This window comes from Amycolatopsis thermalba, from assembly GCF_023376025.1.
Classification (GTDB): domain Bacteria; phylum Actinomycetota; class Actinomycetes; order Mycobacteriales; family Pseudonocardiaceae; genus Amycolatopsis_E; species Amycolatopsis_E thermalba.
The window spans coordinates 1,977,071-2,090,611 of the sequence record NZ_CP091196.1; the positions used below are offsets into that span (position 1 = coordinate 1,977,071).

The following is a 113,541-nucleotide window of genomic DNA, read 5'->3' on the forward strand; positions in this document are numbered from 1 at the left end:
GCCGTCGCGACCTGTTCGGGCGTGCTGGAGAACGGGGCGGGCGACATGCCCTCGGTCATCCGCCCGATCACGAACCCCGGGCGCACCAGCAGCAGCCGCACGCCGCTGCCGTGCAACGCGTCGGCCAGGCCGCCGGCGAACCCGTCCAGCCCGGCCTTCGCCGAGCCGTACACGTAGTTGGCCCGCCGCACCCGCACCCCGGCGACCGAGGAGAACACCACGAGCTGCCCGCTGCCCTGCGCGCGCAACAGGTTCGCCAGCTCGGTCAGGACGCTCACGTGGGCGACGTAGTCCGTGTGGATCACGGCCATCGCGTGCGCCGCGTCGCGCTCGGCCCGCTCCTGGTCGCCCAGGATCCCGAACGCGACCACGACCGTCTCCAGTGGACCGTGCTCGGCGACCACCGCGTCCAGCACCTCGCGGTGCCGCGCCACGTCGTCGGCGTCGAACTCGACCCGCGCCACCTCGGACGCGCCGGCCCGGCGCAGCGACGCCTCTTCGTCATCGAGGTCGCCGCTGCGCCGGGCCGCCAGTACGAACTTCCGCTCGCCGTCCACGAGTTTCCGTGCCACGGCGAGGCCGATCTCACTGCGCCCGCCGAGCACCAGCACCGTTCCGCTCACGCGGGGCAGTCTGCCCGACGATCAGTGGGTGGTGTGGCCCGGCCGGTGCATGCGCCACCGCGACGGGCGGTGCCGTCCGGTCTGCTGCTGGGCGGCGGCCTCCGGCGACCCGGTCTGCTGCGGCACCGGACGCGTCGGGACGTCCGCGTTGCCGGGCACGTCGCCGGTGGCCATCGGCTGCTGCATCGTCGCGGCACCGCTGTCGGTGCTCTCGACGTGCACCTTCTTGCGCGCGGGCATGACTGCCATGATCAGGCCCAGCACCGCGCTCGCCCCGTGCAGCCAGTTGTCGGCCGCGTTGAGGTTGAGCGGGTTGCCCAGCCCGGATACCGGGTTGGACGCGATCACCCCGGTGATCATCAGGCCCCAGATGGTCACCAGGCCGAAGCCGATGAACAGGATCCAGCCGAAGGTGCGGGCCGACGCCGACGACGCGGCGAACAGCAGGCCCAGCACGCCGACCACCACGTGCACCAGGTTGTGCAGCGGGTTGATCATGAAGCCCATCAGCATGTGGTCCGGGTTGCCGGTGAAGTCACCGAAGCCGGTGCGCACGAACCCGATGATGCCGATCACGAGGTAGACCAGACCGACGAGCGCGGCGAGCACCTGGACCGGCTGGAAGCCGGCCGCCCGGACGCGGGCTTGTTCCGAACGAGACATGTCGCCTGTCCCCTTTGTCCGACGGACACCACGGTTGCGTGATGTGCCCGACGGGTTACCCGGTGGTGGAATCGGGCAAACTCACCGGACCAGCCGCCCGAGCAGGGCGGACGCGACCCCGATGGCGATCGCGGCGGAAGCGGCGAGCACCCCGGAGTCCACCCAGACGTGGGAGGGGGTGCCGATCAGCAGCCCGCGCAGCGCGTCCACCTCGTAACTGAGCGGGTTGACGTGGCTGAGCACGCGCAGCCAATCGGGCATCAGATCCACCGGGTAGAGCGCGTTGGACCCGAAGAACAACGGCATCGTGATCGCCTGCCCGATGCCCATCAGCCGTTCGCGGGACAGCACGAGCCCGGCGATCACGATCGACAGGCAGCAGAAGAACGCCGAGCCGAGCACCACGGTGAGCGCGGCGCCGAGCAGCTTCAGCGGGTTCGCGGTGAGGCCGACGCCGAGGACCGCCGCGAGGATCAGCACGATCACCGCCTGCGCGAACGCCCGCACCCCGGCCGCGAACGCCTTGCCGGTGACCAGCGCGGCGCGCGGGGTCGGCGTGACGAGCAGCTTGCCGAGCACACCGGCGTCGCGTTCCCAGATGATCTGGATGCCGTAGAAGATCGCGATGAACAACGCGGACTGCGCGAGGATGCCGGGGGCGAGGAAGTCCAGGTAAGGCGTGTCCCCGGTGGGGATCGCGCGCAGCCGGGTGAAGGTCTCGCCGAAGATCAGCAGCCACAGCGCGGGCTGGATCGCGCGGGTGATGAGTTCGGAGCGGTCGCGGCGCAGCTTCTGCAGCTCCACCAGGCACATCGTGCCCACCCTGGACAGCAGGCGGCGGACCGGCCGCGGGTCAGCCCAGGCGGCGTGCGGTGCGGCGAGCGGCGCGGACATCGCGCATCCCTCCCTTGTCGGCGTCGTCGAACGCGTCACCGGTGACCGCCCGGAAGACATCGTCCAGAGTGGACTCCGGCCCCAGCCGGGCCCGGAGCTCCGCCGGGCTGCCCTGCGCGCGGATCCGGCCGCGGTGCATGAGCGCGACCTGGTCGCAGTGCTGCTCGGCCTCGTCCATGTAGTGCGTGGTCACCAGCACGGTCATGCCGGTCTCGGCGCGGACCTGTTCGATGCGCTCCCACACGCCGGTGCGGGCGACCGGGTCGAGCCCGATGGTCGGCTCGTCGAGTATCAGCAGCCGGGGCGCGCTGACCAGCGCCTGCGCCAGTTCGAGGCGGCGGATCATGCCGCCGGAGTAGGTCGCGGCCGTGCGGTCGGCGTCGTCCAGCAGGCCCACGGCGCCGAGTGCGGTCTCGACCTGCTCGGCGCGCTCGCGTCGCGGGACGTCGAAGAGGCGGGCGAACAGCGCCACGTTCTCCCGCCCGCTGAGCGAGCCGTCGGCGGAAAGTTGTTGCGGCACATAGCCGATCAGCCGCCGCACGCGCATCTTCCGGTGCGTGGCGTCGAGGCCGAACACCTCGATCGCGCCGGCCTTGACCGGCAGCAGCGTGGTGATCATGCGGATGGCGGTGGTCTTGCCCGCGCCGTTGGGGCCGAGCAGCCCGAAGACCTGGCCCGCCGGGATCTCCAGGTCGACGCCGTCGACGGCGACCGCGTCACCGAAGGCGTGCCGGAGCCCGGTGCAGCGCACCGCGGGTGTGGTCATTTCCCCTCCTGGATCGCGGCGATCAGCCGGTCGAGCGCGGGCAGCGCGGCTTCGAGCGCGTCGCGGTCCCCGGCCGGCAGGCACGCGATCGCCGAGGTCACGAACTCGGTGCGGGTGCGCCGCCAGTTCGCCAGCCGGTCCCGCGCCGGGCCGGTCAGCTCCAGCCGCGCGGCCCGGCGGTCGCCGGGATCGATCCGCCGGTCCAGCAGTCCGGCGTCGACGAGCTGGTTGACCAGCGAGCTGACCGAATTGCCGGCCAGGTGCAGGGCACGCGCGGCGGCGGCGACGCCGATGCCGGGGTGTTTCTCGACCACGCGGAGCAGTTCGATCTGCGCCGGACGCAGGGGCGCGTGCGGCAGCGTGTCCCGCACGCGCCGCCGGACGACCCGCCGCAGCGCGGCCGTGGTCGTCATCAGGTTCTCGGCCAGTTCTCGCACGTCCGCCAAGGTAGCTCTGACTCGGAGCTATTAGCAACGCTCACTAATTTCGCTTTCCGGAGGAAGCGGAGTATTCGTGAAGGGTGAATCCTGATCGCAAGAAGCGCGCGGCCGACGCGTTCCACCGGCTGGTCAACCCGCTGGCGAAGCGCCTGCCCGGCCAGGTGGTCCTCGAAACGATCGGCAGGCGCACCGGTCAGCCCCGGCACACTCCGGTCGGCGGGAAGGTCGTCGACGGCGCCTTCTGGTTCGTCTCCGGCGACGGGCGGCGGGCGTCCTACATCCGCAACATCGAGGCCAACCCGAAGGTGCGCGTGCGGCTGGGCCGCGTCTGGCGCACCGGCACCGCCCACCTCCTGCCCGGCGACGACCCGCACGAGCGGCTGAAGAAACTGCCGGCGGGCAACAGCATGATCGTGCGCCGCCTGGGGATCGCGCTGCTGACGGTGCGCGTCGACCTCGATTAGGGCAGGTGGAAGACCGCGCCGGGAGCGGCGTAGGCGACCGGGCCGTCCACCTCGCACAGCAGCGCGTCGCAGTTCTTGGCCGGCGCCGCCACCGCGGGGCAGGGCGCGGTGTCCCCGGAGTAGGCCAGCGACGCCGCGCCCGCCTCGATCCGCACGCCGAACGCCGGCATGCCGTGCTCGACGGCCGTGGCGGTGAACGTATCGGCCCGATCTCGGTTGGTCGGGAAGTCCGCCAGCCTGCCGGTGATCCCGGGTGGGCCGAACAGCGGGATCGGCGCGACCAGTTCGAGGTCGGCGAACAGGGCGCCGTAGTACGCGGTGAGCAGGTGCGAGATCCAGATGGCGGCGAGCCGGTCCAGGCCGGTGTGGCGGCGCAGCTCGGCGAGGGTGCCCGGCCGGCGTCGAGCCACACGTGCGTCCCGCCGCTGGTGACCAGAGCTCAGCCCATCGCGCATGATCGACTTGTCGACATCTCTACTGTGGACGGAAACACCCGTCCGGGTGGCGGGGCCTGCTCGCTAAAGTCCTGCGGGTGAGTACCGGAATCTCCACATTGGCGAGTCAGTGCCCCGCGCTGTCCCGGACGAGGGCCCTGGCGAGCTGGGTCGGCGACGGGAGACCCGTTACCCCCAAAGGAGTTCTGCGGCCCGCCGACGTTCCCTCGGTCGCCGGGGCGCTGGGCGTCGAGGTGGGGGAGAAGGTCCGCTCGGCCGCGGACGTCGTCACGATCCACCGGCCGTGGGTGGCCGCGGAAGGCGCGGGGCTGATCGAGGTCGGTGTCGCGGAGGCGGTCGCGCGCCCGCCGCACGACGATCCGGCGCAGCTGTGGCTCAAGGGCCTCGACGCGGTCCTGCGGGCCGAGTCGGCCGATCCACGCCGTCGTGGCGCGTTCGCGTTGTGCCGGGCGGTGCTGACCGCGCTGGCCAACGGCCCGCTGCTGGACGACCTGGTGTTCTCGGTGCACCGGCTGCTCAAGGGCAGCGAGGACGGCGACGCGGTCGCTTCGAGTTTCGGTGGCGCGGAACTGTTCCCGCTCGACGCCGCACTGGACGTGCTCACCGAGTTCGGCGCGCTGGACGGCGACCGGAAGGTCACGCCGCTGGGCCAGTGGGCGCTAGACGAGTGGGCCGCTCGTGAACCGCGGCCGGTCACGCCCGAGCTGCGCGCCGCGCAGCTGCTGGGCCGTCTCGCGCCGCTGCCCGCCGACGAGGCGTGGCACCAGGCACTGCGCTGGTTCGAGGGCAGGCGCCCGGTGGACGGCGCCGCGCAACTGCTGCACGCCGCGGAGTTCGCGTCACCGGTCGAGCGCGTGGCGGCCATCGAGGTGGTCGCCGGTTTCGGCGACGAGGTGCTGCCGGCCTGGCACGTCGCGCTGAGTTACCGCAACGTGCGCCCGCACGCCGCGGCGATGCTGGAGATGTGGGACGAGGGCCCGGGGTTGTCCGGAGCGGAGCGGCGGCGGCTGGTCACCGAGTACGCGTTGTCCGCGCGGGAGCGCAGCGGGGTCGAGGAGGCGTACCACTACGTACGCGACCGCGGCGGGCTCGACGCGCTGGAGCCCGAGGCGACGGCGTTGCGCCGTGAGCTGCGGGCGTTCGCCGAGTCGGTGCGGCTGACCGTGTACCAGCTGAAGATCACCGTGACCGGCCGGAAGCCGCCGCAGTGGTGGCGATTGGTGATCCCGGCGAGCGTGACGCTCGGCGTGCTCGCCGAGGCGCTCGACGCGGACGGCGAGGAGCACCACTTCGAGGCCGACGGTGTGCGGTACGCCGACCCGTTCTTCGGCCTGGGCGAGGACCGCGACGAGCACGACGTGCGGTTGTCGCACGTGCTGGTGCGGCCGGGGACGAGCCTGCGGTTCTTCGTGGGCGCGGTCGAGCACTCCGTCACGTGCGAGAAGATCCTCGACCCCGACCCGCAGCTGAGCTATCCGCGCTGCACGAGCGTGTCCAAGGCCGGGGAAAGCGTTTCCGCCCGGAACAAGCGCCTGGCCGCCGTGCGCATCCCGCACCCCGCGCACCCCTGGTGATCAGCCGTCCGCGGCATGGCGGGCCAGCCTTTCTGCCAGTGCCCGGACCAGGTCGCGGAGCGCGCCGGGCTGCTCGACGACGAACGGCTGGTCGAGCGCCGCGAGCAGGGGCGGTATCCAGTCGAGCCGCTGCGCCCGGATCCGGGCCCGCACCCAGGGCTCGCCGCCGGTGATCGTCTCCAGCGACGCGACGGACGGCGGGAAGACGGAGCGGATCCGTTCGGGCGCCGAGCGGATCCGCACGGACACCTCGTGCTCGTACGGCGTCTCGGCGAGGGCGCTGAGCACCCGCTCGGCAGGGTCGAATCCCGCCGGCACGTCGAATGTTCCGGCGCCGATTTCGACGGTCCTGATCCGGTCGATCCGGAACGTGCGCACCTGCCCGCCGGCGGAGTCGAAGCCGCTCAGGTACCACCGCCCGGAGTGCGCCACCACCCCGTACGGGTGGACGACGCGTTCGCTGGCGCCGCCATGGCCCGCGGTGTAAGCGATTTCGAGCGGCCGGCGATCCCGCGCCGCCTCCGCCACGGTGAGCAGCACCCCGGCCTCCGCCGTGAGCGCCGGTCGTGGGGGCGCGGTGAAGCCGGCGATCTCCAGCAGCGCGTCGAGCCGCTGCCCGACGGCGTCGGGCAGCACCCGCCGGATCTTCGCGACCGCGCTCTCGGCGGCCGCGACCGACGTGGTGATCAGGCCGGCTCGCCGCCCCGCGACCAGACCGAGCAGGACGGCGAGCGCCTCCTCGTCGGTGAGCATCAGCGGGGGCATCCGGTAGCCGGGCGACAGCCGGTATCCGCCGTGCCGTCCGCGCACCGCGCGGACCGGGACGTCGAGGTCGCGGAGGTGATCGACGTAGCGGCGGACGGTGCGCTCGTCGACGTCGAGCCGCCCGGCGAGCTCGGCGACGGTCCGGGTCCCACCGCTCTGGAGGATCTCCAGCAGGGCCAGCACTCGGGCGATCGGCCGGGTCACCCGAAGATCCTCGCAATACCGGGCGGATCCTGTCCACTATCGCCTCTAGCGTGGCCGGTGTCCCTCCGCAGAAAGGAACCCGCCGTGCAGCTTCTCTCCGTCCGCGTCATCACCGACGACGTCGCCCGCCTCGCCGAGTTCTACGAGCAGGTGACCGGCCTCCGGGCGCGGTGGCTCGCCGAGCAGTTCGCCGAGTTCGCCGGATCTTCGTGCACGCTGGCGATCGGCGGCGCCGAGACGATGGCGCTGTTCAGCCCCGGGGCGGCCGTGCCCGAGTCGAACCGGAGCGCGATCCTGGAGTTCCTCGTCGAGGACGTGGACCGGGCGTACGAACGGCTGACGGCGCTGGCGGTCGTCCCCGAGATCGTGCAGAAGCCGACGACGATGCCGTGGGGCAACCGGTCGCTGCTGTTCCGCGACCCCGACGGCAACCTGGTCAACTTCTTCGCGCCGCTCACCGAAGAGGCCAGGGCGAGGCTCGCGCACTGACCGGCTTCAGCCGCGCGCCAGCCGCTCCAGGATGAAGGCCCGCAGCCCCTCCAGCTCGGTGTCCACCGCGACCTCGATCCGGCCGGGCGCCACATCGCCTTCCGCGTCCTCGCGCAGGGCCTGCCGGCGCCGGTCGACCAGCGTGGCGCCGCGGGCCGGGCCCAGCGAGCACTCCACCTCGACCGGGTAGGTCTCGGTCCGCAGGATGCCCGGCCGGATCGCCTCCGCGACGGCGACCGCGTCGTGCAGCACCACGCCGTCCCACCCGAGGGCCTTGCGGTAGTGCGCGACGTAGTCCGGTGTCAGCGCCTCCAGTGCGGCGCCGATCGGCCCGGACGCGGCCAGCTTGCCCAGCCACGTGCGGTCCACCGCGCACCGGTAGGTCAGGTCCATCGGCACCAGCACGCACGGCACGGTCTCCTCGACCAGCACCCGCCGCGCCGCCTCCGGGTCGCTCCAGATGTTGAACTCCGCCGCACCCGTCGTGTTGCCGCCGGCCAGCCCGCCGCCCATGACGACGATGCGGCCGATCTTCTCCCGCACCTCGGGGTGCGCGGCGAGCAGCAGCGCGATGTTCGTCAGCGGCCCGATCGGCGCGATCGTCACCGGCTCGTCGGCGGCCTCCAGCAACGACACCAGCAGGCTCATCGCACCGCCCGGCTCCAGCGCCCGGCCCGGCTCGGGCAGCGCGGCCGAGCGTCCGGACAACCCGTCCGACCCGTGCACGTGGCTGGCGCGGTGCAGCTGGGCGTGCACCAGCGGCCGCGCGGCCCCGGCCGCCACCGGCACGTCCGCGCGCCCGCACAGCGCCAGCACGCGGCGCGCGTTGCGGGTGGTCGCTTCGAGCGGGACGTTGCCGAAGACCGTCGTGACCCCCAGCAGGTCGACGTCCTCGCTCAGCGCCGCCAGCGCGATCGCGAAGGCGTCGTCCACGCCCGGGTCGGTATCGATGATCAACGGTGTCGGCATACTGTCAACCTATGACATCGATGTGGGGATCGCCGGTGCTGTCCCGGGTGCAGGCGTGGCGCCGCGCCCGGCGCGACCCTCGTCAGGCGAAGTTCCTGACCGCCGATTCGCTGCGCTGGGTCCTGCGCAACCGCGCCTACACCCCCTGGTACCTGGTGCGGTACTGGCGGCTGCTGAAGTTCCGGCTGGCGAACCCGCACGTCATCCTGCGCGGCATGGTGTTCCTCGGCAAGGACGTGGAGATCCACTGCCGCCCCGGTTACGGCCGCCTGGAGATCGGGCGCTGGGTGCACATCGGCGACGGCAACGCGATCCGCTGCCACGAGGGCTCGCTGCGCATCGGGAACAAGGCCGTCTTCGGGCGCCAGAACGTCATCAACTGCTACCTCGACATCGAGCTCGGCGCGGCGACCCTGGTGGCCGACTGGGTCTACATCTGTGACTTCGACCACATCACGGCGGACATCAACCTGCCGATCAAGGACCAGGGGATCGTGAAGACCCCGGTCCGCATCGGGCCGGACACCTGGATCGGCACGAAGGTTTCGGTGCTGCGCGGCACCCGCGTCGGCCGCGGTTGCGTCCTCGGCGCACACGCCGTGGTGCGCGGCGACATCCCCGACTACGCCATCGCGGTCGGCTCCCCGGCGCGCGTGGTGCGCGACCGCCGCGCCGACTACGAAGCCGACGCCGAACGCCGCGAGGCCATCGCCGACATGGCCCGCAAGGCGAACAAGGCGCTGCAGAAGACCCTCGAGCAAAGCTAGCGCCGCGTAGCGGCTCCGTTGAGGGTGGCGGTGGGCGAGGGGCTGGCCACAAGGGTCTAGCACGGGTTGGTCCCCTGGTCGTCGACCTAGGTCGCGAGCACAAGATCGGCCCGGTCCGGCTAAGTCCTGGCCGCAGGCTACCGCGCCACCGCGACGGCGGCGGCTACACCTTCCTGCACACCCGCGCTGGCCGATCACTCCCGCCCTCTAGTGTCCTGAGTCGTTAATTCGAGTTCAGCTGTAGGGTGCGGCATGCCGAATCCGAAGCTGCCTGAGTTGGCCTTGTCCGTTGATGAGGCACAGACGTTGCGGAACTGGGTGCAGCGGCGGAAGACGGCTCAGGCGTTGGCGTTGCGGTCGCGGATCGTGCTGCGGTGCGCCGAGGGCGGCTCGAACAGCGAGATCGCCGCGGAGTTGGGCGTCGGGCGCGCGATGGTCGCGAAATGGCGTTCCCGGTTCGTGGCCCAACGACTGGACGGCCTGGTCGACGAGCCACGTCCGGGGCGCCCGCGCACGATCACCGACGAGCAGGTCGAGGCGGTGATCACCAAGACGCTGGAGTCCACGCCGGCGAATGCGACGCACTGGTCGACCCGGTCGATGGCTGCGGAGTCCGGGTTGACCCAGACCGCGGTGACCCGGATCTGGAATGCGTTCGGTCTGCAGCCGCATCGCCGTGAGGCGTGGAAGTTGTCCAAGGATCCGTTGTTCGTGGACAAGGTCAAGGACGTGGTCGGGCTTTACCTCGCGCCGCCGGAGCGGGCGGTGGTGCTGTGCGTGGACGAGAAGTCCCAGATCCAGGCGCTCAACCGCACCGCCCCGATCCTGCCGATGATGCCGGGAACGCCGCAGCGTGCCACGCACGACTACACCCGCCACGGCACCTCCAGTCTGTATGCCGCACTGGACATCGCCACCGGCAAGGTCATCGGCCGGCTGCACGCGCGGCATCGTGCGATCGAGTTCAAGAAGTTCTTGATCGCCATCGACAACGAAGTACCCGCGGACCTGGCAGTGCATCTGGTTATGGACAACGTCTCGACCCACAAGACCCCGGTGATCAAACGCTGGCTGGCAGCTCACCCGCGGTTCACCGTGCACTTCACTCCGACCTCGAGTTCCTGGCTCAACCTCGTCGAACGCTGGTTTTCCGAGCTGACGACCAAAAAACTCCAACACGGCAGCCACACCAGCGTCCACGCGCTCAATCGCGACATCCGCGCATGGATCGAGACCTGGAACAACGAACCACGGCCCTACGTCTGGACCAAGACCGCCGACCAGATCCTTGACTCCATCGCACGCTACTGCACGCGAATTAATAACTCAGGACACTAGCGGGTCGCCAGCGCGGTCAGCGCCTCCCGCACCCGCTGCCGGATGGTCTCGTCCCCGATGAGGCCGTCCGCGCCGATCGCCTCCCGCGGCACGGGAATGTGCACGCAGGCGTCCTCGACGATCCGCGTCCCCAGATACCCCAGGACGGTCCGCAGCGACTCGTGCGCCCCGGCCGCGCCGGTGACCGAGGACGACACGTTGATCCACGCCACCGGTTTGCCGCTCATCGCGTCCGAGCCCACCGCCCAGTCGAGCAGGTTCTTGAACGACCCGGGCAGCGCGCCCGCGTACTCCGGCGTGCAGAACAGCACCGAGTCCGCTTCCTTCAGCTGCCCGCGCAGGCCGGCGACGGCGTTCGGCAGCGGGTCCCGGTCGTCGTCCGGATCGAAGTGCGGCAACGACCGCAGCCCGTCGTAGATCTCCACGACCGCGCCCTCCGGCGCGACCGCCCGCGCGGTGGCGAGCATCGCGGAGTTGGTCGAGCCCGCTCGCGTGCTCCCGCTGACGGCCAGGATCCGGAAGAGCGTCGTCATGCGCCCACGCTATCCCTTGGGCACCGCCGGGTACGGGACGAAGGTGCTGGTGTTCTCGTCGACCGTGAGCTGCTTGCCGATCGTCGGGAACGCGCGCTGCGGGCAGGCCGGCCGTTCGCACACCTTGCAGCCCATGCCGATCGGCGTGGCGGCCGCCTTCGCGTCCAGGTCCAGGCCGGTGGAGTAGATGAGCCGCCCGGCGTGCCGGAGTTCGCAACCGAGACCGACGCTGAACATCTTGCCCGGGCTGCCGTAGCCGCCGATGTTGCGCGAGACCGTCCGCGCGATCCAGAAGTAGCTCTTGCCGTCCGGCAGGGTCGCGATCTGGGTGAGGATCTTGCCCGGTGAGCTGAACGCCTCGTAGACGTTCCACAGCGGGCACGACCCGCCGACGCGGGAGAAGTGGAAGCCGGCCGCCGACTGCCGCTTCGACATGTTGCCCGCGCGGTCCACCCGCACGAACGAGAACGGCACCCCGCGCCGCTTGGGCCGCTGCAGGGTCGACAGCCGGTGGCACACCGTCTCGAACCCGACGCCGAAGTGGTCGCACAGCCGCTCGATGTCGTAGCGGAAGTTCTCCGCGGCGGACAGGAACGGGCCGTAGGGCAGGATCAGCGCCCCGGCGAAGTAGTTGGCGAGGCCGACGCGGGCCAGCGACCGCGCCGCCGGGCCGGAGAACGCCCACGAGTCGGCCAGCTCGGTGATCAGGTCGTCGTACTCCAGCAGGGCGATCTGCGAAGCCATCCGGAACGCCCGCTGGCCCACGCGCAGGCTCGGCGCGAGCCGCAGGATCTTCGCATCGGGGGAGTAGCGGTGCTGCTGGCCGGCGGCCTCGTCGATGCCCTCGCTGGTCACCTGCACGCCGTAGTGGCTCGCCAGCCTCTCCAGCAAAGTGTTGTGAACGCCGCCGCGCCGCAGCCCGATGTCCTCGGCCATCCGCTCGGCGCGTTCGTCCAGCTCGGCGACGTAGTTCTCGCGCTCGTAGAAGAAGTCGCGGACCTCCTCGTGGGGCAGGGGCGCGGCGGCGCTGCCGTGCGGGCCCATGCCGTTCTCGGTGACCAGCGCGGCCGTGCTCTCCACCGCCGCCCGGTAGCTGCGGTGCAGCCGGACCAGGGCCTGCGCGATGGTCGGCAGGTTGGTGGCCAGCTCGTTGAGTTCGCTGGTCGTCGCCTCAACGCCGAGCGACTCGTCGAGCAGTGCTTCGCGCACGTCGGCGACCAGTCGGCTGGTGTCGTTGTTGGCGAAGAACTCGGTGTCGACCCCGAACGCCTCGGTGATGCGCAGCAGCACTGGAACGGTCAAGGGACGCGAGTTGTGCTCGATCTGGTTGAGGTAGCTGGGGCTGATTTCCAGCAACCTGGCCAGGTCAGCCTGGCTCATCGACCGGCTCTCGCGCAGGTGGCGCAGCTTCGCGCCGGCGAAAGTCTTCTCCACGACAGGCCCTTTCCGAAGAGCTTTTCCCGACCGCACCGATCACGTGACCGATTCAGTCCCCGGACTTTGCGGCGGCTGCGAAACCTGGTTTCACAACCTTCACAACATGCTACGCCAAAATTTGCAGAAATTGGCAAATTGGAGCGCTGGCGGTGTTTGCGCAGCACATGTCATGGTCGTTGCAAGCAAGCGAGTCATCGCAAAGTTCGCAAAGGTGGAGAACTCCCATGGCAGAGCAGCCCAACGAGTTGCAGCAGGAAGCCGCGAAGCTCGAGCAGCAGTGGGCGTCGGACCCCCGGTGGAAGGGTGTCAAGCGCTCCTACAGCGCGGCCGACGTGGTGAAGCTGCGGGGCAGCGTCGTCGAGGAGCACACGCTGGCCCGCCGCGGCGCCGAGAAGCTCTGGAACCTGCTGCACACCGAGGACTACGTCCACGCCCTCGGCGCGCTGACCGGCAACCAGGCCGTCCAGCAGGTGCGCGCCGGCCTCAAGGCCATCTACCTGTCCGGCTGGCAGGTCGCGGCCGACGCGAACCTCGCGGGCCAGACCTACCCGGACCAGAGCCTGTACCCGGCCAACTCGGTGCCGGCCGTCGTCCGCCGCATCAACAACGCGCTGGGCCGCGCCGACCAGATCAACTGGGCCGAGGGCAACACCGACATCGACTGGTTCGCGCCGATCGTCGCCGACGCCGAGGCCGGCTTCGGCGGCCCGCTGAACGCGTTCGAGCTGATGAAGGGCATGATCGCGGCCGGCGCCGCCGGTGTGCACTGGGAGGACCAGCTCGCGTCCGAGAAGAAGTGCGGCCACCTCGGCGGCAAGGTGCTGATCCCGACCAAGCAGCACGAGCGCACCCTGAACGCGGCCCGCCTGGCCGCCGACGTGCTCAACGTGCCGACGCTGGTCGTCGCCCGCACCGACGCGCAGGCCGCCACGCTGATCACCAGCGACGTCGACGAGCGCGACCAGAAGTACATCACCGGCGAGCGCACCTCCGAGGGCTTCTACAAGGTCCGCAACGGCATCGAGCCGTGCATCGACCGCGGCCTGGCCTACGCCGAGTACGCCGACCTGCTGTGGATGGAGACCTCCACGCCGGACCTCGAGGTCGCCCGCCAGTACGCCGAGGCGATCAAGGCGAAGTACCCGGACCAGATGCTGGCCTACAACTGCTCGCCGTCGTTCAACTGGCGCAAGCACCTGGACGACGCGACCATCGCGAAGTTCCAGCGCGAGCTGGGCCACATGGGCTACAAGTTCCAGTTCATCACGCTGGCCGGCTTCCACGCCCTGAACTACTCGATGTTCGACCTTGCGCACGGCTACGCCCGCGAAGGCATGACCGCCTACGTCGACCTGCAGGAGCGCGAGTTCGCTTCGGAGGAGCGGGGCTACACCGCCACCAAGCACCAGCGCGAGGTGGGCACCGGCTGGTTCGACCTGGTCAGCACCGCGCTGAACCCGGAGAGCTCGACCACCGCGCTCACCGGTTCCACCGAAGAAGCCCAGTTCTAGAAGAAGTCGCGAGCGGCCAGGGCGCGCTCGCCCTGGCCGCCTCGCGGCCCCTCCAGGAAGGCTTGCCATGTCTCACAGGTTCACCTCGCAGATCGAGGTCGCCGGCCCGGCCGGCGAGCGGTACGACGAGATCCTCACCCCGGCGGCGCTGGCCTTCATCGCGCGGCTGGACAACGAGTTCGCCGGACGGCGGCGCGAGCTGCTGGACGAGCGGCGGCTGCGGCGGGAGAAGCTCGCCAGCGGCGAGGACGTGCTCGACTTCCGCCCGGAGACCCGCTGGATCCGCAACGACGACTCGTGGCAGGTGGCGCCCGCGGCGCCCGGCCTCGAGGACCGGCGCGTGGAGATCACCGGCCCGACCGACCGCAAGATGACCGTGAACGCGCTGAACTCCGGCGCGAAGGTGTGGCTGGCCGACTTCGAGGACGCGACCTCGCCGACCTGGTCGAACATCGTCGGCGGGCAGCTGAACCTGTTCGACGCCATCCGGCGCGACATCGACTTCACCACCGGGTCGGGCAAGCGGTACGCGATCTGCGACAACCCGGCGACGATCGTCGTCCGGCCGCGCGGCTGGCACCTGGTCGAGAAGCACCTGCGCATCGACGGGCGCCCGGTCTCGGCGAGCCTGGTGGACTTCGGGCTGTACCTGTTCCACAACGCGCGCCAGCTGCTGGCGAGGGGCAGCGGGCCGTACTTCTACCTGCCCAAGCTGGAGAACCACCACGAGGCGCGGCTGTGGAACGACGTGTTCCGCCTCGCGCAGCAGGAGCTGGGCATCCCGCAGGGCACCATCCGGGCGACGGTGCTGATCGAGACGATCACCGCGGCGTTCGAGATGGACGAGATCCTGTACGAGCTGCGTGAGCACGCGGCCGGGCTGAACGCCGGGCGGTGGGACTACATCTTCTCGATCATCAAGAACTTCGGCGACGCCGGTGCGGACTTCGTCCTGCCCGACCGCGCCGAGGTGACGATGACCGCGCCGTTCATGCGGGCCTACACCGAGCTGCTGGTCCAGACCTGCCACAAGCGCGGCGCGCACGCGATCGGCGGGATGGCGGCGTTCATCCCGAGCAAGGACCCGTCGGCGAACGCGCTGGCCTTCGAGAAGGTCCGGCAGGACAAGGAGCGCGAGGCGCGCGACGGCTTCGACGGTTCGTGGGTCGCGCACCCCGGCCTGGTCCCGGTCTGCCGCGAGGTGTTCGACGAGGTGCTCGGCGGGTGGCCGAACCAGCTCGGCCGGACGCGCGACGACGTCTCGGTGACCGCCGAGGATCTGCTGAACGTGGCCAGCGCCGGCGGTGAAGTCACCGAAAAGGGTTTGCGGGCCAACATCAACGTCACTCTGCGCTATGTGGACTCGTGGTTGCGGGGCACCGGCGCCGCGGCGATCTTCGGCCTGATGGAGGACGCGGCGACCGCGGAGATCGCGCGGGCGCAGGTGTGGCAGTGGATCCGCAACGGCACGAAGCTCGACGACGGCACGGCGGTGACCGACTCGCTGGTCCGGTCCATGCTGGACGAGGAGCTCGCCGCGGTCCGGGCGGATCTGGGTCCGGAGGCCAAACTGGACGATGCGCGGGAGATCTTCGTCGAGACCGCGCTGGGTGAGAAGCTGCCGAGCTTCCTGACCACGGGCGCGTACGCGCGCTACCTGACGGATCTGGCCTGAATCTCCTGAAAAGACCCCGGTTTTCCCTCTCCTGACGGGGAGAACCGGCTCGCGCTGGCTGTGGCCGGACAGCGCGGACACTCGGGCCCGGTAGGTATGCTCCACCTACCGGGCCCGACCCGTCCCCGAAAATTTCTGCCTTTAGGTAGATGTGTAGAACCCTCCGAAAGCGCAATCCTGAACTGCGACACCGTTCACCAGGGCGCCGAAGGAGCTGGTAATGATCCCTGTAGTCCGCCGCTTCACCCGTTCGATCGTGGTTTTCGTGAGTGTGGTCGCCGCGTGTGTCTGCGTGCCGGCCGCGCAGGCGGAGCCGGGGATCGTCGGGGGCACGCCCGCGAACATCGCGGAGTACCCCTTCACCGTGGCGCTGACCGATGCCACCGGCCTCCAGTTCTGCGGTGGCACGCTGGTCGCGGCGGCCAAGGTGCTGACAGCGGCGCACTGCGCGCAGGGGGAGAGCCCGACGGCGCTCCGGGTCGTGAGTGGACGGACGCAGCTGAGCGGCCGTGACGGGACGGTGTCCACTGTGTCCCACGTGTGGGTGCATCCGCAGTTCCGGGACGCCACGCAGGGCTACGACGTCGCGGTGCTGACCCTGACGCAGCCGTTGTCCGCGCAGCCGCTGCCCCTGGCGAGGAAGGACGACCCCGGCTACCAGGCCGGCACCGAGGCGACGATCCTGGGCTGGGGCAACACGAAGCCGATGGGCGATTCGTCGGACGTCCTGCTGAAGGCGACGGTCCCCATCACGAGCGACGACTACTGTGCGAAGGCGTACCCCCAGCAGTACACCCCCGAGGCGATGATCTGCGCCGGCTACCCGCAGGGCGGAGTGGACACCTGCCAGGGCGACTCCGGAGGCCCGCTGGTAGCCGCCGGACGAGTCGTAGGAGTGGTCTCCTGGGGCGAAGGCTGTGCCGAACCAGGAAAGCCCGGAGTCTACGCCCGAGTCGGCTCCTACCACGACGAGCTGCAAGCTCAGCTGACACCCCCGCCACCGGCGGTGCTCCCGTAACGCCCCCACGGCAACCCCCGGCGCACGCCCACCCCACCCCGGCGCACGCCCAATCCCGCTCTGGCGCGCGCCCACTCCGCCCTGGCGCATGCCCAGCCCGCCCTGGCGCGCGCACCCCGCCCTGGCGCACGCCCAGCCCGCCCTGGCGCACGCCCACCCCGCCCCGGCGCACGCCCACCCCGCCCCGGCGCACGCCCAATCCGCCCCGGCGCACGCCCAATCCACCCTGGGGCGCGCCCACTCCGCCCTGGGGCGCGCCCACTCCGCCCTGGCGCGCGCCCAATCCACCCTGGGGCGCGCCCACTCCGCCTTGGCGCGCGCACCCCGCCCCGGCGCACGCCCACCCCGCCCTGGCGCGCGCACCCCGCCCCGGCGCACGCCCAATCCACCCTGGGGCGCGCCCACTCCGCCCCGGCGCACGCCCACTCCGCCCTGGCGCACGCCCAATCCACCCTGGGGCGCGCCGACCCCGCCCAGGCGCGCGCCCGCCCCAGCACAACTCACCCCAGCACACTCACCTCCGCACGGCTCGCCCTTGCACAACTCACCCCCCGCACGGCTCGCCTTCGCACGGCTCGCCTTCCACGGTTCCGTTTCGCACGGCTCGGCTTCGCGCGGCGGGCTCGGCCTCGCGCGGCTCGGCCTCGCACGGCTCGCCTTCGCACAGGTCGCCTTCCACGGTTCCGCTTCGCATGGCTCGGCTTCGCATGGCTCGGCTTCGCATGGCTCGGCTTCGCATGGCTCGGCTTCGCACGGCTCGCCTCCGCGCGGCTTGCCTTTGCGCCGCTCACCTCGCACAACTCACCTCCGGACGGCTCGGCCCGCGCGGGCTCGTACAGCTCGGCCCGCGCCGGCTCGCCCTCGCACGGCTCGCCCTCGCACGGCTCGGCTTCGCATGGCTCGGCCTCGCGCGGCTCGCCCTCGCACGCCTCGCCTGCGCACGGCTCGGCCTGCGCGGCTCGCCCTAGCACGGCTCAGCCTGCTCGGCTCCCTCCGCACAACTCGCCTCCGTACGCCTCGCCTTCACACGGCTCGGCCTGCGCGGCTCGCCCTAGCACGGCTCGGCTTCATACGGCTGGCCTTCGGACGGCTCGCCCTCGTACGGCTGGCCTTCCGATGGCTCACCTTCGTGCGGCTCGCCTTCGCATGGCTCAACTTCGCGCGGCTCGGCGTCGCGCGGCTGGTCTTCGCACAGCTCGGCCTTGCGCCGCTCTCCCCGCAGGGCTCAGCTGGCCTTCGCACGGTTGGCCTTCGCGCTGCTCGCCCTCACACCGCTCGCCTTCGGATGCCTCGCATTCGGACGGCTCGTCCTCGTACGGCTCGGCCCGCACGCGGCCTTGCACGGCGCGGCCTCGTACGGCCGGCCTTCGCGCGGCTCGGGCTTCGGCGACTGACCTTCGCGAGGCTTGGCCTGTAGAGCTTGGCCTGTACGGCTCGGACGGCACCACGCACCCTGTACGGATCGCCCTCGCCCCGCACAGCCTGCACGGCTGGCTTTCGTACGGCTCGGCTAAGCATGGCTTGCCCTTGCACGCCTCGGCCTGCGTGGGCTCGGGCAGCACGGTTCAGCCTGCATCGCTTGGCGTGCACGGGTTCGGCCGGGACCTCTCCTAGGCACGGTTCGGCCGACGCCGCGGGGCTTGGACCGCTCAGCATGCATGACTCGGGTGGTTCCTCATGAGGCCGCGCAGGCGGCGCCCCGGAGGCAGCACTCGGGCGGACTCGTCGCCCTGCACGGCTCTGCCTGTACCTCTCGGGGTGGGCCTTCACCGGCCCCGCTTAGGTGGCACCCCTCGGAGGCGCCCGTGCGGCCGACGCCCCTCGGCCGGTTCCACTCTGGCCGCACTGGCACCGCTCAGGCAGTGCCGTTGCGGCAGCGCCCTTCGGGCGGTGCCGGTCGGGCGGCACGGGTGCGGCCGGTGCCCCCGGCAGTGCCGGTGCGGCCAGCGCACTTCGGGCAGGACCCCACGGGCGGTGCCGGTACGGCCGGTGCCACTCGGGCGGCGCCACTCGGGCGGCGCCGATACGGTCGGCACCCCTCCGGTAGTGCAGGTGTGGTCGGCGCCCTTCGGGCGGCCCCTTCGCCCGGCCCGGTCGGCCGGTACCACTCGGCCGGTGCAGCTTGGGGCACCGCGCGGGGCGTATCGAGGCGTAGCCCCTCAGGCGTAGCCTCCTGAGTGGTGCTTGTCGTGGTCGCTCCCGAAGTGTCCCTCCGATGATGTCCGCCGAGTTGCCCCACGGCGCGACGCAACTGGTAGTCCCCGCGCGGTGTCTTCGGGCAGTGTCCACCGAAGATGCTCCCGGTGGCGCCCCGGGAAAGAACGCCCACGTGAACCCCCAGGCCCCTCGCCAGGTGGCCATCGGCGCTTGTCGTCAGTGCTGCTCGTCTAGGCAGGTTGCCGTCACCTCTGCCTCGGGCTGCCCCGAGACGCCTTCTCACCTCGTGGAAGCGGCTCGCACCAAGGTCTCCGCCGCGGCCTTCGCTCTGTCGGCCGCACCGGGGTCGCCGGTGATGCCCGCGATCACCGTCGCGCCTTCGAGTAGCGCGAAGATCTGGTCGCCGAGCTCGTCGGAACCGGCCACGGTCCGCAGGTAATCCCGCACCAGGTCCTTGTGCTCCCGCACCACCCGCGCGACCCCCGGCGCCCCCTCCCCGAGCTCGCCGAAGGAGTTGATGAACGCACACCCCCGGAAATCGTCCTCGCTGAACCACTGCCGCAGCCAGTCGAACACCGCCGGCACCGCCTCGGCCGGTGGCTGGGCCCCGACGTACTCCGCGAGCGACCTGCGCCACCGCTCATCCCGGCGGCGCAGGTAGGCCTCGACGAGGTCGCTCTTCGCCGGGAAGCACTGGTACAACCGCTTCAGCGACACGCCCGACCCCGACCGGATCGCGTCCATGCCCACCGCCTGGATACCCCGCGCGTAGAACAGCTCCTCAGCCGTGTCGAGCAGCTTCGCCCGTGCTTCGTCGTGGTCCATCACACCCGGTCCTTGCGTGGAGAACGTTCGTTCTCTAGGGTAGCGCACCAGTGGAGAACGCTCGTTCTCCGAACGTGGAGGAGCCCCCGTGTCCGACCGCCCGCCGTTCCCGCCCTTCGACGAGACCACTGCCGCCCAGAAGGTCCAGGCCGCCGAGGACGCCTGGAACACCAGGGACCCGGAAAAGGTCGCGCCGGCCTACACCCCGGACTCGGTCTGGCGAAACCGCGACCAGCACGTCATCGGCCGCGACGCGATCGTCGAGTTCCTGCGCCGGAAGTGGGATCGCGAACTGGACTACGCGCTGCGCAAGGAACTGTGGGGCTTTCGCGGCAACCGGATCGCCGTGCGCTTCCAGTACGAATGCCGCGACGCCGGTGGCCAGTGGTGGCGCAGCTACGGCAACGAACTCTGGGAATTCACGGAGAACGGCCTGATGCGCCGCCGCGAGGCGAGCATCAACGACACCCCGATCACCGAATCCGAGCGCCGCAACTTCGGCCCCCGCTCAGAAGCCGAGCGCGGCCAGCCGCTCCCGGTGTTCTGACCGCCCGGACTCGATCGGCGCGGCCGTGTGCGAACCGGCCGTCCACTTCGTACGTGCGGTGGCCTGCCCGCGCAACGCCGCCTCTCGGCGAGTGGTTCACCGACCCAGTTGCCGAACGGCCGCGGGCGGCCTTGCGCCCACGAACCGCTCAGCGGGCGGACTTCCTTGTGCCGGCGGCAGTTCCGCGTGCGGCGCGCTGGCGAGTGGCGGGCTTCGCGGCCACGGTCGGCGGCTCGGGGTTCAGCACGTTACCCGTCGGGATCTTCGGGCGTCCCAGCTCGCCGTGGTCGCGGATGCGCGCCTTGCGGTAGACCTCCGCGGTCGTCGCCGCGATGCGGGCCCAGTCGAAGTCGTCGGCGAGGCGGGCCTGCGCCGTCCGCGCGCGGCTCTCCGCGGCCTCGCGGTCCCGCAGCACCGAGTTCACCGCCGCCGTCAGTGCGGCCACGTCCCCGGGCGCGAACGACAGTCCGGTGACCCCGTCGACGACGACCTCGCCCAGCCCACCGGCCGTCGAAGCCACCAGTGGCGCGCGCGCGGCCGCCGCTTCCAGGGCGACGATCCCGAACGGCTCGTACCGGCTCGGCAGCACGACCGCGTCCGCCGCCGCCAGCACCGCCCGCAACTCGCGGTCCCGCAGGTGCCCGGCGAACTCGACCGCGTGCTGCATCCGCATCCGCCGCACCTGCTTGACCAGCTCGTCCAGGTGCCGCCCCCGCCCGGCGACCACCAGCCGCGTCCCGCGATGCGCGCGCCGGATCTTCGGCAGCGCCGACACCAGGTCCTGGACGCCCTTCTCCCACTCCAGACGCCCGAAGAACAACAGCAGCGGCTCACCACCCGGCGCGTACTTCTCCCGCGCCCGTGCGACCTCGTCCGCCGCGACCTGCCAGCCGCGTTCCTCGATGCCGTTGTGGATGACCGTGATGTCCTCCGCCGACACCTCGAACAGCTTCGCGACCTCGGCGCGCATCGCCTGCGAGCACGTGATCAGCGCGTCCGACCGGTTCGCCAGCCACCACTCCACGGAGTGCACCTGCTGGTTCAACGGCTGCGACAGCCACCCCGAGTGCCGGCCGGCCTCGGTCGCGTGGATCGTCCCGACCAGGGGCCGCCGGAGCGCGCCCGCCAGGCTGATCGCCGGGTGCGCCACGAGCCAGTCGTGGGCGTGCACGACGTCCGGCTGCCACGACCGCGCCAGCTCGAGCCCCGCGCGCACCATGCCGTGGCCCATCGCCAGGGTCCACGCCACGAGGTCCCGCTCGAACGTCACGTGCATCGGATCCTCGGCGACGCGGATGATGCGCACGCCTTCGACCACCAGATCCGTCGTGGGGTGCGTGTGCGCGTCGGTGCCGGCCGGATGCCGCGAGAGGACCACGACCTCGTGCCCGTCCCGGACGAGATGCCGGGCCAGCGCGTGCACGTGACGGGCCAGCCCGCCGACCACGACGGGCGGGTACTCCCAGGACAGCATCAGCACGCGCATGACAGGAGGTTACTCACTGGTCAACTAAGAACTGAACCGCCCGAAGACCCCGTATGTTCGGGAGTGATCTCGATCACAAGGTGCGGGGCTGGGGGGATGGGGTGAGGTGGGCGCGCACTGCGCCGGCTTGGAGCACGGGGGGCCGAAGGTGGGTTGGTCGGGGGTAACGCCGCTGGTGACCTGCGGTGCCCGTGGTGCGCGAGCGCCCGGACGGGCGGCGGAGCTGGGTGGTGGGAATGGGCGCGGGGTGCTGGGTGCGGCTGCGGGGAGTGCCGCCCGGGCGGAGTTGCCGTGGGGCCGGCTGGTGTTCGGAGTGTGCGGCCGAGTCGGGTCGGTGGGGGGCTGACCGCGGGGCGTCAGCGCGAGCTGCTGCCCCGCGTCAGAGCTGCCGCGCGTCCAGCTGGCCGAATGGGTTGTCCTGGCGGGCTCGGCGCTCCAGGTCCGCCGGGAGGGGGCCCCGGCCGATCCAGCTCGCCAGCTCGTCGAAGCGCGCGGTGTGCACGGCGGCCCGCCGGCGGGCGTAGTCCGCCGCCGAATCCTTCGTCACCATGAACGCCCAGTCGCTCGACAGGGCCATCATCGCCTCGCCGACCGCCCAGTCCGCCACTCGGTCGCGAGCGCCGGAACGCGGCACGGCCAGCAGCCGCTCCTGCAACGCCGCGTTGTCCGCCACCATGTCCGCCACCTGCTCGCCGTCCCAGACGCGCCAGTCCTTGCCCGAACCCCACGACGACGCGGGCAACTCCACCGGCGAACCGACCAGGCCGGCCGAAACCGCGCCCCGCAGCGTCGTCACCCGCACGCCCGCCTCCGGCAGCGCCCGCAACACGCCTTCCAGCCACGCCGGGCCCTCGTGCCACCAGTGGCCGAACAACTCCGTGTCGTAAGCCGCCACCACCAGCGCCTCGCGGCCGTGCTGCGCCCGCAACGCACGCAGCCGCGAGACCACCGTCTCCACGAAATCCTTCACGTGCGTCCGCAGCGTGTCCGCCGCCAGCGCCGGGTCGTACGGCGCCTTGTCCGCCGGCTCCACCTGCTTGCCCGTCACCCGCGACGGCTTCAGCCCCACCTCGTGCGCCCACGTGTGGAAATCCCGGTAGTTCGCGTGACCCGGATAGCCCGCCCGCGGCGACCACACCCGGTAGGTGACCTCCAGATCCCGCCCGAAGCACAGCACGTCCGACGAACCCACCGGCCGCGCGAACGCCGTGTCCCCGTGCAGCGACGGACCGTCGACCAGGAACCGCCGCACGCCGGCCGCCGCGTAATCCTCCTCCATGCCCGGCGCGTAACCGCACTCCGGCGCCCAGATCCCCGCCGGACGGTGCCCGATCCGCACCGCCGTGTCCGCCAGGCCACCGCGCAACATGAACGACCGCACCCGCGGCTGGAGCAACGGCTGGAAGGGATGCGCGTACGGGCCACCGAGCAGCTCGATCACCTCGGAGTCCACAAGGGACCGCAGCACCGGGGAAAACCCGTGCCGCCACCGGGTTTCGAAGTCCTCCAGCGACCGCGTCGCCGTGCGGTACTCCACCGCGGCCAGCTCCCGCAGCAACGGGTCGTCCCGCCACAGCGTCCCGGCCTGCACGGTCCGCAACTGCCAGTGCCCGAGCCACTCGTGGAACGCCCGCAGCGCGTACGGATCGTCCAGCTGGGCCGCGAGCACCGGCGTCACGCCGAGCGTCAGCACGTCCCGCCTGCCCTCGGCCGCGAACCGCCGCAGCAGGTCCACCACCGGCAGGTACGAGTGCGCCCACGCCTGGTACAGCCACTCCTCGCCGACCGGCCACGACCCGTGGTGCGGCAGCCACGGCAGATGGCTGTGCAGCACCAGGCAGAACGTCCCCTCGCCGGTCACGGCCGCACCGCCACCGCGACCAGGTCCAGGCTCGCGTCCACCCGTTCGCCGTGGATCTCGAAGTCCGCGGCGCGGATCGCCGCGATGTCGGCCAGCAGCTCCGGCGGCCACGGCGCCTGCCCGGGCAGGTGTCCCATCACGACCTCCAGCTGCGCGTCGATGATCGACCCGCCGTAGCGGGCGTCCAGCGCGCGCACCCCCGGCCCGTGGTGCAGGCCGTGCAGCAGCTCCACGTGGAAACCCGCCTCCCGCAACAGCGAATCCAGCTCGTCCGCCGCGAGTTCCCTGGTGTGGAACGGGTTCAGCGGCGTGTCGCTGTCCGGGGTGAACGTGAGCCGGTTCGGCGTGGTCACCAGCAGCCGCCCGCCCGGCCGCAGCACGCGACGGCATTCCGCCAGGAACGCGTCCTGGTCCCACAGGTGCTCGATGACCTGGAAGTTCGCGACCACGTCGATCGCGCCGTCCCGCAGCGGCAGGTGGACCAGGTTTCCCCGGGCCGTCCACACCTGGGGATAACTCCGCGCGACGTGCTCGGTCGTCGGCTGGTCGTAGTCGAGCGCGAGCACCGACTTCGCAGCCGAGGCGATCAGCCCGGCGCCGTAACCCTCACCGCAGCCGGCCTCCAGCACCACGGCGTCCGCGCACCACGGCAGCAGCGCGTGATAAGCCGCTTCGTGCCGCCGGAACCAGTAGTTCTCCTCGGCGATGCCCGGGACCGTGCGTTCCCCGGTCAGGTGCAGTGCTTCGGCGCGCGACGTACTCACCCCGGCGACACTACTGGGTGGTTCAGGGCCACTTCCGCAGCACGACCGACCACGACGAGGAGTCGACGCGGAACTCGGGCACCGGATTGCCCGCCTTCGCCATGGCCGAGCGGATCCGGAAGATCCCGCGGCCGAACCGGTTGACGTAGCCCAGCGCCTTCATCGCGCGGGCCAGGTTCGGGTTGCGGTAGTCGTGCACGCGGTCGAAGTTGTCCGGCCGGACCTGGCCGTACGGGCCGCCCGGGTTGGTCACCTCGATGCGGTCGTCGAACCAGGTGATCCGCACCGGCGCGTGGGAGGTCTCGTAGTCGCGGTGCATGACCGCGTTCATGCACGTCTCCCGCAGCGCCTCCAGCGGGTAGTCGGGCAGCTGCTCCTCGCGGAAGCCGTCGCCGTCGGTGAGCCGCGTCCGCAGGTGGCCGCTGAGCAGCGCGCTCAGCCGCACCGCCGTCTCCACCAGGTTGCCGCGCAGTTCCTGCTGGTCCGCGACCGGAGCGTCGGGGTCGAGGCCCTGGTAGCGGACGAACTGGACGTAGGCGCCGGGCACGTGCGCGCTCGGGTCGCGCCCGATCGTCAGCACGCCGAGCGCGGTCGGGACGCCGCCGGGCGTGGTCAGCCGCAGCCAGGCGAGGTCCTTGGCGACCGGTCGGGAATTTTCCTCCAGGGCCTCGCTCGCCACGAACGACGGGAGGTACGTGGTGCGGAACAGGCGCACGTCGAGGTCGCCCTCGGCGGCGGTGGCCAGGGGTCTGCTGTCGAAGGGGCCCGAGGCGAAGCGGCGGAGGTCCGGCTGGACGTGCTGGTCATCCCGGATGCTCGTAGCCGTGTGCACGGTGACGGCTCCCCTCAGTAGCAACAGTGCGAGCTGAGGCGTAACCCTATCGGGTGAGTGAAGTACTCCGTTGCGGTTCCGGGGGAAACGATCCAACAACTCGGGGGCTGTCACGTTCCGGTCGGCCGTGTAGTCCGCATGGCATGCGACTCGCGATACTGACGCTGCTCGCCCTCACCGGCCTCGTGGTGGGCTTCTGGGCGGCGGTCCTGCCGGAGAGCTTCTACGGCGACTTCCCGGGAATCCGGCCCAGCTGGGTCTCGCTGGACGGCCCCTACAACGAGCACCTGGTCCGCGACGTGGGCTCGATGTTCCTGGCGCTGGGCGCGCTCGCCGTCGGGGCGATCGTCGTCCGGACCACGACCGCCGCGCGCCTGGCCGGCGTCGCGTGGCTGGTGTTCTCGGTGCCGCACGCGATCTACCACCTGATGCACCTGCACGTGTTCCCGCCGCTGGACCAGGTGCTCAACGCGGTCTCGTTGCCCGGCCTGGCCCTGCTGGCGCTGGCGGTCGTGCTGCTGCCGGAACGGGTCAGTACGGACGGCGACCGTGCCCGCTCACGCGTGCCTTGAGCCGGGCGATGGCCGACCTGGCCTGAGCGCGGCGGCGGGGGTCGTTGGCGAACTGCTGGGCCTGCCGGATGGCGCGCTTGCCCTGCGGGGATTTCGCGAATCGGGCGATCTTGTTGAACAGCGAAGCCATTCCGTCCTCCAGGGCGGTATGCCGGTTTCGTCACCCGGTCAACGGACGGAGTACCCCGGTGGTTCCTGCGCTAAGCCGGGGAGACCGTGATGCTCAGCGCACCCGGCCCGACGTGTGCGCCGATCACCGTGCTGGCCTCGACGATGCTCAGCTCCGTGACGTGGGGGATCCGGTCGCGCAGCTGCTGCACCAGCATCAGCTCGCGTTCGGTGGGGCGGAAGCAGGAGATCGCCAGGTCGGTGGGCAGGCTGCCGGCCCGCTCGGCAGCCAGGTCGACGAGCTTGGCCAGCGCGCGCCTGCTGCCGGCGGCTCGCGCGAGCGGGGCCACTTCGCCGTCACGGACCGTGAGCAACGGCTTGATCGACAGCGCGGTGCCCAGCAGCGCGGCCGCGCCGCCGATCCGCCCGCCCCGGCGCAGGTACTCCAGCGTGTCCACGTAGAGCAGTTCGCTGCTGGTGGAGAACCTGCGCTGCGCCGCCTCGATCACCCGCTCGACCCGTCCGCCCGCCGCGGCCGCCCGTGCCGCGGACAGCACCGCGAAGCCGAGGCTCATGCCGGTCGTGCCGCTGTCCACCGGGTACACCGGGATCTGGACCTGCTGCGCGGCCTCGCGCGCGGCCAGCAGCGTGGCCGACATGCGCTGGGAGATGTGCAGGCTGACGATCGCGCTCGCGCCGGAGGCGGCGGCGTCCTGGTAGGCCCAGAAGAAGGCGCCCGGATCGGGCGGGTTGGTGCTGACCCGCTGCCCGGACCTCAGCGCCTGGGTCAGCTCGCCCCGGTCGAACCGGTTCTCCTCGTCGACCTGGTCCCCGACCCGCAGCTGGAGCTGGATGACGGTGATGTCCCACTGTTTCCGGAGCTGCTCGGGCAACGAAGCGGTCGAGTCGGTGACTACGGCGACGTGGTTGGGCACGGGAAGTGAGGTTAGACCGAAAGCTCGATCGGGGTAACCCGTCCGCGCAAGCCGCCACTTGGAGTAGCCTGGGCGTATCGGAGATAAAGCTGAACGATCGTCCCGATAAATCGGGATTCCGGGTGAATGCCGTCACCTCGGGGCGCGTCGGCGGCCGAATCTCCCTACGCTACCGACCAGTAAAGGCTGGTTCAGGGAGGTCGAAGGGGACCAATGACGAACATTGTTGTCCTGGTCAAGCAGGTGCCGGACACCTACTCGGAGCGCAAGCTCTCCGACGGTGACCACACGCTCGACCGCGAGTCCGCCGACGCCGTTCTCGACGAGATCAACGAGAAGGCGGTCGAAGAAGCGCTGAAGATCAAGGAAGCCGGCGAGGGCGAGGTCACCGTGATCTCGGTGGGCCCGGACCGCGCGACCGACGCCATCCGCAAGGCCCTGTCGATGGGCGCGGACAAGGCCATCCACGTCTCGGACGAGGCCCTGCACGGCTCCGACGCCGTGGCCACCGCCAAGGTGCTCGCCGCCGCCGTCGGCAAGGTCGAGGGCTACGACCTGGTCATCGCCGGCAACGAGGCCTCCGACGGCCGCGCCGGCGCCGTGCCCGCGATGCTCGCCGAGCTGCTCGGCCTGCCGCAGCTGACCCAGGTGCGGTCGCTGACCGTCGAGGGCGGCACCGTCAAGGCCGACCGGGAGACCGACGACGGCCTGACCCACCTCGAGGCGAACCTGCCCGCGCTGGTGAGCGTCACCGAGAAGATCAACGAGCCGCGGTACCCGTCCTTCAAGGGCATCATGGCCGCGAAGAAGAAGCCGGTGGAGACCCTGACGATCGCCGACCTCGGCGTCGACGCGGGTGCGGTCGGCCTCGGCAGCGCGCTGTCCACTGTGGTCGAAGCGGCCCCGAAGCCCCCGCGCACCGCGGGTGAGCGCGTCGAGGACGAGGGTGACGGCGGCAGCAAGATCGCCGAGTACCTGGTCGGCCAGAAGATCATCTGAGGCAGGAGCAACGGAGCAATGGCTGAAGTTCTGGTTCTCGTCGACCACCTGAACGGCGAGCTCAAGAAGACCACGTTCGAAGCGCTGACCGCCGCCCGCGAGCTGGGCGAGCCGTCGGCCGTCGTCGTCGGTGCCCCGGGCACCGCCGGCAAGTTCAAGGAGCAGCTGGGCGCCTACGGTGCCCAGAAGGTGTACGTGGCCGAGTCCGAGGACGCCGCGAACTACCTGGTGACCCCGAAGGTCGACGCGCTGGCCAAGCTGGTCGAGCAGACCTCCCCGGCGGCGGTGATCGTCACCGCGTCCGCCGAGGGCAAGGAGGTCTCCGGCCGCCTGGCGATCCGCGTCGGCGGCGGCCTGATCTACGACGCCGTGGGCGTGAACTCCGACGGCACCGTGGAGCAGTCCATCTTCGGTGGCGCGTACTCGGTGAAGTCCAAGGCGCAGGGCCTGCCGATCATCTCGGTGCGCCCGGGTGCGGTCGAGGCGTCGCAGGCCGAGGGCGCGGCGGCCGAGGAGGCCGTCGAGCTGCCCGCGGTGGACGCCGCCAAGTCCGCGAAGATCACCGGCGTGGAGCCGGTCGTCGGTGGTGACCGCCCCGAGCTGACCGAGGCCACGATCGTGGTGTCCGGTGGGCGCGGTGTCGGGTCGGCCGAGAAGTTCGAGGTCGTGGAGAAGCTGGCCGACTCGCTCGGCGCGGCTGTCGGCGCTTCGCGTGCCGCGGTCGACTCCGGCTACTACCCGGCGCAGTTCCAGGTGGGGCAGACCGGTAAGACGGTCTCGCCGCAGCTGTACGTCGCGCTGGGCATCTCCGGGGCCATCCAGCACCGGGCCGGCATGCAGACCTCGAAGACGATCGTCGCGGTCAACAAGGACCCCGAGGCGCCGATCTTCGAGATCGCGGACTTCGGTGTGGTGGGCGACCTGTTCAACGTCGCGCCGCAGCTGACCGAAGAGGTCACCAAGCGCAAGAGCTGACGCTCGCCCGAGGCAGGGGCCACCGCCGGGTTTCCGGCGGTGGCCCTTCGTCGTGTCAGGTCTTTCGCGGGCCGTTGAACGCGTGCTCGCGCACCAGGCCGTCCACGCTGTCGCCGAAGACGCGGGCGTCGTGGTCCGGCGTGGGTTCCTCGACGGGGCGCGCGGGCGTGCTCGGCACCTGCTCGGCGCGCAGCCGCGGCACCGCGTAGGGGTGCTTGCCGCGCACCCAGTGCACCAGCCGTTCCCGCACCAGGCAGCGCAGGTCCCACAGCGTCGGCGCGTCCACCGCGCTCACCAGTGCCCGCACCCGCACCAGGGTGTGCGTCGCGTCGGTCACCTGCAGCACGCTCACCCGGCCGTCCCACAGGTCGGTCGACTCCAGGATCCGCCGCAGCTCGTCACGCATCTCGTCGACCGGCATCGTCCAGTCCACGTCCAGCTCGACCGTCCCGAGCAGCGCGGCGTCGCGGCGGGTCCAGTTCTCGAACGGCTGCGACATGAACTGCGCGGTCGGGATGACCAGCCGCCGGTCGTCCCACAGGTGCACCACCAGGTAGGTCAGCGTGATGTCCTCCACCCGGCCCCACTCGTTCTCCACGATCACCACGTCGTCCAGCCGGATGGCGTCGCTGAACGCGATCTGCAGGCCGGCGAACACGTTGCCCAGCAACGACTGCGCGGCCAGAGCGGCGATCGCGCCGATGACCCCGGCCGAGGCGAGCAGGCTGGTGCCCGCCGTGCGCAGCCCGGGGAACGTCATCAGCATCGCGCCCAGCGCGAGCACCGCGACCGCCGCCACGATCACCCGCCGCACCAGCCGGATCTGCGTCTGCATGCGCCGCGCGTGCCGGTTGTCGGCCACGTCGACGCGCCAGCGGGTGAGCATCGTCTGCTCGATCGCGGTCAGCACGCCCGCGAGCAGCCACGCCCCGGTCCCGATCAGCGCCAGCGTCAGCAGGTGCGACGTGACGGCGCGCCACGATCCGGTGGGCAACGCGACGAGCACGGTGATGCGCAGGACGACCATCGCGCCGAACCAGCGCAGCGGCCGGTGGATGTACTCGGCCAGCTCACCCAGCAGGGTCGCGCGCTGCCCGAGCCGTCGCAGAACCCGCCGCAGCACGTACTCGACCGCCAGGAACAGGCCGAACACCAACGCCGCCACACCGAGCGCCACCACGATCCGCATCCAGCTGCCGGACATCCCTCTCACTTCCGTTCGGCACCACGTTCCGTGGGGCCATACCCCGATCGAGTGGATCTCAAGACTTGAGCCTCGTCACGCCCGGCTTCCTGAGAGAACCCTGAGAACCCGTGGTTCATCCAACGTGCACGAGGTGGTCACGCGATGAACCTCCTGGCGGTTTCCTTCCCGCCGGTACACCTACACACATGACGCGGTCCCAGTTGCTCGTCAGCACCGACAGCCAGGACGGCCAGCTGCCCGAGGGCGCTGCCCGGTACTCCCTCCTCGTCGCCTACGACAACGAGGAAGTCGTTGCCGCCCAACGACTCCGCTACCAGGTCTTCGCCGAGGAGATGGGTGCCCGGCTGCACTCCGCGCCCGGCCTGGACGCCGACGAGTTCGACGAGTTCTGCGACCACCTCGTGGTGCGCGACGACAACACCGGCGAGATCGTCGGCACCTACCGGATGCTCCCGCCGGGACGCGCCGAACGGGCCGGCGGCCTGTACGCCGAGACCGAGTTCGACCTGTCCAACCTCGCCGGGCTGCGGGGTTCGCTGGTCGAGACCGGCCGCTCGTGCGTGCACCCCGACCACCGCTCCGGCGCCGTGGTGAGCCTGGTGTGGGCCGGCATCGGGCGGTACATGCTGCTGTCCGGCCACCGCTACCTCGGCGGCTGCGCCTCGGTGCCGCTCACCGACGGCGGTTCCTACGCCGCGGGCGTGTGGGACGTGCTGCGCGCCAAGCACTACGCGCCCGAGTCGCAGCGCGTCTGGCCGCTCAACCCCTGGCCGGACGCCGGTATCGCGCGGCCGACGCGGTCGGTGCTGCCGCCGCTGATCAAGGGCTACACGCGGCTCGGCGCCAAGGTCTGCGGCCCGCCTGCGCACGACCCGGACTTCGGCGTCGCCGACTTCTTCACCCTGCTCGACCTGCAGCGGATGGACGAGCGCTACCTGAAGTTCTTCCTCGGGCACCAGGCATGAGCCACCCCTGGATGCCGGCTTCGCCGTGCGGGAACGGGTGCCTGACGCCGGGCGCCCCGACGGTCGGCGCAGCGCGGCGCGCGCTGCGGTTCACCGCTGCTGCCGCCGTGGTGCTGCTGGCCTTCGCCGCCCTGCCGGCGCTGTTCGTGCCGCGGTTGCGGGAACCGTTGGCGCGCCGGGTGTTCCGCGGTGTGCTGCGGGCGTTCGGGGTGCGGCTGGTGGTCCGGGGTGAGCCGCTGGACGGCGGTGGCCGCGGTGCGCTGGTGGTGAACAACCACATCTCGTGGCTGGACATCGTGGCGGTCAACGCGGTCCGGCCGATGCGCGCGCTGGCGAAGAAGGAGATCGCGGGCTGGCCGGTGCTGGGCACGCTCGTCGCGCGTGGCGGCAGCATCTTCCTGGACCGGGAACGGCTGTCCACCCTGCCGGGCACGATCGACGGCCTGGCCGCGGCGCTGCGCGGGGGTTCGCTGGTCAACGTCACACCCGAGGGCACCACGTGGTGCGGGCTGGCGTCCGGCCGGTTCCGACCGGCGACCTTCCAGGCCGCGATCGACGCCGGGGTCCCGGTGCGGCCGCTCGCGCTGCGCTACCGGATGGCCGACGGCCGCGAGACGACCCAGCCGGCGTTCATCGGACCGGAATCGCTGATCGACTCGCTGAAGCGGGTCGCGGCGCTGCGCGGCCTGGTGCTGGAAGTGACGGTGTGCGGGGAGATCGCGCCCGGGCGGGCCGCGGATCGGCGGGAGCTGGCCGGGCTGGCGGAGGCTTCGGTGCAGGCGGCTCTGGGGAATGTTGTGCAGCGGCGGGTTGTGGTCGCGAGGCGCTACGCGCGTATCTGAACTGCGCCGGCTTCGCTTCGCTACGCCCGGATTGGTGCCCTCCCGAACCCGATCTTTCAGTGTTCGGTTGCCGAGAAGTCGCGTCAAGGCGGGAAAGCGTGCCTTGACCCGACTGCTCGGCAACCGATGTGGGCTGGGGATCGGGTGCGGGAAGGGGAGTGGTTCGGGGGGTAGGGGCTTGCGTTGCCGGGTGGCGGTTTTGTGGCTTGTCTTGACCTCCACCGTGCTGGGCTTGTCTTGACCTCCACCGTGCTGGAGGTGTCAGGCTGGCGCCATGATCGTCGAAGCCCGGTCGCGTGGTGTGTTGTGGACGGCCGAGCACCGGACGACCACCGTGGCCAGCCTGCTGGTCGTCACCCTGATCGCGTTCGAGAACATGGGTGTCGCCACCGCGATGCCCACCATGGTCGGCGACCTGGACGGGCAGCGGCTCTACTCGTGGCCGTTCACCGCATTCCTGATCGCCAGCGTCGTCGCGACCGTGCTGTCCGGGCGGTTCTGCGACCGCCGCGGCCCGGCGCTGCCGATGCTCGCCGGGCCCGCCCTCTTCCTCGCCGGCCTGATCGTCGCCGGGACCGCCACCGACATGGCGCTCCTGCTCGCCGGCCGGGTCCTCCAGGGGCTGGGCTCGGGCACCGTCCTGGTCGCCGTCTCACTGCTGATCGCGCTCGTCTACACCGACCGCGAACGGCCGATGATGTACGCGGCCAACGCCGCCGCCTGGGTGCTGCCCGCCGTGATCGGGCCGACCGTCGCCGGCCTGGTCACCGAGCACCTCGGCTGGCGCTGGGTGTTCCTCGGCCTCGCGCCGCTGGCCGTGGTCGGTCTCCTCATGCTGATCCCGGTCGCCCGCCGGCTCACCCACGTCGCCGGCGAACGGCAGCGCCGGGCCGGGATCGTCGTCGCCCTCGCCGCCGCCGTCGGGGTCGCCGCGCTGACCTGGGCCGCCCAGCATCCCAGCCCGGCCGCGCTCGGCTACGGCGCCGCCGGGCTCCTCGCGCTCGCCCTGGCGGTCCGCCGCCTCGTCCCGCCCGGCACGGTCACCGCGCGGCCCGGCCTGCCCACCGTGGTCGCCTCCCGCGCCCTGCTCGGCGGCGCCTTCGCCGGGATGGAGGCCTACCTGCCGCTGGCCATGGCCACCGTCCACGGCTACAGCCCGGCGCTGGCCGGGCTCCCGCTGACCGCCACCGCGCTCACCTGGTCGGCCGCCTCGGCCGTGCAGGGCCGCCACCCGGACTGGTCCCGCGAGAAGCTGCTGCGCGCCGGGTTCGCCATGGTCGCCGTCAGCGTGCTGCTGTTCGGGTTCGTCGCGCAGCCGTGGTTCCCCGGCTGGCTCGCGTTCGTCGCGTGCCTGATCGGCGGGGCCGGCATGGGCGTCGCCTACCCGTCGATCTCGCTGCTGTTGCTGCGCTTCTCGCCCGAGCACGAGCGCGGGTTCAACACCTCCGCGATGCAGCTCGGCGACTGGGTCACCTCGGCGCTGACCGTCGGCTTCGGCGGGGTCCTGCTCGGCCTGCTCGCCTCGGCCCACGAGCCCGCTCCGGCCCTGGGTGTGCTCGCGCTCACCCTCGCCGCGCTCGCCGTGGTGGGCGTCGTCATCACCCGCCGGTGGCCCACGCGCGGGTGATACCGCACGGTCTACCCTGGTAGTGCGATGACCTATCTCGACCACGCGGCGACCACCCCGATGTCGCCGTCCGCCATTGCGGCGATGAGCGAGGCGCTGTCCACGGTGGGCAACGCCAGCTCGCTGCATTCCTCCGGCCGCCGCGCGCGGCGGGCCGTCGAGGAGGCGCGGGAGGTCATCGGCGAGGCGCTGGGCGCTCGTCCGTCCGAGGTCATCTTCACCGCGGGCGGCACGGAGAGTGACAACCTCGCGGTGAAGGGCATCTTCTGGGCCCGCCACGGCGCCGACCCGGCCCGCCGCCGCGTCCTGGCGAGCGCGGTCGAGCACCACGCCGTGCTCGACGCGGTGCAGTGGCTGGCCGACCACGCGCAGGCCGAGGTGACCTGGCTGGACGTGGACGAGCACGGCCGCGTGCTGCCGGAGACGCTGCGCAAGGCCATCGAGGCCGACCCGGACGACGTGGCGCTGGTCACCGTCATGTGGGCGAACAACGAGGTCGGCACGGTCAACCCGATGCCGGAGCTGGCCGAGATCTGCGCCGAGCACGACATCCCGCTGCACACCGACGCCGTGCAGGCCGTCGGCGCGGTCCCGGTCCACTTCGCCGACAGCGGCGTGGCCGCGCTGACCCTCACCGGGCACAAGCTCGGCGGCCCGTACGGCGTCGGCGCGCTCCTGCTCTCGCGCGACACCGAATGCGTGCCGCTGCTGCACGGCGGTGGCCAGGAACGCGACGTCCGCTCCGGCACGCTCGACGTGCCGGCCATCCGCGCGTTCGCCACGGCCGTCGAGGAGGCGGTGCGCGAGCAGCCGCGCTACGCCGAGCGGGTCGGCGGCCTGCGGGACGCGCTGATCGAGGCGGTCCGGCGCGAGGTGCCCGACGTGATCCTCAACGGCATGCCCGGCGGCGAGGGCAGGCTGCCGGGCATCGCGCACTTCACGTTCCCCGGCTGCGCGGGCGACAGCCTGCTGATGCTGCTGGACGCCAAGGGCATCGAGTGCTCGACCGGCTCGGCGTGCACCGCGGGTGTCGCGCAGCCCAGCCACGTGCTGCTGGCGATGGGCGCCGACGCCGCGTCGGCCCGCGGTTCGCTGCGGTTCTCGCTCGGGCACACGTCCACACCGGACGATGTCGAGGCGGTGGCGCGGGAGATCGGCGCCGTGGTCGCGCGGGCGCGGCAGGCCGGGCTGTCCGGGCTGCGCAAGAACAAGCAGGAGGTGTGATGCGGGTACTGGCCGCGATGAGCGGGGGAGTGGACTCGGCCGTGGCGGCGGCCCGCGCGGTGGAGGCCGGGCACGACGTGGTCGGCGTGCACCTGGCGCTGTCGGCCAAGCCCGGCACGCTGCGCACCGGGTCGCGCGGGTGCTGCACGATCGAGGACTCGCACGACGCGCGCCGCGCCGCGGACATCCTCGGCATCCCGTTCTACGTCTGGGACTTCGCCGAGCGGTTCACCGAGGAGGTCATCGAGACCTTCGTCGGCGAGTACGCCGCCGGCCGCACGCCCAACCCGTGCGTCACGTGCAACGAGAAGATCAAGTTCGAGGCCCTGCTGGAGAAGGCGATCGCGCTCGGGTTCGACGCCGTCGCCACCGGCCACTACGCCCGGCTGTCCGTTGTGGACGGTGTGCCGGAGCTGCGCCGCGCGGTGGACCCGGACAAGGACCAGTCCTACGTGCTGGCCTCGCTGACGCCCGAGCAGCTGCGCCACTCGATGTTCCCGGTCGGCGACACCCGCAAGCCGGACATCCGCGCGGAGGCCGAACGGCGCGGGCTCGCCGTGGCGCGCAAGCCGGACAGCCACGACATCTGCTTCATCCCCGACGGCGACACCAAGAAGTTCCTGGAGAAGCGCCTCGGCCAGCGGCCGGGTGACCTGGTGGACGCCGAGACCGGGGCGGTCCTCGGCCGCCACACCGGCGTGCACGGCTTCACCATCGGCCAGCGCAAGGGCCTGGGCATCGACCGCTCGGTGCTGGACGGCAAGCCGCGCTACGTGCTGGCGCTGGAGCCGGTGTCCGGCACGGTCAAGGTCGGCTCGGCGGACGCGCTGACCGTCCGCGAGATCCGCGCCGACCGCCCGGTCTGGCCGGGGCGGCCGCTGGACGGCCCGACGGAGTGCGTGGTCCAGGTCCGCGCGCACGGCGGTCTCGGCGAGGCCGTCGCCGAGGTCGACGGCGACCAGGTGCGGATCCAGCTGCGCGAACCTCTCACCGGCGTCGCCCCCGGGCAGGTCGTCGTGCTCTACCGGCCGGACGCCGCGGGCGACGTCGTGCTGGGCAGCGCGAAGATCGCGGCAACCGACGGGTAACGCCCGATCCGGTGAACTCGGTGGCTGTGCGGTTTAGCCGCGCGGCGCTAGCATCGTGGTCCGGTTCCGGCCGGAGACACGACCACGTTGCCGAGGGGGCGAACCTGGTGTCCGACGTGCCGCGCACCCCGCTCACCGAGCGGCTGCTGGACCTCGCCGTCGAGTACCGCTCCGGGGCGTGCGTGGTGCGTGCGAGCGGCGAGATCGACCTCTGCACCGCGCCCCGGCTCGCCGAGGCGCTCGCCGGGCGACCCGGCCCGGTCGTGCTCGACCTGACCCGGGTCGCGTTCCTCAGCGCCGCCGGGGTGCAGGCGATGCTCGACGTGCGGGACCGGGAGCTGCGGGTGGTCGCTCCGCGGAGCAGTCAGCCCGCCCGCGTCCTCGGCCTCACCGGCGTGACCGCGGTCCTGCCCCGCTACGAAACGGTGTGCGAGGCGCTGGGTTCGTGATCCGCTGACCGGCCGGAACAGGGCGTGGCCGCCTGCTCACTCCCCGCGTCGGTTGCGTGCTGCCGGAAGTCAGGTCGGGAACGGGGCGAGGCGCCGGGGGCCGACACTGAGCACCGCCCAGACGATCTTGCCGCCGTCCCGCGCCGGGGAGCAGCCCCAGGTCCGGGACAGCGCCGAGATGACCTGCAGGCCGTAGCCCTGGAGCCGGCCGCTGGGCCGCTGCCGCAGGACGGCCGGGCGCGGGTCCTCGTCGCGGACGGCGATGGTCAGGTAGCCGCTGCGCAGCTCCAGCCGCACCTCCAGCGCGGTGCCCGCGTGCGTGATCGCGTTCTCGACCAGTTCGGTGGCCACCCCGAGCGCGTCCTCCAGCCGGTGCCGGACGTTCCACTTGCGACAGGTCTCCTGGACGAACAGCCGGGCGCCGTGCGAACTGCTCGGGAGCGGGAGGAACACGGCCGCCCGCCGTCGCCGCAGCGGCGGTTCGGCCACCGCCTCGATCGCCGCCTCGAGGCGTGGGTAGACGGGGACGAAGCGGCGGATGGCGCTGCCGGAGAGCAACCGGTGCCGGTGCGGATCGTTCGCGACGAGCAGCACCGGCACGGCGGGCCACTGGTCGGTGCGCATCCGGACCGCCGAAAACACGGTCAGCGCGGGCTCGGTGGTCACGTCCAGGTCGTCGACCTGCGCGATCAGCGCCCGCGGCTGGTCCAGCGTCAGCTTGATCAGGCTGTCCCGGAGTTCCCCGTAGCTGTGGGTGTTCAGCCGCCCGGTGAGGTCGACGACCGTGCACCCGGCGACGTCCCGTTGCCGGATGAGGACCCGTCCAGCGGTGCTCATACTTCCGACACCGCCTCCACACTTCTCGTCGATCGTGTCAGCGGATTGATACCCCGCCGGAGGGCCGGTCATTCCTCCCCGGGCGATTCCGTGTGCGCCAATCCCCGCAACAGGGGCAGAAGAACGTCGTCGACGATCTCGGTAATCGTTTTCTCGTCGATTTCCCGGTGGTGGAAGATGGCCTCGGCGCGGATGAGGTCGAGGGGGACGCGCGCGACGCGCGGCGTGATCTGCACGGGCGGGATCTCCCCGCGCTCCACGGCTTTCCGCACGACGGTCTCGACGGCGGGCCACTGCCTGGTGGCGGCGATCTGCTTGAGCAGCAAGGCGAACACTTCGGGGTCGCGGAACGTTTCGCTCATCAGTCCGGCGAGAACGTCGCGCGGGGTGTCCTGGAATCGATGCACGAACCGATGCAACAGTGCCAGCAGGTCCGACCGGAGCGCGCCGGTGTCGGGCAGGTCGCCGCCGTCCGGCACGCGACGGCGCCAGGCCGCGAGGACCAGCTCGGGACGCCCGGGCCAGCGCCGGTAGACGACCGGCTTGCTGGTGCCCGCGCGGGCCGCGACGCCCTCCATGGTGAGTTTGGCGTAGCCGACCTCGACGAGTTCGGCCCAGGCCGCGTCCAGGATCGCGGACTCCAGTTCCGCGCCGTGACGCCTCGACTTCGGCTCCGGCACCCGGCTCTCCAAAATACGTTGCGTTTCTTACGGCGGTAGCCTACTCAGTGGTTATCGACCGTTCCTAGGGGGAATCGTGCTTAACCGGATATTGCGGACATTCCTGCGTCCGTACTGGCGAGCGCTCGCCGCGGTGGTGGTGCTGCAGCTCGTGGGCACCATCGCTTCGCTCTACCTGCCGAGCCTCAACGCCGACATCATCGATCGCGGCGTGGCCACGGGGGACACCGGCTACATCTTCTCCACCGGCGGCTGGATGCTGGCCGTGACGCTGCTGCAGATCGCCTGCGCCATCGGCGCGGTGTACTTCGGGGCGCGCAGCGCGGCCGGGTTCGGGCGCGACGTGCGGGCCGCCGTCTTCCACCGCGTGGGCGGCTTCTCCGCGCGCGAAGTGGCGCAGTTCGGGGCACCCTCGCTGATCACCCGCACCACCAACGACGTGCAGCAGGTGCAGATGATCGTGGTGATGGGCTGCACGATCCTGATCATGGCGCCGATCATGTGCGTCGGCGGCATCGTGCTCGCGCTCGAACAGGACGTGGGGTTGTCCTGGCTGCTGCTGGTCGCGATCCCGGTGCTGCTCGCCGCGATCGGGCTCATCGTGTCGCGCATGGTGCCGCAGTTCCGGCTCATGCAGACCCGCATCGACCAGGTCAACCGCGTGCTGCGGGAACAGCTGTCCGGCATCCGCGTGGTGCGGGCGTTCGTCCGCGAGCGCGACGAGGTGCGGCGCTTCGCCGTCGCCAACGACGAGCTGACCGTCACCGCGCTGCGCGTCGGCCGCCTGCAGGCGCTGATCTTCCCCACGGTCATGCTGGTGATGAACGCCTCCAGCGTCGCCGTGCTGTGGTTCGGCGCGCACCGCGTGGCGAGCGGCGAGATGCAGATCGGTGCCCTGACGGCGTTCCTGAACTACCTGATCCAGATCCTGATGTCGGTCACCATGGCGACCTTCATCGCGACGATGATCCCGCGCGCGTCCGTGTGCGCCGAGCGCATCGCGGAGGTGCTGGACACCGACTCGTCGGTGCGGCCGCCGCTGCGGCCGGTGCGGGAGGTGACCGAGCACGGCGCCGTCGAGTTCCAGGGGGTGGAGTTCCGGTACCCGGGCGCGGACGCCCCGGTGCTGCGGAACATCGCGTTCCGCGCGGAGGCCGGGAAGACCACCGCGATCATCGGCAGCACCGGCGCCGGCAAGACCACGCTGCTGTCGCTGGTGCCGCGGCTCTTCGACGCCACGGCGGGGCGGGTGCTGGTCGACGGCGTCGACGTCCGGGAACTCGACCCGGACGTGCTGTGGGGCCGCATCGGGCTGGTGCCGCAGCGGCCGTACCTGTTCACCGGCACCGTGGCGAGCAACCTGCGCTACGGCAAACCGGACGCCACCGACGAAGAACTGTGGCAGGCGCTGGAGATCGCGCAGGCGCGGGAGTTCGTGTCGGAGATGCCCGGCGGCCTGGACGCGCCGATCGCGCAGGGCGGCACGAACGTCTCCGGCGGCCAGCGGCAGCGGCTCGCGATCGCGCGGGCACTGGTGCGCAAGCCGGAGGTCTACCTGTTCGACGACTCGTTCTCGGCGCTGGACCTGGCGACCGACGCCCGGCTGCGCGCGGCGCTGGCCCCGCACACCGCCGACGCCGCGGTTCTCGTGGTGGCGCAACGGGTTTCCACGATCGCCGACGCCGACCAGATCGTCGTGCTGGAGAACGGGGAGATCGCCGGTCTCGGCACGCACGCCGAGCTGGTGCGCGACTGCCCCACCTACCTCGAAATCGTGCAGTCCCAGCTCACCGCGGAGGAAGCGGCGTGACCAGACCAGGTTTCCCCGGCGCGCCAGCCGGGCCCGTGCAGAAGCCGAAGAGCTTCGGCGACGCCGCCCGGCGGCTGATGGGCCGGTTGCGCCCGGAACGGCTCACGCTCGCGTTCGTGGTCGTCCTCGGGGTCGCGAGCGTCGCGTTCACCGTGGTGGGGCCGAAGATCCTGGGCCACGCCACGGACATCATCTTCGGCGGGTTCATCTCCAGCCGCCTGCCCGAGGGCACCACCACCGAGCAGGCCGTCGCGGCGGCGCGGGCGGAGGGCAACACCAACCTCGCCGACATGCTCGCCCGGATGGACGTGGTGCCGGGCGCCGGCATCGACTTCATCGCGCTCGGCCGGGTGCTGGCGTGGGTGCTGGTGCTGTATGTGGCCGCGTCGGTCTTCGGGTGGCTGCAGGGGTACCTGCTCAACGGGGCCGTGCAGCGCGTGGTGTACCGGCTGCGTGAGGACGTCGAGGCGAAGCTGCACCGGCTGCCGTTGCGGTACTTCGACGGGCAGCCGCGCGGTGAGCTGCTGTCCCGCGTCACCAACGACATCGACAACATCGCCCTGACGCTGCAACAGACCCTGAGCCAGCTGCTCACGTCGCTGCTGTCGCTGATCGGCGTGCTGGTGATGATGTTCGTGGTGTCGCCGCTGCTGGCGGTGATCGCGTTGCTGGTGGTCCCGGCCTCGATCGTGCTGACCAGGGCGATCGGGAAGCGCTCGCAGAAGCTGTTCGTGGCGCAGTGGAAGCACACCGGCGCGCTCAACGCGCACATCGAGGAGGCGTTCAGCGGGCACGAGCTGGTGACGGTGTTCGGCCGCCGCCGCGAGGTCGAGCGGGAGTTCGGGCGCCGCAACGACGACCTCTACCGCGCCGGGATGGGCGCGCAGTTCATCTCCGGGATCATCATGCCGGCGATGATGTTCCTGTCGAACCTCAGCTACGTGGTGCTGGCCGTCGTCGGTGGTCTGCGCGTCGCGACGGGCACGATGACGCTCGGCGACGTGCAGGCGTTCCTGCAGTACTCGCGCCAGTTCACGCAGCCGTTGACGCAGGCCGCGTCGATGGCGAACCTGCTGCAGTCCGGGGTCGCCTCGGCCGAGCGGGTCTTCGAGCTGCTGGACGCGGCGGAGCAGGAGCCGGACACCGCGTCGCCGAAGCTGCCGGAGCAGCGCCGGGGCCGGGTGGAGTTCGAGCACGTCGGCTTCTCCTACGACCCGGAGCGGCGGCTGATCGAGGACCTGTCGCTGGTGGCCGAGCCGGGGCAGACGGTGGCGATCGTCGGGCCGACCGGGGCGGGCAAGACCACGCTGGTGAACCTGATCATGCGGTTCTACGAGCTGGACGCCGGGCGGATCACCCTCGACGGCGTGGACATCACCGAGATGACCCGCGACGAGCTGCGCGGCCAGACCGGGATGGTGCTGCAGGACACCTGGCTGTTCAACGGCACCATCCGGGACAACATCGCCTACGGCAGGCCGTCGGCGACCGCCGAGGAGGTCGAGGCCGCCGCGCGGGCCACGTTCGTCGACCGGTTCGTGCGCAGCCTGCCCGACGGCTACGACACGGTGATCGACGACGAGGGCACCAACCTCAGCGCGGGGGAGAAGCAGCTGGTGACGATCGCGCGGGCGTTCCTCGCCGATCCGTCGCTGCTGATCCTCGACGAGGCCACCAGCTCGGTCGACACCCGCACCGAGGCGTTGCTGCAGCAGGCGATGGCGGCGCTGCGGACCGACCGCACCTCGTTCGTGATCGCGCACCGCCTGTCCACGATCCGCGACGCCGACCTCATCCTGGTGATGGAGTCGGGGCGGATCGTGGAGCAGGGCACGCACGAGGCGCTGCTCGCCGCGGGCGGGGCCTACTACCGGCTGTACTCGGCGCAGTTCCGCAGCCCGGTGGAAGCCGCTTCCTGACGGGTGGGGCGGCCTCGCCCGGCGACGAGGCCGCCCGCCACCGCGGCGGCGATCACGACGGCACCGAACGCGGTGGCGCCGGTGGCCAGGCCGGTGGCGTCGCTGAGGAACCCCGCGGCGAGCGGGAGGACCGCGGCGGGCACGTAGCCGCCGACGTTCTGCGCGGCGGTGGCCTCGGCGAGCCGGTTGGCCGGGACGCTGGCGTTGACCAGCGTGAGGCCGCCGAACTGGCCCATGCCCTGACCGGTTCCGGCGAGCACCGCGGCGGCCGCCAGCAGCGCGAGCGACGAGGTCGGCAGCGCGGCGATCAGGGCGGCCATGCTCGCCGTGGTCGAGGCGGCGCCGGCGATCAGGATGGTCCGGGCGGGCAGCCCGCGCACGGCGAACTGGATGCCCGTCGCGCCGAGGAACATGACGAACGCGAGCGCTCCGGCGACGATCCGGTCGGTGCTGCCCAGCAGTTCGCTCAGCACGGACGGGCCGAGGGACAGCACGAACGAGGTCGCCGTGATGCCGGGTGCGAACACGGCGATGCCGCGCAGGACGGCGCCGCGGCCGTCCGGGTGGACGTCCGGGATCCGGATCCAGGCGCGGGTGGCGCTGCGCGGGCGGGGCAGCGGCAGCCGCGCGACGACGACCGCGGCCGAGGCGAGCAGGACGATCTCGGCGAGGAAGATCGTGACCGTCGGCCCGGGCAGGGTTTCCGACGCGACGCCGGCCAGCAGCGGCCCGAGGCCCGCGCCGAGGACCATCGCGGTCGAGGACGCCAGCGCCGCGGTCTTGCCGCGGCCCGGGGCGACGTCGTTGACCGCGGCCATGCCGGCGGAGACCGCGGCGCCGACGGCGAGCCCGGCGAGGAACCGCGCGATCGCCAGGGCGAGCACCGAGGTGGCGGTGGCGAAGAGGACGCAGGCGACGATGCCCAGCGCGAGCGCCGGGAGGAGAACGGGTTTGCGCCCGATCCGGTCCGAGACCACGCCCGCGACCAGGAGCGCGCCGAGCAGGCCCGCGATGTAGCAGGCGAAGACGACGGTCAGGACGCCGGCGGAGAAGCCGAGTTCGCGTTGCCAGAGCACGTAGAGCGGGGTCGGGGCGTTGGACAGGACGAACACGGCGAGGACCGGCCAGGCGGCGAGCCAGACGGCGCGTTGCGGGATCACGTGCTGCTCCTAGTTCGACTTTTCTCGTACTTGTTCGAAGATAGCCGAACTAAGAGCTATGATCGGGATTGTGACCGAGGAGACGCTGCCGCAGCCGGCCCGCGAGGAGATCCGCCTGGAAACGGTGCTCTCCGCGCTGAGCGACCCGCTGCGGCTGGGGATGGTGCGGAAGCTGTTGCTGGAGTCCCCGGGCGTGCCGCGTTCCTGCGGGTGGTTCGGGATCGACCGCCCGAAGTCGACGCTGAGCCACCACTTCAAGCTGCTGCGCGAGGCCGGCGTGACGACGCAGCGGCAGTTCGGACTGGAGCGGCGCAGCGAGGTGCGGGTGACCGACCTGGAGGCGCGGTTCCCGGGACTGCTGGACCTGGTGCGGAACTGGGAGCCACCGGCCGCCGCGTGACTGCGCCCGGCTGGAGGGCTGTGGCGGAGGTGGCCGACGAGCGCGCGCCGTTCTGGTGCTGGAGGTGGGAGCCACCGGCCGCCGTGTGACCCCGCCCGGCTGGAGAGCTGTGGAGGCGGTCGGTGGCGTGTGCCGAAGCGGCTGGAGCCGCCCGGCCGCCGCGTGACCACGCACGGTGGACTGCCGCGACGGAGGCGATTGGTAGGCGCGCCCGCGTTGTTGCCGCGGTCGTGGGCAACCGCGCCTGGCTAAACCACCGGGGCGAGGGCGGCCGGTGAGGCGCGTGCCGCAGCGCTGGAGCCACCCGGGCCCGCGTGACCTCGCCTGGTGGGCTGCCGCCGCGGAGGCAGCCGGTGTGTGCGCCACTCTGCCGCGCGGGGCGACCGTGCCCGGTTGGGCTGCCGCGGCGGAAGCCGCCAGTGGGCGCGTGCCGCAATGACTGGAGCCACCTGCCGCCGCGTGACGCCGCCTGGCGGAGCCCGCCGGTGGGCGCGCGCTCCGCTGCCGCGGCCGGGGGCAACCGCGCCTGGCTAAACCACCGCCGCGAAGGCGGCCGGGGGCATGCGGCAGCGGCTGGAACCACCGGCCGCCGCGTGACCCACCGGGCCCCGTGTCAGAGCATCAGCTTGAACCCCACGTGGCTGGCCTCGAACCCGAGCCGCTCGTAGAAGCGGTGCGCGTTCACCCGCGAGGCGTCCGAGGTGAGCTGCACCATCGCGCACCCGCGCCGCCGGGCCTCCTCGACCGCGAACTCCATCAGCGTCGCCCCGAGACCGTTGCCCCGCTGGTCGCCCCGCACCCGCACCGCCTCCACCAGCGCCCGCGTCGCGCCGCGGCGGGACAGGCCCGGGATGAACGTGAGCTGCAAGGTCCCGACCAGGGCGCCGTCCCGCTCCGCCACCGCCAGCAGCTGGTTCGGGTCCGCCGCGATGGCCTCGAACGCCCGCAGGTACCCCGGATCGCCGGGCTGCTCGCGCCGCGCGCCGAGGTGGTCGTCGGCCAGCATCGCCACGATCTCCTCGACATCCGCGCGCCGAGCACGTCTAATGTGGATCTCACTCACGACCGTCGAGTATGGCACCGGCGCCGAAGGAGGAGTCCCCTTGACCACGCTCCGCTCCAGCACCGTCGCGGACATCCTCCGCCGCAGCGCGGCCCGCTGGCCAGCCCGCGTCGCGCTGAAGTTCGCCGGCAGGCAGTGGACCTACGCCGACCTGGACGCCGCCGTCACCCGCGCCGCCGCGCACCTGCTCGGCCTCGGGCTCGTCAAGGGCGACCGGGTCGCCGCCTACGGCAAGAACTCCGACGCCTACCTCATCGGCTTCCTCGCGTGCGCCCGCGCCGGGCTCGTGCACGTGCCGATCAACTACAACCTCACCGGCGACGAGCTGGCCTACCTGGTCGAACAGTCCGGCAGCCGGGTCGCGCTCGCCGACCCCGCCCTCGCCGGCAACCTGCCCGCGCTCGACCGGGTCGTGCCCCTGCGCGACGCGGACGGCTCGCTCGTCGCGCTCTCCGGCGAGGTGCCCGAGCTGGACGCCGAGGTCGGCGACGGCGACCTCGCCCAGCTGCTCTACACCTCCGGCACGACCTCCCGCCCCAAGGGCGCGATGATGACCCACCGCGCGCTGGTCCACGAGTACCTGTCGTGCATCACCGGCCTCGACCTCACCGCGGACGACGACCCGCTGCACGTCATGCCGCTCTACCACTCCGCGCAGATGCACGTGTTCCTCGTGCCGTGGCTGGCCGTCGGCGCGACGAACACGCTGCTGGAGACCCCGGACCCGACCGACATCCTGCGCCGCCTGGCCGAGGACCGGCACGGCGCGTTCTTCGCCGCGCCCACGCTGTGGGTCGCGCTGGCCAACCACCCGGACTTCGGTTCGCGGGACCTCAGCGCGCTGCGCAAGGCGTACTACGGCGCGTCAATCATGCCCGGCCCGGTGCTCGACCGGCTCCGCCAGGCCATGCCGGAACTGGGTTTCTACAACTGCTTCGGGCAGTCGGAGATCGGCCCGCTGGCGACCATCCTGCGCCCCGAGGACCACGCCGGGCGCCCCGATTCGGCCGGGCGCCCGGTGCTGTTCGTCGAGCTGCGCGTGGTCGACGCCGAGGGCAACGACGTGGCACCCGGCGAGTCCGGCGAATGCGTCTACCGCAGCCCCCAGCTGTGCGAGGGGTACTGGGACAAGCCCGAGGAAACGGAGGACGCCTTCCGGGACGGCTGGTTCCACTCCGGTGATCTGGTGCGGATCGACGAACAGGGCTACATCTACGTCGTCGACCGCATCAAGGACGTCATCAACACCGGTGGCGTGCTGGTGGCCTCCCGCGAGGTGGAGGACGCGCTCTACACCCACCCCGCGGTCGCCGAAGCCGCGGTGATCGGCGTCCCGGACGAGAAGTGGATCGAGGCGATCACCGCCGTGGTGGTGTCCAAGGAGGACGTCTCACCGGAGGCGCTGATCGCCCACGTCCGCGAGCGGTTGTCCGCGTTCAAGGTCCCGAAGGCGGTCCGCTTCGTGCCGGACCTGCCGCGCAACGCCTCGGGCAAGATCCTCAAGCGCGAGCTGCGGGACCGCTTCTCCTGACCGTCACGCCGTGCGGGCCCGCAGCGGTGCGCCCATTTCGTGCAGGTGCCGCAGCACCTCGCGGTAGGACTGCACCAGGCCGGTCTGGCTGTAGGAGATCCCGTGCGCGGCGCAGAACCGCTGCACGATGGGCTGTGCGTGGCGCAGGTGCGGACGCGGCATGCTGGGGAACAGGTGGTGCTCGATCTGGTAGTTCAGCCCGCCGAGGAGGAAGTCGGTGAACCAGCCGCCGCGGACGTTGCGCGAGGTCAGCACCTGCTTGCGGAGGAAGTCGGCCGACTCGCCGGTCATCGTCGGCATCCCCTTGTGGTTGGGGGCGAACGAGCATCCCATGTAGACACCCCAGAGCGCCTGGTGCACCACGACGAACAGCACGGCGAGGCCGGGTGACAGGACGAGGAACACGGCGGCGAGGTAGCCCACGGTGTGGGCCACCAGCAGCGCGCCTTCGAGGCGCCGGGCCTTGGTCTCGCCCCGCCAGACCGCGCGGATGCCGGAGGCGTGCAGGTTCAGCCCCTCCAGCATGAGCAGCGGGAAGAACAGCACCGCCTGGTGCTTGGCCATCCAGCGGAGGAAGCCGGTCTTCAGGCTCGCCTGGCCGCGGGTGAACGCCAGCGCCGGGATGTCCAGGTCCGGGTCGTGGTCCTCGTGGTTGGGGTTGGCGTGGTGCCGGTTGTGCCCGGAGATCCACGACTGGTAGCTCATGCCGATCAGGCCGCCGTGCAGGGTTCCGAGCGTGTCGTTGGGACGGCGCGTCCGGAAGATCTGCTTGTGCCCGGCGTCGTGCCCGAGGAACGCCAGCTGCGCCGACACCACGGCGAGCAGCGCGGCGATCAGCAACTGCCACCAGCTGTCGCCGAGGAAGGCGAACGCCGTCCAGGCACCGGCGAAGACGACGAGCGTGGCCGTGATCCGGCGGGCGTAGTAGGCGTAGCGGCGCCGCAGCAGGCCGGCGGCACGGATCTCCCGCGACAGGGCGGCGTAGTCGCTGCCGGTCGTGGGAGCTGTGGCCGCGGTCACCGGCGCCTGGCCGGCGTCGACGACGGCGCGGTGAACCGGACCTGCCGCGCGGCTGCCGCGTCCAGTTCGCCCGCCACGTGGCTGGTCTCCTCGACCAGGGGGTGGCTGAACAGGACGGGCTCGACCGTGACGGAGGTACGGGTGTGACGAGAGGTGTGGATCATGGAAGCTCCTTGGCGGGTGGCCGGCGCCGTTCGGCGCGGCAGCCACGGGTGGAAGAACGACCGGCCGGCGGTTCGTCGGAACGGCGCGGCTGGTGGGGTAGGTCTCAGCGGGGGGCGAGCATGAGCATCGCATCAGGTTCGCCGTTCCGGTGCTCCTCCGCACCCGGTGTCGACGGCGACCGAACCCGCCCGCTGTCACCCAGCCTACGCGAAGTCGCGCTCCAGCGCCGCGCCACCCGGCCGGGACCCGCTCGCAGGATGTGTCTGATCGGGAGGAGTGCACCACATCCCTGCTCGACGAATGGGCCTACGCCCGGCCCAGGACCGACAATGGCCAACGACGACCACCGCGATCCGGCACAACCTCGGCACCGGCCAATCCGCCACCTTTGGTCCAGGTGATGAGGGTGTGGAGGACGACCGCGCTGCGAGAGACGATGGCGAGCTCGTCGTAGCGAGTGGCCAGGCCGCGCCATTGTTTGAGCAGGTTGAAGCGGCGTTCGACGACGTTGCGCCCGCGGTAGGCCGTCGAGTCGAAAGCCGGTGGGCGGCCGCCGCGGGATCCGCGGCGTGTGCGGTGCCCGACCTGATCGGCAGGTCCGGGGATCACCGCGACGATGCCGCGGGCACGCAGATGTCCGCGGACCGCCCTGGAGGAGGAGGCCTGATCGCCGCGACCGGGCCGAGCGACCCGCAAGTGCCGCATCAGGTGTGGAAACAGGCGGCTCGGTCGGCAAATCCGTGTAATTCGACCCAGCTCCCTGCGAAGCGGGTGATGGCACCTGGGACGCTGTGGTGCGGCGCCTGCTCGCCGCTGCCGATGCCGCGGGGCAGATCGACTGGGCGGTCTCGGTGGATTCCACGATCACCCGGGCACATCAGCACGCCACCACCATCATGAGGATCCGAGAGCAACTGAAACCGCGAAACGCCCAGCAGCATCCCAGCCACCAGCCCCAACTTTTCTCAGACACGCCCTAGGTGTACTTGGCCGTTAGGTTGGTGGCAGTCGGCTGGTGGGTGGGTGGCCGCCGAGTGCGTTGTGGCGGCGTTGAGTGTTGTAGTGCTCGAGCCAGGGCGCAAGCGCGGCGGCTCGTTCGGTGTTGCTGGTGAACACCTGCCGGTAGGCCCACTCGGTTTGCAGGGTGCGGTTGTAGCGCTCGACCTTGCCGTTTTGCCAGGGGCAGTGGGGCTTGATGAACTTCTGCCGGATGCTGTGCTCGGCACAGACGTGCCGGAGTGACCAGCGATAGGCCCAGGCGTTGTCGGTCATCAACCGCTCGATTCTGGTGATGCCATGCTTGGCGAAGTAGGCGATGGCCCGGGCGAGGAAAGCGGCGCAGGTGCCGCCCTTCTCGTCGGGCAGGATCTCGGAGTAGGCCAGCCGGGAGTGATCGTCGACCAACGAGTGGACGAAGTCGAAACCGATTCTGGCGTTGCGGTCGCGCGTGGCGTCCCGGTGAGCGCGGCCATGCGCTCGCCAGCCGCCGCCCTCGGGGATCCGACCGATTTTCTTCACGTCCATGTGCACTAGCTCGCCCGGGGTATTGCGCTCATACCGCACCGCGGTGGTCTTGCTGGCCCGGATGACCTGCCCGGTGAGTGGGTCCAGCGCCGACAGCCGAGGCGCGTTGTGGCGGGCCAGCACGCGCGACACCGTCCGCGCCGGCACTCCCAGCTGCGCCCCCAGCCAGTCCGGACCGCGACGCTCCCGCTGCCGCAGCTCGAGGATCTGCCGCTCGGTCTCGGCACTGGTCCGCCGCGGTGAGGAATGGGGACGTGAGGACCGGTCGTGCAGGCCGGCTTCGCCCTCGGCGGCGTGCCGGTCCAACCAGGTCTTCACGCACTTGCGTGACATGCCCATTGCCTTCGCGATATGTGCCTGTGGCCACCCCTGACGATGCCGCTGGACGATCAGCAACCTGCCCAAGAACGTCGTACGGGCATTACGGTGTGACACGAGAGCCTCCGGCCTGGCGTGGGTCCTAGACAAGCCACACCCCAACCGGAGGCTCTCCCCATGTCAACACCAGCCAGCCGCTACCAACGTCCTGGCCAAGTACACCTAGGTCCTGTCCTGTAATTGATCTAGCTGCGGTTCTGGTTTGATCTTGGGTTGTGGTGGGTCGGGGTGAGGTGACGGATCGGGCGTGGGCGTGGATCGAGCCGCTGCTGCCGCCGGTGTCGGGTCGGGGTCGGCGGTGGCGGGATCACCGTCAGGTGCTCAACGCGATTCTGTGGAAGCTACGCACCGGCGCTCCGTGGCGTGACCTGCCCGAACGGTATGGGCCGTGGAAGACCGCGCACGAGCGGTTGCGGTTGTGGACCGCGGATGGCACCTGGCAGAAGATTCTGGACGAGGTGATCGTCAAAGACGACTCGGTCGGCGAGGTCGAGTGGGTCATTTCGGTTGATTCGAGCGTGGTCCGGGCGCACCAGCACGCTGCTGGCGCCCGGAAAAAGGGGGCTGCGCACCCGGCGTCGAGGCGCTCGCGGTCGACGGGGAAGGACTCGGACGCTCCCGCGGAGGACTGAGCACCAAAATCCACCTCGCCGTCGATGGCCGCGGGCTGCCGATGCGGGTGCTGCTCACCGGCGGCCACGCCGGCGACAACCCACAACTGCTGCCGCTGCTCGACGGCATCGCGGTCGCCCGGATCGGGCCAGGCAGGCCGCGATGCCGACCCGATCGTGTGGTCGCGGATAAGGCCTACTCGCACCCCTCAACTCGGCAAGCGATGCGGGATCGGCGGATCCGGTTCGTCAGTCCCGAGCGGGAGGATCAGATCGCCCGCCGCGTCGCCAGAGGTTCACGCGGCGGACGACCACCCGCCTTCGATGCCGAGACCTACAAGCGGCGCAACATGGTCGAACGCTGCTTCAACCGGCTCAAACAGTTTCGCGACCTAGCCACCCGCTACGCCAAACGCGCCGCCTACTACCAAGCCGAACTCACCATCGCCGCCATCATCCTCTGGCTCCGATGACTTACAGGACACTTCCTAGGCCACCGAGTAGCGGCGCACCCCGTCCTCGACCAGGAGCATCAGCTTGCCCTGGTGCACGAGCAGGTCGAGGTGCGCGGCGGTCTCCAGGACGGCGAGCATCTGGTTGAACACGTCCAGCTCGCCGAGCTTGCGCTGCCGCCGCGTCCAGCCCAGCCGCAGCGCCGACTCGTACGCCGTCCGCGCACCGTCCACAATGGTCGTCGCGATGACGTCCAGCCGCTGGGCGTGGTGGTCCAGCAGCTCGTCGACGCGGGCGTGCACGCTGTCGGTCACCGGGCCGTGTGCCGGCAGCATCCGCCGGTCCGGCATGCCGCGCACCAGGCGCAGCGAGTCCAGGAAGTCGCGCAGCGGCATCTCCGCCACCGCGGGCTGGAACCCGATCGACGGCGTGATGTGCGGCAGCACGTGGTCGCCGGTGAACATCAGCCCGGCCGCGCCGTCGTCGAACACCACGTGCCCGGCGGTGTGCCCCGGCGTGTGCACGACGTCCAGCGAGCGGCTCGGCAGCACGGTCCGCCGGCCCGGCGTCAGCCACTCGTCGGGCAGCTCCCAGATCGAGGCCTCCGTGTTGCGGCCGTGGATTTCGAAAACCCGCACCAGCTCGTCGGCCACCGCGTCGGCGCCGCACGCCCGCAGCGCGGAGATCTGGCCGATGAGCGGCACCACGTCCGGATCGGCCGTCATGCGCAACGACGACTCCTCCAGTGAGCCCAGCGCGATCCGCCCGCCGAACTCGCGCCGCAGCGCGACCGCCTGCGTGTAGTGGTCCCGGTGCACGTGGGTGACCAGGAACTGGCTCACGTCACCGAGTTCGGCGCCCAGCCCCTTGAGCGCCGCGGCCAGCTGCTCGCGCGCCTCCGCCAGCGCCCAGCCGGAGTCGATGAGCACCAGGTCGTCGGCCTCGGTGAGGGCGTAGACGTTGACGGCCCGCAGCCCGTCGTTCGGCAGCGGCAACGGGATCCGGTGCACGCCCGGCGCCACGGTGTACAGGCCGGGCTCGCTCCACTCGGCGCTGCCTTCGGGAATTGGTTCCACGAGACCTCATCGTCCTTTCCGACCCGGGATATTTCACTTTGGAACTTCCCGGGTGGAATGTCCACCTGCCGCGGTTGAGACCCACGTCACCTTGGCCGCAGCGCGGTCTCCACGGTCAGCGCGGCGGCGATCACCAGGCTCGCCAGCGGGTCCGTGAGCTGCGCGAACACCTCGACGACGTAGCCGCGGCCGGGCTCCTCGGCCGCCCGCGCCACCTCGCTGCCCGCGGAGCCGGTGATGCGGAAGTCGCGCGGGGGCCGGTTCTCCAGCGCGCCGACCGGCCGTCCGTGGGCCGACAGGGCGAACCGGTGCGGCCCGTCGGGGGCGATCTCGCCGATCGGCGTCCCGTCGGCGCGGGTCACCAGAAAGCGTGAGTCGTGCACCCGCACTTTCAGCACGACACTTCCGCCGGAGTCGCGCACCGCGAAACAGTTCGGGCGGAACCGGGCCGATCCGGTGATCATCCGCAGCGCTTTCCGGAACGTGCCGTTCTCGGCTTCCGCGACGGTTCCCAGCGGCTGTCCGTACTGGTCCCGCACGCCGGATTCGGCCGCGCCGGCACGGTGGCTGACCACCAGGAAGGGCTCGGTGAACAGGGTGCCGCCGCCCACCTGCCGCGAACCGCTCGTCATGCCGGTCAAGGTTAGCCAGCGAAAATCAAGAACGGGAGACGACCGGTGAATTACGCGGATATGTCCGGTTGACCGGATTTCCGATTGCGGCCCCTTTTCGCCAATCGCCGCCGGTGCCATTTCCCGGCCGTCGGGGCCGGGGCGCGGGTGGCCGGGCGGCCGTGGAGGAGAATCGGGGTGTGAGCGAACACGTCTGGCCACCCGGTGCGGCCACCGCGGTGGGATCGATGCCCGGTACCGACCCGGCGGAGGCGGCCTCGGTCGTCTTCGGCGAGCTGCCCGACTTCCCGCATCTGCCGGAGCTGCCGGCCCGCGGCGTCGGCGCGGACCTGATCGGGCGGACCGCCGCGATGCTGGTCGACCTCGCGATCGAGGTCGTGCCCAGCGGCTACCGGGTCGCCGCCCGGCCGGGGCGCGACCACCGGCGGGCGGTCGACCTGCTGCGCTGGGACCTCGACGCGGTCACCGAAACGGGTGGCGCCCCGCTCATCAAGACGCAGCTGGCCGGGCCGTGGACGCTGGCCGCCGGGATCGAGCTGCCGCGCGGCCACCGCGTGCTCACCGACCGGGGCGCGGTGCGGGAGTTCACCGAATCGGTGCTGGAGGGGCTGGCCGCGCACGTCGGGGAACTGAAGGCTCGCACCGGCGCCGAGGTCGTGGTCCAGTTCGACGAGCCGACGCTGCCGGACGTGCTGGCGGGCGCCCTGCCCACGCCGTCGGGCTACGGCAACGTCCCGGCCGTGCCCGAGCCGGAGGCGCGGGACTTGCTCGGCCGCGTGATCGAACGGGCCGGTGAGCTGACCGGGCAGCCGGTCGTCGTGCACTGCTGCGCCGCGCGGCCGCCGGTCGGCCTGCTGCACGCGGCCGGTGCGGGCGCGCTGGCGATCGACGCGACGTTGCTGGCCGGGGCGCCCGCGACCCTGCTCGACGAACTCGGCGAGGCCTGGGACAGCGGGACCGTGTTGTTCCTGGGCCTGGTGCCCGCGCTGGAGCCCGCGCGGCGGCCGTCGCTGCGGGAGCTGGCGCAGCCCGCGCTGGCGCTGGCCGACCGGCTCGGGTTCGCCCGCTCGACCCTGGCCGACCGCGCGGTCCCGACGCCGACCTGCGGCTTCGCCGGGGCGAGCGCCGACTGGACGCGCCGCGCGCTGAAGCTGACCACGGATCTGGGCAAAGCGTTCGTGGAGCCACCGGAGGGCTGGTAGGACTTCGGCGATGCGATGGTTTCGACGACGCCGCGAGGACGACCTGCCCGACCCGCGCACGGCGTGGCCCGAGCAGGCGGTGCCGGACGACCCGGTGGCGGCCGCGGAGCGGTTCTGGCGCCGCTGGGCGGAGATGCTGCCGGAGATCAGCGCGGCGCTGGGCGACCGCCAGCCGCAGCGCGTCGAGGGCGAGCTGGCCGCCGCCGTCGCCGAGCTGCACCCGAACCTGCACGTGTCACTCGAACGAGGCCAGCGGGCCATCTACGCCCTCGTGGTGAGCGGCCAGGAGGACCCCGCGCTGCGGCCGTTCACCGACGCGTGGAAGGCCGCGGCGCCGCCCGAGGACGCCATCTGGGAGTACCACGACTCGGTGCCGCCGGTGCCCGATCCGACCGGCGTGACGGTGAACCTCGGGACGCGGTCGGTCGCGCTGGCCGACGTCCGGGTCGCCGCGCAGGTCGACGAGGCCGACGGGGTCGTCGACGTCGCGGTCCACCACCCGCTGCTGGGTGAACTCGACGCGGCCACCCGGGCGGCGATGACCTTCCTGCCGCTGGACGCGACGCTCGGGGAACGCCTCGCGGCGAAACGGTTACGCAGGGTGGAGGCGGCCGAGACCGAGCCCGCCGGCGCCATCACGCTCCTGGAACTGCGTGACCTGGTCCGCGGTCTGGACGAGGAACGCCCGGAAACTGTCGGGGGTGCTGACTAAGCTGACCGACTGTGAGTGAGACTCCCGCCGCACAGGACGTCACCGAGGTTCCCGCCGAGGTCCGCGAGCGCCACGGCGCGCTCGCGGAAGAGGTGCGCGGGCACCAGTTCCGGTACTACGTGCTGGACTCGCCGGTCATCACCGACGGCGAGTTCGACGAGCTGCTCAAGGAACTGGAGCGGCTGGAGTCGGAGTACCCGGGCCTGGCCACGCCCGACTCGCCGACCCAGAACGTGGGCGGCACGTTCTCCACCGACTTCGTCGCGGTCGACCACCTCGAACGCATGATGAGCCTGGACAACGTCTTCGACGAGGAGGAGTTGCAGGCGTGGGTGGACCGGGTGGAACGCGAGGTCGGCGGGGCCACGCAGTACCTGTGCGAGCTGAAGATCGACGGGCTGGCCATCAACCTGCTGTACGAGAAGGGGCGGCTGGTCCGGGGGCTCACCCGCGGCGACGGCCGCACGGGTGAGGACGTCACGCTCAACGTCCGCACGCTGGAGCAGGTGCCGGAGACGCTGACCGGCACCGACGAGTACCCGGTGCCCGACCTCGTCGAGGTGCGCGGCGAGGTGTTCTTCCGCGTCGAGGACTTCGCCGAGCTGAACGCCCGGCTGGTCGAGGCGGGCAAGCCGCCGTTCGCGAACCCGCGCAACACCGCGGCCGGGTCGTTGCGGCAGAAGGACCCGAAGGTCACGCGCAGCCGCAAGCTGCGGCTGATCTGCCACGGGCTGGGCAAGCGCGAGGGTTTCGAGCCGGCGCGGCAGTCGGAGGCCTACGAGGCGCTGGCGGCGTGGGGGCTGCCGGTGTCCGGCCACACCAAGGTGGTCGACAAGGCGTCCGAGCTGCTGGACCACATCCGGTACTGGGGCGAGCACCGGCACGACGCCGAGCACGAGATCGACGGCATCGTGGTGAAGGTCGACCAGGTGTCGCTGCAGCGGCGGCTGGGCAGCACCTCCCGCGCGCCGCGGTGGGCCATCGCCTACAAGTACCCGCCGGAGGAGGCCACCACCCGGCTGCTCGACATCCAGGTCAACGTCGGCCGCACCGGCCGGGTCACGCCGTTCGCGGTGATGGAGCCGGTGAAGGTGGCCGGGTCGACGGTGGCGATGGCGACGCTGCACAACGCGCAGGAGGTCAAGCGCAAGGGCGTGCTGATCGGCGACCGCGTGGTGATCCGCAAGGCGGGCGACGTGATCCCCGAGGTGCTCGGTCCCGTGGTCGACGTGCGCACCGGGGACGAGCGCGAGTTCGTCATGCCCACGTTCTGCCCGGAGTGCGGCACGAAGCTGGCGCACCAGAAGGAGGGCGACGTCGACATCCGCTGCCCGAACGCGCGGTCGTGTCCCGCGCAGTTGCGGGAGCGGCTGTTCCACCTGGCCGGGCGGGGCGCGTTCGACATCGAGGTGCTCGGTTACGAGGCGGCGACGGCGCTGCTGGAGTCCGGTGTGGTCGTCGACGAGGGCGACATCTTCGATCTGGACGAGGAGAAGCTGGGGCGGGTCGAGCTGTTCCGCACGAAGGCGGGGGAGCTGTCGGCCAACGGGCGCAAGCTGCTGGCCAACCTGGACAGCGCGAAGGACCGTCCACTGTGGCGGGTGCTGGTGGCGTTGTCGATCCGGCACGTCGGCCCGACGGCGGCGCAGGCGCTGGCGCGCGAGTTCGGCTCGCTGGAGGCGATCGAGAACGCCGACGAGGCCGCGATGGCCGATGTGGACGGTGTGGGCCCGACGATCGCGAACGCGCTGCGCGAGTGGTTCGCCGTCGACTGGCACCGCGAGGTGGTGGAGAAGTGGCGCCGCGCCGGGGTCCGGATGGTGGAGGAGCGCGACGAGTCGGTGCCGCGCACGCTGGAGGGCCTGTCGATCGTGGTGACCGGTTCGCTGAACACGTTCTCCCGCGACGAGGCCAAGGAGGCGATCATGTCGCGCGGCGGCAAGGCCGCGGGATCGGTGTCGAAGAAGACGGCGTTCGTCGTGGTCGGCGACGCGCCGGGCTCCAAGTACGACAAGGCGGTCCAGCTGAAGGTCCCCATCCTCGACGAGGCCGGTTTCCAGGTGCTGCTGGACCGGGGCCCGGAAGCCGCCGCCGAGGTGGCGCTACCGACGGAGGAGCCGGGCGGTGAGTGAGGTGTCGGTGCGGCCGGCGCGGCCTGAGGAGTTCGCGGCGGTGGGGGCGCTGACCGTGTCCGCCTACGTGGCCGACGGCCTGATCGCCGCGGACGACGACTACGTGCGCGAACTGAGCGACGCCGCTCACCGCGCCGCGCACGCCGAACTGCTGGTCGCCACGGACGACGATGGCCTGCTCGGCTCGGTGACGATCGTCCGCCCGGGCACGCACTACTCGGAAATCGCCCGCGACGGCGAGCTGGAGTTCCGCATGCTGGCCACCGCACCGGCCGCCCGGGGCCGCGGCGTCGGCGAACTCCTGACCCGCACGGTCGTCGAGAAGGCCCGCGAGATCGGCGCATCGGCGGTGGTGATGTCCAGCCTGGACGCCATGAAGACGGCCCACCGGCTGTACGAACGCCTGGGTTTCAGCCGCCTCCCCGAGCGGGATTGGGAGCCGCTGCCGGGCCGGTGGCTGCGTGCTTTCCGGCTGGCCCTGTGAGGAAACCCGCAGGAGTGTGCGCCCGTCAGATCGCAGTTGGACGACGCGCCAGGGTGGATCACGGTCTCATGTACGGCGGCGCATCACAATCACGCCGATGCCGAGGGTGAGGAAAGCTCCTGCGAAGCAGAAGTACATGCCGATTCCGTTTTGTCGTTCGTTGGGTACAGCGCACGCGAGGGGCAAGCTGATCAGGCCGATGCTGACGAAGATCACAGTCCTGTGCCGTAGCTGAGGCAGCAGTCGTCGTCTTGTTGCGAACGTGACGGTCAAAGCGCCGGCGGCGCCCATCAACGCCAGTCCCGGAACGGCGCCTGGCCAGTTGCTGCCCTGTGCCCAGGCTTCGCCTGTCAGGACACAGACGAGTCCGGCGACAGTCATCCCCCATATCCGCCGGCCGCCATGACCAGGAGGCCAAGAAGGGAGAAACGCCTCCGGATTGTGTGCGGGTGATCGACATACACGATGTGCTGGACGGTGTGGGATTGATCGAATCGCACGTCGCCATTGATCGTGTGAGCCTGGACGACCGATCCTCGAACCGTTCCTTCGACCAGGTTCCGGCATTCTGGGCGCGGTCCCTCGTCCGGCGCAAAAAACCCGCGTAGCGACTACAAACCCGAACCCCGCGCCTGAATAGCGCGGACCACCGCGGCCATGTCTTCCCTGCCGTACCCCAGCGCCACAGCCTCGCCGTAGAGGGCGTGGCACACGTCCAGCAGCGGTGACGCCAGCCCCGCCGCGCGGGCGGCCTCCGCGACCAGCCGGTTGTTCTTCAGCACGTCCGCGATGGCCGCCTGCACCTCGAAGTCCCGCGCCACCAGCTTCGCCACCTTCACCCGGGACACGTCGCTCGCCATCGGGCCCGCGTTCAGCACCTCCACGAACCGCCCCAGGTCCAGGCCCTGCCGCTCGGCGAAGTGCGTCGCCTCGGCCAGGCCCGTCACCATCGTGATCAGGTACAGGTTCACCGCGAGCTTCATCAGCAACCCGCCCGGCACCGGCCCGCACTCGACCACCTGACGGCACATCGGCGCCAGCAACGGCCCCACCTCGGCCACCGCGCCCGGCTCGCCCGCCAGCATCGCCACCAGCTGACCCGCCTCGGCCGGCTTGCGCGACCCCGACACCGGCGCCTCGACGTACCGGCCACCCGCCGCCGCGACCTCGGTCGCCAGCCCGCGTGAATACTCCGGCGACGTCGTCCCCATGTGCACGACGATCCGCCCGCCGACGTTCGCCGCGAACTCGCTCCCGCCACGGCCCAGCGCGGCATCCACCGCGGCGCCGTCGGCCAGCATCAGGAACACGACGTCCACCCGGCGGCACACCTCGGCCGCGCTCCCGGCCACCTCCGCGCCCGCCGCCCGCAGCACCTCGGCCTTCGCCGCGGTCCGGTTCCACACGACGAGCGGCGTCCCCGCGCGGACGAGGTTGAGCGCCATCGGCGTGCCCATCACGCCCAGCCCCAGGAAACCCAGCTTCATGCGAGCACCCTAGCGCGCGATTATGACACTTGTCATGACCCGCTGAGGTGGGCGATCAGCTCGATCAGCTGCCGCCGGAAGGCCGCGTCGCCGCCGAGCGCGCCGATGACGGACGAGTCGTCCCGTGCGATCTGCTCCGAGGTCGCCAGGACGTCCTCGCCCGCCGGGGTGAGCCGCGCCAGGGAGCGGCGGCCGTCCAGCGGATCGGGCACGCGAGTGACGTACCCCGACCTGGACAGCCGGTCGAGCGTGCGGCTCATCGTCTGGTCGGTCACCTGGCACCGGCGGGCCAGCGCCCGCTGCGACAGCGGCCCACCGCGCAACGTGTGCAGGGCGATCAGCCCGGCGTGCGACAGCCCGAGCGTCTCGAGCCGCGCCGTCCACCGCTGCTCGACAAGCCTCGCCGCGGCCGACAGCAAGCGCCCGGTGGGCCAGGACGCCATCCCTTCCTCACCCGGCGCCGGCGCTCCGCCGCCCGGAGGCTGCCCCGGAATCGGGGATCCCGCTGGGGATCCCGCTGGGGATCGCGGTGCCGCGCCCTGTCCCATGCGGCCCGCCACCGCGTCGCCGCGCCGTGCCCGTTTTGCCCGGCCTTCCTCTGCGGCCAACCGCACCTCCCGGTAATGTTCAGCCTGCTGAACAATTCTCCGATCCCTAGGACTGTATTAGCCCATGAGGACCGCACGCTGGCTCGTCCCCGCCCTGCTCGTCGTCGCCTGGCTGGTGCTCGGGGGACTCGGCGGCCCCTACGCCGGCAAGCTCAGCGACGTCTCCACCAACGACAACTCGGCCTTCCTCCCGGCCTCCGCCGAATCCACCCGCGCCCTTGCCGAACAGCGCACCTTCTCCACCGACGAGACCCTGCCGGCGATCGTCGTCGCCGAGCGGGCCACCGGCGTCACGCCCCAGGACAGCGCCTTCCTCACCGAGGCCGCGGGCCGCATCCAAGCCATCCCCGGCGTCACGAACGCCGCGAGCCCGCAACCCTCCCGGGACGGCCAGGCCCTCGAACTCACCGTCTCCGTCCGGGTCGGCGGCGAACCCGGCGAGGTCGTCGAGCAGATCCGCGCCCAGCTCGAAGCCGCACCCGAGGGGCTCACCGTCCTCGTCACCGGTCCGGCTGCCCAGATCGCCGACCTGGTCACCGCGTTCGGCGGCATCGACGGCCTCCTCCTGCTGGTCGCCGGCATCGTCGTGGCGTTGATCCTCGTCGTGGTCTACCGCAGCCCGCTGCTACCGCTCGTCGTCCTGCTCTCCGCCGTCTTCGCGCTCGGCCTGGCCAGCCTGGTCGTCTACGTCCTCGCCGACCACGGCGTGCTCACCCTCAACGGCCAGAGCCAGGGCATCCTGTTCATCCTCGTCTTCGGCGCGGCCACCGACTACGCGCTGCTGCTGGTCTCCCGGTTCCGCGAGCAACTCCGCGACACGGAGAACCGCTACGAAGCCGTCAAACTGGCCTGGCGCGCCACGCTCCCGCCGATCGCCGCCTCCGCCGGGACCGTCGTGCTCGGTGTGCTCTGCCTGCTGTTCTCCGACCTGCAGTCCAACCGCGGCCTCGGCCCGGTCGCCGCGATCGGCATCGCCGCCGCGTTCGGAGCCTCGGTCACCTTCCTGCCCGCCGCGCTCGCCCTGCTCGGCCGCGCCGCCTTCTGGCCGATCCGGCCCGAGCTCGGCTCACCGCACCCGGAGTCGAGCGGCATCTGGGGCCGCATCGCCGAGGCTGTCGCGCGCAAGCCCCGCGCGGTCTGGATCGGCACCACCGTCCTGCTGCTGGCCGGTGCGGCGTTCGTGCCACAGCTCAAGGCCGGCGGGGTCGCCCAGTCCGACCTCTTCCTCACCCCGGTCGACTCGGTCGCCGGTCAGGAGGTCCTGGTCGAGCACTTCCCGGGCGGCTCCGGCTCACCGACCACCATCATCACCAACGCCGGCCAGGCCGAGGCGGTCGCGCGGGCCGCGCGGGTGGACGGCGTCGCCCAGGTCGCCGCGGCGCCCAACGTGGTCAACGGCCGCGTTCAGGTCGTCGCGATCCTCACCGACGCCGCCGACTCCGAGGCCGCGCTCGGCACGGTCGGCCGCATCCGCCAGGCCGTGCACGCCGTGCCCGGCGCGGATGCGCTGGTCGGCGGCACCACCGCGACCCAGCTGGACACGCAGGAGACCTCCGAACGGGACCGCGCGGTGATCATCCCGATCGTCCTCGTGGTGATCTTCGGGGTGCTCGCGCTCCTGCTGCGGGCCCTGCTCGCGCCGTTGCTGCTGATCGCGACCGTCGTGCTGTCCTTCGCCGCCACCATGGGCGTGTCCGCGCTGGTGTTCAACCACCTGCTGGGCTTCCCGGGCGCGGACCCGGCGGTGCCGCTGTTCGGGTTCGTCTTCCTGGTGGCGCTCGGGATCGACTACAACATCTTCCTGATGACCCGGGTCCGCGAAGAAGCACTCCACACGAACACCCACGACGGCACGCTGCGCGGGCTCACGCTCACCGGCGGCGTGATCACCTCGGCGGGGGTCGTGCTCGCGGCGACGTTCGCGGCGCTGGCGGTGATCCCGATCCTGTTCCTGGCCCAGATCGCGTTCATCGTCGCGTTCGGCGTGCTGCTCGACACCCTGATCGTGCGGTCGCTGCTGGTGCCGGCCCTGACGCTGGACGTCGGGCGGCGGATCTGGTGGCCCTCGACGGTGCCGTGATCAGCCGTCGAGCACGACGGCGACGATCCCGGCCAGGTGGGCCAGGCGCGCGACCTCGGCCGCCCGGAACATCGGCCCGCCGGGGCGGCCGACGAGCAGCGCCTTGTCCGGCTTCCCGAGCGGCGTCGCGGCCAGCTCGGTGCCCAGCTCCTGCCAGGTCTCCGGCACCCACGAGTCCTCGGAGTCCAGGATCGTGGCGCGCTCCAGCGGCAGCCACGGCAGGTCGGTGATCGGCGCCTCGGGCGACGCGCTCGAGGACGCCAGCCGGTCCACACCCGCGTCGCTGACCGACACCACGATCGCCCAGCCCGCGCGGATGATCCGCGGCACGCCCTCGACCAGCACCGACAGCCCGGAGGCCGGCTGCGCGGCGATCTCCTCGACCAGTTCCAGCTCGCGGTGGGTGTCCAGCACACCGGCGTACGGCCGCACCGCGTCGACCTCGACGCCCTCCACGCTCTCCGCCGCGGTGATCACCGCGTCCGGCAGCCGCCCGGAGGGGAGTTCGACGACCATGTCGTCGATCGCGACGCCGCCGCCGCGCTCGACCACGTCCACCGAGAGGATGTCCGCCCCGATCATGCCGAGAGCCGTCGCGACCGCTCCGAGGGTTCCTGGCGTGTCCGGGAGCTGCACCCGGATCAGGAAGGACAACGTGAACCCCTCTCGGGTCCGGCGCTCCCGCCTCGCCGGGGAGCGCAACCGGCCGCTGATTGTGACAGACGAAAGCCGTCACGGGGAGCCATCGTCTGCCTACCGAGACCGGATCGCGCGCCCGCCGTGAACAACCCGGTCGAGGTCGCAAGGCCCGCCGCCATAGACTTGGAACTCACCGAAACACCGATCCGCACACCCCGGGAGTCACCCGCGTGCCCAACATTTCCCGCGACGAGGTCGCGCACCTGGCCAAGCTCGCCAGGCTCGCGGTCACCGACGACGAGCTGAACGTTTTCGCAGGTCAGCTCGACCAGATCCTGGACGCGGTGGCCAAGGTCAGCGAGGTCGCCGCCGACGACGTGCCGCCGACCTCGCACGCCGTGCCGCTCACGAACGTCTTCCGCGAGGACGTGGTCCGGCCCGGGCTCACCCAGCAGCAGGCCCTGGCCGGTGCGCCGGCCGCCGAGGAGGGCCGCTTCCGGGTGCCGCGGATCCTGGGGGAGGAACAGTGACCGACCTAACACGTCTGCCGGCCGCCGAGCTGGCCGAGAAGATCCACGCGCGCGAGGTGTCCTCGGCGGAGGTCACGCAGGCGCACCTGGACCGCATCGGCGAGGTCGACGACCACGTCCACGCGTTCCTCACGGTCGACGCCGAGGGCGCCCTCGCGGCCGCCCGCGCGGTCGACTCCGCCCTGGCCGGCGGCCAGGCCCCGGCCTCGCCGATCGCCGGTGTCCCGCTCGCCCTCAAGGACGTGCTGACCACCCGGGGCCTGCCCACGACCTGCGGGTCGAAGACCCTGGAGAACTGGATCCCGCCGTACGACGCGACGGTCACGCGCAAGCTGCGCGAAGCCGGCGTGCCGATCCTGGGCAAGACCAACATGGACGAGTTCGCGATGGGCTCCTCCACCGAGAACTCGGCGTTCGGTCCCACGCACAACCCGTGGGACCACGCCCGCATCCCGGGCGGCTCCGGCGGTGGCTCGGCCGCGTCGCTGGCCGCGTTCGAGGCGCCGCTGGCGATCGGCACCGACACCGGCGGCTCGATCCGCCAGCCGGGCGCGGTCACCGGCACGGTCGGCGTGAAGCCGACCTACGGCGGCGTGTCCCGGTACGGGCTGGTGGCGTTCTCGTCCTCGCTCGACCAGGCCGGGCCGTGCGCCCGCACCGTGCTGGACGCGGCGCTGCTGCACGAGGTCATCGCCGGGCACGACCCGCTCGACTCGACCTCGATCGACGCGCCGGTGCCGCCGGTCGTCGCCGCCGCGCGCGAGGGCATGCGCGGCGACCTCAAGGGCGTCAAGGTCGGTGTGGTCAAGGAGTTCAGCGGCGAGGGCTACCAGGCCGGGGTGCAGCGTTCGTTCGAGAACGCCGTGGACCAGCTGCGCGCGCTGGGCGCCGAGGTCGTCGAGGTGTCCTGCCCGAACTTCGTCTACGCGCTGCCGGCGTACTACCTGATCGCGCCGAGCGAGGCCTCGTCCAACCTGGCCCGCTTCGACGCGATGCGCTACGGCCTCCGCGTCGCCGACGACGGTTCGCACAGCGCCGAAGAGGTCATGTCGCTCACCCGCGAGGCCGGTTTCGGCCCCGAGGTCAAGCGCCGCATCATGCTCGGCACGTACGCGCTGTCCTCCGGCTACTACGACGCCTACTACGGCTCGGCGCAGAAGGTGCGCACGCTCGTCAAGCGCGACTTCGACGCGGCCTTCGAGAAGGTGGACGTGCTGGTCTCGCCGACCACCCCGACCACCGCGTTCAAGATCGGCGAGCGCGTCGACGACCCGATGGCCATGTACCTCGCCGACCTGTGCACCATCCCGGCGAACCTGGCCGGCAACGCCGCCATGAGCGTGCCCAGTGGACTGTCCGATGAGGACGGTCTGCCGGTCGGCCTGCAGATCATGGCCCCGGCGCTGGCCGACGACCGGCTCTACCGGGTCGGCGCCGCCTACGAGGTCGCGCGCGGCTCGATCATCGACCGGGTTCCGGAGCTGAAGGGAGTCTCGGCGTGACCGCCGTTGCCGAAGTGATGGACTACGCCGAGGTCGTCGAGCGGTTCGACCCGGTGCTCGGGCTCGAGGTCCACGTCGAGCTGAACACCAAGACGAAGATGTTCTGCGGCTGCGCCAACGAGTTCGGCGGCGAGCCCAACACCCACGTGTGCCCGACCTGCCTCGGCCTGCCCGGTGCGCTGCCGGTGCTCAACGGCAAGGGCGTCGAGGGCGCGATCCGCATCGGGCTGGCGCTCAACTGCGAGATCGCCGAGTGGTGCCGGTTCGCCCGGAAGAACTACTTCTACCCGGACATGCCGAAGAACTTCCAGACCTCGCAGTACGACGAGCCGATCGCGGTCAACGGCTACCTGGACGTGACGCTGGACGACGGCGAGGTCGTGCGCGTGGAGATCGAGCGCGCGCACATGGAGGAGGACACCGGCAAGTCGCTGCACGTCGGTGGCGCCACCGGGCGCATTCACGGCGCGGAGCACTCGCTGCTCGACTACAACCGCGCCGGCGTGCCGCTGATCGAGATCGTCACCAAGCCGATCGTCGGCATGGGTTCGCGGGCGCCCGAGGTGGCGCGCGCGTACGTGACCGCGCTGCGCGACCTGCTGCGTGCGCTGGACGTGTCCGACGTGCGGATGGACCAGGGCTCGCTGCGCTGCGACGCCAACGTGTCGCTGATGCCCAAGGGCACGACCGAGTTCGGCACCCGCACCGAGACCAAGAACGTCAACTCCTTCCGCAGCGTCGAGCGCGCCGTGCGGTACGAGATGACGCGGCAGGCCGCGGTGCTGGTCGCCGGTGGCAAGGTCACCCAGGAGACCCGGCACTTCCAGGAGTCCGACGGCACGACCTCGCCGGGCCGCACCAAGGAGACCGCCGAGGACTACCGGTACTTCCCGGAGCCCGACCTGGTCCCGATCGCGCCGTCGCGCGAGTGGGTGGAAGAGCTGCGTGGGACGCTGCCGGAGATGCCGGCCGCGCGCCGCAAGCGCATCCAGACCGAGTGGAACCTGTCCGCCGAGGAGCTGCGCGACCTGTTCAACTCGGGCGCGGTCGAGCTGGTCGAGGCGACGGTGGCCGAGGGCGCGAAACCGAACGAGGCCCGCAGCTGGTGGGTCAACTTCCTGGCGCAGGAGGCCAACGCCCGCGAGACCGAGATCACCGCGCTGCCGATCACCCCGGCGCAGGTCGCCCGGGTGGCCGCGCTGGTCGACTCCGGCGAGCTGACCAACAAACTCGCGCGCGAGGTCGTCAAGGGCGTGCTGGCCGGTGAGGGCGAGCCGGACGAGGTCGTGGAGAAGCGGGGCCTGAAGGTCGTGTCCGACGACTCGGCGCTGCTCGCCGCGGTCGACGAGGCGCTGGCCGCGCAGCCGGACATCGCGGACAAGATCCGCGGCGGCAAGGTGCAGGCCGCGGGCGCGATCGTCGGCGCGGTCATGAAGGCGACCAAGGGCCAGGCCGACGCCAAGCGCGTGCGGGAACTCATCATCGAGCGGGTGGGCGCCTGAGGATGCCGTCGAAGGTGTCCGCGGAGCCCGAGCGGTTCTCGCTCGCGCGCGTCAGCTGGCGCGAGTGGACGGGGCTGGGGGCGGGCGTGGTGGCCACGCTCGCCCTGTTCCTGCCCTGGACGAACCTGGCGGCGACGAACCAGGTCGTCGACGAAGCCCTGCGTGAGCTGCCGTCGTCGGACGTCGCGCGGGACGCCTGGACCACCGGTTTCCTGGCGTGGTGCGGGCCGTTGCTGCTGCTGGCGGCCGGGCTGGCCGTGGCGGCGTTCGGCCAGTTCCGGAAGGTGCGGGTCGCCGGGCTGCCGCACCTGTGGCTGATCTTCGCCGTGGTGGCGCTGCTGCTGATGGTCCTCGGCTGGTTCGCGATGGGCTGGCAGTTCGACGAGGACACCCGCGGCCTGCTCGACGAAGGTGGGATCGGGCTGTACGCCGGCATCGGCCGGTACCTGGGGATGCTCGGCGCGCTGGCCTCCGTGGTGGCGGCCGTGCTGGACGTGCGCGCGTTGCGGCGCCGCTGAATCGGAGACGGTCACGGCGTTCGACGCCGACGTGGCGGTGGCCGGGCTCGGCACGATGGGCGCGATGGGCGCGTGGCAGCTCGCCCGCGCCGGGGGACGTCCTCGGTTCTCGCAGTTCGGCATCGGGCACGACCGGTCGGCCGCCGGTGGCGAGTCGCGGGGCTTCCGCACCGCCTACCTGGAGGGCCCCGAGTGTGCGTCCGCGAGTCCCACGTTCCTGCGCGCGAGTTCTGCGTTCCCGTGCGCGAGTTCTGCGTTCCTAGTCCTTGCCGCTGCCGCCGCTCGGGCTGGCTTGCAGTGAGATCAGCACGACCCGGTCGTCGCTGGAGATGGGGTTTCCGCCGTCCTTGTTGACGGTTCCCACGAGTGCGAACTGGCTGTCGATCTGGTCCAGGCCGCCGTACCGGCCGTAGGCCGTGCCGTTCTTGCCGTCCATCAGCGCCTTCGGCTTGCCGCCCACCGAGCCGTCCAGCGTGATGGGCAGTTCCTGCAGGTTGGCGCCCACCGAGGTGGCGACGACGACCGCCGTGCCGCTGTCCGCGCAGCCCGCCAGCGCCGGCTTCTCCGGCCACGTCCACGTCGGCACCGCGAGGGACGCGCCCGGCACGATCGGGTACAGCGCGTCCACGGAGGTGCCCCGATCGGTGATCCACATCCGGGAACCGTCCGTCGCCTTGCACAGGCCGCCGGGGGAGTGCACGCCGCTCGCGTACACCCGTGAACCCGGCGTCGGGTTGCCCTGGGCCGCATTGCCCGCCGTGTCGATGCGCAGCACCTTGCCGGCCAGCGAGTTCGGGTCGGCCGCCGCCGACGGGTTGCCCGCGTCGCCCGTCGCGACCAGCAGGGCGCCCTTGCCGTCGGTCATGATCGCGCCCCGGTTGCCGGTCGCGCCCTTCGGGATGCCCGTCAGCACCGCCTTCGGCTGCTGGCCGCGCGTGAAGCGGACGACGCGGTTGTCGGTGGCGGTGGTGAGGTAGGCGAACACCAGCTGGTCCTCGGCGAACGTCGGGGACAGCGCGAGCCCGGTCAGGCCGCCGTCGCCGGTCGCCTGCACGTCCAGCCGGATGACCTCGGCCGGTGCGTTGCCGCTGGAAACCTGCAGCACGCGGCCCGTCCGGCGCTCGGCGGCCAGCGCGCCCGGCGCGGCGCCGGTGTTCGGCAGCGCCGCGAGCGCGGACACCGTGTCCAGGCAGGTCGCGATCACCGACTGGTCGTAGTCCGTGCAGCCCTGCGGTGGCGGGATCGATGTCTGCGGCGAGCTGGGCCGCGCCTCGTCGTCACCGCCGTCGGCCTCGGGCAGCTCGGGCTGCGGACCGGCCGGGGCGGTCAGCTCCGGGGCCGGTTCGAACGTCTGGTTCGCGGCCCGGTCGTCGAACTGGGCGCAGCCGCTCAGCAGCAGCCCGCAGGCCGCCACCAGCCACCACCGCGCCTTCCCGGTCCCGACACGCACGCCTGCCAGCCTAGGTGCCGGTGGGTGAACGACGGGTAAGTACCGTGGTGATCATGCCCGTCACCGTTCTGGTCCCCGACGAAGACGGCCTGCGTGCGCTGGGTGAGGTGGCCGGGGTGCGGCCCGTCCGCTACAGCTGGCGCGAGCCGCTGCCGCCCGAGGCCGCTGACGCGGAGGTCCTCGTCCCCGGCGCCCACCGGCCCGAGGAACGCGACGCCGTGCTCGGCGCGCTGCCGAACCTGAGGCTGATCCAGCTGCTGTCGGCGGGCGCGGAGAACTGGATCGGCACCGTGCCGGACGGGGTGCTGCTGTCCACATGCCGCGGCGCGCACGGCGGCAGCACGGCCGAATGGGTGGTCGCGGTGCTGCTGTCGATCTACCGCGAGCTGCCCGGGTTCGCCGCCGACCAGGCCGCGCACCGCTGGAACCTGCACGCCACCGACACCCTGCAGGACAAGCGGGTGCTCGTCGTCGGCGCCGGTGACCTGGGGAAACAACTCCAGCGCCGCCTCACGGCGTTCGACGCGCGGGTCACCCTGGTCGGCGTGAGCGGGCGGGCGGGCGTGCACCCGGTGGACGAGCTGCCCGGGCTGCTGGGCGGGCACGACGTCGTCGCGCTGATGGTGCCGCTCACCTCGCGCACCCGCGGGATGGTGGACGCGAAGTTCCTCGCCGCGATGCCCGACGGCGCGATCCTCGTCAACGCCGCCCGCGGCCCGGTGGTCGACACGGACGCGCTGCTCGCCGAGCTCACCGCGGGACGGCTGCGCGCCGCACTGGACGTCACCGATCCCGAGCCGCTGCCCCCGGACCATCCACTGTGGACGGCGCCGAACGTGGTGCTGACCCCGCACGTCGCGGGCTCGGTGAGGGGCAGCAAGCGGCGCTCGTACGCGGTGGTCGCCGCGGAGATAGCCCGCTATGCCGGCGGGGAGCTGCCGCAGAACCTCGTGCACGGGGAGTACTAGACGATGATCCTCCGCCACGTGACGATCGACTGCGCCGAGCCGTACGGGCTGGCCCGGAAGAACCGCGTCCACTTCGACTGGATGCCGGACGAACGGTCCCGTGACGCGGAGGTCGCGCGCCTCCTCGGGCTCGGCGCGCGCGTGCACGAGGACCACCGGACACCCGACGGGCTCGGCTGGGTCACGCTGCTCGATCCCGAAGGAAACGAGTTCTGCATCGAGCGCAGCGCGGGCGAGCGCCAACCCGCCTGACAAACCCCGGGGCGTGTCAGCGCGGAGGCGGTCCGGTGTCAGGCCGGCGGGCGAACGTAGTCGCATCAAGCCGGACCGAACACAGGAGCGCACGATGCAGCACACCGCCACCACCACCCACCGCCCCGAGTTGCAGCAGGCCGTCCAGGCCCTCGTCGACGCCGGGTTCACCGCCGCCGAGCTGTGCGTGCACGACGAGCAGGGCGACTGGACGGGCCGCGCCGGGGTGCGCGAGCTGGGCTCGGCCGACGAGGCGCCGGTCAACGGGAGGGCCTGGGCGGGCAGCGTCATGAAGACCTTCACCGCGACCTTGGTGCTCCAGCTGGTCGCCGAGGGCCGGATCGAGCTGGACGGCCCGGTGGCCGGTCACCTGCCCGGGTTCGGGCTCGACGAGCGGATCACCGTGCGGATGCTGTTGCGGCACACCAGCGGCCTCTACAACTACACCGGTGAGCTCGACGCCGACGGCACGTTCGTGATGGGGCTCCCGTCGCAGGGCAAGGCGTGGGTGGACAACCGCTTCCACGCCTACCAGCCCGAGGAGCTGGTGCGGTTCGCGCTGTCGCGGCCGCCGCGGTTCGAGCCGGGCGAGGGCCAGAGCTACTCCAACACCAACTACACCGTCGCCCTGCTGCTGATCGAGGCGGTCACCGGCAACACCTACGCCGAGGAGGCCCAGCGGCGCATCCTCGGGCCGCTCGGGCTGGCGGACACCGTGGTGTCCGCGACCTCCCCGGACCTCCCCGGCCCGCACGCCCACGGCTACTACCGCTACGAGGACGGCGGCGAGTGGCACCTCGTCGACGTCAGCCGCCAGAACCCCACCATGCTGGCCGGCGCCGGTGACCTGATCTCGACCGCCGAGGACCTGAACACCTTCATCTCCGCGTTGCTCGGCGGCCGGCTCCTGCCCACCCCGCTGCTGACCGAGATGATCACGCCGCACGGCGAGCTCAACCTCGGCCTCGGCCTGTGGGTGCAGGACCTCGGCCCGGCGGGCACGATCGTGCACCACAACGGCGGCGCCCCGGGCGGCTACGGCGCCCTGATGATCAGCACGCCGGACGGCAGCCGGACCCTGACGGCGACGCTGACCACCGGCGAGGCCGACCCGGCAGAGGTGTTCCCCGCGGCGCTGGGCGCGCTCATCATGTCGGTGTTCGGCAGCTGAACACCGGAACCTGTCGCGCTTCCGACACGGATGGCCTACCCTGCGCGGGTGACCAGCCCTCAGGACGAGCCGAAGACCCAGAACCTGTTCACGGAGTCCGGGTACTACGAGGCCACGGACACCGGCGCCACCAGCTTGCTCTCCGACGTCGAGGACCGGCCGTCGCCGCCGGTCAACCGGTACCACGGCGGGATCGACTTCGGCCTGCTCGTGCTGCGGCTCGTGCTCGGGGCGATCGTGGGCGCGCACGGGCTGCAGAAGGTGTTCGGGCTGTTCAACGGCCCCGGCATCGACGGCACGGCGCGGATGCTGGAGTCGATGGGTTACACGGCCCAGCCGACGCTGCTCGCGTGGGTCACCGGGCTGAGCGAGCTGATCGGCGCCGTGCTGATCGTGCTGGGCCTGTTCACGCAGATCGGGGCGGCCGCGCTGCTCGGCGTCACCGCGAACATCGTGTACGTCCAGTGGAGCGGCGGGTTCTTCGAGCCGCGTGGCTTCGAGTTCGAGCTGCTGCTGGCGGCCGTGGCGTTCACCCTGCTGTTCACCGGATCCGGCCGGATCGCCCTGGACGTCAACACCCCGTGGCGCCGCCGCCCGGCGCCGTTCGGGGTGTTCTTCTTCCTGATCGCCGCGGCGGCGACGGTGGTGGTGATCGCGCTGGCCCGCTAGGAAGTGGGCGCTTCGCCGTGTCGGGCGCCGGTTCAAAGATCAAGAGATGTCCTCGCCGGACGGGCAGGCTCCGGGATGACCAAGGGGTGCCTCGTCTCGCCTTGGCGAGGTGGTCGCTGGGTGGTCATCCCGTCGCCTTCCGGTTTGGGTGTATCACCTTGAGCCAGGGCCGCAAGGTGGCGTAGCTCGGCCGCCGGCGGGCGGCCTGGGTTGCGGCCCTGGCTCAAGGTGATCGTTCCGGTGTCAGGCGACGGGATGACCACCCAGCTTCCTGGGTTCAACGAGGAAGGGCCCCGGCCTGGCGGCCGGGGCCCTTCCTCTGTCGGGCTTACTTGTCCGGGTTGCGGACCGCGCCCGTGTCGGCCGAGGTGGCCATCCGGGCGTAGGCGCGCAGTGCCGCGGTCACCGGGCGCTGGCGTTCCACCGGCTGCCACGGGCGCTCCGACGCCTCCATCTTCGCGCGGCGTTCGGCCAGCACCTCGGCGTCCACCAGCAGCTCCAGCTTGCGCTCGTGCACGTCGATCAGGATCTGGTCGCCGTTTTCCACCAGGCCGATCGTCCCGCCGGACGCGGCCTCCGGCGAGATGTGCCCCACCGAGATGCCCGACGAGCCACCGGAGAACCGGCCGTCGGTGATCAGGGCGCACTTCTTGCCCAGCCCGGCGCCCTTCAGGAACGCCGTCGGGTGCAGCATCTCCTGCATGCCCGGCCCGCCGGCCGGGCCCTCGTAGCGCACCACCAGCACCTCACCCGGCTGGATCTGCTTGCCCAGGATGACCGAAACGGCCTCCTCCTGGCTCTCGACCACCCGCGCCGGGCCCTGGAACCGCCACAGCTCCTCGTCGATACCGGCGGACTTGATCACCGCGCCGTTCTCGGCCAGGTTGCCGCGCAGCACCGCGAGCCCGCCGTCCTTGGTGTAGGCGTGCTCGATGTCGCGGATGCAGCCGTTCGCCGCGTCCGTGTCCAGCTCGGTCCACCGGTTGGACGTGGAGAACGCCTCCGTGGTGCGGACCCCGCCGGGCGCGGCGTGGAACAGCTCGATCGCTTCCTCCGACGGCGACCCGCCGCGGATGTCCCACGTGGACAGCCACTGCTCCAGGGAAGGGGAGTGCACAGCAGTGACATCCCGGTTGAGCAGCCCGGCCCGGTTCAGCTCGCCCAGGATCGCCGGGATGCCACCGGCCCGGTGCACGTCCTCCATGTGGTAGTCGGAGTTCGGCGCGACCTTCGACAGGCACGGCACGCGGCGGCCGATCTCGTCGATGTCGGAGATCGTGAAGTCGACCTCGCCCTCCTGCGCCGCGGCCAGGATGTGCAGCACCGTGTTGGTCGAGCCGCCCATCGCCATGTCCAGCGCCATCGCGTTCTCGAACGCCTTGCGGTTGGCGATCGAGCGCGGCAGCACGCTGTCGTCGTCCTCGCCGTACCAGCGCTTGCACAGCTCCATCACGGTGCGGCCGGCGTCCTCGAACAGCTTGCGGCGCGCGGCGTGCGTGGCCAGCGTCGAGCCGTTGCCCGGCAGCGACAGGCCCAGCGCCTCGGTCAGGCAGTTCATCGAGTTCGCGGTGAACATGCCCGAGCACGACCCGCACGTCGGGCACGCGGACCGCTCCACAATGGACAGGCCCTCCTCGTCGACAGCGGGGTTGGCCGAGGCGGAGATGCTGGTGATCAGGTCGGTCGGCGCGTGCGCGACACCGTCGACCACGACCGCCTTGCCGGCCTCCATCGGCCCGCCGGAGACGAACACCACCGGGATGTTCAGCCGCATCGCGGCGTTGAGCATGCCCGGCGTGATCTTGTCGCAGTTGGAGATGCAGACCAGCGCGTCGGCCTGGTGCGCGTTGACCATGTACTCGACGGAGTCGGCGATGATCTCGCGCGAGGGCAGCGAGTAGAGCATGCCGCTGTGCCCCATCGCGATGCCGTCGTCCACCGCGATCGTGTGGAACTCGCGCGCCACGCCACCGGCCTCGCGGATCGCCCCGGCCACGATGTCACCGAGGTCCTTGAGGTGTACGTGCCCGGGCACGAACTGGGTGTAGGAGTTGGCGATCGCGACGATCGGCTTGCCGAAGTCGCCGTCGGTCAGCCCGGTGGCCCGCCAGAGGGACCGGGCGCCCGCGGCGTTGCGGCCATGGGTGGTTGTTCGGGAACGCAGAGCAGGCATGTCCGCCAGATTACGCCCGGCCGCGCAGGTTTCGATCAACCGGCGGCGCATCCCACACCGAATTCGGCGCATCCCGCACCGGCCGGGGTGAAACCGCAGTTCAGCGCGGGTGTCCACGGAGTGAGAAGCGGCGTAACCGGGCGCAACGGCATCGGATACCCGGCCGAAATACGCGATTCCTAGCTTTCCGGCACCCGAGCGAAAGGATCGGATATGGGCCTCGCCGAAGTTCGCCCCCGCCACGGAACCGGCGGTAACACGCCGGTGATGCCGTGGAGACCGCCCGGCAAAGCGCGCTGCCTAGCGTCGCCGGGAATGAGCACCCAGTACCGGCGCGGCGAAGCGCGGGCCCACGACGTGCGCCGCCTGCGGGACATGATCCGCGCGGCCGTCCAGGGCGGCCGCTACCCCGGCGGGCAGCTGCCCGCCGAGGCCGCGCTGATGGCCGCCCACGGCGCCTCCCGCGCCACCGTCCGCGAGGCGCTGTCCCTGCTTCGCGCCGAGGGGCTCATCGAACGCACCCAGGGCATCGGCACGCACGCGGTCGTCCGGCCGGCCGACGAGAAGCTGGTCGAGGTCCACGGCGTCATCCGGCCGGACCAGCACAGCCTGCTCAACCGCCGGACCCGGCCCCGGCTGCTCGACCGCTCCGAGATCGCCGCGCCCGCGCTGGTCGCCGACCGGCTCGGCGTGCCGGCCGGAACCCCGTGCCTGCGCCTGGAGTACGTCGCGCTGCACCAGGAGGAGCCGATCTGGCTCGCCACCAACTACGCGCTCTTCCCCGAGGCCGCGCGGCTGCGGGACACCCCGTTCGTCACCGACTGGTACGCCCTCCTGGCCGACGCCGGAGTCGAGTTCGGACAGTCGGAGTTCACAATCGGCGCCGAGCCCGCCGACCCGTTCGTCGCCGCGGCGCTGGGCATCGCGCCCGGCGCGCCCGTCCTGGTCACCGAGCAGACCATCGCCGACCCCGCCGGGCGCCCGTTCGACCTGGCCTTCATCCACATCCGCGCCGACCGGTTCCGGTTCGTCTCGCGCGGCACCCGGCTCCACGGGAGGGAAGCATGATCCAGACCGTCACCGACGCGGCCGCCGCGCTGCGCGCGGGCACCACCACCTCCGTCGCGCTCACCGAAGCCGCGATCGCCGCCGCCGACCGGCACGACGCCGAGATCGGCACCTACCTGCACCGCCTCGACGACTACGCGCTGGAGCGGGCCGCGGCGGCCGACGCCGAGCTGGCGCGCGGCGTGGACCGCGGCCCGCTGCACGGGATCCCGTTCGGCGTCAAGGACATCATCGCGATGGCCGAGGGCCCGACCACCGCGCAGAGCCTGGTCCTCGACCCGGCGTGGGGCGCGGGCCGGGACGCGCCCGTCGTCGCGCGCCTCAAGGCCGCCGGCGCGGTGATCACGGGCAAGACCTCGACGATGGAGTTCGCCTGCGGCATGCCGGACGACACCAAGCCGTTCCCGGTGCCGCGCAACCCGTGGAACCCGGACACCTGGCCGGGCGGGTCCAGCTCCGGCACCGGCAGCGGGATCGCGGCCGGGATGTTCCTGGCCGGGCTGGGCACCGACACCGCGGGCAGCATCCGCATCCCGGCGGCCTTCTGCGGGGTCACCGGCCTGATGCCGACGTTCGGCCGGGTGCCCAAGTCCGGGTGCGTGCCGCTGGGCTACAGCCTCGACCACATCGGACCGCTCGCCCGCTCGGCCCGGGACTGCGCGGCCGTGCTGGAGGTGCTCGCCGGGCTCGACACCAGCGACCCGGACTGCGTCGACGCGCCGTTCACCGCGCCCGACTTCGACGGCGACCTGACCGGGCTGCGGATCGGCGTGGTGCGCGAAGGGCATTTCCCGGACCACGCCGACCCGGCGCTGGCGCCGGCGTTCGACGCGGCGGTCGCGGTGCTCGCCGAGCAGGGCGCGACGGTCGTCGAGGTCACGCTGCCGTACTGGAGCGAGATGATCACCGCCGACCTGGTGACGATGGGCTGCGAAGCACTGGCCTACCACCGCAACGACCTGGGCGGCCGCTGGGACGACTACTACCCGGCCACCCGCGCGATGCTGGTGACCGGCGCGATGGCCTCCGGCGCGGACTACGTGCAGGCCCAGCGGGTGCGCCGGGTCGCGCAGGACGCACTGGCCCGGCTGTTCGAGACGGTCGACGTGATCGCCGCACCCACCGCCGCGGTCGGCGCGCCGGCCTTCGCGAGCCTCACCACGCCGGGCGGGGGAGTGGACGTCGGCGAGCTGTTCTCGCTGATCTTCACGCCCTACTGGGACAGCGTCGGCAACCCGGCGCTGGCCGTGCCGATGGGGTTCACCGCCGACGGGATGCCGTTGTCGCTGCAACTGGCCGGCCCCGCGTTCGGCGAGGCGGCGATCCTGCGTGCCGGCGACGCGTTCCAGCAGAGCACCGACTGGCACCTGCGCGTGCCGCGGCCGGCCGGCGTGGCCGCGGCCTGAGAGGGGAGACCATGGACGACCTGACGATGGTGCGCGGCCTGCTCGCCGCCGCCGGCCTCACCGCGACCGAGGCGGAACTCGCCGCCTACGTCCCGGCCTACACCGGGCAGCGCGCGTCGCTCGACGCCCTCTACGACGTGCCCGAAGCCCGCTACGCCGATCCCGCGTTGCGCTTCCGCGCCGGCGCCCGGACCGAGGACTGGGCCCGCTAGTCCGCCGCCTCGTCCGGAGTTTCCTCGCGGTCGTCGGTCAGGCCGCTCGGGTCCTTCATGCGGCCCTCGCTGACCAGGGAGATCACCGGCAGGTGCCGGGTGCGCACCGACGGCAGCGCGACCTCGCTGCCGTCGGTCAGCACGGCCCGCACCTTCGCCTTGTCATTGATCGCCAGGCCCTTGAGCGCCGACCACGGCATCTCTCGGTGGCCGAACACCGTCCGCACGCTCAGGCCGCGGGCCGAGGCGACGGTGCGGGTGCGCAGCACGTACACGAACAACGCGATCGGGATGACGTACATCAGCCACAGCCCCGGCACGTCGGCGAAGGCGGCGGGGATCATGCAGACCGCCAGGAACACGACGGCGAGCAGGGTGATCAGCGGGACCCGGAAGATCGCCTTCCGGCCCTCGTGCTCGGTTTCGGCCACGACACCATGGTGCCTTCCGCGGACTGGGACGCCTCCGCCGGGTGTTGCCCAGTATCCGGGATCACGATCCCGCAGAGTTGACACCATCTGTAGCGAACCGTTAACGTCAGCGCCGTGACACCGCAGATTGGCCTCGTACTTTTCCCGCGCGTCGACGCGTAGGGACCGATCGAGCCCGCCTGCGTCGACGCGCGACCCTCGTGCGACCTACCAAGGTCGGCGGGGGTTTTTTGTTGCCCACGCCGTGCCAGATTGCCAAACCCGACCACCTGACGAGAAGCCCGACGAGACCCACGAGGCAGAACTGATGACAAGCGCCACGTCGCGATCGGAAACGAAACCCGGAGCAACTCCGGCCGCCGCGTCGCCCGCCCAGCTCGGCAACCGCCCCAAGCCAGCCCCGCCCGCCGGCACGCCGGTCCGGGTGACCGGCGCGCAGTCGCTGGTGCGGTCGCTCGAGGCGATGGGCGTGGAGGTGGTCTTCGGCATTCCGGGTGGCACGATCCTGCCGGCGTACGACCCGCTTCTGGACTCGACGAAGGTGCGGCACGTCCTCGTCCGCCACGAGCAGGGCGCGGGGCACGCGGCCACCGGGTACGCGCAGGCGACCGGCAAGGTCGGGGTCTGCATGGCGACCTCCGGCCCCGGCGCCACCAACCTGGTCACCCCGCTGGCCGACGCGAACATGGACTCCGTCCCGGTCGTCGCGATCACCGGCCAGCAGACCCGGGCGCTGATCGGCACCGACGCCTTCCAGGAAGCCGACATCTGCGGCATCACGATGCCGGTCACCAAGCACAACTTCCTGGTCACCGACCCGATCGACATCCCGAGGGTGATCGCGGAGGCGTTCCACCTGGCCTCCACCGGCCGTCCCGGCCCGGTCCTGGTCGACATCCCCAAGGACGTCCTGCAGGAGACCACATCGTTCTCCTGGCCGCCGGAGATGCACCTGCCCGGCTACCGGCCGACGCTGCGCCCGCACGGCAAGCAGGTCCGCGAGGCCGCGCGGCTCATCGCGCAGGCCCGCCGCCCGGTCCTCTACGTCGGCGGTGGCGTGATCAAGGCGCAGGCCCACGAGCAGCTCAGGCAGCTGGCCGAGCTGACCGGCATCCCCGTGGTGACCACGCTGATGGCGCGCGGCGCGTTCCCCGACTCGCACCAGCAGCACCTGGGCATGCCCGGCATGCACGGCTCGGTCGCCGCGGTCGCCGCGATGCAGCGCGCCGACCTGCTGGTGGCGCTGGGCGCCCGCTTCGACGACCGGGTGACCGGTCAGCTGTCGTCGTTTGCGCCGGAGGCCAAGGTCGTCCACGCCGACATCGACCCGGCCGAGATCTCCAAGAACCGCAAGGCCGACGTGCCGATCGTGGGGGACTGCGCGGAGATCATCACCGAGCTGATCGAGGCGGTGAAGGCCGAGACCGACCGCATCGGCGAGCCGGACCTGGCCCCGTGGTGGACCCAGATCGACGCGTGGCGCCAGACCTTCCCGGCCGGTTACGAGTGGCCCTCCGACGGCACCCTGTCGCCGCAGTACGTCATCGAGCGCATCGGTCAGATCGTCGGCCCGGACGCCGTCTACGCCGCGGGCGTGGGCCAGCACCAGATGTGGGCCGCGCAGTTCATCAAGTACGAGCACCCGCGCACCTGGCTCAACTCCGGCGGCCTCGGCACCATGGGCTACGCGGTGCCCGCCGCGATGGGCGCCAAGTTCGGGGTGCCGGACAAGCAGGTGTGGGCCATCGACGGCGACGGCTGCTTCCAGATGACCAACCAGGAGCTGGCCACCTGCGCCATCGAGGGCGCGCCGATCAAGGTCGCCGTCATCAACAACGGCAACCTGGGCATGGTCCGCCAGTGGCAGAACCTCTTCTACGCCGAGCGGTACTCCAACACCGACCTCGGCACGCACAAGCACCGCATCCCGGACTTCACGCTGCTGGCCGAGGCGCTGGGCTGCGCCGGCCTGCGGTGCGAGACCAAGGACGAGGTCGACGACGTCATCCGCCGCGCGATGGAGATCAACGACCGGCCCGTGGTGATCGACTTCGTGGTCGGCAAGGACGCCCAGGTGTGGCCCATGGTGGCGGCTGGCACCGGCAACGACGAGATCATGGCCGCGCGCGGCATCCGCCCGCTGTTCGAAGACGACGAGGTTTCGCAGTGACCACGCATACGCTGTCCGTGTTGGTGGAGAATGTCCCCGGGGTGCTCGCCAGAGTCGCCGGGTTGTTCTCCCGCCGCGGTTTCAACATCGAGTCCCTCGCCGTCGGGCCCACGGAAAACCCCGAGGTGTCCCGGATGACGATCGTGGTCGCCGTTGAGGAGCTACCGCTCGAACAGGTGACCAAGCAGCTCAACAAGCTGGTCAACGTCATCAAGATCGTGGAGCTCGAGCCCGCCGTCTCCGTGCAGCGTGAACTGCTGCTCGTCAAGGTGCGGGCCGACGCCACCGTGCGCAGCCAGGTCCTCGAGACCGTCCAGCTGTTCCGTGCGAAGGTGGTCGACGTGTCGCCCGAGGCGCTCACCATCGAGGCCACCGGCACCGGTGACAAGCTCAGTGCCCTCCTGCGCATGCTGGAGCCGTATGGCGTGCGTGAGATCGTGCAGTCCGGCATGGTCGCGGTCGGCCGGGGTCCCCGGTCGATCACCGCCTCCGCGCCTCGCTAAATTTTAGAACCGAAAGGAATTCATCCCCCTCATGTCTGTCGAAATCTTCTACGACGACGACGCCGATCTCAGCATCATCCAGGGTCGCAAGGTCGCGGTGATCGGCTACGGCAGCCAGGGCCACGCGCACGCGCTGAGCCTGCGCGACTCCGGGGTCGATGTGCGCATCGGTCTTCCGGAGGGGTCGAAGTCGCGCGCGAAGGCCGAGGAGGAGGGCCTGCGGGTGCTCACCCCGGCGGAGGCGTCCGCCGAGGCCGACCTGATCATGATCCTCGCGCCGGACACCAAGCAGCGCTTCATCTACAGCGAGGACATCGAGCCGAACCTCAAGGACGGCGACGCCCTCTTCTTCGGCCACGGCTTCAACATCCGCTACGAGCTGATCAAGCCGCCGGCCAATGTGGACGTGGCGATGGTCGCGCCGAAGGGCCCGGGCCACCTGGTCCGCCGCCAGTTCGTCGACGGCAAGGGCGTGCCCGCCCTGATCGCGGTCGAGCAGGACGCCTCCGGCAACGCGCAGGCGCTGGCGCTGTCCTACGCCGCCGCCATCGGTGGCGCCCGCGCCGGCGTCATCAAGACCACCTTCAAGGAGGAGACCGAGACCGACCTGTTCGGTGAGCAGGCCGTCCTCTGCGGTGGTGCCTCCGCGCTGGTGCAGACCGGGTTCGAGGTGCTGACCGAGGCCGGTTACGCGCCCGAGATCGCCTACTTCGAGGTGCTGCACGAGCTCAAGCTCATCGTCGACCTCATGTACGAGGGTGGCATCGCCCGGATGCGTTACTCGATCTCCGACACCGCCGAGTACGGCGACCTCACCCGCGGCCCGCGTGTCATCACGCCCGCGGTGAAGGAGGAGATGAAGAAGATCCTGGGCGAGATCCAGGACGGCACCTTCGCCCGCGAGTGGGTCGGCGAGGACGAGACCGGCCGCGCCACCTTCCGCAAGCTGCAGGAGGCCGGCGAGCAGCACCCGATCGAGGAGACCGGGAAGAAGCTGCGCGGCCTCATGTCGTGGGTGGACCGGCCGATCACCGAGACCGCCTGAGTTCTCCGCGGGAGGGACCGCTCCGGGGTGCGCCCCCGGAGCGGTCCCTTTTTCCATCCGGAGTTACCGTGATCGCGTGGACGACAAGGTGCGGGTTCGCGAGGAACTGGATCTCACCGGCGCCCGGTGGCAGGCGACCGGCGGTGAGCTGGAGTTCGCGCACGTCGAGCACACCGACGGCCTCGTCTACACGGCGCTGCGCAAGGCGACGGACCCGGACGGCACGGTGCTGGTCTTCACACCGTCCGAATGGGACGCTTTCGTGGCCGGCGCCCGCGACGGCGAGTTCCACGACCTGGCGGGCCTGACCGCCGACTGACCGGCCGCCGTCAGAGCACGAGTTCGGCCAGTCGCCGCCAGCCGTCCAGGGGCAGGCCGGGTTCGCCGGTGATCACCTGCACGCACACGTGGTCCGCGCCCGCGTCGAGATGGGCCTTGACCCGGCCGGCGATCGCCTCCTCGCCGACGGCGATGACCGACTCGACCAGCCGGTCGCTGCCCGCGAGGTCGTCGTCGGTGAAGCCGAGGCGCTTGAGGTTGACCCGGTGGTGCTCGGTCCGTTCGAGGTAAAAGCCCACTTCCGCGCGGGCGATGTCCAGGCCGCGCGCCCGGTCCAGCACCACGCCCTGCTCCACCGCGAGGTAGGCGTCCGGCCCCATGATCTCCCGTGCCAGCGCGGTGTGCTCGGGTGGCACGAAGTACGGGTGGGCGCCGTCGGTGCGTTCGGCGGCCAGCCGTAGCATGCGCGGTCCCAGGGCGGCGAGCAGCTTGCGCGGCGGTGGCACGGGCTCGGGGCTGGTGAACTCCGCGGCGTCCATTTCGTCCAGGTACGCCCGGATGCTCTCGACGGGACGCGCGCCGCGCGCGTGCCCGCCCAGGCCCAGGGTGAACCGGCCGGGATGGGCCTCGGCCAGGGTGCGCGCCCCGCCCGCGACACCGGCCGGGCTGCGCCGGTCGAAGCGGGCGACGCCGGTGGCGACCGTGATGCGGGACGTCGCACCCAGCAGCAGTGCCGCCTGGGTGAGCGCCTCGCGGCCCGGGTACTCGCCGAACCACAGGCTGTCGAACCCGAGTTCCTCGATCTCGGCGGCGGCCTCGCGCACCTGGCCGATCGGCGCGGCGTCGAAGGAGAAGGTCCAGATGCCGACGCTCACGCGGCCACCCCCAGCAGCGCCGGCGCGAGCCGCCTCAGCTGGTCCACCTCGCCGGGCAGGTCCGTCCCGGTGGGGCGATCAGCACCTGATCGGCGCCCGCGTCCAGCTGTTCCCGCACCCGCCGCGCGATCGCCTCCTCGTCGCCCCAGGCGACGGCCGCGTCCAGCAGCCGGTCGGACACCTCGTCGTAGCCGGAGTCCCGCCACCCACGGGCATAGGCCTCGACCTGCAGGATCTGGCTCACCGTCGCCCGCGCCTTCGCGCGCGCCACCGCGGGATCGGTCTCCAGCAGCACCGACTGGTGCGGGATCAGCAGCTTGCCCGGCCCGAGGATCTCCCGCGCGAACGCCGTGTGCTGGACGGGCATCGCGAACGGGTGCGCGCCGTCGGCGGCGTCCCGGGCCAGCTCCAGCATCCGCGGCCCGATCGCCGCCAGTACCCGGGGGAACGGTTCGGCCGGCGGGTTCGCCGCCGCCTCTTCGTCCATCCGCGACAGGTAGTCCCGCATCCCGCGCAGCGGTTTCGCGAACGACTGCCCGAGGTTCGCGGCCTGGAAGGGGTGCCCGATCCCCAGGCCGAGCACGAACCGCCCGGGATGGGCCTCGGCCACGGTGCGCGCCGCGGCCTGCGCGGTCACCGCGGGCCGCGACCACACGTTCGCGATCCCCGTACCCACGGTGATCCGCCCGGTCGCGCCGAGGAAGACCGCGGACCGCGCGAACGCGTCCCGCCCGCCGACGGTCTCGCCCATCCACACCGAGGCGTAGCCGAGCGCGTCGAGCCGCGCCAGCTGCTCCCGTTCCACCTCGGCGGTCGCCGGGCGACCGCCGTAGAGCCAAACACCGACTGAAGTCATCGGAATTCTTTCGGAGGGGCCCTCCGGTTCACTCTACGGAGGCAGCCGCCGGTTTGTCACGCCTAAAGTGGATCGTGATGAACAGCACCCGTCCCCTCCGCGCCGACGCCCGCCGCAACTACGAGCGGCTGCTGGCGGAGGCGCACACGGCGTTCGCCGAGTCCGGCGTGGACGCCTCGCTGGAGGAGATCGCGCGCCGGGCCGGGGTCGGGATCGGCACGCTCTACCGGCACTTCCCGACCCGGGAGGCGCTGCTGGTCGCCCTGCTCGGCGAGCGGTTCGACGCGCAGGCCCGCACCGCCGAAGAACTCCTCGAAGACCGGGACCCGCTCGCCGCCCTGCGCACCTTCGCGCGGAGCCTGCTCGACGCCGCCACCACGTTCCGCGGCCTCGCCGACGCGACCGCCGACGCGCTCGACGACGAGACCTCCGACCTGCACGCCGCCTGTGCCGGGATGCGCGCGGCCGTCGCCCGGCTGGTCGCCCGCGCGCAGGAATCCGGTCAGCTGCGCGCGGACCTGAAGCCCGACGAGGTGTTGCTGATGGTGCACGCGGCGGGCTGGGCCGGTGAGCACGCCGGTGACCCGGACCGGCTTCTCGATCTCGTCTTCACCGGCTTGCGCTCCCGTTGAGAACCCCGGTGAGCAGCGCGACTAGACTCGCGGGCGTCGTTTGAGCCCAGCCGCGTCCACGGGAGCCCCATCGTGACCAACCCCAGCAAGCCGGTCGTCCTCATCGCCGAAAAGCTCGCTCCGTCCACGCTGGCCGTGTTCGGCGACGAGGTGGAGGTCCGGCACGTGGACGGCACCGACCGCCCCGCGCTGCTGGAGGCCGTGAAGGCCGCCGACGCGCTGCTGGTCCGCTCCGCGACCAAGGTGGACGCCGAGGTGCTGGCCGCGAGCACGCGCCTGAAGGCCGTCGCCCGGGCCGGGGTCGGCCTGGACAACGTCGAGGTCCCGGCCGCCACCGAGCGCGGTGTGCTCGTGGTCAACGCGCCGACCTCGAACATCGTCTCGGCCGCCGAGCACGCCGTGGCGCTGCTGCTCGCCGTGGCCCGCCGCATCCCGGCCGCCGACCAGAGCCTGCAGGGCGGCGCGTGGAAGCGCAGCTCGTTCAGCGGGGTCGAGCTGAACGGCAAGACCGTCGGCGTGGTCGGCTTCGGCAAGATCGGCCAGCTGTTCGCCGCGCGCCTGGCCGCGTTCGACACCAAGATCGTCGCCTACGACCCCTACGTCTCGGCCGCCCGCGCCGCCCAGCTCGGCGTCGAGCTGGTGAGCCTGGACGAGCTGCTCCAGCGCGCCGACGCGATCTCGATCCACCTCCCCAAGACCCCGGAGACCAAGGGCCTCATCGACGCCGAGGCGCTGAAGAAGACCAAGCCCGGCGTGATCATCGTCAACGCCGCGCGCGGTGGCCTGGTCGACGAGGAGGCGCTGGCCGAGGCCATCCGCAACGGCCACGTGGGCGGCGCCGGCATCGACGTGTTCGTCACCGAGCCGACCACCGAGAGCCCGCTGTTCGGCCTGCCCAACGTCGTGGTCACCCCGCACCTGGGCGCCTCGACCGCCGAGGCGCAGGACCGCGCGGGCACCGACGTCGCCCGGTCGGTGCTGCTCGCGCTGCGTGGCGACTTCGTGCCGGACGCGGTCAACGTCGCCAGCGGCGGTGTGGTGGGCGAGGAGGTCCGCCCGTACCTGCCGCTGACCCAGAAGCTGGGCACCGTGCTGGCCGCGCTGAGCCAGAAGGCGCCGTCGGCGGTGACCGTCGAGGTGCGCGGCGAGCTGTCGTCGGAGGACGTCAGCGTGCTGTCGCTGGCCGCGCTGCGGGGCGTGTTCTCCGGCGTGGTCGAGGACCAGGTCACGTTCGTCAACGCGCCGCGCCTGGCCGAGGAGTTCGGCGTGCGCACCGAGATCGTCACCGAGCCGGAGAGCCCGAACTGGCGCAGCCTGGTCACCGTGCGCGCGGTGCACGACGACGGCAGCGTGCTGTCGGTGTCGGGTTCGGTCACCGGCAACAACCAGGTGGAGAAGCTGGTCGAGGTCAACGGCCGCCACTTCGACCTGCGCGCCGAGGGCCACATGCTGCTCCTGGAGTACCCGGACCGCCCGGGCATCATGGGCCGCGTCGGCACCCTGCTGGGTGAGGCTTCGGTCAACATCGAGGCGGCGCAGATCAGCCAGACCACCGACGGGTCGGACGCGGTGATGATCCTGCGCGTCGACCGCGAGGTCGACTCCCACCTGTTGGAGCCGATCGCGGCGACCGTCGGCGCCCGCACGATCCGCGCCATCACGTTCGCGTAACGCGGAGTACCTCCCAAAGTCGGATTACTCCGATCCGCTCTAGGCGTTCCGCCGGGGCACGGGCTAAGTTCGCACCCTCGCCTTGATCCGGAGTGAGGGTGCGAACAAGCATGAGAAACAGGACCCGGCGGTCGCTCGCCGCCGTCTTCGCCGCCGCGCTCGCCGCGACCGGTTTCGCGTCGGGCAGCGCGGCGGCCCAGGACGAACCGCTCGCCGCGGGCAAGCCCGCGGCCAAGGTCGCCGACGACGGCCTGCGCGGCAAGCTGTCCCCGCGCCTGGCGTCGGCCTCGGGCCGGACGACCGCGTTCATCGAGCTGACCCACCAGCCCGCGGTGGACGCCTTCAACGCCGAGCTCGGCGCCGGCAAGGACCGCGCCAAGCAGGCGGCGAACAACGCCAAGGCCGGGGTCGCCGGGGTGGTGAACTCCGTGCTCGGCCAGCTGCGTTCGCTGGACGCCGGCACCGAGGTCCTGTACTCGACCGCGAACGCGGTGCCCGGTGTGGTGGTGACCGCCGACGCCGCGAAGATCCGCGAACTGGCCGCCCGGCCCGACGTCGCGTCGATCCGCACGGTCGTGCCGAAGACGCGCAGCAACAACAGCGCCGCCCAGCTGACCAACACGCTCACCGCGTGGCAGCAGACCGGCCGCCTCGGCGACGGCATCAAGGTCGGTGTCATCGACGACGGCATCGACTACACCCACGCCGACTTCGGCGGCCCCGGCACGAAGGCGGCCTACGACTCGGTCGACCGGGCCGCGCCGACGCCGCTGTTCCCCAACGCCAAGGTGGTCGGCGGCACCGACCTCGTCGGCGACGACTACGACGCCGGCACCGAGGGCGCGGACACCCCCAAGCCGGACCCGAACCCGATCGCGTGCGGTGAGCACGGCACGCACGTCGCCGGCACCGTCGCCGGGTACGGCGTCAACGCCGACGGCAGCACCTTCACCGGCGACTACTCGAAGCTGACCGCCGACTCGCTGAACGCGATGAAGATCGGCCCGGGCATGGCGCCCAAGGCCTCGCTGTACGCGATCAAGGTGTTCGGCTGCGAAGGCTCCACCGACGTCACTTCGCAGGCTCTGGACTGGGCGCTGGACCCGAACGGCGACGGTGACTTCGACGACCGCCTCGACATCGTCAACCTGTCGCTGGGCAGCGACTTCGGCGCGCCGGACGACCCGGACTCGCTGTTCGTGCGCAAGCTCGCCGCGAACGACGTCCTGTCGGTCATCGCCCAGGGCAACGGCGGTGACCTCTACGACGTCGGCGGTTCGCCGGGCAACACGCCGGAGGCGCTGACCGTGGCGTCCAGCCGGGACGTCTCGGTCCTGCGGGACGCGGCGGACGTGACCGCCCCGGCCGGGATCGCCGGCCCGAAGGGCGGCCAGTACAGCCAGAACTACACCGGCTACGACACCCTCGACCGGACCGCCGCGGTGGCGAAGCTGTCGTCGGCCAACGCCGACGGCTGCGCGCCCTACTCCGACGCCGACAAGGCCGCCGTCGCGGGCAGGTTCGCGTGGCTGGAGTGGGACGACAACGACGCCACCCGCGCCTGCGGTTCGGCCGTGCGCGCCAACAACGCGCAGGCCGCCGGCGCCGCCGGGGTCCTGCTGTCCTCGGGCCTGGAGCACTTCGCCGCCGGCATCGCGGGCAACTCGGCCATCCCGATGTTCCAGTTCACCGCCTCGGCGACCAGCCAGATCCGCCCGGCGCTGGACGCGGGCACGCTGACCGTCCGCCTCTACGGCGCCGGCCGCGCGAGCCTGCAGACCTACGACCCGGCGATCGTGGACACCCCGAGCTCGTTCACCTCGCGCGGCGTGCGCGGCCCGGCCGTCAAGCCGGACGTGTCCGCGCCCGGTGACACGATCTCGTCGGCCCTGCGCGGCAGCGGCAACAACCGCACGGTCCTGTCCGGCACGTCGATGGCCACGCCGCTGACCGCGGGCGTCACCGCGCTGCTGCGGCAGGCGCACCCCGACTGGTCCGTCGAGGAGATCAAGGCCCTGGTGATGAACACCGCCGGGCACGACATCGTCGCCGACGGCAAGACCTACGCGCCGCAGCGCGTCGGCGCCGGCCGGGTGGACACCCAGGCCGCGCTGAACGACCAGGTGCTGGCCTACTCGCGGGACGACCGGGGCGCGGTCAGCGTCACCTTCGGCACCGTCGAGGTGGACCGGCCGACCACGCTCACCAAGACCATCCAGGTGGTCAACAAGGGCACCAGCTGGGCCCGCTACAACGTGGCCTACGAGGGCATCACCAACCTGCCCGGCGTGCAGTACCAGCTGTCGGACCGCTCGGTGACGGTGCCGCCGCGGGGCACCGCCTCGGTGCGCGTCACCCTGCGGATCACCGATCCCACGGCGCTGCGCAAGGTCATCGACCCGACGGTCGCGACCGAGCAGGCCGGGATGGCCCGTCAGTTCGTCGCCGACGCCTCCGGCCGGGTCGTGCTCAGCCCGCCGCCCGGCGGCAACACCCCGTCGCTGCGCGTGCCGGTCTACGCGGCGCCGAAGCCGGTGTCGTCGATCGACACCCCGCGGTCGCTGAACTTCACCGGCGACACCGCGCGGTTCACGCTCACCGGCCGCGGCGTCGACCAGGGCACCGGCAGCCAGCGCTACGAGTCGCTGATCAGCGTCCTGGAGCTGCAGGGTTCCTCGCCGCGGCTGCCCGAATGCCGGGGCAGGCTGACCGACGGCTGCACCATCAACGAGACCGCCAAGGGCGGTGACCTGCAGTACGTCGGCGCCGCGTCGACCATCGCCCAGTCGCGGCGGGAGGGCCACGCCGACCAGGCGCTGCTCGCCTTCGGGATCTCGACCTGGGGCAACTGGGCGAACCTGGGCAGCAACACGATCCCGTTCGTCGACATCGACACCACCGGCGACGGGGTGCCGGACTTCGAGTCCTACGTCACCAAGGCGAGCGGCACCGACGTCTGGCTGGTCAACACCGTCGACCTGAACGCCGCGGGCTTCCCGAGCGTGGACATCCAGGCGGTCAACGGACAGCTCGGGGACGTGGACACCAACGTGTTCGACACCAACGTCGTGCTGCTGCCGGTCAGCATCGCGGCGCTGGGCATCGATCCGGACGCGGCCTCGCACAAGATCAGCTACACCGTCGGCACCACCGGGTACTACGTGGCGCCCAGCAGTGCGAACGGGCTCATCGACGCCATCAGCACGCCGATGACGTTCGACGCGCTCGCGCCGGGCTACTCGGTCTCCGGCGCCGTCGGCGCCGCGCTGAGCTACTCGGCGAAGCCGGGCACCGTGCTGGAGGTCACCCGCAACCCGGCGTCGACCGACACGGTGCTCGGGCTGCTCGCGCTCAAGCACCACAACGGCAACGGCAACCGGGTGAGCGTGATCCGGGTGAACGGGGGGTCGTTGGGCTGACGACCGGGGCGAATCCACCGTCCGGGTGTCTCACTTGTCGGGAGATTCCGTCATAAGGGTGGTGCCGCTTCGGCTCGTTGGCGACAGCCGGTAACCTGCCGTCGCTGGAGTATGTGGGCAAACGGGTGCGAACGAGCCCCGTGGCCCTGATCGACGGAGGTGTCTGATGCGGCTGGCGGTGATCCCAGGTGATGGGATCGGACCCGAAGTGATCACCGAGGCCCTGAAGGTACTCGGCGAGGTCGCTCCGACAGTGGAGTACACGAACTACGACCTCGGCGCGGCCCGCTGGCACGCCACCGGCGAACTGCTCCCCGAGTCGGTTCTGGGCGAGCTCCGGCAGCACGACGCGATCCTGCTGGGCGCGGTCGGCGACCCGACCGTGCCCAGCGGGATCCTGGAGCGCGGCCTGCTGCTGCGCCTGCGGTTCGAGCTGGACCACCACGTGAACCTGCGCCCGGCCAAGCTGTACCCGGGTGTGCGCGGCCCGCTGGGCGACCCGAACGCCGAGATCGACATGGTGGTCGTGCGGGAGGGCACCGAGGGCCCGTACGCGGGCAACGGCGGCCTGCTGCGCAAGGACACCGAGCACGAGATCGCCACCGAGGTGAGCGTCAACACCGCGTTCGGCATCCGCCGCGTGGTGGCCGACGCGTTCAAGCGGGCCGAGGAGCGGCCGCGCAAGCACCTCACGCTGGTGCACAAGACCAACGTGCTGCTGCACGCCGGGTCGTTGTGGTCGCGGATCGTCGAGGAGGTGTCGCTGGAGCACCCGGAGGTCACGGTCTCCTACTCGCACGTCGACGCCGCCACGATCCACATGGTCACCGACCCGGGCCGCTTCGACGTGATCGTCACCGACAACCTGTTCGGCGACATCATCACCGACCTGGCGGCCGCGGTCACCGGCGGCATCGGCCTCGCGGCCAGCGGCAACCTCGACATCACGCGCCGGAACCCGAGCATGTTCGAGCCGGTGCACGGCAGCGCGCCGGACATCGCCGGGCAGGGCATCGCCGACCCGACCGCCGCCGTGCTGTCGGTGTCGCTGCTGCTGGACCACCTGGGGCAGCGCGAGGCGGCCCGCCGCATCGAGGCGTCCGTCGCCTTCGACCTGGCCACGCGCGACCAGGCCAACCCGGGCACCACACAGGCGATCGGCGACCGCCTGGCCGCCCTGGTCTCGTCGAACGCGCGACCGGTCGCCTGACCGGTTTTTCCGCCGTGGCGGCCATTCCCGATCCGGGGGTGGCCGCCACGGCGTTTTTTGCCCTTTCGCGCGCCGGTGTGGCATGATGCGGGTATGGCTTCATCTTTCGCCGTGATCATTATCGGCAGGCGCGCCGGGTAGTGTCCGCATCGGACACCTGGCGCGCAGACCTCTCGCATCCGCGGGAGGTTTTTTTGTTGCCCGTGAAGCCTCCCACCACGCATAGGAGATGACCGTGACCCGCACGGAGCCAGCCGGACTGCCGCTCGGTGACGACTTCCACCTGTACGACACGACGTTGCGGGACGGTGCCCAGCGTGAAGGCATCTCCTACTCGGTGGCGGACAAGCTCGCGGTCGCGCGTCTGCTGGACGAGCTGGGTGTGGGCTTCATCGAGGGCGGCTGGCCGGGCGCGCTGCCGAAGGACACCGAGTTCTTCGCCCGCGCCGCCGAGGGCGAGCTGATCCTCAAGCACGCCGCGCTCGTCGCGTTCGGATCGACCCGCAAGGCCGGCGCGAAGGCGTCCGAGGACGCCCAGGTGCGCGCGCTGCTCGACTCGCGGGCGCCGGTGGTGACGCTGGTCGCGAAGTCCGACCGGCGGCACATCGAGCGCGCGCTGCGCGTCGACGTCGACGAGGCGTGCGCGATGGTGGCCGACACGGTGTCGTTCCTGGTCGGCGAAGGCCGTCGCGTCTTCCTCGACGCCGAGCACTTCTTCGACGGTTACGCGTTCGACCCGGACACCTCCCTGCGGGTGCTGGAGGCCGGGTACACCGCGGGCGCGGACGTCGTCGTGCTGTGCGACACCAACGGCGGTCAGCTGCCGCTCGGGATCGCCGACACCGTGCGGGAAGTCGCCGCGCGCACCGGCTTCCGGCTCGGCATCCACTGCCAGGACGACACGTCCTGCGCCGTGGCCAACAGCATCGCGGCGGTCCAGGCCGGCGCGACGCACGTGCAGTGCACCGCGAACGGGTACGGGGAGCGGGCCGGCAACGCCGACCTGTTCGCCGTGACGGGGAACCTCGTGACCAAGCTCGGCATGGACGTGCTCCCGACCGGGGCCGAGGCCGAGCTGACCCGCGTCTCCCATGCCCTTGCCGAAATCGCGAACATCGCCCCCGACACCCACCAGGCCTACGTCGGGTCGTCGGCCTTCGCCCACAAGGCGGGGCTGCACGCGAGCGCGATCAAGGTGGATCCGTTGTTGTACAACCACATCGATCCGTCTTCCGTCGGCAACGACATGCGGGTCCTGGTCACCGAGATGGCCGGCAGGGCCAGCCTCGAGCTCAAGGGACGTGAGCTCGGGGTGGACCTTGCCGGCCGGCCGGACGCGGTCACGAGCGTGGTGGCGAAGGTGAAGGAGCTGGAGGCCGAGGGCTGGTCGTTCGAGGCCGCCGACGCCTCGCTGGAACTGCTGCTGCGCAAGGAGGTCGACGGCCCGGCCGAGCCGCCGTTCACGCTGGAGTCGTACCGGGTCGTGCTGGACCACCGCGGTGACGGCGAAGTGATCTCCGAGGCGACGGTGAAGGTGCACGTGGCGGGGGAGCGGGTGATCGCCACCGCCGAGGGCAACGGCCCGGTGCACGCGCTGGACGCGGCGCTGCGGAAAGCGCTGTCCCCGTCGCTGTCCTGGTTGGACAGCGTCGAGCTGGCCGATTACAAGGTCCGGATCCTGCCCAGCCACCCGGGCTCCGACGCGGTCACCCGGGTGCTGCTGAAGTCCAGCGACGGCGACCAGGAGTGGACGACGGTCGGCGTGCACGGCAGCATCGTGGAAGCCAGCTGGCTCGCGTTGTGCGACGCGCTGGCGCACAAGAGCTCCCGCTGCTGAGGCGGGACTCGCCTCCCTGCGCTCGTCGTGCGTGAGCCGCCAGGGTGGTGCCGCGGAGCCGTGGCGGGCAATCCTCGACGACCTCCCGCGCGCCGGATGCGCGGCTACCGGGGTGGTCCAGCGAGTTCGCCGCGCGCTGGCGCTGACCGCGGCGCGTTCCCCGTCATGGCAAGCGGTTCCCGGCACGCGCACCGCCGCGCTCGACACCCTCGTGGGGCCTGGCCGGCGGTCGCCGAGGGCACGAGCCCGACGACGTCCGAGGGCATCCCGTGGGCGCTCGACGTGCTCTTCGCCGCCGCCGACGGCTGGTGGGACCGCGGCGGCTTGCGCAGCCGGTGGGAGTGGCTGGACCTGTTGCGCGCTGCCGGCTTCCGCGAGCCGGGTTTCGCCGCCCTGCACGCGGGCCACCACGACCCGGGTGGCGTGGTGTGGGCGTCCAAGTGAGGTGTCAGTCGAACCGGACGAACGAGCGGAGGGTGCCCGGGCCGTAGTCGCGGATCTCGGTGTAGCCGAGGGCTTTGTAGAACGCGCGCTGGGCCGGTTCGTCGTCGGTGAGCAGCACCTTCTGCCGGACCGCCGCGTAACGGTCGAGCACGGCCCGCACCAGGAGCCGTCCGATGCCGCGGCGGTGTTCTCCCGGGTGCACCAGCACGTCCTGCAGGTAGCAGATCGTCGCGTCGTCGGACAGGGCGCGGGCCAGGCCGACCAGGCGCCCGGCGCGGCGCGCGGTGACCACATAGGACGAGCCGGCGATCGCGGCGCGCAGCAGCTCGGGATCCCGGGTGTAGGCCGACCAGCCCACGGAGTCGTACAACGCGAGCAGTTCGGCGGCGGCCGGGCCCGGTTCTTCCGCGACGAGGAGGTCTGCCACACCTCGATCATGGCGGTTCCCAGGCCGCCGTGCCCGGGTGGGGGCGGCTGACTAGGCTGGGTGCGTGCGTCTAGCTCGAGTTGCTCATGCCGGTGGGGTCGCCTTCGCTTCCGTCGACGGCGACGAGCTCCTGGAAATCGCCGACCACCCCTTCGGACAGCCGAACTACACGGGCAAGCGGTTCTCGCTCGCCGACGTGCGGCTGCTCGCGCCGATCCTCCCGTCGAAGGTGATCGCGATCGGCCGGAACTACGCCGAGCACGCGGCCGAGTTCGGCAACGAGGTGCCGGAGTCGCCGATGATGTTCCTCAAGCCGTCGACCAGCGTCATCGGGCCGAACGCCGCCATCAAGCTGCCCGCCGCGTCGCAGCGGGTGGACTTCGAGGGCGAGCTCGCCGTGGTCATCGGACAGCCGATCCGCAACGTGAAGGCCGCCCAGGCCCCGGCGGCGATCCTCGGCTACACGATCGCCGACGACGTCAGCGCGAGGGACCTGCAGAAGTCGGACGGCCAGTGGGGCCGTGCCAAGGGCTTCGACACGTTCTGCCCGCTCGGCCCGTGGATCGAGACCGCCGTGGACGCGTCCGACCTGGCCATCCGCACCGAGGTCGACGGTGAGCTCAAGCAGGACTCGCGGACTTCGCTGCTGATCCACAAGATCCCGGAGCTGGTGGAGTTCGTGTCGGGCGTGATGACCCTCCTGCCCGGGGACGTCATCCTCACCGGCACGCCGGCCGGGGTCGGGCAGATCACGGACGGACAGACGGTGTCGATCACGATCGAGGGCATCGGAACGCTGACCAACCCGGTGCAGAACGCCTGAGCAAGGCCCAAAAGTGGAGCCGGGTGGTCGTCCCAGAGATCTTTTCCCTGCGCTTCGCGCGGGGGCGCCTACGGCGCCGGAAGGTCACCTTGGGTGGACCTCCCCCGCCCCCGATGCCTGATTGTGTTTCGGTCGCCGAGCAGGCGTGTCAAGGCGGGAAAGAGTACCTTGACACGCCTGGTCGGCGACCAAAGATCGGCTGTGGATCGGGGGCGGGGGAGGTCTGGGGCGTGGTCGGTCTTCTTGCGTTGCCGGCCGGCGGTTTGTTGGGCTGCCGCGCGGTCAGCCGGGTGCCGGGCCGCTTGCGTTGCCGGCTTGAGGTTCGCAGGGCTGCCGCGCGGTCAGCCGGGTGCCGGGCCGCTTGCGTTGCCGGCTTGAGGTTCGCAGGGCTGCCGCGCGGTCAGCCGGGTGCCGGGCCGCTTGCGTCGCCGGCCGCCGGGTTCGCGCTCCTGCCTCAATCCCGCCGGGCCCACTTCGGTGCGTGTTCCGGCAGCAAGCCCACCCCGATGACGTAAGCGGGAATCCGCCGCGCGACCGGGATCGCGTTCATCACCGCCACCAGGGCGCGCGGCGGCCCGTTTCGCCGTCCCTCGATCACCGGGCGGATCACCATCCGGTGCATCGTCCGCTGGATCGCCTGCACCACCAGCGTCGGCAGCAGGCGGCGTCGCCGGATGCGTTCCAAGTCACCTCCGCTGACCCGGCCCCGCCGCAACGGTCCCGCCAGCAACCGGGCCGTCGCGACCGCGTCCTGCACCGCCAGGTTGATCCCCACGCCCCCGATCGGCGACATCGCGTGCGCCGCGTCCCCGATGCACAGCACCCCCTCGCGGTGCCAGCGCGGTAGCAGGTTGAGCCGCACGTCCAAGTGCTTCACGTCGTCCATCGACGTGATCGCGTCCACCCGGTCCGCCTGCTGCGGCAGCACCTTGCGGATCCGGTCGCGGAACGCCTCCACCCCCTCCGCGCGCAACCGGCCGTCGAGGCCCTTCGCCGCGAGGTACGCGATCTGGAAGTAGCCCTCCCGCGGGATGACCACCGCGAAGTGCCCGTCACGCATCCCGGGCGTCAGCTCCGCCTTCTCGTCCCCGTCCCGCGGCAGCCGGAACCACCACGTGTCGATCGGCACCGGGAACTCCCGCGGCCGCAGCCCCGCCTCCCGCCGCACCACCGACCAGCGCCCGTCGCACCCCACCGTCAGGTCCGCCCGGATCTCACCCGTCGTCCCCTCCGCCGTCCGGTACCGCACCCCGGCGACCCGGCCCGCCTCCGAGATCAGCGACGTCACCTCGGTGTTCATCCGCAGGTGGAACGTGGGCTCGGCCCGGCCCGCCTCGGCCAGGAGGTCCAGCAGGTCCCACTGCGGAACCATCGCGACATACGGGTGCGCGACCTTCAGCTTGCGGAAATCCGCGATCGTCAGCGCGGGCGGCCCCGGCACCGACACCGTGTCCAGCCTGCTCTGCGGCAGCTTGCCGAACCGCTCGCCGAGCCCCAGCTCGTCCAGCAGCGTCAGCGTCGACGGGTGCACCGTGTCGCCCCGGAAGTCCCGCAGGAAGTCGGCGTGCTTCTCCAGCACCGTCACCTCGACCCCGGCCCGCGCGAGCAGCAGCCCGAGCACCATTCCAGCCGGTCCGCCCCCGGCGACGAGGCAGGTCGTGCGCTCGCTCATGGCCACCATCCCCTTAATTCATCTCCTGTTGAATAAGACCAGCATGGCGCTCTCCGAACGCCTGGTCAAGCGGGATAGGCTGAACGGGTTATGACTGAGACAGTCCGCGCCCGCTTCTGCCCGTCGCCCACCGGAACCCCGCACGTGGGGCTCATCCGCACGGCGCTGTTCAACTGGGCCTTCGCCCGGCACCACGGTGGCAGCCTGGTGTTCCGCATCGAGGACACCGACGCCGCCCGGGACAGCGAGGAGTCCTACCAGCAACTGCTGGAGGCGCTGCGCTGGCTCGGTCTGGACTGGGACGAGGGTCCCGACGCCGGTGGCGAGTACGGCCCGTACCGGCAGAGTGAGCGCCGCGACATCTACGCCGACATCGCGCGCCGCCTGCTCGAAGCCGGCGAGCTGTACGAGGCGTTCTCCACCAACGAGGAGGTCGCCGAGCGCCGCCGGGCCAAGGGGCAGGACCCGCAGCTCGGCTACGACAACTTCGACCGCGACCTCACCCCGGAGCAGCGCGCGGCCTACCGCGCCGAGGGCCGGGTCCCGGTGCTGCGCCTGCGCATGCCGGACGAGGACCTGGCCTGGGGCGACCTGGTGCGCGGCGAGATCAGCTTCCCGGCCGGCTCCATCCCGGACCCGGTCCTGGTGCGCGCCAACGGCGACCCGCTCTACACGCTGACCAACCCGGTCGACGACGCGCTGATGCGGATCACGCACGTCCTGCGCGGCGAGGACCTGCTCCCGTCCACGCCTCGCCAGATCGCGCTGTACCGCGCGCTGGAGCGGATCGGCGTGGCGGAGTTCACGCCCGAGTTCGGCCACCTGCCGTACGTGATGGGCGAGGGCAACCGCAAACTGTCCAAACGCGACCCGCAGTCCAACCTGTTCAACTACCGCGACCGCGGCTTCATCCGCGAGGGCCTGCTGAACTACCTGGCCCTGCTCGGCTGGTCGATCGCCGACGACCGGGACACCTTCACCGTCGACGAGCTGGTGCGGGCGTTCGAGATCTCCAAGGTGAGCGCCAACCCGGCCCGCTTCGACGTCAAGAAGGCCGAGGCGATCAACGGCGTGCACGTCCGCGCGCTGGACGCCGAGGACTTCGCGCAGCGCGTGGTGCCCTACCTCCAGGCGGCCGGGGTCCTGCCCGCCGAACCGTCCGAAGAGCAGCTCACCACGTGGCGCACCATCGCGCCGCTGGTGCAGGAGCGGGTGACCGTCCTGGGCGACGCGGCGCCGCTGGTGCGGTTCCTGTTCGTGCCGGAGGCGGAGTTCGCGCCCGAGGAGGACGCGGCCGCCAAGAACCTCAAGCCGGACGCCGAACCCGTGCTGCGCGCGTCGATCGAGGCGCTGGAGGCGCTGCCGTCGTGGGAGACCGCGGCCATCGAGCAGGCGCTCAAGGACGCCTTGGTCGAGGGCCTGGGCCTCAAGCCGCGCAAGGCTTTCGCCCCGGTTCGCGTCGCCATCACCGGTCGCACCGTGTCGCCGCCGCTGTACGAGTCGATGGAGCTGCTCGGGCGGGAAGTTTCACTCGGACGTCTGCGTAACGCTCTGCCCGGCAACGCAGAGTAGAACCGATCGCGGTCGAATCGACGCGTTGAATCACCTTGTCGGCCGAACCGCTCAGCGTAGTTCTCGCCTAGCCTCGCTGGGTGGATTTTGCGCGTCCCGGCACACCTACCCGCGTCCGTGTCCCCGAGCCCGGTCTGGGGGATCCGGCGGATCCGTGGAGACCGTCCAGCCTGCGGCTGGTGTGCCTGGACATCGACGACACGTTGATCGACTTCACCTCCGCGGGCAAGCGCGCGCTGTCGCTGCTCATCGGCCGCGGCGACCTGTGGCCGCTGTGGGAGCGCATCACCGACTGGCACGTCGCCCGCGTGGTCGCGGGTGAGATCGACTACGCGTCCATGCACCAACGGCGCACCCAGTGCTTCCTCGCCGAGATCGGCATCGTGCTGGAAGCGGAGGACGTGGCCCGGTTCGAGTGCCGCCGCAAGGAGGTGCTGCGCACCTCGTGGCGCCTGTTCGACGACGTCCTGCCGTGCCTGGAGTGGCTGCGCGCGGCGGACGTCCTCATCGCCGCTGTGACCAACGCCTCCGGCGCCCACCAGCGGGCCAAGCTCGCCGACCTGGGGCTCACCCGCTTCTTCGACCACGTCGCCATCGCCGGGGAGGTCGGCGCCGCCAAGCCCGATCCGGTGATGTTCCACTCCGTGTGCGCGGTGCTCGACTGCGACCCGAGTGAGGCCGCCCACGTGGGGGACAAGCTGCACACCGACGCCGTGGGCGCCCGCGACGCCGGCCTGGAGGGCGTCTGGCTCGATCGCACCGGGGGTGACACGGCGGTGCCGGAGGGTGTGCACGTCATCGGCGGCCTGGACGAGCTCCCGCAGCTGCTGGTCAGCGAGTTCGCGCGGATCGGCGTGCCGGCCCAGCGCTGAACCCCACCCCCCGGTTACGCACCGCTGACGGGGCTAGGCTATATTTCTTCCCAGCGGAGCTGCTCCGAGTCGCGAATCGGAGTGGCAAACCGTTGGGGTATGGTGTAATTGGCAGCACGACAGATTCTGGCTCTGTTAGTCTAGGTTCGAGTCCTGGTACCCCAGCTGCAAGAGGAAAAACCCGCTCTGGTAAGGTTCCTCTCGCAACACGGAAGACCAACTTCCTAGCCCCCGTCGTCTAGCGGCCTAGGACGCCGGCCTCTCACGCCGGTAGCGTGGGTTCGAATCCCATCGGGGGTACACCGAAGGACCGCCAGCCACCAGGCTGGCGGTTTTTTCTTGTCCTGGCACGAAAAGCGCTCGTCCACCTTGGACAACTCACGTGACAGGCCGCCGGGGCGGCGCTTAACCTCCGGGCATGGCCGAGATCACGAACCTCCGGATCGCCCACACCGCCGATCTCGGCGCACCGGTCCTCCGCGCGGCCCACGACCTCTTGTCCGAGGTGTTCGACGGCGACCTGACCGAACACGACTGGGAGCACGCCCTGGGCGGCGTGCACGCGCTGCTGTGGGAGGGGCCGGAACTGGTCGCCCACGCGTCCGTGGTGCAGCGCCGGATGATCCACCAGGGGCGTGCCTGGCGCACCGGCTACGTGGAGGCCGTCGGAGTGCGTGCCGACCGCCGCAGGCGCGGCTACGGCGGCCTGGTGATGGCGCCACTGGAGCGTGTGATTCGCGAGGCGTACGAGGTGGGTGTGCTCAGCGCGTCGGATGAGGCGATCCCGTTCTACCGCGCACGCGGCTGGATGTGCTGGCGCGGGCCGCTGTCGGCGCTGACGCCGTCCGGGATCACGCCCACGCCCGAAGAAGCGGGCGGGGTCTTCGTGTTCGGGGGGTCGCTCGACCTCGACGGGGAGCTGACCTGCGACTGGCGCGACGGGGACGTCTGGTGAGCCGGTGGCACCGCGGCGGGCCGCGGTGCCACCGGAGTCACGCCAGGTTCGCGTAGACGACGATGTTGTCGGTGTAGCTGTGCTCGGCGTGGTCGAACACGCCACCGCACGTGATGAGCCGCAGCTGCGGCTTGTCGGTGTTGCCGTAGACCGCGTCCTGCGGGAACTGGTCCTTGGGCACCTGCGTGGTGTGGTCGACCACGAACCTCAGCTGCTGGCCGTCGCTGCGGTCGACGAAGATCTCGTCACCCGGCCGGACGTCCTTGAGCTTGTAGAAGATGCCCGGCTGGCGGTTGCCGTCGACGTGACCCAGGATGATCGCCGGGCCGACGTCGCCGGGCACGGGGGACAGGCGGTACCAGGCGGCCTGCATCGGCTTGTCGACCGAGGGCACCGCGATCTCGCCGTCCTTGTTCACCGCGACCGAGATGAGCGAGGACTCGGCGCCGATCTTCGGGATCCGCACCTGGGTCGGCCGCAGCTTGTCGTACGGCTTGGTCACCGGGACCGACGTGGTGGGCGCCGCCGTCTGCGTGGGCTGGGGATCGGAGCCGCAGCCGGTCAGGACGAGGGCGAGCAGAACCGCCGGGGCGGCCGCGAGAACGCGACCGCCCCGGCCGGCGAACGGGTTGCGCATGGCGTCAGAACCGGGCGGTGCCGCCGGCGCCGGTCTCCACGCCCTGCTTGGGCGCGAACGAGACCTGGGCGTCGCCACCGTTGCTCTGCTGCCACTCGTCGGCCTCGCCCGAGCCGGGGACCGGAGCCACGCCGCCACCGGAGGACCCGCCGCCCTGCGGGGCGCCCGCGCAGGTCCAGTCGGCGGTGACGTTGCCGGCGTCGAAGGACTTGCCCTCGTGCAGCTGCACCAGGTAGTCCCAGTACCGGCCGTCCTGCTCCTCCTGGTACGGGCCGTCGAGGATGTCGAAGTCCGGCGACCACACGTCGGTCGGCTGGCCGGCGGCGCACGCGATGATCAGCACGCCGGTGCCGTCGCCGAGGTCGATGCCGTAGGCGACGTCGTCCTGGTACGGCGGCTCCTCCGGGGTGCTGCTCTCGGAGGTCGACGTCGGCTGGCTCGACTCCGTCGTGCCGGGCGATGTCGTGGTGGACGTCGTGGCCGGGCTGCTGGTGAGGCTCGGCTGGCTGGTCGCCGTGGCGGCCGAGGACGTCTCGCTCGTCGTCTCGGCGGCCGAGCTGGGCGCGGAGGTTTCGGTGCTCTCCGGCGCCGCGGAGGTCGTGGTGGTGACCTCCGGGGTCGTGCTCTCCTCGGCGAGCGCGGCCGGAGCCATGGTGAGGCTGATCAGCGCACCGCTGATCACGGCCGCCGCGAGGCGGCCCAAGGGCTTACGCAAAGTGACTCCACTGGTGTTTTCGAGACGCGCGGTGACCCCGACCGCCCCCGGCGCGCGCGTCATCACTCTTCTGGCTGAGGCGCACGCGTGATCCTGCCCGATTTCGATCACGGGGAGAAACGAAAACGGGTGTGATGAAAATTGTCGCGGAAATGTGTAACGCGAACGCCCTAATCGACGATCGCGAATCAGCGCGTTACATCAACGGACGATAACAGTCCGTCGCCGCCGCGACCAGGCTCGCTCCGCTGGAAAATATCCCACGAGATCGGCCGGGATCGTGGATCGCCAGGTCCAGGCGATCACTGAGCGTGTCCTCCCGTGCTGGGGGAAAGCCCTTTCGGTCGATGTCGTGAACCGTTCACCGGTGCCAGCATGGAGACATCCCGATCTTGTTCCGCTGTGAGGGGTGGCTCACAGCGGTCTTGGTCTCGTTTCAGTGCCAATTCGGGTACGGGCGCGGCACAGTGGGTATCGCGATTGTGCCTGCCGAGGTAGCAGAGGAAGGGGGATTCGACCGTGACCGGACCAATCGGGCGTTTCTGGCGGCGCCTGCACATCGGTCGCAACCCGTTGGCCAGAACGTCCGACCGGGTCGAGGCTGCGCTGCTGTTCGTGGTGATGCTGGGGCTGCTGGTCGCGATTCCGCTGGCGTTGTTCGCCGGGTCCCAGACGTACGGGGGTCAGCTGGCGGTGTCCGAGGAGCAGCGCGCGTCGCGCCACCTCGTGACCGCGACGCTGATCGAGGACGCGCCGACGCCGGTGCCGGCGACGGAGGGCGCGTTCTCGACGAGCGGCTCGGCCGGGGTCCACGCGACGTGGACGTACAACGGCGGGGAGCCGAAGACGGGCATCGTGGCGGCCGACCCGGGCGCGACCGCCGGGACGACGGTCCCGGTGTGGATCAACGAGGCCGGGGACCCGGTGCCCGCGCCGATCAGCTCCACGGACGCGGCCACGACCGGCGCGCTGGCGGGAATCTTCGCCTGGCTCGTGGCGGCTCTCGTGCTGACCGCGACGTACTGGATCACGCGCTTCGTGCTGGACCGCAGGCGTGCCGCGAGGTGGGAAGCCGAATGGGCCGCGCTCGGCGACCGCTGGGCGCGTTCCTGACTGTTCACTGGGGTTTCCTGAGGTGGCGTGTGTTCTCCGTCTCGCCCCGTTGATCTCCAGCGCGGTCGAGGTTCCAGAATTCAATCATGGTTGAAAACGGGGTCACGTTCATCAACGTCATCGAACTGCCCGCCGGCGAGGTGGACGCGTTCGTCGAGCAGTGGCGGGAACGCGCGAAGCTGATGCGGGACGCGCCGGGGTTCCGGGACTCCCGGTTGCACCGGGCCAAGCTGCCGGACGCGCGCTTCCAACTGGTCAACGTGGCGCACTGGGACAGCGCCGAGGCGTGGCGAGCGGCGACTACGAACCCAGCCTTCCAGGCGGCGATGGGGGACGTGCCGGGAAGCGTTGCGCCGAACCCGGCCCTCTACGACGTGGTAGTGGAGTACGGACAACCCTGACCGCGCAGACGGAATCCTTCGTGGCGGAGGGCGCGGGCGGCATGATTTCTGGCGGGCCTGTGCGGTCCCTCCGCGGCGTGGTGGGTGGTGTTCGCCGCTGTCTGTTGCCGAGTGGTGAGCGCACACCGTGCGGTCGGTGTCGTCCTCGTGGGGTGGGTCGCGGTGTCTGCCGCTGCGCCTGGGAGTTCAGCGCACCCTGCGCGGTCGGCGTGATTGCCTGGCGAGTCCGCGCCGTCCCTCCGCGGCGTGGGGCGCGGTGTCCGCTGCTGGTCGTTGCCGAGCGGTGAGCGTTCCGCCGTGGCGGGCGGCCTTCGCCGCTGCCCGCCGCCGGTCTCGAAGAGTTCAGCGCACCCCGCGCGGCCGGAACTGGATGCTGATCCTCGGCCCGGCCGGGCGGCTCGTCTTCGGGATCGCGTGCTCCCACGTCCGCTGGCACGAACCGCCCATCACGATGAGGTCGCCGGGGCCCAGCAGCTGCCGCACGGTCGCTCCGCCGCCGCGGGGGCGCAGCAGCATGCTTCGCTGCGCGCCGACCGACACGATGGCCACCATGGTGTCCTCGCTCGAACCCCGGCCGATCGTGTCCCCGTGCCACGCCACGCTGTCCCGGCCGTCGCGGTAGAAACACAGCCCCGCCGTGCGGAACGGCTCACCCAGCTCGTCGCCGTAGTGCCGGCTCAGCGCCTCCCGCGCCTCCTCCAGCACCGGGTCCGGCAGGCGCTCGCCCTCGCCGTAGAAGCACAACAGCCGCGGCACGTCGACCACCCGGTCGTACATCCGGCGCCGCTCCGCGTGCCACGGCACGTCCGCCGCCAAGCGCTCGAACAACAGGTCCGCGCCCGTCAGCCAGCCCGGCCGCAGATCGATCCACGCGCCGTCGCCCAGTTCCGTCCGCCGCGTCGCGGTCAGGGACCCGAGCGAGCATTCCTCGGCCTGACCGAACAGCGACCCCTGCAGCCCTGCGGTCATCCCGCAAGGCTACCCCAAATCGAACGTCTGTTCTAGTCGCTACAGCCGTTCCTGCAACGCCTCCGCCGCCGCCAGCAGATCCGCCGCCCACCGCGCGCCCGGCTTGCGCCCGATCCGTTCCACCGGACCGGAAACCGACACCGCCGCGATCACGTTGCCCGCGGAATCCCGCACCGGCGCGGAAACGCTCGCCACGCCCGGCTCGCGCTCGGCCACGCTCTGCGCCCACCCGCGGCGCCGCACCTCGAGCAGGGTCCGTTCCCCGAACACCGCGTCCGCCAGGATCGTGCGCTGCGTGTGCGGATCCGACCACGCCGCGAGAACCTTCGCGCCCGAGCCGGCCGTCATGGACAGTCGTGTGCCGATCGGCACGGTGTCGCGCAGGCCACTCATCGGCTCGGCGGTCGCCACGCACACGCGCTGGACCCCGTCGCGCCGGTACAACTGCACGCTCTCCCCGGTGATGTCGCGCAGCTTCGGCAGCACCGAACTGGCCGCGTCCAGCAACGGATCCGCTGTCCCGCCCGCGAGTTCGGCGAGCGCGGAACCCGGGCGCCAGCGGCCGTCCGGCCCGCGCCGGAGGAGGCGGTGCACCTCGAGCCCGACGGCGAGGCGGTGCGCGGTCGCGCGCGGCAGCCCGGTCCGGGTGCACAGTTCCGCGAGCCCGCACGGATCCTCGGCCACGGCCTGCAGCACGGCCACGGCCTTGTCCAGAACGCCGATACCGCTCTGCTGGTCAGAAGAGCTATGCTGTCCCACGACGCGATACTAGCTTCCCGGGATTTGGGAAGTCCAGAATCTGGGAAAATCGAACCCGAGGTCGCTGACGTTCCCGCGACGGTCCCCGGGTTCCTTTGCTCCCAATCAACCTCGTGGGAGGAGCACACATGACCACCACGCGGCCGCGGACACTGGCCGAGAAGGTGTGGGAGGCGCACACGGTGCGCCGCGGTGAAGGAGCGGAACCCGACCTGCTCTACATCGACCTGCACCTGGTGCACGAAGTCACCAGCCCGCAGGCGTTCGACGGTCTCCGCCTGGCGGGGCGCAAGGTGCGCCGCCCGGATCTGACCATCGCGACCGAGGACCACAACGTCCCGACCGTCGACATCGAACTCCCGATCGCCGACCCGGTGTCCCGCACCCAGGTCGAGACGCTTCGGAAGAACTGCGCGGAGTTCGGCGTCCGGCTGCACCCGATGGGCGACGCCGAGCAGGGCATCGTGCACGTCATCGGCCCGCAGCTGGGCCTGACCCAGCCCGGTATGACGGTCGTGTGCGGTGACAGCCACACCTCCACCCACGGCGCCTTCGGCGCGATGGCGTTCGGCATCGGCACCTCCGAGGTCGAGCACGTGCTGGCCACCCAGACCCTGCCGCTGCGGCCGTTCAAGACGATGGCGATCAACGTGGACGGACAGCTCCGCCCGGGCGTCACCGCGAAGGACGTCATCCTCGCTGTCATCGCCAAGATCGGCACCGGCGGCGGCCAGGGCTACGTCCTGGAGTACCGGGGCAGCGCGATCGAGGCGCTGTCGATGGAAGCCCGGATGACCATCTGCAACATGTCGATCGAGGCGGGCGCCCGCGCCGGCATGATCGCCCCGGACGAGACCACCTTCGCCTACCTGAAGGGCCGCCCGCACGCCCCGAAGGGCGCCGACTGGGACGCCGCGGTCGAGAACTGGAAGTCGCTGCGCACCGACGAGGGCGCCGAGTTCGACGCCGAGGTCCACCTCGACGCCGACACCCTGACCCCGTTCGTGACCTGGGGCACCAACCCCGGCCAGGGCCTGCCGCTGAGCGAGTCGGTGCCGGACCCGGAGCAGATCGCCGACGAGAACGAGCGGTACGCCGCCGAGAAGGCCCTGTCCTATATGGACCTGAAGCCGGGCACGCCGCTGCGGGAGATCAAGGTCGACACCGTCTTCCTCGGCTCGTGCACCAACGGCCGGATCGAGGACCTGCGGGCCGCCGCGGACGTGCTCCAGGGCCGCAAGGTGGCGCAGGGCGTCCGGATGCTCGTCGTGCCCGGCTCGATGCGGGTGCGCCAGGCCGCCGAGGCCGAGGGGCTGGACAAGGTCTTCCTCGACGCCGGCGCCGAGTGGCGGCAGGCGGGCTGCTCGATGTGCCTGGGCATGAACCCGGACCAGCTGGCCCCCGGCGAGCGCAGCGCCTCCACCTCCAACCGCAACTTCGAGGGCAGGCAGGGCAAGGGTGGCCGCACCCACCTCGTCTCGCCGCTCGTCGCGGCCGCCACGGCCGTCCGCGGCACGCTGTCCAGCCCCGAAGACCTGAACTGAAGGAGCCCACACCACCATGGAGCCGTTCCAGAAGCACACCGGCATCGGAGTGCCCCTGCGCAGGTCCAACGTGGACACTGACCAGATCATCCCGGCCGTCTACCTGAAGCGGGTCAGCCGCACCGGTTTCGAGGACGGCCTGTTCGCCGCCTGGCGGAGCGACGAGTCGTTCATCCTGAACCAGGAGCCGTTCAAGGCCGGCAGCGTGCTGGTCGCCGGTCCTGACTTCGGCACCGGGTCCTCGCGCGAACACGCTGTCTGGGCATTGATGAACTACGGCTTCCGCGTCGTCATCTCCTCCCGCTTCGCCGACATCTTCCGCGGCAACTCCGGCAAGCAGGGTCTGGTGGCCGCCCAGTGCGAGCAGTCGGACGTCGAGCAGCTGTGGAAGATCCTCGAGAACGACCCCGGCACGGAGGTCACGGTCGACCTGGAGGCGAAGACCGTGCGGGCCAAGGACTTCCAGACGACCTTCTCGATCGACGACTACACCCGCTGGCGGCTGCTGGAGGGGCTCGATGACATCGCTCTCACCCTGCGACACGCCGAGGACATCGACCGGTTCGAGGCCGGCCGTCCCAGCTGGAAGCCGGTGACCACCCCGGTGGCCGCCGGCTAGCACGAATTCCCTGCTCAGCAAGGGATTCGCACCCGGCCATCGGCCGGGCACACCACGCCGAACGGCGCGCGGAAGGGCCCGCGAGGGTCGCTCAGGAGGCGGAAACCACGCCCCGCCTGCAGAAAAATTCCGCGCGCCGTTTGGAATTTTGGGCGAGTTGGTAATACCGTGTGCGTGAAGTCGGCCGATGTGGCCGTGTGACACGTAGTTCTTCATGGAGGACTGGAATGGCCAACAAGGCCCAGCTGATCGAGGCGCTCTCCGAGCGTCTGGGCGACAAGAAGGTTGCTTCCCAGGCGGTCGACAACCTGGTGGACATCATCATTCGCACCGTGCAGAAGGGCGAGAAGGTCAACATCACCGGTTTCGGGGTGTTCGAGAAGCGCGCCCGCGCGGCCCGCACCGCTCGCAACCCGCGCACCGGTGAGACGGTCAAGGTGAAGAAGACCAACGTCCCGGCCTTCCGCGCCGGTACGACCTTCAAGGACGTCATCAGCGGTGCCAAGAAGCTGCCGAAGGCCACGGCGGCGAAGCGCACGACGACGACTTCGACCCGCAGCGCTGCCGCTTCGACCCGCAGCACCGGCACCACGACCCGTGCCGCGTCGTCGCGGTCCACCACCGCGAAGGCGACGACCACGCGTCCCACCGCGACCCGCAGCACCAGCACGCGCACCCGCGCCGCGGCCGCCACCAAGACCGCCGCGCCGAAGGCCACGGCTTCGAAGACCACGGCGGCGAAGTCCACCGCGGCGAAGAAGACGACCGCCACGAAGGCGGCCCCGAAGGCCACCGCCGCGAAGACCACCGCGGCGAAGAAGAGCACCACGACCCGGAAGAAGAAGTAAGAGCTATCGCGATTGCTTCTCGGCAGGGCCCCCGCGGATCCGCGGGGGCCCTGCCGCGTTCCGGGAGCGGCGCGCCAGCGCCGTGCAGTGAACCCAAGGTAGCTGGGTGGTCATCCCGTCGTCTGACACTGGACGATCACCTTGAGCCAGGGCCGCAACCCGGGCCGCCAACCGGCGGCCGACCATGCCAACCTTGCGGCCCTGGCTCAAGGTGATATGCACAAACCGGAAGGCGACGGGATGACCACCCAGCGACCACCTGCATGAGGTGAGAGAACCGCATTCCCCGTCATCCCGGAGCCTGCCCGTCCGGCGAGGACATCTCTTGATCTTTAGTCTTGCGCCTTGGGCAGACGAAGAGTCCGCCCTGCGGGCGGACACGCCCTTCGGGCGGAAGCGCCTCACGGCGCCGAACGGTCACCTCGGGTGCCACCTCCCCCGCCCCCTCTCCTTGAGTGTGTATTGGTCGCCGAGCAGGCGTGTCAAGGCGGGAAAGAGTACCTTGACACGCCTGATCGGCGACCAAAAGCGGGCTGGGGATCGGGGGCGGGGGAGGTGTGCGGCGTGGTCGGTCCGCTTGCCTTGCCGGCCGCCGGTTCGTTGGTTGGAGCGGGCTGGCTTGCGTTGCCGGCCGACGGTTGCTGACCGGAGAAAGGAGCACCACCGTCGCGGCCGGACGGGACTACACCCGGCTCGTCACCGGCTTCGGGAGTGCGGTCGGCAGGTAGTCAGCCGCCACCAGCTGGGGGCCTCCGTTGCCGGGCGGCGCCCGGAACGACAGCACCCACACCGAGCCCTTCTTGCTCGGCACCTTCTCGCCCCCGTCGACCGGCAGGCGCACGCCGTCCCGGACAGCCAGCCGCTCCACGAGGTCCGGGATCACCCCGCCCTGGCTGCACACCACGGGCGACCCACCCGCCGACACCAGCGCCAGCAGCCGGGCCAGTCCCGCCGCCCGGTCGTTCCAGTAGTGCTCCTCGGCCATCAGGTCCTCGTGCTCCACCGGGACCCCGAGGTCGTCCGCCAGGCCGCGCACCGTCTGCTCGCACCGCAACCGCGGCGCGGCCACCACCCGGTCCGGTCCGAACAGTGGCAGCAGCACCCGCAGCGCCGCCGCCTGGCGAAGGCCGCTCGGGGACAGCGGGCGCAGGTCGTCGTCGCCGCGCCACTCGTCCCGTTTCCCGGCCTTCGCGTGCCGCACGAGCAGCAGTGTCGTCAACCCCGCGGGCAGCGCCTCGAATTCGTCCAGCACCGACCGGTCGCCGTCGTACGTCAGCAGCCCCGCCGCCTCCGCGGGCGGGAGCCACCGCAGCTCGTCGACCTCCTCGTTGGGCTCGAAGGCGCCCGAGACGACCGCCGCGCTGTAGTAGTCGACGGTCTTCGGCCCGGCCTCCACCGTGTACCGCACCGTCTTCAGGTGCCGCCCCAGACGCGCCCGGAACCCGGTCTCCTCCGCGATCTCCCGCACCGCCGCGGCCGGGAGGGTCTCCCCGTCGTCGAGCTTCCCCTTCGGCAGCGACCAGTCGTCGTACCGCGGCCGGTGGGCCACCGCCACCTCGACCCCGCCCGGACCGGTCCGCCACAGCACCGCACCCGCGGCGCGGACACGAACAGAACTCACCCGTTGGCCCCGTGCTTCTTCAACAACTCGTTCTGGTGGTCGCGGACCTGCGAGGTGTCCGCGGGCGAGGGCTGCCACTCGCCGTTGTCGGTCAGCACCCAGCAGCGCGTCGCCGGGTCCAGCGCCGAATCCAGGATGTCGTCCAGTTGCCTGGTCAGTCGCACGTCCTTGACCTGCACCATCGCCTCGATCCGGCGGTCGAGGTTGCGGTGCATCATGTCCGCGCTGCCGATCCAGTAGGTGCGCCCGCCGAGGAAATGGAAGATGCGGGAATGCTCCAGGAACCGCCCGAGAATGGACCGGACGGAAATGTTCTCGGACAGTCCGGGCACGCCGGGTTTCAGGGCGCAAATACCCCGCACCACGATCTCCACCGGAACCCCTTCGGCGGAGGCCCGGTAGAGCGCGTCGATGATTTGCTCGTCGACCAGCGAGTTGCACTTGATGCGGATACCGGCTTCCGCGCCGGCGTGCTTGTGCTCGATCTCCTCGTCGACGAGCCGCAGGATGCCGCGCCGGATCCCGGCCGGCGAGGTGAGGATGTTGCGGTAGGTGTCCTGCCGCGAATACCCGGTCAGCACGTTGAACAGGTCGGTGATGTCCGCGCCGATGTCCGGGTCCGCGGTCAGCAGGCCGACGTCCTCGTACAACCGCGCCGTCTTCGGGTTGTAGTTGCCGGTGCCGATGTGGCAGTAGCGGCGGATGGTCGAGCCCTCCTGGCGCACCACCATCGCGACCTTGCAGTGCGTCTTGAGCCCGACGAGCCCGTAGACCACGTGCACCCCGGCCCGCTCCAGCGCGCGGGCCCAGGTGATGTTGGCCTCCTCGTCGAAGCGGGCCTTGATCTCCACCAGCGCCACGACCTGCTTGCCCGCCTCGGCGGCGTCGATCAGCGCGTTCACGACGGGGGAGTCACCGGAGGTGCGGTACAGCGTCTGCTTGATGGCCAGCACCTTGTCGTCCCTGGCGGCCTGCTCGATGAACCGCTGCACGCTCGTGGAGAACGAGTCGTAGGGGTGGTGCACGAGCACGTCGCCCTCGCGCAGGGTGGCGAAGACGCTCTTGGGCGTCTCGTGCTCACCGAACGCCGGGTGCGTGGCCGGGACGAAAGGGCGGTCCTTCAGTTCCTTGCGGTCCAAACTGGAAAGCTGCATCAGGCACGTCAGGTCCAGCAGGCCCGGCACCTCGACCACGTCGTGCGGGTCGACCTCCAGCTCCCGCAGCAGCAGGTCGAGCACGTGCTCGCTCATGTCGTTGGCGACCTCGAGCCGCACCGGCGGGCCGAACCGGCGCTGCGCCAGCTCCCGCTCCAGCGCCTGCAGCAGGTCCTCGTCGCGGTCCTCGTCCACGTCCACGTCGGCGTTGCGGGTCACCCGGAAAACGTGGTGCTCGGTGACCTCCATGCCGGTGAACAGCTCACCGAGGTGCGCGGCGATCAGTTCCTCCAGCGGCAGGAACGTCGCGACGCGGCTCTCCCGCTGCTGCTCGACGCGGATCAGGCGCGGCACGTTGTTCGGCACCTTGACCCGGGCGAACCGCTCGGTGCCCAGGTCCGGGTCCCGCACGGTGACGGCCAGGTTCAGCGACAGCCCGGAGATGTAGGGGAACGGGTGCGCCGGGTCGACCGCCAGCGGCGTGAGCACCGGGAAGATCTGCTCGGAGAAGTAGTCCGACAGGCGTGCCTGGTCGTCCGGCTCCAGATCGGCCCAGCACACGATCTGGATGTCGTGCTTGGCCAGCTCCGGGCGGACGTGCTCCTCGAACGCGGCGGTGTGCCGCTCGACCAGGTCCTGGTTGCGCTTGGCGATGTAGGCCAGCTGCTCGCGCGGGGTGAGCCCGTCGGCGCTGCGCACCGGCAGCCCGGTCTCGTCGCGGCGCTTCAGCCCGGCCACCCGGACCATGTAGAACTCGTCCAGATTGGACGCGAAGATGGCGAGGAACTTGGCCCGCTCCAGCAGCGGCTGGGAGGCGTCCTCGGCCAGCGCCAGCACCCGGGCGTTGAAGTCCTGCCACGACAGCTCGCGGTTGAAGTACCGGTCGTCGGGCAGGGACGCCGGCGGCAGGTCCGACGACGGGGTCACCGCCGGGGGCGCGGACGGGATGGCGCGGAATCTCGTGGGCGCGGCGGTCTCGCCGGACGCCGGTGGGGTCGTTGCCGGGGGAAGGGTCTCGTCGCTGCTCACACTGGCATTGTTCCTTACTTCGGGCCTGCCTGCCGATACGCCGAGTGAGAGATTGAGCAGTTCACCTGTGCTCTTGAGGACCACCCGGAGCAGTTCGCCCAGCGGCCGGGTGATGTTCACGCCACCTCCTGTGCGCAGAGCAACGCCCGGGTGCGGGCGCCCACGCCCAGCTCGCACGCCTCGTCCAGATCCGCCGGGGTGTCCACGTCCCGGCGCAGCGACGGCACGTCCAGCTCCAGCGGCACCGCGCCGGACCCGGCGTGCGCCGCGGCCGAACCCGGGCCGAACCGCGGATCCAGCGGCGCGCCGGGTGCCGACAGCAGCAGTGTCGTGCCGGTGCCCTCGGCGTCCGCGGTGAACGCCCGCCGCCCGCCCGCCGCGTCGAGCGCGGCGGCCAGGTCCGCGGGACGCAAAGCGGGCAGATCGGCTTGAATCGCTCCGACGACGCCGTCCGGGTCCCGCTCGCGCAGCAGCGCCTCGCCCTGCCGCAGCGCCGCGTTGAGGTCGGCCGGACCGTGCTCGCGGACGATCTCCACACCGGGGCGGCGCAGGCCGGACACCGCGGCCGGATCGGCGGCGACCACCAGCACGCGGCGCACCCCCGCCGCGGTGGCCGCGGCCAGGGTGTCCCAGGCCAGGGCCAGCACGAGCGCCGGGTGGTCGCGCTCGCCGACGGCTCCGCGCAGGCGGGACTTGCCCGCGCGGGGCGGCTTCAGCGGGACGATCAGGCCGGAGATTTCGGCGGGTACGGGCACGCCCCCATCTTTCCGCAATCGTGCACCTAGGATCAGCTACCGGCAGCACACACCACAGCAGGAGGAGTCTTGGCCGGTCGTGAGAAGGGCGGGTTCTGGGTCGGAGCCGCCGCGGTGCTGTTCTACCCGGTGAGCTGGATCGGCAGGCGGGTCTACACCGGCGCCGAGCGCATCCCGCGGGAGGGCCCGGCGCTGGTGGTCATGAACCACGTCTCGCACATGGACCCCGCCGTCGACGCGGTGTTCATCCACCGCCAGAAGCGCGTCCCGCGGTTCCTGGCCAAGGACAGCCTCGCCCGGACGCCGATCTTCGGCAAGATCCTGGTGGGCGCGGGCAGCATCCCGGTCTACCGCGGATCGGCGCAGGCCGGGGACAGCCTCCGCGCCGCGCACCAGGCGCTGCGGGAGGGCAAGGTCGTCGTCATCTACCCCGAGGGCACCATCACCAAGGACCCGAACGGCTGGCCGAAGCGGTCCCACACCGGGGTCGCGCGGCTGGCGCTGGACAACGACGTCCCGGTGATCCCGGTCGCGCGCTGGGGCACCCAGCAGATCCTGGACTTCTACCACAAGAAGGTGCGGCTCATCCCGCGCACGACCGTGACGCACAAGGTCGGCGACCCGGTCGACCTGTCCGCCTACCGCGGCAAGCCGCAGACCGGGCCGCTGCTGCGGGAGGTGACGGAACTGCTCATGGAGCGGGTCACCGAGCTGCTGGCCGAGGTCCGCGGCGAACAGCCGCCGGCGCGCAAGCCCGAGGTGGCGGACTGACGATGGTGCAGCGCATCACCGTGCTCGGCGCGGGTTCGTGGGGCACCGCGTTCGCCAAGGTGCTCGCCGACGCGGGCCGGGACGTGACGATGTGGGCCCGGCGAGCCGAGATGGCCGGGGAGATCCGCGACAAGCACAGCAACAGCGGATACCTCCCGGACATCGAGCTGCCCGCGAACCTGACGGCCACGCACGATCCGGCCGAGGCGCTGGCCGGTGCGGAGGCGGTCGTGCTGGCCGTGCCGAGCCAGAGCCTGCGCGCGAACCTCACCGGCTGGCGGGAGCTCCTGCCCTCCGGCGCGATCCTGGTCAGCCTCGCCAAGGGTGTCGAACTCGGCACGCTCAAGAGGATGAGCGAGGTGATCGCCGAGATCAGCGGGGTGTCCGGGAACGAGATCGTGGTGGTGTCCGGCCCGAACCTGGCGCGCGAGATCGCGCAGGGGCAGCCGGCCGCCGCGGTGCTCGCGTGCACCGACCACGACCGGGCGGTCGCGATCCAGCAGGCCAGCTTCAACTCCTACTTCCGGCCCTACACCAACACCGACGTGGTGGGCTGCGAGGTCGGTGGCGCGGCGAAGAACGTCATCGCGCTGAGCTGCGGCATGGCGGTCGGCATGGGCCTGGGCGCCAACACCACGGCCACGCTCATCACGCGCGGGCTGGCGGAGATGGCGCGGCTGGGCACGAAGCTGGGCGCCGACCCGCTGACCTTCGCCGGGCTCGCCGGGGTCGGCGACCTCGTGGCGACGTGTTCGTCCCCGCTGTCGCGCAACCGCACGTTCGGCGAGCGGCTGGGGCGGGGCGAGACGCTGGAGCAGGCGCAGGCCGCGGCCGGCGGCCAGGTCGCCGAGGGTGTGATGTCGTGCACGTCCATCCGGGAGCTGGCGCGCAAACACGGCGTCGACATGCCGATCACGGACGCGATGCACCGCGTGTGCCACGAGGGCGCCGACCCGCGGCAGGTGGGCGCCGAGCTGCTCGGGCGCAGGCAGAAACACGAGTGGTCCTAGTAGGTGGAACGGAGTTGACGCCCGCCCGGCCCGCTGGTTGGGTGGGCGCCATGACGACGCGTGGCCAGATGACCCGGCGGGATCTCCGCCGTGCGGCCGCGCTGTGTCCTTGTTGTTGTCGCTGACCCAGCCCAGCCTGCCGACAACCCCTTTTACTTCCGAGGACACCTGTTTTCATGTTCGCCGTTCCGGACAACACCATTGCCCTGACCGAAAAGCCCGTCCTGCGCCACCCGGTGCGCGTCGCGCTCGAGTTCGCCGCCGACCGCGACCGCTGGCGGCACCTGCTGCGCTACGACCCGGACACGCGGTTCTCCGCGCTCGTCGAAGCGCGTGCGGACGAGGAGATCTGGCTGATGGGCTGGCTGCCCGGCCAGCACACCGACCTGCACGACCACGGGCATTCGACGGGCGCGTTCACCGTCGTCAGCGGTCGGCTCACCGAAACCGTCGCGCGGCGCGGCGTGACCGAGGTGCACCCGTTGTCGGCGGGGCAGTCGCGGGTCTTCGGGCCCGGGTACGTGCACCAGGTGCGCAACGACGGCCCCGACCCGGCGATCAGCGTGCACGTCTACCGCAGCGGCGGCCGGGTCATGCGGCCGTACCACCTGGATCCGGTCGCCGGACCGGTGCGCGACTGACGTTTCGCCCCTTCGGGAAAGCTCGGCGAAGTGTCGCCGACGGTGCGGTCCCCGGACGGGTCGGTGACCGTCACGATCGCGCCGAACGGTGCGCTGCAACGCCTCGAACCCGGGCACCGCGCGTGCGACCTCGGCCCGGCTCACCGCGGCGATCATGCAGGCCGTGCGGGAGGGGCAGCGGCGGGCCGCGCGGACGGTCGCCGATTCGTTCGTGGTGATCGCCGGTGAGGGCGAATCCGCCGACGTGATCCGGAGTTTCCTGCCGCCGGTCGAGGACGAGCCGGAGGACTTCGCCCAGCCCGAGGCGGAAGCGACACCGCCGGTTCCGCGACGGCCGCGCCCGGGGACGGCCGGGGACGGCCGGGGTGGTCGGCGGGTGCGTCGGCGACATCGGCATCTTCGGGATGGCGGGGCAGATCTTCGGCGCCGGTGTGACGTTGTGGTGCGGCAAGGCCGAGGATCAGCTGAACACGTACTCGGGCACGATCACCGAGTTCGCGGACAACGTGCGCGAAGCCGCGAAGGCCCACGACGCGCACGACTCCGGGACCGCCGCCGGGTTGCTGGGATTCACGGCGTGAGCGAGTACCAGCCCGGGGACGTCGGCCTGCACACGGCCGGGATGGCGCTGGAGACGCTGGGGCTCGTGCTCGACCCGATCGGCGGTTACCTGGAGAACGCCGGGAAGTCGATGAAGGTCGCCGGTGGCCTGGTGGGCGCCTTCCGCGGCATCGTGCGCGACCTGATCGCCATGCTGCTGGCGACGATCATCAAGGGCGCGCTGATCGCGGCGGCGCTGGCGCCGGTGTCGTTCGGGGCGTCGATCGTGGTCTTCATCGGCACCACGATCGGCATGGTGGCGACCGCGCTGGGCAAGATCGGCGCGAAGATCGCCGAGCTGACCCGGAAGCTGGTGGACCTCGCCGGAGCCAAGCCCCCGTCGGCGAAGCCCGGTTCGAACGGCCCGGCGCCGGACCCCAAGACGCACCACTGCTTGTCCGAGCAGATGTCCCAGACGATCAAGGACGAGCTGTCCGAAATCGAGGGTGTCACGCCCGCGATGCTGGAGAGGTTCGACAAGATCAGCAACTTCTCGGTGGCGCAGCTGGGCACGCTGTTCGGCCCGGCGGGCGCCGAGAAGTTCGAGCAGGCGATCAAGTACCTGACGGACCCGTGGTTCGGCTACCGGGGCCTCGCCGGCAAGACGATCATCGACATGATCAAGGGCATCCCGACGAGCGTAGGCGACATCACCGGCGGCGACGAGTGATCCGCGCTCCCCCGCGGAGCACGGCGTCGGCGAGCCCCCGCGCTACCGGCCACGAGCACGCACGTGCGGCGGAATCGGCGCGCCCTCGGGCGTGTACGCGGCCGGCACCGGCTCGCCGAAGGTGGTCTGGACCGGCACCACCCCGGCCCAGATCTCGTGGCTGTCCATGTCCTCCGGATCGTCGATCGGCTCGCCCGCGCGGATCTTCACCGACGCCTCCGCCAGGTCCAGCGCCAGCACCGAAACCGACGCCAGCTCCTTCGCGTTCACCGCCCGCGCGTGGTCCCACGAGCCCGGCGTCAGGTGCTCGGTCACCACGTGCAGCCCGTGCATCTTCTCCTCGCCCGTCACCAGCCGCGCGGTTCCGTGCACCACCGCGCTGCGGTAGTTCATCGAGTGGTTGTTGAGCGAGCGCGCGTACACCAGACCGTCGACCAGCGTGACCGTCACACACACGTCGATGCCCCGCGCCGCCGCGCGCAGGTTCCCCGAACCGGTCGAGCCGTGGAAGTACAGCGTGTCGCCGTCGCGGCCGTACCCGGTGGGCACCACGACGGGCGAGCCGTTCAGCACCAGCCCGAGGTGGCAGATCAGGCCCTCGTCGAGCACCTCGTACAGGCGCTCGCGATCGGTGGCCGCGCGGTCCTTCTTGCGGGTCAGGGTACTGCGCGGGGTCGGCGAGAGTGTGGTCATGCCGTCAGCATGCGGCGTATAGTGGACTTCCAGTAGATCCACTTTCGGAGCAAAACGAAAGGCCACTTCGCGTGTCCCAGCCCGCCACCGCGCTGCCCGTCGCCCTCGACCGCGAGTCCGGGACCCCGCTGGCCGTGCAGCTCGCCGACGCCCTGCGCGACGCGGCCGCGACCGGGCACCTGCGCGGCGGCGACCGGCTGCCGTCCACCCGCGCCCTGGCCGCGCGGCTGGGCGTGAGCCGCACGGTCACCTCGGCCGCCTACGACCAGCTGCACGCCGAAGGCTGGATCACCGGGCGGCACGGCTCGGGCACCTACGTCACCACTTCACCACCGAGCGACCGGCCGGTCCACCGGGCGGTCCCGGGCGAGGTCGCCGAACCGGACGAGCTGCTCGACCTCACCCCGGGCACGCCGTGGGCGGCGGGCATCGACCGTGCCGCCTGGCGCCGGGCCTGGCGCGCCGCCGCCGACACCCCGCCGCTGACCCGCGCGCACCGCGCCGGCCTGCCGGAGTACCGGGCGGCGATCGCCGAGCACCTGCTGCGCCACCGCGGGCTGGCGGTCGGCACCGACTCCGTGCTGGCCACCGGCGGCACCACCGCCGCGGTGTTCGAGCTGGCCGGGGCCGTGTTCCGGGCCGGGGACACGGTCGCCGTCGAGGAGCCCGGCTACCAGCGCGCGGTGGAGGCGTTCCTGAGCGCCGGGCTGAAGGTCGTCGGGGTGCCGGTGGACGGCGAGGGCCTGCGCACCGACGCGATCCCGCCCGGCGTGCGCGGCGTCTACTGCTCGCCGGCGCACCAGTACCCGATGGGGTCGCGGCTCAACGCGGCCCGCCGGGTGGAGCTCGTCGAGCGGGCCCGCGCCGAGAACATGCTCGTCATCGAGGACGACTACGACGGTGAGCTGCGGTTCGACGTCGCCCCGCTGCCGCTGCTGGCCGCGCTCGCGCCGGACGTCGTGGTGCACCTGGGCACGACCAGCAAGATCCTCACGCCCACCCTCGGCGCCGGCTGGATGGTCGCGCCGGGCGCGGTGACGTCGTCGGTGCTGGGGCACCGCGACCGCACCGGAACCCGTCCGTCGCCGGCCGGGCAGCGCGTGCTGATCGAGCTCGCGCGGCACGGTGACCTGGGCCGTCACCTGCGGAAACTGCGCCGTGAGTTGTCCGAGCGGCGGGTGGTGCTGGTGTCGGCCTTGCGGGCGGCCGGGATTCCGGTGCTGGGCG

Annotated in this window: 112 protein-coding genes and 2 tRNA genes (2 of these 114 only partly in view); 67 read left to right on the plus strand and 47 right to left on the minus strand. The window is 71.4% G+C overall.

The features are described from left to right. From dprE2 to L1857_RS09775, 5 genes are all read right to left on the minus strand, one after another. Positions 1-623 carry the 5' portion of a decaprenylphospho-beta-D-erythro-pentofuranosid-2-ulose 2-reductase gene (gene dprE2 / locus L1857_RS09755; protein ID WP_094009000.1) on the minus strand. Its footprint begins 118 nt before the window's first position, so only the first 623 of its 741 coding nucleotides appear in the window; it begins with the start codon at positions 621-623; its stop codon lies beyond the left edge, outside the window. 21 nt (positions 624-644) lie between these two features. Further along, a complete protein-coding gene (locus tag L1857_RS09760) occupies positions 645-1,286 on the minus strand; it encodes a DUF4383 domain-containing protein (RefSeq protein WP_094009001.1) in 642 nt (213 codons plus the stop codon). Positions 1,287-1,367: 81 nt separating this feature from the next. Further along, entirely contained in the window at positions 1,368-2,180 is an 813-nt protein-coding gene (locus L1857_RS09765) for an ABC transporter permease (protein ID WP_094009002.1), read from the minus strand. Continuing rightward, positions 2,140-2,946, minus strand: a complete 807-nt coding sequence (locus L1857_RS09770) for an ABC transporter ATP-binding protein (protein ID WP_116113484.1) — start codon at positions 2,944-2,946, stop codon at positions 2,140-2,142. The genes L1857_RS09765 and L1857_RS09770 overlap by 41 nt, the downstream gene beginning before the upstream one ends. After that, positions 2,943-3,383 carry a MarR family winged helix-turn-helix transcriptional regulator gene (locus tag L1857_RS09775; RefSeq protein WP_429727749.1) on the minus strand — a complete coding sequence of 147 codons (441 nt, stop codon included), beginning with the start codon at positions 3,381-3,383 and terminating at the stop codon, positions 2,943-2,945. Before L1857_RS09775 ends, L1857_RS09770 begins: the two co-directional genes overlap by 4 nt. A gap of 83 nt (positions 3,384-3,466) precedes the next feature. Here L1857_RS09775 and L1857_RS09780 point away from each other — a divergent pair, with 83 nt between their 5' ends. Continuing rightward, on the plus strand, positions 3,467-3,850 hold the full coding sequence (locus tag L1857_RS09780; RefSeq protein WP_116113478.1) for a nitroreductase/quinone reductase family protein: 384 nt from the start codon (positions 3,467-3,469) through the stop codon (positions 3,848-3,850). On the opposite strand, the gene L1857_RS09785 is transcribed toward L1857_RS09780, so the two are convergent. Beyond that, positions 3,847-4,260: an MBL fold metallo-hydrolase gene (locus tag L1857_RS09785; RefSeq protein ID WP_249464887.1), complete on the minus strand. Its 414-nt coding sequence runs from the start codon at positions 4,258-4,260 to the stop codon at positions 3,847-3,849. The genes L1857_RS09780 and L1857_RS09785 overlap by 4 nt on opposite strands. 122 nt (positions 4,261-4,382) lie before the next feature. Between L1857_RS09785 and L1857_RS09790 the strand changes: the two genes are divergently transcribed. Then, positions 4,383-5,879: a plasmid pRiA4b ORF-3 family protein gene (locus L1857_RS09790; RefSeq protein ID WP_249464889.1), complete on the plus strand. Its 1,497-nt coding sequence runs from the start codon at positions 4,383-4,385 to the stop codon at positions 5,877-5,879. Here L1857_RS09790 and L1857_RS09795 read toward each other — a convergent pair whose 3' ends face one another. Then, positions 5,880-6,848: a helix-turn-helix transcriptional regulator gene (locus L1857_RS09795; RefSeq protein ID WP_198958401.1), complete on the minus strand. Its 969-nt coding sequence runs from the start codon at positions 6,846-6,848 to the stop codon at positions 5,880-5,882. It abuts the gene before it with no gap. Between the two features lie 84 nt (positions 6,849-6,932). Here L1857_RS09795 and L1857_RS09800 point away from each other — a divergent pair, with 84 nt between their 5' ends. Continuing rightward, complete coding sequence (locus L1857_RS09800; RefSeq protein ID WP_116113475.1) at positions 6,933-7,337, plus strand: VOC family protein; 405 nt, start codon at positions 6,933-6,935, stop codon at positions 7,335-7,337. A 6-nt stretch (positions 7,338-7,343) separates the two neighbouring features. Here L1857_RS09800 and L1857_RS09805 read toward each other — a convergent pair whose 3' ends face one another. Beyond that, entirely contained in the window at positions 7,344-8,306 is a 963-nt protein-coding gene (locus tag L1857_RS09805) for a nucleoside hydrolase (protein WP_094009007.1), read from the minus strand. 11 nt (positions 8,307-8,317) lie between these two features. Here L1857_RS09805 and L1857_RS09810 point away from each other — a divergent pair, with 11 nt between their 5' ends. Both L1857_RS09810 and L1857_RS09815 read left to right on the plus strand, forming a co-directional pair. After that, on the plus strand, positions 8,318-9,073 hold the full coding sequence (locus L1857_RS09810) for an acyltransferase (RefSeq protein ID WP_116113472.1): 756 nt from the start codon (positions 8,318-8,320) through the stop codon (positions 9,071-9,073). A gap of 252 nt (positions 9,074-9,325) precedes the next feature. Further along, positions 9,326-10,411: an IS630 family transposase gene (locus L1857_RS09815; RefSeq protein WP_094009240.1), complete on the plus strand. Its 1,086-nt coding sequence runs from the start codon at positions 9,326-9,328 to the stop codon at positions 10,409-10,411. Here the strand turns inward: L1857_RS09815 and L1857_RS09820 are convergent. Both L1857_RS09820 and L1857_RS09825 read right to left on the minus strand, forming a co-directional pair. Continuing rightward, positions 10,408-10,944: an NADPH-dependent FMN reductase gene (locus tag L1857_RS09820; protein WP_116115449.1), complete on the minus strand. Its 537-nt coding sequence runs from the start codon at positions 10,942-10,944 to the stop codon at positions 10,408-10,410. The genes L1857_RS09815 and L1857_RS09820 overlap by 4 nt on opposite strands. A gap of 9 nt (positions 10,945-10,953) precedes the next feature. Continuing rightward, entirely contained in the window at positions 10,954-12,378 is a 1,425-nt protein-coding gene (locus L1857_RS09825; protein ID WP_116115451.1) for a short-chain fatty acyl-CoA regulator family protein, read from the minus strand. Between the two features lie 227 nt (positions 12,379-12,605). On the opposite strand from L1857_RS09825, the gene aceA reads away from it, so the two are divergent. The 3 genes from aceA (at position 12,606) to L1857_RS09840 (ending at position 16,585) form a co-directional block, all read left to right on the plus strand. Further along, positions 12,606-13,892 (plus strand): isocitrate lyase, encoded by a 1,287-nt coding sequence (aceA, locus tag L1857_RS09830; protein ID WP_094009011.1) that lies wholly within the window; start codon positions 12,606-12,608, stop codon positions 13,890-13,892. A 67-nt stretch (positions 13,893-13,959) separates the two neighbouring features. Continuing rightward, positions 13,960-15,567 (plus strand): malate synthase A, encoded by a 1,608-nt coding sequence (gene aceB / locus L1857_RS09835; RefSeq protein ID WP_116115453.1) that lies wholly within the window; start codon positions 13,960-13,962, stop codon positions 15,565-15,567. A gap of 220 nt (positions 15,568-15,787) precedes the next feature. Beyond that, entirely contained in the window at positions 15,788-16,585 is a 798-nt protein-coding gene (locus tag L1857_RS09840; protein ID WP_094009013.1) for a S1 family peptidase, read from the plus strand. 2,436 nt (positions 16,586-19,021) lie between these two features. Here L1857_RS09840 and L1857_RS09845 read toward each other — a convergent pair. Beyond that, on the minus strand, positions 19,022-19,567 hold the full coding sequence (locus L1857_RS09845) for a TetR/AcrR family transcriptional regulator (protein ID WP_094007448.1): 546 nt from the start codon (positions 19,565-19,567) through the stop codon (positions 19,022-19,024). 88 nt (positions 19,568-19,655) lie between these two features. On the opposite strand from L1857_RS09845, the gene L1857_RS09850 reads away from it, so the two are divergent. Beyond that, on the plus strand, positions 19,656-20,114 hold the full coding sequence (locus L1857_RS09850) for a nuclear transport factor 2 family protein (protein WP_116115221.1): 459 nt from the start codon (positions 19,656-19,658) through the stop codon (positions 20,112-20,114). 148 nt (positions 20,115-20,262) lie between these two features. Here L1857_RS09850 and L1857_RS09855 read toward each other — a convergent pair whose 3' ends face one another. The 4 genes from L1857_RS09855 to L1857_RS09870 all read right to left on the minus strand — a co-directional run bounded on the left by L1857_RS09855 (position 20,263) and on the right by L1857_RS09870 (position 25,057). After that, a complete protein-coding gene (locus L1857_RS09855) occupies positions 20,263-21,600 on the minus strand; it encodes a glycosyltransferase family 4 protein (RefSeq protein WP_240323457.1) in 1,338 nt (445 codons plus the stop codon). A 379-nt stretch (positions 21,601-21,979) separates the two neighbouring features. After that, on the minus strand, positions 21,980-23,461 hold the full coding sequence (locus L1857_RS09860) for a 1,4-alpha-glucan branching protein domain-containing protein (RefSeq protein ID WP_116115223.1): 1,482 nt from the start codon (positions 23,459-23,461) through the stop codon (positions 21,980-21,982). Continuing rightward, positions 23,458-24,225 carry a class I SAM-dependent methyltransferase gene (locus L1857_RS09865; RefSeq protein WP_094007445.1) on the minus strand — a complete coding sequence of 256 codons (768 nt, stop codon included), beginning with the start codon at positions 24,223-24,225 and terminating at the stop codon, positions 23,458-23,460. The genes L1857_RS09860 and L1857_RS09865 overlap by 4 nt, the downstream gene beginning before the upstream one ends. Before the next feature lie 22 nt (positions 24,226-24,247). Then, entirely contained in the window at positions 24,248-25,057 is an 810-nt protein-coding gene (locus L1857_RS09870) for an ATP-binding protein (RefSeq protein WP_116115225.1), read from the minus strand. Positions 25,058-25,200: 143 nt separating this feature from the next. On the opposite strand from L1857_RS09870, the gene L1857_RS09875 reads away from it, so the two are divergent. Beyond that, positions 25,201-25,629 carry a hypothetical protein gene (locus tag L1857_RS09875; protein WP_094007443.1) on the plus strand — a complete coding sequence of 143 codons (429 nt, stop codon included), beginning with the start codon at positions 25,201-25,203 and terminating at the stop codon, positions 25,627-25,629. Here L1857_RS09875 and L1857_RS09880 read toward each other — a convergent pair. Both L1857_RS09880 and L1857_RS09885 read right to left on the minus strand, forming a co-directional pair. Next, positions 25,589-25,759: a hypothetical protein gene (locus L1857_RS09880; protein WP_167481608.1), complete on the minus strand. Its 171-nt coding sequence runs from the start codon at positions 25,757-25,759 to the stop codon at positions 25,589-25,591. The genes L1857_RS09875 and L1857_RS09880 overlap by 41 nt on opposite strands. Positions 25,760-25,829: 70 nt before the next feature. Then, positions 25,830-26,672, minus strand: coding sequence for a DegV family protein (locus L1857_RS09885; protein ID WP_116115227.1), 843 nt, complete (start codon positions 26,670-26,672; stop codon positions 25,830-25,832). A 213-nt stretch (positions 26,673-26,885) separates the two neighbouring features. On the opposite strand from L1857_RS09885, the gene L1857_RS09890 reads away from it, so the two are divergent. Both L1857_RS09890 and L1857_RS09895 read left to right on the plus strand, forming a co-directional pair. Continuing rightward, the gene (locus L1857_RS09890; RefSeq protein ID WP_094007441.1) at positions 26,886-27,671 is read left to right on the plus strand and encodes an electron transfer flavoprotein subunit beta/FixA family protein; all 786 of its coding nucleotides are present in this window, start codon (positions 26,886-26,888) and stop codon (positions 27,669-27,671) included. Between the two features lie 18 nt (positions 27,672-27,689). Beyond that, positions 27,690-28,646, plus strand: a complete 957-nt coding sequence (locus L1857_RS09895) for an electron transfer flavoprotein subunit alpha/FixB family protein (protein WP_094007440.1) — start codon at positions 27,690-27,692, stop codon at positions 28,644-28,646. Between the two features lie 55 nt (positions 28,647-28,701). Here L1857_RS09895 and L1857_RS09900 read toward each other — a convergent pair whose 3' ends face one another. Continuing rightward, positions 28,702-29,850 carry a mechanosensitive ion channel family protein gene (locus tag L1857_RS09900; protein WP_116115229.1) on the minus strand — a complete coding sequence of 383 codons (1,149 nt, stop codon included), beginning with the start codon at positions 29,848-29,850 and terminating at the stop codon, positions 28,702-28,704. A 188-nt stretch (positions 29,851-30,038) separates the two neighbouring features. Here L1857_RS09900 and L1857_RS09905 point away from each other — a divergent pair, with 188 nt between their 5' ends. The 6 genes from L1857_RS09905 to L1857_RS09930 all read left to right on the plus strand — a co-directional run bounded on the left by L1857_RS09905 (position 30,039) and on the right by L1857_RS09930 (position 36,048). Next, positions 30,039-30,818, plus strand: a complete 780-nt coding sequence (locus tag L1857_RS09905) for a GNAT family N-acetyltransferase (protein WP_116115231.1) — start codon at positions 30,039-30,041, stop codon at positions 30,816-30,818. Then, on the plus strand, positions 30,815-31,660 hold the full coding sequence (locus tag L1857_RS09910; protein ID WP_116115232.1) for a lysophospholipid acyltransferase family protein: 846 nt from the start codon (positions 30,815-30,817) through the stop codon (positions 31,658-31,660). The genes L1857_RS09905 and L1857_RS09910 overlap by 4 nt, the downstream gene beginning before the upstream one ends. Positions 31,661-31,934: 274 nt before the next feature. Continuing rightward, the gene (locus L1857_RS09915; protein WP_116115202.1) at positions 31,935-33,287 is read left to right on the plus strand and encodes an MFS transporter; all 1,353 of its coding nucleotides are present in this window, start codon (positions 31,935-31,937) and stop codon (positions 33,285-33,287) included. A 27-nt stretch (positions 33,288-33,314) separates the two neighbouring features. Next, a complete protein-coding gene (locus L1857_RS09920; RefSeq protein ID WP_116115200.1) occupies positions 33,315-34,511 on the plus strand; it encodes a cysteine desulfurase family protein in 1,197 nt (398 codons plus the stop codon). Then, positions 34,511-35,599, plus strand: a complete 1,089-nt coding sequence (gene mnmA / locus L1857_RS09925; protein WP_094007434.1) for a tRNA 2-thiouridine(34) synthase MnmA — start codon at positions 34,511-34,513, stop codon at positions 35,597-35,599. Before L1857_RS09920 ends, mnmA begins: the two co-directional genes overlap by 1 nt. Before the next feature lie 107 nt (positions 35,600-35,706). Beyond that, positions 35,707-36,048: an STAS domain-containing protein gene (locus L1857_RS09930; protein ID WP_094007433.1), complete on the plus strand. Its 342-nt coding sequence runs from the start codon at positions 35,707-35,709 to the stop codon at positions 36,046-36,048. Positions 36,049-36,117: 69 nt separating this feature from the next. Here L1857_RS09930 and L1857_RS09935 read toward each other — a convergent pair whose 3' ends face one another. Both L1857_RS09935 and L1857_RS09940 read right to left on the minus strand, forming a co-directional pair. Further along, complete coding sequence (locus L1857_RS09935; protein ID WP_116115198.1) at positions 36,118-36,885, minus strand: ATP-binding protein; 768 nt, start codon at positions 36,883-36,885, stop codon at positions 36,118-36,120. 68 nt (positions 36,886-36,953) lie between these two features. Continuing rightward, on the minus strand, positions 36,954-37,565 hold the full coding sequence (locus L1857_RS09940) for a TetR/AcrR family transcriptional regulator (protein WP_116115196.1): 612 nt from the start codon (positions 37,563-37,565) through the stop codon (positions 36,954-36,956). A 76-nt stretch (positions 37,566-37,641) separates the two neighbouring features. Between L1857_RS09940 and L1857_RS09945 the strand changes: the two genes are divergently transcribed. Together L1857_RS09945 and L1857_RS09950 are read left to right on the plus strand one after the other, a co-directional pair. Then, positions 37,642-39,375, plus strand: coding sequence for an ABC transporter ATP-binding protein (locus L1857_RS09945; protein WP_249464891.1), 1,734 nt, complete (start codon positions 37,642-37,644; stop codon positions 39,373-39,375). Between the two features lie 77 nt (positions 39,376-39,452). Beyond that, complete coding sequence (locus L1857_RS09950; protein ID WP_240323456.1) at positions 39,453-41,294, plus strand: ABC transporter ATP-binding protein; 1,842 nt, start codon at positions 39,453-39,455, stop codon at positions 41,292-41,294. On the opposite strand, the gene L1857_RS09955 is transcribed toward L1857_RS09950, so the two are convergent. Beyond that, a complete protein-coding gene (locus L1857_RS09955; protein WP_249464893.1) occupies positions 41,243-42,454 on the minus strand; it encodes an MFS transporter in 1,212 nt (403 codons plus the stop codon). The genes L1857_RS09950 and L1857_RS09955 overlap by 52 nt on opposite strands. 70 nt (positions 42,455-42,524) lie before the next feature. On the opposite strand from L1857_RS09955, the gene L1857_RS09960 reads away from it, so the two are divergent. Continuing rightward, a complete protein-coding gene (locus L1857_RS09960) occupies positions 42,525-42,854 on the plus strand; it encodes an ArsR/SmtB family transcription factor (RefSeq protein WP_116115204.1) in 330 nt (109 codons plus the stop codon). Between the two features lie 613 nt (positions 42,855-43,467). Here L1857_RS09960 and L1857_RS09965 read toward each other — a convergent pair. Next, entirely contained in the window at positions 43,468-43,908 is a 441-nt protein-coding gene (locus tag L1857_RS09965; RefSeq protein WP_369806813.1) for a GNAT family N-acetyltransferase, read from the minus strand. A 49-nt stretch (positions 43,909-43,957) separates the two neighbouring features. On the opposite strand from L1857_RS09965, the gene L1857_RS09970 reads away from it, so the two are divergent. Further along, on the plus strand, positions 43,958-45,448 hold the full coding sequence (locus tag L1857_RS09970) for an acyl-CoA synthetase (RefSeq protein WP_116115188.1): 1,491 nt from the start codon (positions 43,958-43,960) through the stop codon (positions 45,446-45,448). A 3-nt stretch (positions 45,449-45,451) separates the two neighbouring features. Here L1857_RS09970 and L1857_RS09975 read toward each other — a convergent pair whose 3' ends face one another. The 4 genes from L1857_RS09975 to L1857_RS09990 all read right to left on the minus strand — a co-directional run bounded on the left by L1857_RS09975 (position 45,452) and on the right by L1857_RS09990 (position 48,592). Then, complete coding sequence (locus L1857_RS09975) at positions 45,452-46,468, minus strand: fatty acid desaturase family protein (RefSeq protein ID WP_162830496.1); 1,017 nt, start codon at positions 46,466-46,468, stop codon at positions 45,452-45,454. Beyond that, complete coding sequence (locus L1857_RS09980) at positions 46,465-46,632, minus strand: hypothetical protein (protein ID WP_158224468.1); 168 nt, start codon at positions 46,630-46,632, stop codon at positions 46,465-46,467. The genes L1857_RS09975 and L1857_RS09980 overlap by 4 nt, the downstream gene beginning before the upstream one ends. A gap of 307 nt (positions 46,633-46,939) precedes the next feature. Further along, positions 46,940-47,389, minus strand: coding sequence for a transposase (locus tag L1857_RS09985; protein ID WP_346731895.1), 450 nt, complete (start codon positions 47,387-47,389; stop codon positions 46,940-46,942). A gap of 237 nt (positions 47,390-47,626) precedes the next feature. Next, positions 47,627-48,592, minus strand: coding sequence for an IS481 family transposase (locus L1857_RS09990; protein ID WP_249464895.1), 966 nt, complete (start codon positions 48,590-48,592; stop codon positions 47,627-47,629). Between the two features lie 161 nt (positions 48,593-48,753). Between L1857_RS09990 and L1857_RS09995 the strand changes: the two genes are divergently transcribed. Continuing rightward, a protein-coding gene (locus L1857_RS09995; protein WP_115944207.1) for an IS5 family transposase occupies positions 48,754-49,619 on the plus strand; the annotation gives its coding sequence in 2 pieces (ribosomal slippage) (positions 48,754-49,101 and positions 49,104-49,619; 864 coding nt in all). Positions 49,620-49,634: 15 nt separating this feature from the next. On the opposite strand, the gene L1857_RS10000 is transcribed toward L1857_RS09995, so the two are convergent. Together L1857_RS10000 and L1857_RS10005 are read right to left on the minus strand one after the other, a co-directional pair. After that, complete coding sequence (locus L1857_RS10000) at positions 49,635-50,675, minus strand: MBL fold metallo-hydrolase (RefSeq protein ID WP_116112344.1); 1,041 nt, start codon at positions 50,673-50,675, stop codon at positions 49,635-49,637. Positions 50,676-50,761: 86 nt separating this feature from the next. After that, entirely contained in the window at positions 50,762-51,307 is a 546-nt protein-coding gene (locus tag L1857_RS10005) for an LURP-one-related/scramblase family protein (RefSeq protein ID WP_116112341.1), read from the minus strand. A 179-nt stretch (positions 51,308-51,486) separates the two neighbouring features. Between L1857_RS10005 and L1857_RS10010 the strand changes: the two genes are divergently transcribed. From L1857_RS10010 to L1857_RS10025, 4 genes are read left to right on the plus strand one after another with little or no spacing between them, the layout of a single operon-like run. Next, positions 51,487-52,509 (plus strand): uroporphyrinogen decarboxylase/cobalamine-independent methonine synthase family protein, encoded by a 1,023-nt coding sequence (locus L1857_RS10010; RefSeq protein WP_249464897.1) that lies wholly within the window; start codon positions 51,487-51,489, stop codon positions 52,507-52,509. A gap of 10 nt (positions 52,510-52,519) precedes the next feature. Continuing rightward, positions 52,520-53,221: a CBS domain-containing protein gene (locus L1857_RS10015; protein WP_249464899.1), complete on the plus strand. Its 702-nt coding sequence runs from the start codon at positions 52,520-52,522 to the stop codon at positions 53,219-53,221. Positions 53,222-53,232: 11 nt separating this feature from the next. Further along, a complete protein-coding gene (gene ligA, locus L1857_RS10020; RefSeq protein WP_116112332.1) occupies positions 53,233-55,353 on the plus strand; it encodes an NAD-dependent DNA ligase LigA in 2,121 nt (706 codons plus the stop codon). Continuing rightward, positions 55,346-55,837 carry a GNAT family N-acetyltransferase gene (locus tag L1857_RS10025; RefSeq protein ID WP_249464901.1) on the plus strand — a complete coding sequence of 164 codons (492 nt, stop codon included), beginning with the start codon at positions 55,346-55,348 and terminating at the stop codon, positions 55,835-55,837. The genes ligA and L1857_RS10025 overlap by 8 nt, the downstream gene beginning before the upstream one ends. Before the next feature lie 66 nt (positions 55,838-55,903). On the opposite strand, the gene L1857_RS10030 is transcribed toward L1857_RS10025, so the two are convergent. After that, positions 55,904-56,218 carry a hypothetical protein gene (locus tag L1857_RS10030; protein ID WP_162831161.1) on the minus strand — a complete coding sequence of 105 codons (315 nt, stop codon included), beginning with the start codon at positions 56,216-56,218 and terminating at the stop codon, positions 55,904-55,906. Positions 56,219-56,286: 68 nt separating this feature from the next. On the opposite strand from L1857_RS10030, the gene L1857_RS10035 reads away from it, so the two are divergent. Then, positions 56,287-56,445, plus strand: a complete 159-nt coding sequence (locus tag L1857_RS10035; protein WP_158224466.1) for a hypothetical protein — start codon at positions 56,287-56,289, stop codon at positions 56,443-56,445. Between the two features lie 3 nt (positions 56,446-56,448). Here L1857_RS10035 and L1857_RS10040 read toward each other — a convergent pair whose 3' ends face one another. Both L1857_RS10040 and L1857_RS10045 read right to left on the minus strand, forming a co-directional pair. Further along, positions 56,449-57,324 (minus strand): NAD(P)-dependent oxidoreductase, encoded by an 876-nt coding sequence (locus L1857_RS10040; RefSeq protein ID WP_116112328.1) that lies wholly within the window; start codon positions 57,322-57,324, stop codon positions 56,449-56,451. 32 nt (positions 57,325-57,356) lie between these two features. Then, positions 57,357-57,767 carry a MarR family winged helix-turn-helix transcriptional regulator gene (locus tag L1857_RS10045; RefSeq protein ID WP_094007419.1) on the minus strand — a complete coding sequence of 137 codons (411 nt, stop codon included), beginning with the start codon at positions 57,765-57,767 and terminating at the stop codon, positions 57,357-57,359. A 229-nt stretch (positions 57,768-57,996) separates the two neighbouring features. On the opposite strand from L1857_RS10045, the gene L1857_RS10050 reads away from it, so the two are divergent. Then, positions 57,997-60,012 (plus strand): MMPL family transporter, encoded by a 2,016-nt coding sequence (locus L1857_RS10050; RefSeq protein ID WP_249464903.1) that lies wholly within the window; start codon positions 57,997-57,999, stop codon positions 60,010-60,012. On the opposite strand, the gene L1857_RS10055 is transcribed toward L1857_RS10050, so the two are convergent. After that, on the minus strand, positions 60,013-60,666 hold the full coding sequence (locus tag L1857_RS10055; RefSeq protein ID WP_094007417.1) for an ACT domain-containing protein: 654 nt from the start codon (positions 60,664-60,666) through the stop codon (positions 60,013-60,015). A 215-nt stretch (positions 60,667-60,881) separates the two neighbouring features. Here L1857_RS10055 and gatC point away from each other — a divergent pair, with 215 nt between their 5' ends. The 4 genes from gatC to L1857_RS10075 are packed head-to-tail and all read left to right on the plus strand — an operon-like array spanning position 60,882 to position 64,703. Continuing rightward, positions 60,882-61,181 (plus strand): Asp-tRNA(Asn)/Glu-tRNA(Gln) amidotransferase subunit GatC, encoded by a 300-nt coding sequence (gatC, locus tag L1857_RS10060; RefSeq protein WP_017987443.1) that lies wholly within the window; start codon positions 60,882-60,884, stop codon positions 61,179-61,181. Beyond that, positions 61,178-62,683 carry an Asp-tRNA(Asn)/Glu-tRNA(Gln) amidotransferase subunit GatA gene (gatA, locus tag L1857_RS10065; protein WP_094007416.1) on the plus strand — a complete coding sequence of 502 codons (1,506 nt, stop codon included), beginning with the start codon at positions 61,178-61,180 and terminating at the stop codon, positions 62,681-62,683. Before gatC ends, gatA begins: the two co-directional genes overlap by 4 nt. Then, positions 62,680-64,185 (plus strand): Asp-tRNA(Asn)/Glu-tRNA(Gln) amidotransferase subunit GatB, encoded by a 1,506-nt coding sequence (gene gatB / locus L1857_RS10070; RefSeq protein WP_094007415.1) that lies wholly within the window; start codon positions 62,680-62,682, stop codon positions 64,183-64,185. The genes gatA and gatB overlap by 4 nt, the downstream gene beginning before the upstream one ends. Positions 64,186-64,187: 2 nt before the next feature. Further along, positions 64,188-64,703, plus strand: a complete 516-nt coding sequence (locus L1857_RS10075; protein ID WP_116112321.1) for a hypothetical protein — start codon at positions 64,188-64,190, stop codon at positions 64,701-64,703. Positions 64,704-64,962: 259 nt separating this feature from the next. Here the strand turns inward: L1857_RS10075 and L1857_RS10080 are convergent, their stop codons facing one another. Then, positions 64,963-66,153 carry a PQQ-dependent sugar dehydrogenase gene (locus L1857_RS10080; RefSeq protein ID WP_116112316.1) on the minus strand — a complete coding sequence of 397 codons (1,191 nt, stop codon included), beginning with the start codon at positions 66,151-66,153 and terminating at the stop codon, positions 64,963-64,965. A 53-nt stretch (positions 66,154-66,206) separates the two neighbouring features. On the opposite strand from L1857_RS10080, the gene L1857_RS10085 reads away from it, so the two are divergent. From L1857_RS10085 to L1857_RS10100, 4 genes are all read left to right on the plus strand, one after another. Continuing rightward, complete coding sequence (locus L1857_RS10085; protein ID WP_249464905.1) at positions 66,207-67,121, plus strand: 2-hydroxyacid dehydrogenase; 915 nt, start codon at positions 66,207-66,209, stop codon at positions 67,119-67,121. A gap of 18 nt (positions 67,122-67,139) precedes the next feature. Continuing rightward, on the plus strand, positions 67,140-67,373 hold the full coding sequence (locus tag L1857_RS10090) for a VOC family protein (protein ID WP_338024593.1): 234 nt from the start codon (positions 67,140-67,142) through the stop codon (positions 67,371-67,373). A 94-nt stretch (positions 67,374-67,467) separates the two neighbouring features. After that, entirely contained in the window at positions 67,468-68,544 is a 1,077-nt protein-coding gene (locus L1857_RS10095; protein ID WP_116112311.1) for a serine hydrolase domain-containing protein, read from the plus strand. 48 nt (positions 68,545-68,592) lie between these two features. Further along, the gene (locus tag L1857_RS10100) at positions 68,593-69,213 is read left to right on the plus strand and encodes a DoxX family protein (RefSeq protein ID WP_116112309.1); all 621 of its coding nucleotides are present in this window, start codon (positions 68,593-68,595) and stop codon (positions 69,211-69,213) included. Between the two features lie 328 nt (positions 69,214-69,541). Here L1857_RS10100 and ilvD read toward each other — a convergent pair whose 3' ends face one another. Continuing rightward, positions 69,542-71,386, minus strand: a complete 1,845-nt coding sequence (ilvD, locus tag L1857_RS10105; protein ID WP_116112306.1) for a dihydroxy-acid dehydratase — start codon at positions 71,384-71,386, stop codon at positions 69,542-69,544. Between the two features lie 315 nt (positions 71,387-71,701). Between ilvD and L1857_RS10110 the strand changes: the two genes are divergently transcribed. Genes L1857_RS10110 through L1857_RS10120 form a run of 3 tightly spaced genes read left to right on the plus strand, consistent with a single transcriptional unit; the run spans position 71,702 to position 74,072 of the window. After that, on the plus strand, positions 71,702-72,454 hold the full coding sequence (locus tag L1857_RS10110; RefSeq protein ID WP_240323318.1) for a GntR family transcriptional regulator: 753 nt from the start codon (positions 71,702-71,704) through the stop codon (positions 72,452-72,454). Then, positions 72,451-73,860 carry an amidase gene (locus L1857_RS10115; RefSeq protein WP_094007407.1) on the plus strand — a complete coding sequence of 470 codons (1,410 nt, stop codon included), beginning with the start codon at positions 72,451-72,453 and terminating at the stop codon, positions 73,858-73,860. The genes L1857_RS10110 and L1857_RS10115 overlap by 4 nt, the downstream gene beginning before the upstream one ends. 11 nt (positions 73,861-73,871) lie before the next feature. Next, on the plus strand, positions 73,872-74,072 hold the full coding sequence (locus L1857_RS10120; protein ID WP_094007406.1) for a hypothetical protein: 201 nt from the start codon (positions 73,872-73,874) through the stop codon (positions 74,070-74,072). Here the strand turns inward: L1857_RS10120 and L1857_RS10125 are convergent. Further along, entirely contained in the window at positions 74,069-74,503 is a 435-nt protein-coding gene (locus L1857_RS10125; protein ID WP_094007405.1) for a PH domain-containing protein, read from the minus strand. The genes L1857_RS10120 and L1857_RS10125 overlap by 4 nt on opposite strands. A 307-nt stretch (positions 74,504-74,810) precedes the next feature. Between L1857_RS10125 and L1857_RS10130 the strand changes: the two genes are divergently transcribed. The 4 genes from L1857_RS10130 (at position 74,811) to L1857_RS10145 (ending at position 78,540) form a co-directional block, all read left to right on the plus strand. Then, on the plus strand, positions 74,811-76,673 hold the full coding sequence (locus L1857_RS10130; RefSeq protein ID WP_249464909.1) for an acetolactate synthase large subunit: 1,863 nt from the start codon (positions 74,811-74,813) through the stop codon (positions 76,671-76,673). Continuing rightward, positions 76,670-77,176 (plus strand): acetolactate synthase small subunit, encoded by a 507-nt coding sequence (gene ilvN / locus L1857_RS10135; protein ID WP_094007403.1) that lies wholly within the window; start codon positions 76,670-76,672, stop codon positions 77,174-77,176. The genes L1857_RS10130 and ilvN overlap by 4 nt, the downstream gene beginning before the upstream one ends. A gap of 31 nt (positions 77,177-77,207) precedes the next feature. After that, complete coding sequence (gene ilvC, locus L1857_RS10140) at positions 77,208-78,221, plus strand: ketol-acid reductoisomerase (protein ID WP_094007402.1); 1,014 nt, start codon at positions 77,208-77,210, stop codon at positions 78,219-78,221. A 76-nt stretch (positions 78,222-78,297) separates the two neighbouring features. Next, complete coding sequence (locus L1857_RS10145; protein WP_094007401.1) at positions 78,298-78,540, plus strand: DUF397 domain-containing protein; 243 nt, start codon at positions 78,298-78,300, stop codon at positions 78,538-78,540. Between the two features lie 10 nt (positions 78,541-78,550). Here L1857_RS10145 and L1857_RS10150 read toward each other — a convergent pair whose 3' ends face one another. Then, positions 78,551-79,375: a TIGR03620 family F420-dependent LLM class oxidoreductase gene (locus L1857_RS10150; RefSeq protein WP_094007400.1), complete on the minus strand. Its 825-nt coding sequence runs from the start codon at positions 79,373-79,375 to the stop codon at positions 78,551-78,553. Between the two features lie 34 nt (positions 79,376-79,409). Continuing rightward, positions 79,410-80,231, minus strand: coding sequence for a TIGR03620 family F420-dependent LLM class oxidoreductase (locus L1857_RS10155; protein ID WP_162831159.1), 822 nt, complete (start codon positions 80,229-80,231; stop codon positions 79,410-79,412). Positions 80,232-80,308: 77 nt separating this feature from the next. On the opposite strand from L1857_RS10155, the gene L1857_RS10160 reads away from it, so the two are divergent. The 6 genes from L1857_RS10160 to L1857_RS10185 all read left to right on the plus strand — a co-directional run bounded on the left by L1857_RS10160 (position 80,309) and on the right by L1857_RS10185 (position 89,444). Beyond that, complete coding sequence (locus L1857_RS10160) at positions 80,309-80,863, plus strand: TetR/AcrR family transcriptional regulator (RefSeq protein ID WP_249464911.1); 555 nt, start codon at positions 80,309-80,311, stop codon at positions 80,861-80,863. Between the two features lie 72 nt (positions 80,864-80,935). Continuing rightward, positions 80,936-82,534, plus strand: coding sequence for a phosphoglycerate dehydrogenase (gene serA, locus L1857_RS10165; protein ID WP_249464912.1), 1,599 nt, complete (start codon positions 80,936-80,938; stop codon positions 82,532-82,534). 110 nt (positions 82,535-82,644) lie between these two features. After that, positions 82,645-85,953, plus strand: a complete 3,309-nt coding sequence (locus L1857_RS10170; RefSeq protein ID WP_094007396.1) for a S8 family serine peptidase — start codon at positions 82,645-82,647, stop codon at positions 85,951-85,953. Between the two features lie 166 nt (positions 85,954-86,119). Further along, the gene (locus tag L1857_RS10175; protein ID WP_094007395.1) at positions 86,120-87,163 is read left to right on the plus strand and encodes a 3-isopropylmalate dehydrogenase; all 1,044 of its coding nucleotides are present in this window, start codon (positions 86,120-86,122) and stop codon (positions 87,161-87,163) included. Between the two features lie 235 nt (positions 87,164-87,398). Continuing rightward, complete coding sequence (gene cimA, locus L1857_RS10180) at positions 87,399-89,000, plus strand: citramalate synthase (protein WP_116112349.1); 1,602 nt, start codon at positions 87,399-87,401, stop codon at positions 88,998-89,000. A gap of 165 nt (positions 89,001-89,165) precedes the next feature. Beyond that, on the plus strand, positions 89,166-89,444 hold the full coding sequence (locus L1857_RS10185) for a hypothetical protein (protein ID WP_162831158.1): 279 nt from the start codon (positions 89,166-89,168) through the stop codon (positions 89,442-89,444). A gap of 4 nt (positions 89,445-89,448) precedes the next feature. On the opposite strand, the gene L1857_RS10190 is transcribed toward L1857_RS10185, so the two are convergent. After that, positions 89,449-89,871 carry a GNAT family N-acetyltransferase gene (locus L1857_RS10190; RefSeq protein WP_116112280.1) on the minus strand — a complete coding sequence of 141 codons (423 nt, stop codon included), beginning with the start codon at positions 89,869-89,871 and terminating at the stop codon, positions 89,449-89,451. A gap of 64 nt (positions 89,872-89,935) precedes the next feature. On the opposite strand from L1857_RS10190, the gene L1857_RS10195 reads away from it, so the two are divergent. Further along, the gene (locus L1857_RS10195) at positions 89,936-90,694 is read left to right on the plus strand and encodes a fumarylacetoacetate hydrolase family protein (protein ID WP_116112277.1); all 759 of its coding nucleotides are present in this window, start codon (positions 89,936-89,938) and stop codon (positions 90,692-90,694) included. A gap of 454 nt (positions 90,695-91,148) precedes the next feature. On the opposite strand, the gene L1857_RS10200 is transcribed toward L1857_RS10195, so the two are convergent. Further along, entirely contained in the window at positions 91,149-92,375 is a 1,227-nt protein-coding gene (locus L1857_RS10200) for an FAD-dependent oxidoreductase (RefSeq protein WP_249464914.1), read from the minus strand. 81 nt (positions 92,376-92,456) lie between these two features. Here L1857_RS10200 and gltX point away from each other — a divergent pair, with 81 nt between their 5' ends. From gltX to L1857_RS10225, 5 genes are all read left to right on the plus strand, one after another. After that, the gene (gltX, locus tag L1857_RS10205; protein ID WP_116112275.1) at positions 92,457-93,938 is read left to right on the plus strand and encodes a glutamate--tRNA ligase; all 1,482 of its coding nucleotides are present in this window, start codon (positions 92,457-92,459) and stop codon (positions 93,936-93,938) included. Between the two features lie 179 nt (positions 93,939-94,117). Next, positions 94,118-94,810 carry an HAD family hydrolase gene (locus tag L1857_RS10210; RefSeq protein ID WP_116112272.1) on the plus strand — a complete coding sequence of 231 codons (693 nt, stop codon included), beginning with the start codon at positions 94,118-94,120 and terminating at the stop codon, positions 94,808-94,810. 93 nt (positions 94,811-94,903) lie between these two features. Then, positions 94,904-94,975: transfer RNA gene (locus L1857_RS10215), tRNA-Gln, on the plus strand. 62 nt (positions 94,976-95,037) lie between these two features. Beyond that, a tRNA-Glu gene (locus L1857_RS10220) sits at positions 95,038-95,110 on the plus strand. 118 nt (positions 95,111-95,228) lie between these two features. Next, on the plus strand, positions 95,229-95,765 hold the full coding sequence (locus L1857_RS10225; RefSeq protein ID WP_116112270.1) for a GNAT family N-acetyltransferase: 537 nt from the start codon (positions 95,229-95,231) through the stop codon (positions 95,763-95,765). A 37-nt stretch (positions 95,766-95,802) separates the two neighbouring features. Here the strand turns inward: L1857_RS10225 and L1857_RS10230 are convergent, their stop codons facing one another. Together L1857_RS10230 and L1857_RS10235 are read right to left on the minus strand one after the other, a co-directional pair. After that, positions 95,803-96,402 (minus strand): class F sortase, encoded by a 600-nt coding sequence (locus L1857_RS10230; RefSeq protein WP_116112268.1) that lies wholly within the window; start codon positions 96,400-96,402, stop codon positions 95,803-95,805. A gap of 4 nt (positions 96,403-96,406) precedes the next feature. After that, the gene (locus L1857_RS10235) at positions 96,407-97,117 is read right to left on the minus strand and encodes a hypothetical protein (protein ID WP_233157408.1); all 711 of its coding nucleotides are present in this window, start codon (positions 97,115-97,117) and stop codon (positions 96,407-96,409) included. A gap of 519 nt (positions 97,118-97,636) precedes the next feature. Here L1857_RS10235 and L1857_RS10240 point away from each other — a divergent pair. Together L1857_RS10240 and L1857_RS10245 are read left to right on the plus strand one after the other, a co-directional pair. After that, positions 97,637-98,230, plus strand: a complete 594-nt coding sequence (locus L1857_RS10240) for an Rv1733c family protein (RefSeq protein ID WP_116112265.1) — start codon at positions 97,637-97,639, stop codon at positions 98,228-98,230. Between the two features lie 86 nt (positions 98,231-98,316). Next, entirely contained in the window at positions 98,317-98,631 is a 315-nt protein-coding gene (locus L1857_RS10245) for an antibiotic biosynthesis monooxygenase family protein (protein ID WP_094007386.1), read from the plus strand. A 342-nt stretch (positions 98,632-98,973) separates the two neighbouring features. Here L1857_RS10245 and L1857_RS10250 read toward each other — a convergent pair whose 3' ends face one another. Together L1857_RS10250 and L1857_RS10255 are read right to left on the minus strand one after the other, a co-directional pair. Further along, a complete protein-coding gene (locus L1857_RS10250; RefSeq protein ID WP_094007380.1) occupies positions 98,974-99,600 on the minus strand; it encodes an alpha-ketoglutarate-dependent dioxygenase AlkB in 627 nt (208 codons plus the stop codon). Positions 99,601-99,639: 39 nt separating this feature from the next. Then, positions 99,640-100,359, minus strand: a complete 720-nt coding sequence (locus L1857_RS10255) for an IclR family transcriptional regulator (RefSeq protein ID WP_027931891.1) — start codon at positions 100,357-100,359, stop codon at positions 99,640-99,642. A gap of 128 nt (positions 100,360-100,487) precedes the next feature. On the opposite strand from L1857_RS10255, the gene leuC reads away from it, so the two are divergent. The 3 genes from leuC (at position 100,488) to L1857_RS10270 (ending at position 103,370) form a co-directional block, all read left to right on the plus strand. Further along, positions 100,488-101,903, plus strand: coding sequence for a 3-isopropylmalate dehydratase large subunit (leuC, locus tag L1857_RS10260; RefSeq protein WP_094007378.1), 1,416 nt, complete (start codon positions 100,488-100,490; stop codon positions 101,901-101,903). Between the two features lie 16 nt (positions 101,904-101,919). Next, complete coding sequence (gene leuD / locus L1857_RS10265) at positions 101,920-102,522, plus strand: 3-isopropylmalate dehydratase small subunit (protein WP_094007377.1); 603 nt, start codon at positions 101,920-101,922, stop codon at positions 102,520-102,522. Positions 102,523-102,749: 227 nt separating this feature from the next. Further along, positions 102,750-103,370: an HU family DNA-binding protein gene (locus L1857_RS10270; RefSeq protein ID WP_094007376.1), complete on the plus strand. Its 621-nt coding sequence runs from the start codon at positions 102,750-102,752 to the stop codon at positions 103,368-103,370. A gap of 682 nt (positions 103,371-104,052) precedes the next feature. On the opposite strand, the gene L1857_RS10275 is transcribed toward L1857_RS10270, so the two are convergent. From L1857_RS10275 to cofC, 3 genes are all read right to left on the minus strand, one after another. Next, positions 104,053-104,991 carry an NUDIX hydrolase gene (locus L1857_RS10275; RefSeq protein WP_116110802.1) on the minus strand — a complete coding sequence of 313 codons (939 nt, stop codon included), beginning with the start codon at positions 104,989-104,991 and terminating at the stop codon, positions 104,053-104,055. Further along, positions 104,988-107,174, minus strand: coding sequence for an RNA degradosome polyphosphate kinase (locus L1857_RS10280; RefSeq protein WP_116110803.1), 2,187 nt, complete (start codon positions 107,172-107,174; stop codon positions 104,988-104,990). Before L1857_RS10280 ends, L1857_RS10275 begins: the two co-directional genes overlap by 4 nt. A 116-nt stretch (positions 107,175-107,290) precedes the next feature. After that, on the minus strand, positions 107,291-107,929 hold the full coding sequence (gene cofC / locus L1857_RS10285; protein ID WP_116110804.1) for a 2-phospho-L-lactate guanylyltransferase: 639 nt from the start codon (positions 107,927-107,929) through the stop codon (positions 107,291-107,293). 69 nt (positions 107,930-107,998) lie between these two features. Here cofC and L1857_RS10290 point away from each other — a divergent pair, with 69 nt between their 5' ends. The 5 genes from L1857_RS10290 (at position 107,999) to L1857_RS10310 (ending at position 111,621) form a co-directional block, all read left to right on the plus strand. Next, entirely contained in the window at positions 107,999-108,700 is a 702-nt protein-coding gene (locus tag L1857_RS10290) for a lysophospholipid acyltransferase family protein (RefSeq protein WP_116110805.1), read from the plus strand. 2 nt (positions 108,701-108,702) lie between these two features. Next, positions 108,703-109,710, plus strand: a complete 1,008-nt coding sequence (locus L1857_RS10295; protein ID WP_249464916.1) for an NAD(P)H-dependent glycerol-3-phosphate dehydrogenase — start codon at positions 108,703-108,705, stop codon at positions 109,708-109,710. A gap of 176 nt (positions 109,711-109,886) precedes the next feature. Next, positions 109,887-110,351, plus strand: a complete 465-nt coding sequence (locus L1857_RS10300; RefSeq protein ID WP_116110807.1) for a cysteine dioxygenase — start codon at positions 109,887-109,889, stop codon at positions 110,349-110,351. 365 nt (positions 110,352-110,716) lie between these two features. After that, positions 110,717-110,932, plus strand: coding sequence for a hypothetical protein (locus L1857_RS10305; protein WP_240323202.1), 216 nt, complete (start codon positions 110,717-110,719; stop codon positions 110,930-110,932). After that, positions 110,929-111,621 carry a hypothetical protein gene (locus L1857_RS10310; protein WP_162831055.1) on the plus strand — a complete coding sequence of 231 codons (693 nt, stop codon included), beginning with the start codon at positions 110,929-110,931 and terminating at the stop codon, positions 111,619-111,621. The genes L1857_RS10305 and L1857_RS10310 overlap by 4 nt, the downstream gene beginning before the upstream one ends. Positions 111,622-111,663: 42 nt before the next feature. Here the strand turns inward: L1857_RS10310 and L1857_RS10315 are convergent, their stop codons facing one another. Continuing rightward, on the minus strand, positions 111,664-112,314 hold the full coding sequence (locus L1857_RS10315; protein ID WP_094007368.1) for a pyridoxamine 5'-phosphate oxidase family protein: 651 nt from the start codon (positions 112,312-112,314) through the stop codon (positions 111,664-111,666). Positions 112,315-112,385: 71 nt separating this feature from the next. On the opposite strand from L1857_RS10315, the gene pdxR reads away from it, so the two are divergent. Further along, on the plus strand, positions 112,386-113,541 hold the 5' portion of the coding sequence (gene pdxR, locus L1857_RS10320; protein ID WP_249464918.1) for a MocR-like pyridoxine biosynthesis transcription factor PdxR. The gene runs 215 nt beyond the window's last position; the window shows 1,156 of its 1,371 coding nt (coding positions 1-1,156); it begins with the start codon at positions 112,386-112,388; its stop codon lies off the right edge, out of view.

Coding starts and splice junctions, on each gene's coding strand:
- L1857_RS09815 (WP_094009240.1), top strand. CDS start 9,326: ATGCCGAATCCGAAGCTGCCTGAGTTGGCCTTGTCCGTTGATGAGGCA.
- L1857_RS09910 (WP_116115232.1), top strand. CDS start 30,815: ATGAGCCACCCCTGGATGCCGGCTTCGCCGTGCGGGAACGGGTGCCTG.
- gltX (WP_116112275.1), top strand. CDS start 92,457: ATGACTGAGACAGTCCGCGCCCGCTTCTGCCCGTCGCCCACCGGAACC.
- L1857_RS10110 (WP_240323318.1), top strand. CDS start 71,702: ATGAGCACCCAGTACCGGCGCGGCGAAGCGCGGGCCCACGACGTGCGC.
- L1857_RS10160 (WP_249464911.1), top strand. CDS start 80,309: ATGAACAGCACCCGTCCCCTCCGCGCCGACGCCCGCCGCAACTACGAG.
- L1857_RS10115 (WP_094007407.1), top strand. CDS start 72,451: ATGATCCAGACCGTCACCGACGCGGCCGCCGCGCTGCGCGCGGGCACC.
- L1857_RS10130 (WP_249464909.1), top strand. CDS start 74,811: ATGACAAGCGCCACGTCGCGATCGGAAACGAAACCCGGAGCAACTCCG.
- L1857_RS10270 (WP_094007376.1), top strand. CDS start 102,750: ATGGCCAACAAGGCCCAGCTGATCGAGGCGCTCTCCGAGCGTCTGGGC.
- L1857_RS10315 (WP_094007368.1), bottom strand. CDS start 112,314: ATGACCACACTCTCGCCGACCCCGCGCAGTACCCTGACCCGCAAGAAG.
- L1857_RS09890 (WP_094007441.1), top strand. CDS start 26,886: ATGACGAACATTGTTGTCCTGGTCAAGCAGGTGCCGGACACCTACTCG.
- L1857_RS10095 (WP_116112311.1), top strand. CDS start 67,468: ATGCAGCACACCGCCACCACCACCCACCGCCCCGAGTTGCAGCAGGCC.
- L1857_RS10200 (WP_249464914.1), bottom strand. CDS start 92,375: ATGGTGGCCATGAGCGAGCGCACGACCTGCCTCGTCGCCGGGGGCGGA.
- ilvD (WP_116112306.1), bottom strand. CDS start 71,386: ATGCCTGCTCTGCGTTCCCGAACAACCACCCATGGCCGCAACGCCGCG.
- L1857_RS09845 (WP_094007448.1), bottom strand. CDS start 19,567: ATGGACCACGACGAAGCACGGGCGAAGCTGCTCGACACGGCTGAGGAG.
- aceA (WP_094009011.1), top strand. CDS start 12,606: ATGGCAGAGCAGCCCAACGAGTTGCAGCAGGAAGCCGCGAAGCTCGAG.
- L1857_RS10075 (WP_116112321.1), top strand. CDS start 64,188: ATGCCGTCGAAGGTGTCCGCGGAGCCCGAGCGGTTCTCGCTCGCGCGC.
- L1857_RS09875 (WP_094007443.1), top strand. CDS start 25,201: ATGCGACTCGCGATACTGACGCTGCTCGCCCTCACCGGCCTCGTGGTG.
- L1857_RS10170 (WP_094007396.1), top strand. CDS start 82,645: ATGAGAAACAGGACCCGGCGGTCGCTCGCCGCCGTCTTCGCCGCCGCG.
- L1857_RS10295 (WP_249464916.1), top strand. CDS start 108,703: ATGGTGCAGCGCATCACCGTGCTCGGCGCGGGTTCGTGGGGCACCGCG.
- L1857_RS10185 (WP_162831158.1), top strand. CDS start 89,166: ATGGCAAGCGGTTCCCGGCACGCGCACCGCCGCGCTCGACACCCTCGT.
- L1857_RS09915 (WP_116115202.1), top strand. CDS start 31,935: ATGATCGTCGAAGCCCGGTCGCGTGGTGTGTTGTGGACGGCCGAGCAC.
- aceB (WP_116115453.1), top strand. CDS start 13,960: ATGTCTCACAGGTTCACCTCGCAGATCGAGGTCGCCGGCCCGGCCGGC.
- L1857_RS09905 (WP_116115231.1), top strand. CDS start 30,039: ATGACGCGGTCCCAGTTGCTCGTCAGCACCGACAGCCAGGACGGCCAG.
- L1857_RS09895 (WP_094007440.1), top strand. CDS start 27,690: ATGGCTGAAGTTCTGGTTCTCGTCGACCACCTGAACGGCGAGCTCAAG.
- L1857_RS09935 (WP_116115198.1), bottom strand. CDS start 36,885: ATGAGCACCGCTGGACGGGTCCTCATCCGGCAACGGGACGTCGCCGGG.
- L1857_RS10155 (WP_162831159.1), bottom strand. CDS start 80,231: ATGACTTCAGTCGGTGTTTGGCTCTACGGCGGTCGCCCGGCGACCGCC.
- L1857_RS10015 (WP_249464899.1), top strand. CDS start 52,520: ATGCGATGGTTTCGACGACGCCGCGAGGACGACCTGCCCGACCCGCGC.
- L1857_RS09920 (WP_116115200.1), top strand. CDS start 33,315: ATGACCTATCTCGACCACGCGGCGACCACCCCGATGTCGCCGTCCGCC.
- leuD (WP_094007377.1), top strand. CDS start 101,920: ATGGAGCCGTTCCAGAAGCACACCGGCATCGGAGTGCCCCTGCGCAGG.
- L1857_RS09840 (WP_094009013.1), top strand. CDS start 15,788: ATGATCCCTGTAGTCCGCCGCTTCACCCGTTCGATCGTGGTTTTCGTG.
- L1857_RS09805 (WP_094009007.1), bottom strand. CDS start 8,306: ATGCCGACACCGTTGATCATCGATACCGACCCGGGCGTGGACGACGCC.
- L1857_RS10230 (WP_116112268.1), bottom strand. CDS start 96,402: ATGCGCAACCCGTTCGCCGGCCGGGGCGGTCGCGTTCTCGCGGCCGCC.
- L1857_RS09950 (WP_240323456.1), top strand. CDS start 39,453: ATGGGCCGGTTGCGCCCGGAACGGCTCACGCTCGCGTTCGTGGTCGTC.
- leuC (WP_094007378.1), top strand. CDS start 100,488: ATGACCACCACGCGGCCGCGGACACTGGCCGAGAAGGTGTGGGAGGCG.
- ilvC (WP_094007402.1), top strand. CDS start 77,208: ATGTCTGTCGAAATCTTCTACGACGACGACGCCGATCTCAGCATCATC.
- L1857_RS09900 (WP_116115229.1), bottom strand. CDS start 29,850: ATGTCCGGCAGCTGGATGCGGATCGTGGTGGCGCTCGGTGTGGCGGCG.
- L1857_RS10040 (WP_116112328.1), bottom strand. CDS start 57,324: ATGAAGCTGGGTTTCCTGGGGCTGGGCGTGATGGGCACGCCGATGGCG.
- L1857_RS10300 (WP_116110807.1), top strand. CDS start 109,887: ATGTTCGCCGTTCCGGACAACACCATTGCCCTGACCGAAAAGCCCGTC.
- L1857_RS10175 (WP_094007395.1), top strand. CDS start 86,120: ATGCGGCTGGCGGTGATCCCAGGTGATGGGATCGGACCCGAAGTGATC.
- L1857_RS10225 (WP_116112270.1), top strand. CDS start 95,229: ATGGCCGAGATCACGAACCTCCGGATCGCCCACACCGCCGATCTCGGC.
- L1857_RS10045 (WP_094007419.1), bottom strand. CDS start 57,767: ATGGCGTCCTGGCCCACCGGGCGCTTGCTGTCGGCCGCGGCGAGGCTT.
- L1857_RS10005 (WP_116112341.1), bottom strand. CDS start 51,307: ATGACGAGCGGTTCGCGGCAGGTGGGCGGCGGCACCCTGTTCACCGAG.
- L1857_RS09765 (WP_094009002.1), bottom strand. CDS start 2,180: ATGTCCGCGCCGCTCGCCGCACCGCACGCCGCCTGGGCTGACCCGCGG.
- L1857_RS09980 (WP_158224468.1), bottom strand. CDS start 46,632: ATGATCCACACCTCTCGTCACACCCGTACCTCCGTCACGGTCGAGCCC.
- L1857_RS10085 (WP_249464905.1), top strand. CDS start 66,207: ATGCCCGTCACCGTTCTGGTCCCCGACGAAGACGGCCTGCGTGCGCTG.
- L1857_RS10245 (WP_094007386.1), top strand. CDS start 98,317: ATGGTTGAAAACGGGGTCACGTTCATCAACGTCATCGAACTGCCCGCC.
- L1857_RS09880 (WP_167481608.1), bottom strand. CDS start 25,759: ATGGCTTCGCTGTTCAACAAGATCGCCCGATTCGCGAAATCCCCGCAG.
- L1857_RS09810 (WP_116113472.1), top strand. CDS start 8,318: ATGACATCGATGTGGGGATCGCCGGTGCTGTCCCGGGTGCAGGCGTGG.
- L1857_RS10050 (WP_249464903.1), top strand. CDS start 57,997: ATGAGGACCGCACGCTGGCTCGTCCCCGCCCTGCTCGTCGTCGCCTGG.
- L1857_RS09855 (WP_240323457.1), bottom strand. CDS start 21,600: ATGCGCGTGCTGATGCTGTCCTGGGAGTACCCGCCCGTCGTGGTCGGC.
- L1857_RS09760 (WP_094009001.1), bottom strand. CDS start 1,286: ATGTCTCGTTCGGAACAAGCCCGCGTCCGGGCGGCCGGCTTCCAGCCG.
- L1857_RS10120 (WP_094007406.1), top strand. CDS start 73,872: ATGGACGACCTGACGATGGTGCGCGGCCTGCTCGCCGCCGCCGGCCTC.
- L1857_RS09820 (WP_116115449.1), bottom strand. CDS start 10,944: ATGACGACGCTCTTCCGGATCCTGGCCGTCAGCGGGAGCACGCGAGCG.
- mnmA (WP_094007434.1), top strand. CDS start 34,511: ATGCGGGTACTGGCCGCGATGAGCGGGGGAGTGGACTCGGCCGTGGCG.
- L1857_RS10030 (WP_162831161.1), bottom strand. CDS start 56,218: ATGACTGTCGCCGGACTCGTCTGTGTCCTGACAGGCGAAGCCTGGGCA.
- L1857_RS10250 (WP_094007380.1), bottom strand. CDS start 99,600: ATGACCGCAGGGCTGCAGGGGTCGCTGTTCGGTCAGGCCGAGGAATGC.
- L1857_RS09770 (WP_116113484.1), bottom strand. CDS start 2,946: ATGACCACACCCGCGGTGCGCTGCACCGGGCTCCGGCACGCCTTCGGT.